Source organism: Actinoalloteichus hoggarensis, assembly GCF_002234535.1.
GTDB classification, from domain to species: Bacteria; Actinomycetota; Actinomycetes; order Mycobacteriales; family Pseudonocardiaceae; genus Actinoalloteichus_A; species Actinoalloteichus_A hoggarensis.
The window spans coordinates 3,856,750-3,972,092 of record NZ_CP022521.1 but is presented as its reverse complement, the minus strand read 5'-3'; the positions used below and the strand labels follow the sequence as shown (position 1 = coordinate 3,972,092).

Annotated in this window: 81 protein-coding genes (2 of these 81 only partly in view); 43 read left to right on the top strand and 38 right to left on the bottom strand. The window is 71.5% G+C overall.

Annotated features, from left to right (window positions below; translation table 11 throughout):
* Window positions 1-286, top strand: partial view of a class I SAM-dependent methyltransferase gene (locus AHOG_RS16955; RefSeq protein ID WP_093942230.1) — the end only. It extends 506 nt beyond the left edge of the window; only the last 286 of its 792 coding nucleotides appear in the window; its start codon lies off the left edge, out of view; it ends in the stop codon at window positions 284-286.
* 170 nt (window positions 287-456) lie between these two features.
* Here AHOG_RS16955 and AHOG_RS16950 read toward each other — a convergent pair whose 3' ends face one another.
* From AHOG_RS16950 to AHOG_RS16900, 11 genes are all read right to left on the bottom strand, one after another.
* Window positions 457-660, bottom strand: a complete 204-nt coding sequence (locus tag AHOG_RS16950) for a hypothetical protein (RefSeq protein ID WP_093942229.1) — start codon at window positions 658-660, stop codon at window positions 457-459.
* Window positions 657-1,202 carry a DUF4132 domain-containing protein gene (locus tag AHOG_RS16945; RefSeq protein WP_093942228.1) on the bottom strand — a complete coding sequence of 182 codons (546 nt, stop codon included), beginning with the start codon at window positions 1,200-1,202 and terminating at the stop codon, window positions 657-659. The genes AHOG_RS16950 and AHOG_RS16945 overlap by 4 nt, the downstream gene beginning before the upstream one ends.
* 16 nt (window positions 1,203-1,218) lie before the next feature.
* Complete coding sequence (locus AHOG_RS16940) at window positions 1,219-4,692, bottom strand: DUF4132 domain-containing protein (protein ID WP_093942227.1); 3,474 nt, start codon at window positions 4,690-4,692, stop codon at window positions 1,219-1,221.
* Between the two features lie 391 nt (window positions 4,693-5,083).
* Window positions 5,084-5,827, bottom strand: a complete 744-nt coding sequence (locus tag AHOG_RS16935; RefSeq protein ID WP_093942226.1) for a maleylpyruvate isomerase family mycothiol-dependent enzyme — start codon at window positions 5,825-5,827, stop codon at window positions 5,084-5,086.
* A 500-nt stretch (window positions 5,828-6,327) separates the two neighbouring features.
* Window positions 6,328-7,569: a hydroxyacid dehydrogenase gene (locus tag AHOG_RS16930; RefSeq protein WP_093942225.1), complete on the bottom strand. Its 1,242-nt coding sequence runs from the start codon at window positions 7,567-7,569 to the stop codon at window positions 6,328-6,330.
* On the bottom strand, window positions 7,566-8,606 hold the full coding sequence (locus AHOG_RS16925; protein WP_093942224.1) for a dihydrodipicolinate synthase family protein: 1,041 nt from the start codon (window positions 8,604-8,606) through the stop codon (window positions 7,566-7,568). Before AHOG_RS16925 ends, AHOG_RS16930 begins: the two co-directional genes overlap by 4 nt.
* Window positions 8,606-9,628 (bottom strand): NAD-dependent epimerase/dehydratase family protein, encoded by a 1,023-nt coding sequence (locus AHOG_RS16920; RefSeq protein WP_093942223.1) that lies wholly within the window; start codon window positions 9,626-9,628, stop codon window positions 8,606-8,608. Before AHOG_RS16920 ends, AHOG_RS16925 begins: the two co-directional genes overlap by 1 nt.
* A gap of 8 nt (window positions 9,629-9,636) precedes the next feature.
* The gene (locus tag AHOG_RS16915; protein WP_093942222.1) at window positions 9,637-10,530 is read right to left on the bottom strand and encodes a carbohydrate ABC transporter permease; all 894 of its coding nucleotides are present in this window, start codon (window positions 10,528-10,530) and stop codon (window positions 9,637-9,639) included.
* Window positions 10,530-11,420 carry a carbohydrate ABC transporter permease gene (locus AHOG_RS16910; RefSeq protein ID WP_093942221.1) on the bottom strand — a complete coding sequence of 297 codons (891 nt, stop codon included), beginning with the start codon at window positions 11,418-11,420 and terminating at the stop codon, window positions 10,530-10,532. Before AHOG_RS16910 ends, AHOG_RS16915 begins: the two co-directional genes overlap by 1 nt.
* An 80-nt stretch (window positions 11,421-11,500) precedes the next feature.
* On the bottom strand, window positions 11,501-12,742 hold the full coding sequence (locus AHOG_RS16905; RefSeq protein WP_157736867.1) for an ABC transporter substrate-binding protein: 1,242 nt from the start codon (window positions 12,740-12,742) through the stop codon (window positions 11,501-11,503).
* 52 nt (window positions 12,743-12,794) lie between these two features.
* Complete coding sequence (locus AHOG_RS16900) at window positions 12,795-13,700, bottom strand: Gfo/Idh/MocA family protein (RefSeq protein ID WP_157736866.1); 906 nt, start codon at window positions 13,698-13,700, stop codon at window positions 12,795-12,797.
* A gap of 124 nt (window positions 13,701-13,824) precedes the next feature.
* On the opposite strand from AHOG_RS16900, the gene AHOG_RS28690 reads away from it, so the two are divergent.
* Window positions 13,825-15,630 carry an amidohydrolase family protein gene (locus tag AHOG_RS28690; protein ID WP_169725872.1) on the top strand — a complete coding sequence of 602 codons (1,806 nt, stop codon included), beginning with the start codon at window positions 13,825-13,827 and terminating at the stop codon, window positions 15,628-15,630.
* Between the two features lie 250 nt (window positions 15,631-15,880).
* Here AHOG_RS28690 and AHOG_RS16890 read toward each other — a convergent pair whose 3' ends face one another.
* Window positions 15,881-16,846 (bottom strand): hypothetical protein, encoded by a 966-nt coding sequence (locus AHOG_RS16890; protein WP_093942218.1) that lies wholly within the window; start codon window positions 16,844-16,846, stop codon window positions 15,881-15,883.
* Between the two features lie 190 nt (window positions 16,847-17,036).
* On the opposite strand from AHOG_RS16890, the gene AHOG_RS16885 reads away from it, so the two are divergent.
* Together AHOG_RS16885 and AHOG_RS16880 are read left to right on the top strand one after the other, a co-directional pair.
* Window positions 17,037-18,266: a helix-turn-helix domain-containing protein gene (locus AHOG_RS16885; protein ID WP_093942217.1), complete on the top strand. Its 1,230-nt coding sequence runs from the start codon at window positions 17,037-17,039 to the stop codon at window positions 18,264-18,266.
* A 30-nt stretch (window positions 18,267-18,296) separates the two neighbouring features.
* A complete protein-coding gene (locus AHOG_RS16880; protein WP_211290424.1) occupies window positions 18,297-19,556 on the top strand; it encodes a dihydrodipicolinate synthase family protein in 1,260 nt (419 codons plus the stop codon).
* A 139-nt stretch (window positions 19,557-19,695) separates the two neighbouring features.
* Here the strand turns inward: AHOG_RS16880 and AHOG_RS16875 are convergent, their stop codons facing one another.
* Complete coding sequence (locus AHOG_RS16875) at window positions 19,696-21,894, bottom strand: outer membrane protein assembly factor BamB family protein (protein ID WP_093942216.1); 2,199 nt, start codon at window positions 21,892-21,894, stop codon at window positions 19,696-19,698.
* A 912-nt stretch (window positions 21,895-22,806) separates the two neighbouring features.
* Here AHOG_RS16875 and AHOG_RS16870 point away from each other — a divergent pair.
* From AHOG_RS16870 to AHOG_RS16860, 3 genes are all read left to right on the top strand, one after another.
* Entirely contained in the window at window positions 22,807-23,832 is a 1,026-nt protein-coding gene (locus AHOG_RS16870) for a phytoene/squalene synthase family protein (RefSeq protein WP_093942215.1), read from the top strand.
* Window positions 23,829-24,653, top strand: coding sequence for a polyprenyl diphosphate synthase (gene uppS, locus AHOG_RS16865; RefSeq protein ID WP_311770147.1), 825 nt, complete (start codon window positions 23,829-23,831; stop codon window positions 24,651-24,653). The genes AHOG_RS16870 and uppS overlap by 4 nt, the downstream gene beginning before the upstream one ends.
* Before the next feature lie 503 nt (window positions 24,654-25,156).
* On the top strand, window positions 25,157-25,606 hold the full coding sequence (locus AHOG_RS16860) for a nitroreductase/quinone reductase family protein (RefSeq protein WP_093942214.1): 450 nt from the start codon (window positions 25,157-25,159) through the stop codon (window positions 25,604-25,606).
* Between the two features lie 773 nt (window positions 25,607-26,379).
* Here AHOG_RS16860 and AHOG_RS16850 read toward each other — a convergent pair.
* The 3 genes from AHOG_RS16850 to prcB all read right to left on the bottom strand — a co-directional run bounded on the left by AHOG_RS16850 (window position 26,380) and on the right by prcB (window position 29,122).
* Window positions 26,380-27,312, bottom strand: coding sequence for a transketolase family protein (locus AHOG_RS16850; RefSeq protein WP_093942212.1), 933 nt, complete (start codon window positions 27,310-27,312; stop codon window positions 26,380-26,382).
* Window positions 27,309-28,013, bottom strand: coding sequence for a thiamine pyrophosphate-dependent enzyme (locus tag AHOG_RS16845; RefSeq protein WP_093944529.1), 705 nt, complete (start codon window positions 28,011-28,013; stop codon window positions 27,309-27,311). The genes AHOG_RS16850 and AHOG_RS16845 overlap by 4 nt, the downstream gene beginning before the upstream one ends.
* A gap of 314 nt (window positions 28,014-28,327) precedes the next feature.
* Window positions 28,328-29,122, bottom strand: a complete 795-nt coding sequence (prcB, locus tag AHOG_RS16840; RefSeq protein WP_245856274.1) for a proteasome subunit beta — start codon at window positions 29,120-29,122, stop codon at window positions 28,328-28,330.
* A gap of 369 nt (window positions 29,123-29,491) precedes the next feature.
* Here prcB and AHOG_RS16830 point away from each other — a divergent pair, with 369 nt between their 5' ends.
* Window positions 29,492-29,743, top strand: a complete 252-nt coding sequence (locus AHOG_RS16830) for a hypothetical protein (RefSeq protein WP_093942210.1) — start codon at window positions 29,492-29,494, stop codon at window positions 29,741-29,743.
* A 111-nt stretch (window positions 29,744-29,854) separates the two neighbouring features.
* Here AHOG_RS16830 and AHOG_RS16825 read toward each other — a convergent pair whose 3' ends face one another.
* From AHOG_RS16825 to AHOG_RS16805, 4 genes are all read right to left on the bottom strand, one after another.
* A complete protein-coding gene (locus AHOG_RS16825; protein ID WP_245856273.1) occupies window positions 29,855-32,191 on the bottom strand; it encodes a PQQ-dependent sugar dehydrogenase in 2,337 nt (778 codons plus the stop codon).
* 500 nt (window positions 32,192-32,691) lie between these two features.
* Window positions 32,692-34,311, bottom strand: coding sequence for a DUF6239 family natural product biosynthesis protein (locus AHOG_RS16815; RefSeq protein ID WP_093942208.1), 1,620 nt, complete (start codon window positions 34,309-34,311; stop codon window positions 32,692-32,694).
* Window positions 34,248-34,856, bottom strand: coding sequence for a hypothetical protein (locus AHOG_RS16810; RefSeq protein WP_376700048.1), 609 nt, complete (start codon window positions 34,854-34,856; stop codon window positions 34,248-34,250). The genes AHOG_RS16815 and AHOG_RS16810 overlap by 64 nt, the downstream gene beginning before the upstream one ends.
* Window positions 34,857-35,204: 348 nt before the next feature.
* Entirely contained in the window at window positions 35,205-36,278 is a 1,074-nt protein-coding gene (locus AHOG_RS16805; RefSeq protein ID WP_093942207.1) for a carboxymuconolactone decarboxylase family protein, read from the bottom strand.
* A 77-nt stretch (window positions 36,279-36,355) separates the two neighbouring features.
* Here AHOG_RS16805 and AHOG_RS16800 point away from each other — a divergent pair, with 77 nt between their 5' ends.
* Window positions 36,356-36,793, top strand: coding sequence for a winged helix-turn-helix transcriptional regulator (locus AHOG_RS16800; RefSeq protein WP_093942206.1), 438 nt, complete (start codon window positions 36,356-36,358; stop codon window positions 36,791-36,793).
* On the opposite strand, the gene AHOG_RS16795 is transcribed toward AHOG_RS16800, so the two are convergent.
* Together AHOG_RS16795 and AHOG_RS16790 are read right to left on the bottom strand one after the other, a co-directional pair.
* Window positions 36,751-38,451, bottom strand: a complete 1,701-nt coding sequence (locus AHOG_RS16795; protein WP_093942205.1) for an FAD-dependent oxidoreductase — start codon at window positions 38,449-38,451, stop codon at window positions 36,751-36,753. The two genes, AHOG_RS16800 and AHOG_RS16795, sit on opposite strands and share 43 nt — an antisense overlap.
* Complete coding sequence (locus AHOG_RS16790; protein WP_093944525.1) at window positions 38,448-39,017, bottom strand: DUF5987 family protein; 570 nt, start codon at window positions 39,015-39,017, stop codon at window positions 38,448-38,450. The genes AHOG_RS16795 and AHOG_RS16790 overlap by 4 nt, the downstream gene beginning before the upstream one ends.
* A gap of 489 nt (window positions 39,018-39,506) precedes the next feature.
* On the opposite strand from AHOG_RS16790, the gene AHOG_RS16785 reads away from it, so the two are divergent.
* The 4 genes from AHOG_RS16785 to AHOG_RS16770 all read left to right on the top strand — a co-directional run bounded on the left by AHOG_RS16785 (window position 39,507) and on the right by AHOG_RS16770 (window position 44,833).
* On the top strand, window positions 39,507-40,430 hold the full coding sequence (locus AHOG_RS16785; RefSeq protein ID WP_245856272.1) for a DUF1702 family protein: 924 nt from the start codon (window positions 39,507-39,509) through the stop codon (window positions 40,428-40,430).
* 4 nt (window positions 40,431-40,434) lie between these two features.
* Window positions 40,435-42,396 carry a CRTAC1 family protein gene (locus AHOG_RS16780; RefSeq protein WP_093942204.1) on the top strand — a complete coding sequence of 654 codons (1,962 nt, stop codon included), beginning with the start codon at window positions 40,435-40,437 and terminating at the stop codon, window positions 42,394-42,396.
* Window positions 42,397-42,401: 5 nt separating this feature from the next.
* Window positions 42,402-43,469 carry an enediyne biosynthesis protein gene (locus AHOG_RS16775; RefSeq protein WP_221438620.1) on the top strand — a complete coding sequence of 356 codons (1,068 nt, stop codon included), beginning with the start codon at window positions 42,402-42,404 and terminating at the stop codon, window positions 43,467-43,469.
* Window positions 43,470-43,534: 65 nt separating this feature from the next.
* Window positions 43,535-44,833: a cytochrome P450 gene (locus tag AHOG_RS16770; protein ID WP_093944523.1), complete on the top strand. Its 1,299-nt coding sequence runs from the start codon at window positions 43,535-43,537 to the stop codon at window positions 44,831-44,833.
* A 296-nt stretch (window positions 44,834-45,129) separates the two neighbouring features.
* Here AHOG_RS16770 and AHOG_RS16765 read toward each other — a convergent pair whose 3' ends face one another.
* The gene (locus tag AHOG_RS16765; RefSeq protein WP_311770146.1) at window positions 45,130-45,855 is read right to left on the bottom strand and encodes a helix-turn-helix domain-containing protein; all 726 of its coding nucleotides are present in this window, start codon (window positions 45,853-45,855) and stop codon (window positions 45,130-45,132) included.
* Window positions 45,856-46,240: 385 nt separating this feature from the next.
* Window positions 46,241-47,320 (bottom strand): DUF1702 family protein, encoded by a 1,080-nt coding sequence (locus AHOG_RS16760; RefSeq protein ID WP_093942202.1) that lies wholly within the window; start codon window positions 47,318-47,320, stop codon window positions 46,241-46,243.
* Between the two features lie 1,244 nt (window positions 47,321-48,564).
* Between AHOG_RS16760 and AHOG_RS16755 the strand changes: the two genes are divergently transcribed.
* The 4 genes from AHOG_RS16755 (at window position 48,565) to AHOG_RS16740 (ending at window position 56,428) form a co-directional block, all read left to right on the top strand.
* Window positions 48,565-54,501, top strand: a complete 5,937-nt coding sequence (locus AHOG_RS16755) for a type I polyketide synthase (RefSeq protein WP_093942201.1) — start codon at window positions 48,565-48,567, stop codon at window positions 54,499-54,501.
* Window position 54,502: 1 nt separating this feature from the next.
* Window positions 54,503-54,973: an acyl-CoA thioesterase gene (locus AHOG_RS16750; protein WP_093942200.1), complete on the top strand. Its 471-nt coding sequence runs from the start codon at window positions 54,503-54,505 to the stop codon at window positions 54,971-54,973.
* Window positions 54,974-55,082: 109 nt separating this feature from the next.
* Complete coding sequence (locus AHOG_RS16745; RefSeq protein ID WP_093944522.1) at window positions 55,083-55,526, top strand: flavin reductase family protein; 444 nt, start codon at window positions 55,083-55,085, stop codon at window positions 55,524-55,526.
* Window positions 55,527-56,005: 479 nt separating this feature from the next.
* Window positions 56,006-56,428, top strand: coding sequence for an SgcJ/EcaC family oxidoreductase (locus AHOG_RS16740; RefSeq protein ID WP_093942199.1), 423 nt, complete (start codon window positions 56,006-56,008; stop codon window positions 56,426-56,428).
* A 660-nt stretch (window positions 56,429-57,088) separates the two neighbouring features.
* Here the strand turns inward: AHOG_RS16740 and AHOG_RS16735 are convergent.
* The gene (locus AHOG_RS16735) at window positions 57,089-57,892 is read right to left on the bottom strand and encodes a TIGR03084 family metal-binding protein (protein ID WP_093942198.1); all 804 of its coding nucleotides are present in this window, start codon (window positions 57,890-57,892) and stop codon (window positions 57,089-57,091) included.
* 437 nt (window positions 57,893-58,329) lie between these two features.
* Between AHOG_RS16735 and AHOG_RS16730 the strand changes: the two genes are divergently transcribed.
* The 5 genes from AHOG_RS16730 (at window position 58,330) to AHOG_RS16705 (ending at window position 64,511) form a co-directional block, all read left to right on the top strand.
* The gene (locus AHOG_RS16730; protein ID WP_093944521.1) at window positions 58,330-59,712 is read left to right on the top strand and encodes an FAD-dependent oxidoreductase; all 1,383 of its coding nucleotides are present in this window, start codon (window positions 58,330-58,332) and stop codon (window positions 59,710-59,712) included.
* A 109-nt stretch (window positions 59,713-59,821) separates the two neighbouring features.
* Window positions 59,822-60,985, top strand: a complete 1,164-nt coding sequence (locus tag AHOG_RS16725; protein WP_093942197.1) for an epoxide hydrolase family protein — start codon at window positions 59,822-59,824, stop codon at window positions 60,983-60,985.
* Window positions 60,986-61,208: 223 nt separating this feature from the next.
* Window positions 61,209-61,583 (top strand): YciI family protein, encoded by a 375-nt coding sequence (locus tag AHOG_RS16720; protein WP_376700047.1) that lies wholly within the window; start codon window positions 61,209-61,211, stop codon window positions 61,581-61,583.
* Complete coding sequence (locus AHOG_RS16715) at window positions 61,580-62,830, top strand: RNA polymerase sigma factor (RefSeq protein WP_093942195.1); 1,251 nt, start codon at window positions 61,580-61,582, stop codon at window positions 62,828-62,830. Before AHOG_RS16720 ends, AHOG_RS16715 begins: the two co-directional genes overlap by 4 nt.
* Before the next feature lie 403 nt (window positions 62,831-63,233).
* Complete coding sequence (locus AHOG_RS16705) at window positions 63,234-64,511, top strand: acyltransferase family protein (protein ID WP_093942193.1); 1,278 nt, start codon at window positions 63,234-63,236, stop codon at window positions 64,509-64,511.
* A 65-nt stretch (window positions 64,512-64,576) separates the two neighbouring features.
* On the opposite strand, the gene AHOG_RS16700 is transcribed toward AHOG_RS16705, so the two are convergent.
* Window positions 64,577-66,085, bottom strand: a complete 1,509-nt coding sequence (locus tag AHOG_RS16700) for an FAD-binding oxidoreductase (RefSeq protein ID WP_093944520.1) — start codon at window positions 66,083-66,085, stop codon at window positions 64,577-64,579.
* A gap of 309 nt (window positions 66,086-66,394) precedes the next feature.
* Here AHOG_RS16700 and AHOG_RS16695 point away from each other — a divergent pair, with 309 nt between their 5' ends.
* Complete coding sequence (locus tag AHOG_RS16695) at window positions 66,395-67,603, top strand: serine hydrolase domain-containing protein (protein ID WP_184450936.1); 1,209 nt, start codon at window positions 66,395-66,397, stop codon at window positions 67,601-67,603.
* Window positions 67,604-68,003: 400 nt separating this feature from the next.
* Complete coding sequence (locus AHOG_RS16690; protein WP_093942192.1) at window positions 68,004-69,119, top strand: serine hydrolase domain-containing protein; 1,116 nt, start codon at window positions 68,004-68,006, stop codon at window positions 69,117-69,119.
* 227 nt (window positions 69,120-69,346) lie between these two features.
* Here the strand turns inward: AHOG_RS16690 and AHOG_RS16685 are convergent, their stop codons facing one another.
* The gene (locus AHOG_RS16685) at window positions 69,347-70,897 is read right to left on the bottom strand and encodes an MFS transporter (protein WP_245856271.1); all 1,551 of its coding nucleotides are present in this window, start codon (window positions 70,895-70,897) and stop codon (window positions 69,347-69,349) included.
* A 524-nt stretch (window positions 70,898-71,421) separates the two neighbouring features.
* On the opposite strand from AHOG_RS16685, the gene AHOG_RS16680 reads away from it, so the two are divergent.
* From AHOG_RS16680 to AHOG_RS16670, 4 genes are all read left to right on the top strand, one after another.
* Entirely contained in the window at window positions 71,422-72,600 is a 1,179-nt protein-coding gene (locus AHOG_RS16680) for an acyl-CoA dehydrogenase family protein (protein ID WP_093942190.1), read from the top strand.
* A gap of 98 nt (window positions 72,601-72,698) precedes the next feature.
* On the top strand, window positions 72,699-73,952 hold the full coding sequence (locus AHOG_RS29520) for a cytochrome P450 family protein (protein WP_211290422.1): 1,254 nt from the start codon (window positions 72,699-72,701) through the stop codon (window positions 73,950-73,952).
* A gap of 81 nt (window positions 73,953-74,033) precedes the next feature.
* The gene (locus AHOG_RS29515; RefSeq protein WP_211290421.1) at window positions 74,034-75,050 is read left to right on the top strand and encodes an alcohol dehydrogenase catalytic domain-containing protein; all 1,017 of its coding nucleotides are present in this window, start codon (window positions 74,034-74,036) and stop codon (window positions 75,048-75,050) included.
* Window positions 75,051-75,097: 47 nt separating this feature from the next.
* Complete coding sequence (locus tag AHOG_RS16670) at window positions 75,098-75,928, top strand: SAM-dependent methyltransferase (RefSeq protein ID WP_093942189.1); 831 nt, start codon at window positions 75,098-75,100, stop codon at window positions 75,926-75,928.
* A 718-nt stretch (window positions 75,929-76,646) separates the two neighbouring features.
* Here AHOG_RS16670 and AHOG_RS16665 read toward each other — a convergent pair.
* The 3 genes from AHOG_RS16665 to AHOG_RS16655 all read right to left on the bottom strand — a co-directional run bounded on the left by AHOG_RS16665 (window position 76,647) and on the right by AHOG_RS16655 (window position 80,031).
* Window positions 76,647-78,023 carry a condensation domain-containing protein gene (locus AHOG_RS16665; RefSeq protein WP_093942188.1) on the bottom strand — a complete coding sequence of 459 codons (1,377 nt, stop codon included), beginning with the start codon at window positions 78,021-78,023 and terminating at the stop codon, window positions 76,647-76,649.
* 80 nt (window positions 78,024-78,103) lie between these two features.
* The gene (locus AHOG_RS16660) at window positions 78,104-78,376 is read right to left on the bottom strand and encodes a phosphopantetheine-binding protein (RefSeq protein WP_093942187.1); all 273 of its coding nucleotides are present in this window, start codon (window positions 78,374-78,376) and stop codon (window positions 78,104-78,106) included.
* A complete protein-coding gene (locus AHOG_RS16655; protein WP_157736864.1) occupies window positions 78,373-80,031 on the bottom strand; it encodes a 4-hydroxyphenylacetate 3-hydroxylase family protein in 1,659 nt (552 codons plus the stop codon). Before AHOG_RS16655 ends, AHOG_RS16660 begins: the two co-directional genes overlap by 4 nt.
* A gap of 330 nt (window positions 80,032-80,361) precedes the next feature.
* On the opposite strand from AHOG_RS16655, the gene AHOG_RS16650 reads away from it, so the two are divergent.
* The 4 genes from AHOG_RS16650 (at window position 80,362) to AHOG_RS16635 (ending at window position 85,367) form a co-directional block, all read left to right on the top strand.
* Complete coding sequence (locus AHOG_RS16650; RefSeq protein WP_211290420.1) at window positions 80,362-81,816, top strand: extracellular solute-binding protein; 1,455 nt, start codon at window positions 80,362-80,364, stop codon at window positions 81,814-81,816.
* A 99-nt stretch (window positions 81,817-81,915) separates the two neighbouring features.
* Window positions 81,916-83,451, top strand: a complete 1,536-nt coding sequence (locus tag AHOG_RS16645; protein WP_093942186.1) for a methyltransferase domain-containing protein — start codon at window positions 81,916-81,918, stop codon at window positions 83,449-83,451.
* 208 nt (window positions 83,452-83,659) lie between these two features.
* Window positions 83,660-84,397 carry a DUF2306 domain-containing protein gene (locus AHOG_RS16640; RefSeq protein ID WP_211290419.1) on the top strand — a complete coding sequence of 246 codons (738 nt, stop codon included), beginning with the start codon at window positions 83,660-83,662 and terminating at the stop codon, window positions 84,395-84,397.
* Between the two features lie 187 nt (window positions 84,398-84,584).
* Complete coding sequence (locus AHOG_RS16635; RefSeq protein WP_093942184.1) at window positions 84,585-85,367, top strand: SDR family oxidoreductase; 783 nt, start codon at window positions 84,585-84,587, stop codon at window positions 85,365-85,367.
* A gap of 808 nt (window positions 85,368-86,175) precedes the next feature.
* Here AHOG_RS16635 and AHOG_RS16630 read toward each other — a convergent pair.
* From AHOG_RS16630 to AHOG_RS28685, 4 genes are all read right to left on the bottom strand, one after another.
* Window positions 86,176-87,555 (bottom strand): FAD-binding oxidoreductase, encoded by a 1,380-nt coding sequence (locus AHOG_RS16630; protein WP_093942183.1) that lies wholly within the window; start codon window positions 87,553-87,555, stop codon window positions 86,176-86,178.
* Window positions 87,556-87,776: 221 nt separating this feature from the next.
* Complete coding sequence (locus tag AHOG_RS16625; protein ID WP_093942182.1) at window positions 87,777-89,012, bottom strand: acyl-CoA dehydrogenase family protein; 1,236 nt, start codon at window positions 89,010-89,012, stop codon at window positions 87,777-87,779.
* Between the two features lie 549 nt (window positions 89,013-89,561).
* Complete coding sequence (locus AHOG_RS16620; protein WP_093942181.1) at window positions 89,562-90,902, bottom strand: FAD-binding oxidoreductase; 1,341 nt, start codon at window positions 90,900-90,902, stop codon at window positions 89,562-89,564.
* Window positions 90,903-91,099: 197 nt separating this feature from the next.
* Window positions 91,100-91,453: a YciI family protein gene (locus tag AHOG_RS28685; protein ID WP_245857000.1), complete on the bottom strand. Its 354-nt coding sequence runs from the start codon at window positions 91,451-91,453 to the stop codon at window positions 91,100-91,102.
* A gap of 334 nt (window positions 91,454-91,787) precedes the next feature.
* On the opposite strand from AHOG_RS28685, the gene AHOG_RS16610 reads away from it, so the two are divergent.
* Together AHOG_RS16610 and cmdF are read left to right on the top strand one after the other, a co-directional pair.
* Window positions 91,788-95,171 (top strand): non-ribosomal peptide synthetase, encoded by a 3,384-nt coding sequence (locus tag AHOG_RS16610; RefSeq protein ID WP_093942179.1) that lies wholly within the window; start codon window positions 91,788-91,790, stop codon window positions 95,169-95,171.
* 86 nt (window positions 95,172-95,257) lie between these two features.
* Complete coding sequence (cmdF, locus tag AHOG_RS16605; protein WP_093942178.1) at window positions 95,258-96,862, top strand: tyrosine 2,3-aminomutase; 1,605 nt, start codon at window positions 95,258-95,260, stop codon at window positions 96,860-96,862.
* A gap of 197 nt (window positions 96,863-97,059) precedes the next feature.
* Here the strand turns inward: cmdF and AHOG_RS16600 are convergent, their stop codons facing one another.
* Window positions 97,060-97,854, bottom strand: coding sequence for a tryptophan 2,3-dioxygenase (locus AHOG_RS16600; protein ID WP_093944516.1), 795 nt, complete (start codon window positions 97,852-97,854; stop codon window positions 97,060-97,062).
* Between the two features lie 553 nt (window positions 97,855-98,407).
* Here AHOG_RS16600 and AHOG_RS16595 point away from each other — a divergent pair.
* Window positions 98,408-99,313: an arylamine N-acetyltransferase family protein gene (locus tag AHOG_RS16595; RefSeq protein WP_093944515.1), complete on the top strand. Its 906-nt coding sequence runs from the start codon at window positions 98,408-98,410 to the stop codon at window positions 99,311-99,313.
* Window positions 99,314-99,460: 147 nt separating this feature from the next.
* Entirely contained in the window at window positions 99,461-101,101 is a 1,641-nt protein-coding gene (locus AHOG_RS16590; RefSeq protein ID WP_093942177.1) for an AMP-binding protein, read from the top strand.
* A 261-nt stretch (window positions 101,102-101,362) separates the two neighbouring features.
* On the opposite strand, the gene AHOG_RS16585 is transcribed toward AHOG_RS16590, so the two are convergent.
* Complete coding sequence (locus tag AHOG_RS16585) at window positions 101,363-102,286, bottom strand: GntR family transcriptional regulator (RefSeq protein WP_093942176.1); 924 nt, start codon at window positions 102,284-102,286, stop codon at window positions 101,363-101,365.
* Between the two features lie 278 nt (window positions 102,287-102,564).
* Here AHOG_RS16585 and AHOG_RS16580 point away from each other — a divergent pair, with 278 nt between their 5' ends.
* The 3 genes from AHOG_RS16580 to AHOG_RS16570 all read left to right on the top strand — a co-directional run bounded on the left by AHOG_RS16580 (window position 102,565) and on the right by AHOG_RS16570 (window position 105,940).
* Window positions 102,565-103,176, top strand: coding sequence for a GNAT family N-acetyltransferase (locus AHOG_RS16580; protein WP_093942175.1), 612 nt, complete (start codon window positions 102,565-102,567; stop codon window positions 103,174-103,176).
* 105 nt (window positions 103,177-103,281) lie between these two features.
* Window positions 103,282-104,466, top strand: a complete 1,185-nt coding sequence (locus AHOG_RS16575) for a C45 family peptidase (RefSeq protein ID WP_093942174.1) — start codon at window positions 103,282-103,284, stop codon at window positions 104,464-104,466.
* A gap of 364 nt (window positions 104,467-104,830) precedes the next feature.
* Entirely contained in the window at window positions 104,831-105,940 is a 1,110-nt protein-coding gene (locus AHOG_RS16570) for an RNA polymerase subunit sigma-70 (protein WP_245856270.1), read from the top strand.
* A 79-nt stretch (window positions 105,941-106,019) separates the two neighbouring features.
* Here the strand turns inward: AHOG_RS16570 and AHOG_RS16565 are convergent, their stop codons facing one another.
* Window positions 106,020-107,606: an MFS transporter gene (locus AHOG_RS16565; protein WP_245856269.1), complete on the bottom strand. Its 1,587-nt coding sequence runs from the start codon at window positions 107,604-107,606 to the stop codon at window positions 106,020-106,022.
* Window positions 107,607-108,644: 1,038 nt separating this feature from the next.
* Between AHOG_RS16565 and AHOG_RS16560 the strand changes: the two genes are divergently transcribed.
* From AHOG_RS16560 to AHOG_RS16550, 3 genes are all read left to right on the top strand, one after another.
* The gene (locus tag AHOG_RS16560) at window positions 108,645-109,232 is read left to right on the top strand and encodes a hypothetical protein (protein WP_157736862.1); all 588 of its coding nucleotides are present in this window, start codon (window positions 108,645-108,647) and stop codon (window positions 109,230-109,232) included.
* 1,234 nt (window positions 109,233-110,466) lie between these two features.
* A complete protein-coding gene (locus AHOG_RS16555) occupies window positions 110,467-113,178 on the top strand; it encodes an alpha-galactosidase (protein ID WP_245856268.1) in 2,712 nt (903 codons plus the stop codon).
* A gap of 462 nt (window positions 113,179-113,640) precedes the next feature.
* Complete coding sequence (locus AHOG_RS16550; RefSeq protein ID WP_211290418.1) at window positions 113,641-114,105, top strand: ankyrin repeat domain-containing protein; 465 nt, start codon at window positions 113,641-113,643, stop codon at window positions 114,103-114,105.
* A 246-nt stretch (window positions 114,106-114,351) separates the two neighbouring features.
* Here AHOG_RS16550 and AHOG_RS16545 read toward each other — a convergent pair whose 3' ends face one another.
* A complete protein-coding gene (locus AHOG_RS16545; protein WP_093942170.1) occupies window positions 114,352-114,948 on the bottom strand; it encodes a TetR/AcrR family transcriptional regulator in 597 nt (198 codons plus the stop codon).
* A gap of 108 nt (window positions 114,949-115,056) precedes the next feature.
* Here AHOG_RS16545 and AHOG_RS16540 point away from each other — a divergent pair, with 108 nt between their 5' ends.
* Window positions 115,057-115,343: the 5' end (the start) of an NmrA family NAD(P)-binding protein gene (locus tag AHOG_RS16540; protein ID WP_093942169.1), read on the top strand. 634 nt of this gene lie beyond the right edge of the window; the window shows 287 of its 921 coding nt (coding positions 1-287); its start codon is at window positions 115,057-115,059; its stop codon lies beyond the right edge, outside the window.

Sequence of the window (115,343 nt, the reverse complement as noted above, 5' to 3'; positions counted from 1 at the left end):
ACAGCGGCTCACCCGCACCTGTGGATCCGACGAGGCGACGCGGCGGGCGTACCACGCCGACCTGGTCACCGCGGGCTTCCAGACCGAGACGACCGAGATCGACTACTCGGACGTGCTGTCGAGCGACGACATCGTCGGCGGCGTCCTGTCCGCCCTCCCGGTCGACCGCCTGCCCGTCCCCGCCGACCGCCCGGGCTTCGCCGAGGAGATCCACCGGGCGCTGGAGCCGCACGCGCCGTTCGTGGAGGAGGTGACCGTGACGGTGCTGACCGGACGCAGGGGGTAGCCGTCCCGCTTGCTCGGGCCGGGACGCGGGTCGCGATCGGCGTCGGGCCCGGCCTCACCGGGGGTCCTGGCGGGGCGGCACGGGTCTCGCCGACGTCGTCCCGGCAGGGCCGGCCTGCCTCGCCGCGGCACCGCCGACCTCGCGGGCGGCCTGCCCGACGGCCGACCCCGTCAGACCGTCGCCTCGTCGACTCCGGTCAGTTCGGTCAGTTCCGTGAGGACCTCGGCTGCGGTCGCCGGGTCGAGATCCCCGAAGGAACCGGCCGACTTCCGATCCCCCCAGCCCGCGCCGGACTCGTCCTCCAGTCGCACCCGGCGTAACCGACGCCGCCCCGACACCGAGTCGCCCAGCTCCACGACCACGGTGCGGTTCACGGCGGTCCGGCGGACGAGGAACCGGTACGAGCCGTCGCCCTGCCATCCCGCCCCCACCGGCCGCTCGCGCCGCGCAGGGACCGGCCGAGCACGGTGGTGGGAACGGAGCGATCCTGGAATCGAACCAGCTCGGTCGCCGCGCGCTCGGCAGCGGTCAGCACAGGAATCGGCTTGCCCAACTGGGGAAACGGCTGGATGATCTCGTATTCACCGAAGATCTTCGCCCACCGATCCAGGTCGGCGCGGAGCCGTACGGGGTGGGCGACGGTGACGGTCGGGAGGTCGCTCACCGTGAGCTCGTCGTCCTCGACGTCGGCGAAGGTGCGGTCCTCGGCGACGCGGAACGCGACCGGTTCCCCACCGGGTTCCGTCGCCAGCCACACCAGGCCGCGCAGTAGCGGCCAGAGCATCGGGTGCGCCACCAGACCGCGGAATCGCGACGCGGACCGCGTCCGGCCCAGGCGGGCGAGCGCCGCCGGCCACGTGCCGTCCCGCCCGCGGATCGCGGTGGTCGCGCCGCTCCGGCCGGACGCGCGGGACATCGTCGGCAGTGGGTGATCACGCGATCTGTCCGGCTTCGGTCAGCGTGGTCAGATCGGCGATGACCTCCGCCGCGGTCGCGGAGTCGAGGTCACCGAAGGGACGTCCTGCCTGGCGATCCCCCCAGCCGCCACCGGGCTCGTCGTGGAGCCGGATTCGGTGTATCCGCCGCCTCCCCGCAGGCGACACGTCCAGTTCGACGACCACCGTCCGGTCGCCGGTCTCTCGGATGAGCGCACGGTAAGAGCCGTCGGGGCGCAGTCCGGCCTTCTGCCAGGCGTGGGAGGGATGAGTGAGCCTGCGGAGGGCGGCGCCGGTCAGGACGAGCCCGTGGAACCGCGCCAGTTCGCTCGCTCCCCGCTCGTCGTCGGTCAGCGCGGGTACCGGCCTGCCCAGCTGAGGGAAGGGCTGCAGGATCTCGTACTCGCTGAACGTCTTCGCCCAACGATCGAGGCCCGCGCCCAGCCGTGCGGGATGGGCGGGGGAGACGGTCGCCGCATCGGTGACGGCGAGTTCATCGTCGTCGACGTCGGCGAAGGTCCGGTCCTCGGCGACCCGGAACGCCACCGGCTTCCGGCCGGGTTCGACCGCGAGCCACACCAGACCGCGTGACACCGGCCACAACACGGGATGGTGCAGTCCTTCTCGAAACAGTGCCACCGGCTGCGGCACCGGTCGGGTCATCTCGTCGGTCAGCCTCCGGACCTGGTCGTCGACGACGGCTCGCAGTTCGGCGCGGAGCACTCGAATCCGGTCCTGCCCCGCCTGTGCCCGTTCGTGGTCGTCACTCGCCAGGACGGCGGGCAGGGTCTTGCGGACGGCGCCGGTCTCGTCGGTGACGACGAGTTGAAGACCGTCGTCGATGCTCACGCTGAAGCGTCGCCGTCCGTAGTCCACGGTCTGCCGCCCGTCGGGACCGAACCCGAGGCGGGGCACCGTCCGCTGTGCCAGCTGGGCGAGTCCGAGGCCGCGTCGACCGGCCTCGATGGTCAACCAGAGTCGTGCCTGATCCTGCTGACGTTCGGTCCGGTCACGCCGGTCGACGCGCTGGAGGTGGGTGAGCGCGGCGTCGGTGCCGATCTCGGCGAGCGCGCGCACGACCGCGACGTTCCTGGCGGCCCCGACGACCCGTGCACGGCCCGAGATGATCCCGGCGATCCGGCGGGCCGTCTCGTCATCCCCTAGGAGCCCGAGCGCGGTCACCGCCCAGTCCGAGACGTCGGCGCCCGCGCGCTGCTCCCATCCCGTCCGTTCCCGTCGGTCCGTCTTCTCCTTGATCTGATGAAGCCGCCAGACGAACTCGCCCAGCGACGCCGTGTCACAGGACGCCCGGATCGCCACGAGGAGCGGATGGGATCGCCGCATGCCGCGCGTCGCCAGGACGGTCAGCAAGGTGAGGATCGCGGTGCGGGGGAGGGTATGTCGCCCGTCGGAGAGCAGGATCGGCGGCAGCAGCACGGGATCCGCCCAGTCGCCGACCACCGGCTGCCGCGCGGCACGCCCGGACATCGGATCGGTGTCCAGGGGGTCGACGGCCGTCAGTCTCGCGACGACCTCGCCCGCCGCCTCCCCGTACAACCGCGCGGCATCGGCGGTGACGGCCTCCTCGTGTCCGTCGGCGGCGACGCGCAGTGCGGCCCGCGCCCGTGTCCGCCCCCGTCCGTCGCCGCCGAGCGCCGCGGGCAGCAGCAGCCGCGCGGCATGGACGCCGTGCCGAGCCAGCCAGGCCGACGCCACGGTCCGCACCGTGGCACTCCGGGAGAACAGCTCGGCCATCAACTCGGCCACCGCGGCGTCGCGAAAGGGTAAGAGGGATACCGCGCAGGTGAGAGGCTGTTCGGCGGCCATCCGCCGGAGAGTCGGCAGCACTGCGACGCCGTGGCGACCGGCGAGCCTCCGCGCGTGGCGCCCGATGTCCCAGGAGTAGTCGGGGTGCCACTCCGCGAGCATCGGGCCGACCAGTGTGGCAGGCCCCTCGGCGAACAGACGGACTGATTTCGAGTCGGACAGGGCGCCCCGGCGATGGGCATCGGCGACCGACGCCCAGTCCGCGAAGGCTTCGTCCCAATCGTGATAGGCCTCGGCCGCTCGATGCCGAGCCCACGCGTGCTGTTCGCCCGGCAACCAGTGTGCGCTCGGCGGTTCGGTGGGCGGCACGGGCAGATCGAAGATCGCCGGTACCGGCGACGCAGGCGTGGTCCGGGTCCACGGGACGACGGTCAGTGGCGTGGGCACGGCGTCGTCCGCTGCCACTCGATACCGGTTGTTCGCCTGGATCGTCGTCGCGAGCCGGTCGGCGGCCGCGCCGGACAGCGTGCTGAGGACCTCGGCGGCGAGCGCCGGATTCGCCGCGGCGAGATTGCGGGACAGCCGACCGGCCGCCGTCGACGCGCTCGCCTGCACGCCTGCCAGCAGCCGCAGGCCACGGCGCGGGAAGCGGCGCACCGCCGTCGCCACCGCCGCGCCCACGTCCCACTCCTCCTCGGAGGTGTGCGTCAGCGCGGTGAAGGCGGCATCCGCCGGAAGCGCCGCCAAGATCGCGGCGGCGACGTCCCGTGCCGCCGGCACCGCCGGTACCCGGCCGTCGCCGAGGGGTCTGCCGTGAAGGAGCGTGGTGGCGAGTCCGATCAGCACGGTGTAGTCGTCGAGGCCGTCCGCGGCCGTGCACAACAGGCTCCACCACTGTTCGGTGCTCGCGTTCCTGTCGGCCGCCAGCGCGGTGAGCAGTCGGGAGCCGTCGGCCGCGGACCGAGTGGTGCGGGCCAGCAGGGAGTCGACGGCCGTGATCCCCCTGCTACCCGAGCCCGCTGCTCCGGCTCCGAGCCAGGACTGCTCGGTGGGCAGCAGAAAAGCGGTGACGGTCCGCTGGAACTCGCCGCGTCGCCGCGCCGCCAAGGCGATGCCCGCGGCGACGTAGTCCGCCTCGTCCGCATGGGCCAGCAGGGCGCGGACCCGCCGGGCGACGGGTTCGGCGGGCCAGCGCGCCGGATGCTGCTCACCGGCGCTCCTCGGGCGAGGACCCAGCGGGGGTGCCTGCGTGTCCATGCCGGGGCCCGTGGTCTCGGCCGACCTGGCCGAGCCCGACTGCTTGGGGATGCCCGCCGAGACGGTGAGGTCGGCGAGCTCGGCGACGGCCTCGGCGGCGAACACGATCCCGTGACTCGACGCCCAGGCGTCGGCGAACACCGCGAGGCCGCCGAGCCTGGCGTCCGCCAAGGTGGTGGTCACGACTCCGGCGACGACGGCCGCGCCCAGCGGAGTCGCGATCCCGGCGAGCTGGTCACGTGCGGCCGCCACGCAGTCTCCGTCGGCGGTCGGCCCGGCCAGGACCGTTTCCAGCGTGGTGGCGGCGTCGGCGACCAGCTTCGCCGCCTTCGCCGCGGCCTTGGGCACCGGCGTGAGCGCTGGGAGGCTGCGCCCGTCGCGACGTGGGTCGATGTGCGGGTGCCATTCGACCGGGATGCGGAGGACGTCCTCGTCGTCGGCGGTCACGGCGGCTCCTTCGGGAGGGGTACGGCGTCGTCGGCGCGAGCGTGGTCCGGCGGGTGCGTCTCGGTTCGGCCCGTCGATCACGCCGGTCGTTCGACCGTCAAGTCCTTGATCATCGAAAGACTTTAGTCTGGTCGTCCGACAGCGATGATCACGTGACCGGAGCACTCGCCGCTGCCCCGATGGTCCGCGTCGACCACGAGGGTGTTCCTCGATGTCCGCATTCGGGGCGGGAGGACGTCGGGCCGCTCGCGGGATTCGCCGATCGGGCCTGCGCCCGCCCGCGTGCCCCCGCCGTCGAGATCGATGCTGCCCGCCGACGGCGACGGGGCGTCGATGGCGGGCCGCGCCGCTGGACCCCGCCGCCGGGGCTCGCCGAGCGGGAAGGCGTCGATCAGTCGCTGGTGAGGGCACGCCAGCGGTGCGCCAGACTCACGTCGCCGGTGATCCGCACCGCCTCCGGCGGGAGCCGGTTCCACAACACCAGGTACAGCGTGGCGGCCGGACCCTCGTACACGCAGTCGGCGGCCGGCGGGTCCGCCGAGACACGCACGGTCCGCGGCGGCTCGTCGGAGAGCCGCACGATCCAGTCCGCCTCGGCGACGTCGGTGACCCGCACCCGCAGCGTCTTCGGCGAATCGGTGCGCACGGGACTCCGCTGTCGTGCGTGGAACCCCGTGAGCAGCTCGTCGATGCCGCCCGCCGCGAACTCCGGGTCCAACGGCGAGATCGGCAGACCACGGGCCTTCTCGACGTCCACTCGGTGTACGGCGGTCTCGTAGGCCTGGCGACGTGCCCAGAAGATCGACGGGGAGGGTGCCGGGAGGAACGTCCAGCAGGCGAGGTCGGGGGGCGCGGCCCGCAGCGTCGTGACGAGCCGGTCCAACCCGTCACGCAGCCAGGGCAGGAGCGCGTCGTCGGACATCGCGGGCGGTGTCGGCAGTGCCACCGGCTGGTCTCGTCCCTCGGCGACGAACGCGGTGGCCCAGCGATGGACGGCGCCCAGATGTCGAAGGAGGTCCCGCACCAGCCATCGCGGACAGTCCGGGACGGGGGCGTCCAGGTCGGCGGGGCGCGCGGCCTCGGTGACCAGCCTGCCCTCGTGGTCGAGCGTCTCGATGTAGTCGGCGATCCTCACGGTTCGACCATGCCCGCGCCGTGGGTGCGACAGCAAGGGACGGGGCGGCGCGGCATCCACCAGGACGTGGCCGCCGCCTCGACGCCGCAGATCCCGGACTGCCGTCGTCCGTCCCGTCCGTCCCGTCGGTCCCGTGATCGGACACCCGGCCGGTGCGGTCCGGCATCGACGTCCGCCCCCGTACCCGCTCGGCACCGGCACCGGCACCGGCACCGGCACTGGCACTGGCACTGGCACCCGTGCCCGCACGGCACCGGCTCGGCCGCTCGATCGCGGGTGCCCGGTGCGACTCGCGACCGTCGTGCCACACCGGTACGCCCGGCCTGCGGCCCGTCGTCCTTCACCGCGCCCGCGTTGACGGCGCGGGACGTCCGGCGCCTCGACCGGCCGCCGCATCGACCGGCCGCCGACCCGCCCGGCCGCCGACCCGGCCGACGCCGCACGGGAACCTCCGGCCCGCCGACGATGAGAACGCCTCGTGTGCCGCGGCGCGGGGCCGCTCAGCCGATCCGATGCCAGTCCGCCGCCGTCACCTCGTGTCGCAGTGGCTCACCACGGTGGAATCGCTCGATCTCCGCGATCACGAGATCGCCCTGCCGTCGCCGAGCCTCCACCGTGCCCGCCGCCTCGTGCGGGGTGAGCAGCACGTTCGGCAGGTCGCGCAGCGGATCGTCCTCGGCGAGAGGCTCGTCGTCGAAGACGTCGACGGCGGCGTCGATCCGGCCGCTGCGCAGCTCGGCGAGCAGCGCGACGGGGTCCACCAGCCAGGATCGGGCGGTGTTGACCAGGCCGGCGCCGTCGGGCAGCAGCGACAGCTCACGCGGACCCAGCAGGTGTCGGGTCTCCGGCAGCACCGGGGCGTGCAGGGCGACGATCCGGTTCTCGGCGAGCACCTCGTCGAGCGTCGCGACGCGCACGCCCAGCTGTTCGGCCTCGGCCTCGGTCAGGTAGGGATCGGCGACGGTCACCGTCGCCCCGAGCAGCCGCACCAGCCGGATGTACTCGCGCCCGGTGCGCGACGCCCCGACGACGCCGATCCGGCCGGCCGCCAGCTCGTGCCGGGGCGGCGCGGCCTTCGCCCTCGCCCAGCCCGCTCCCGCGTGCAGCGCGTGGTCGAAGCGGGGAATCCGGTGCAGCAGCGCCAGGGTGAAGGCCAACGCGACCTCGCCGACGGGATAGGCCATCGCCGCGCCTGCCTGTGTCACCCGGATGCCCCGTCGCCACACGGCGTCGGTCACGAACGGCTTCACCGTGCCGCCGGTATGAGCCACCAACGCCAGCCGCGGGGCCGCCGCCAGCGTCACCTCGTCGAGCACGGGGGCGCCCCAGCCGGTGATCAGCACCCGCGTGTCGGCGGGAAGCGGGTCGGACTGGGGCACGACGCGCAGCGTGCCGAGTCCGGTCAGCGCGGCGAGCGTGCCGAGGTCGTCCGCCGTGCCGACGTCCCCCACGCCGCTCGCCGATCCGTCGAGGACCGGCGACCGTTCCTCGGGCTCGCCGGAGCCTCGGGCACCGCCTTCACGGGGATCCTCCCCGGCGTCCTCGCCCGTGCCGCACCGCGTCCGCGTACCGATGCCGGGCCCCCGCTCGGCACCGAGGCTCGACGCAGGCCCTCCGGCGTCGGCCGATCCGTCCACACCGGACTGCGCGGCCCCGTCCTCGTCCCGGCCTCGCCCGACCGCCGCTCCCGCGTCGAAGAACGCCTCGCGCCACCGCCGGGGCACCGCCACCACGATGCTCATCGCAGCCACCGATCCCGGTTGGCCGCGACGAACTCGTCGTCCAGCAGCCACGGATAGGCCGCGCGCACCCGGTCGATCTCGGCCGCCTGCCCGGGGGAGAGGCTCTCGGCGGGATCCAGACACCAGGTGCCCGCCAGCAGGCCCTGCCCGCGCAGCACCTCGTGCACCCCGGCGATGCAGCCGCGGAAGGCGTTGTCGACGTCGAAGACCGCGCCGTTGGCGTCGGTGAGCTGCGGGGCGCGCTCGACGGCCAGCCGCAGTGCCGCGCCGTCGCCCTGCCTGGCCCGGCGGGCCAGCTCCCAGGTCCGCACCGCGCCCGCCGTCCACACCGCCCACTGTCCGAGCAGGCCGCCCACCACCCGGCCGCCCCCGCCGCCGAGCAGGTCAAGCAGGATGTTGTCGTCGTTGCCGGTGTACAGGGCGACCTCGCCGCCCCGATCGGACTCGGCCAGGCCCCTGGCGACGTCGAGGGTGCGGTAGCGGTCGAAGGGCGCGGCCTTGACCGCCACCACCGACGGCAGGTCGGCGAGCCGCCGCCAGAAGTCCACCGTCAGCCTGCGGCCGCCCACCGCCTCCTGAAGGTAGAAGCCGATGACGGGCAGCACTCGGCCCACGGCGGCGGCCCGATCCAGCAGCGCCGCCTCGTCGAGCTTCGCGAGCCCGCCGGGGGACAGCAGCACCGCGTGATAGCCGAGCTCGGCCGCCAGCTCCGCCTCGGCCACGGCCTGGGCGACCGGCCCGCAGGCGCCCGCGATGCGCAGGAACGGTCGGTCGCCGACGTGGGCGTCCATCGTCTCGGCCGCCAGTTCCAGCACCGGCCGCAGCAGGCCGACGGACGGCTCGCGGATCGCGAACTGAGTGGTGTGCACGGCCACGGCCAGGCCGCCCGCGCCCGCGTCGACGTAGTAGCGGGTCAGGGCGCGCTGGCGGCGTTCGTCGAGTCGCCTGCCTGCGGTCAGCGCCAGCGGATGCGCGGGAATCACCGTTCCGTCGGCCAGCAGCGCGGCCTCGGCTTCGGGCAGGGCGGTCGAGATCATCAGAACCTCCCATCGCGACGCTGGAACTTCGTCGGCTTGTTCCACAGCACCCCGCCCGAGCCGATCCACTCCGCCTGCCAGTCCAGCAGCGTCCCCAAGGCCACGTCGGGGTAGCCGAACAGGGCATGGCAGCGGCCCGCGTCGTTCAGCAGGGCGCTGGGCGCCTCCTCCCCGGTGAACACGGCCGGCACGCCGAGGCGCTCGGCGAGTCCCAGGGCGATCCGGCGGGTGGAGGCCGTCTCCGGCCCGGTGAGGTTGAGGACCAGCGGCGGGCTGCTCGCCCTGGTCATGGCTCGGAGGGCGACCTCGTTGGCGTAGCGCTGCCAGACGACGTTGACGTGGGAGGTCGTGACGTCGACCGGCTCGGCGGCGGCCACGGCCCTGCCGACGTCGGCGAGCACGCCGTAGCGGGGTTCGACGGCGTAGTTCAGCCGCAGCACCGCGATCCGCGTTCCCCTGGCGTCCGCCGCGTGCTCCAGGACCCGCTCCCGGCCCAGGCACGCCATCGCGTACTCGCCGACCGGCCCCGGCGCGTCGTCCTCGGTGCAGCCCCCGGCGGCCACGGGGACCAGCGGGTAGACGTTGCCGGTGGAGAACGCCGCGATCGCGCTGTCGGCATAGCGGCGGGCCACCAGCGCGGGCAGCACGGCGTTGACCGCCCAGGCGTGGTGCGGCGCCGCCGAGCTGCCGAACTTGGCCCCCACCATGAACACCACGCCCGCCGCGTCGGGCAGCGCGGTCAGGTCGGCGTCGAGCGTGAGGTCGAAGACCACGGGTTCGACGCCCTCGGCGCGCAGCCGGTCGGCGACGGCGGCGTCGGTCCAGCGGGACACGGCGTGCACCCGCAGGTCGGTGCGGCCCGCCTCGTCGGCGGCCCGCCGGGCCATCCGGCACAGTGTCGGGCCCATCTTCCCGCCCGCGCCCAGCACCACCAGGTCGCCCGGCCAGTCGGCCGCCTCGGCGACCAGCGCGGCCGACGGCGCGGACAACGCCGTCTCCAGTGCGATCTCGTCGGTGAACATGTCGCTCCCTATCCCTTGATTCCCACGGCCACGGCGTTGTCGGTGATGTAGCGCTGACCGACGAGGTAGGCCAGGAAGATCGGCACGAAGGCCACCACCGAACCGGCGAACACCTGCGACAACGGGATCTGCTCCGCCTGCAGGGAGGCGATGCCGGTGGTCAGCGTGCGCATCGCCGGGTCCTGTCCGACCAGCAGCGGCCACAGGAAGTCGTTCCAGTGCCACAGAAAGACGAAGATCCCCAGGGTCGCCAGGATCGGCCTGCACAGCGGCAGCACGATGCGGGCGAAGATCCGCCAGTCGCCGCACCCGTCGATGCGCGCGGCCTCGATCAGGTCGTCCGGGATGCCCATGATGAACTGCCGCATCAGGAACACCGCCTGCACGTTGGCCAGCCCCGGCAGGATCAGCCCCCAGTAGGTGTCCACCCCGCCCGAGCGTGCGACGAGGATGAACAGCGGGATCAGCGTCACCTGGTACGGCACCATCAGCATGGAGACCAGCGACCAGAACATCACCTCGCGGCCCCGGAACCGCCGCTTGGCGAAGGCGTAGCCGGCCATCGCCGAGATCAGCAGGATCAGCACCACCGACACCAGGGCGTAGACCAGTGTGTTCGCCATCCACCGCCACACCTCGGGCGTCGCGAAGATGAGGCCGAACGATTCGACGGAGAGATCCCAGGGCACCAGGCTCGCCGGGAACTCGACGGCTCCCGGCCTGCGCAGCGACAGGATCACCATCGCGTACAGCGGGAACATGGTGACCAGGGCGCACACCGCGGCGATGAGGTGGGTGAGCACCTTGGCCACGCCTCGGGGCGCGAACGGGTCCCGCGTGGCGGTGGTTCGACGACCGGCCGAGGGCCTGGTCAGCCCGTTGATCGTGTCGACGACCGACATCAGGACTCCCTGCCCACGGTGGCCCGCTGGATGAGGGCGATGACGAGCGTGAGCACGAACAGCACGACGCCGATCGCCCCGGCGTAGCCGAAGTCGAAGTTGACGAAGCTCTCCTGGTAGAGGTCGAACACCAGCGAGTAGGTGGCGTCGACCGGGCCGCCGGAGGTCATCACGTAGATGGTGTCGAACGCCTGGAAGGAGAAGGTCGTCTCGATGATCACCAGGAAGAACACCGCGGGCCGGAGCTGCGGCAGCACCACGTGTCGGAAGCGACGCCACGGGCCCGCGCCGTCGACGACCGCGGCCTCCTCGAGTTCGCGGGGCACCTCCTGAAGCCGGGCGAGGATGATGAGCACGCCGTAGCCGAACCGCGTCCACACGCCGACCAGCGCCACGGCGGGCAGGGCGAAGGTGCCGCTCTCCAGCCAGTCGGTGACCGGGAACCCGAAGGCGCTCAACACCGTCGACCACGGCCCGCCGCTGGAGAAGATCCAGGTGAACACGACGCCCGCCAGGATGAGACTGGTGACCACCGGAAGGAAGAAGATCGACCGGTACAGCCGCGCGCCGCGGAAGGCCCGTCGCGTCAGCAGTGCCAGGCCGGTGGCGGCGACGATGGTCAACGGCACCGAGATCAGCGTGTAGACCAGCGTCACCCGTAAGGCGTTGAGGAAGCCGGGGTCCGCGACGAGTCGCTGGTAATTGAGCAGGCCCTTCCACTCCAGGTTTCCGCCGACGGTGTAGTTGGCGAAGCTCAGCAGCACGCCCGCGATGGCGGGACCGAAGCGGAACATCAGGAACAGCAGAAAGCAGGGCAGGACGAAACCGAGCCCGATCCAGCCGGGGGACAGCGGTCTGCCGCGTCGGGCGCGGCGCGCGATGGTGGTCATCAGACGGCGACTCCTCGTGGCGAGGCGGACGGTGATCCGCCGCCTGGACATCGGGGCGGGGAAGGACGGCGACGCGGAGGTCAGCTCGCCAGCAACGGCTCGGCGACCCGCGCGGCCTCGGTGAGCGCGTCCTGCGGAGACTGCTCGCCGAGCAGCGCGGACTGCACCAGCGGCGCCACGATCTGGAGCACCTCGCGATAGCGGGAGTGCGGTTCGCCCGGTGTGGTCAGCTCCAGGTACTGCTCGGCCTCGGCGAGCACCGGATCGTCCGGGTAGAGGTCGGTCACCGATTCCCTCGGCGAGAAGTACCCGGCCGCCCTGTTGTAGTCGGACATGACCTCGGTGCTGGTCAGATACGCCATCCAGGCCCGGACCGCGTCGGGGTCGCGTGCCTCGTGGAAGACCGCGTAGCCGCCGACCGTCCCGTAGGCGGTCTGCACGGCGCCGGTCAGCGGCGGGGTGATCCGCAGATGCTCGCTGCCGCCCATCGCCGCGGCGGCCTCGGTGGGACCCATGTTGTAGACGCAGGCGACCCGGCCCCTGGCCATCGGCGACTGGTCCGGCTGGTAGGCCTGGGTCAGCGCCGAGCGGTCGACGTACTCCTCGTCCACCAGCGTCGTCAGGAACTCGAGCGCGGCCACGCCCTCGGGGCCGTCCACGGCTAGCCGGTCGCCGTCGTCGGTGAAGACCGTGCCGCCCGCCTGCCACAGGTACTGGTAGAAGTTCATGTTCAGCGCGGCCTGGAGATCGCCCTGGTAGTGGGTGGCGTAGTAGCCCTGTTCTCGCAGCACGGGCGCGATCTCGAGTAACTCCGCCCAGGTGCTCGGCGGCTCCACGCCGGTGGCGTCCAACACCCGCTGATCGCAGGAGCCCACCAGCGCGCTCATCAGGATCGGAGCGACGTACGGGATCTCGTCGATGCTCAGCGCTGCCAACGCGTTGTCCCGGTAGTCCGCCATGGTCTCCTCGGGGAGGAAGTCCTCGATCGGGGCCAGGACGTCCTGCGCGTGGTAGCGGCCCACCTGGTCGGGGATGAGATAGCCGACGTCGGGTCCCTTGCCCGCGAGCAGGGCGGTGGTGAGGGTGGCGTCGCGGTTGGACCACGGCTGGGAGACGACCTCGACCCGGATCTCCGGGTGTCGCTCACGGAATCCCGCCACGGTGCGCGTCCAGAACTCCCGATCGGCCGTCGGATCGGTGATGATCGGATACGTCCACATCGTCACGGTGTCCCGGCCGTCGTCGGGGCTGCCGCAGCCGGTGAGCAGGCCGCACACCGAGACCACCGCCGTCAGCGCCGCCGCGAGTCGCGTCCTCCGCATGGCCACCACCTCCCAATTGCGGACACGACCGTATATTCGTGGTGGTGGGGCGTCAAGAACGAGCTGTTCGCGCGGACCGGATCGCCGCGTGCAGCACCGCTCGGCTGCGTGTCCAGTCGACCTCGCTGCTCGCGCCCGCCGCCATGCGCAGCACCGCGCGCATCGTGCCCCGATAACCCAGGGCCTCCCGCGGATCGGCGCCCTCGAGCACCGCCTCGGCGCGCCCCGAGCTCGTGTGCAGCGTGACGGCGTAGCGCTCACCCGGCCCGACACCCACGACCTCCACCGTCGCGGGCAGGCCGTCGGGTCCCCGCAACAGCAGGACGCCGACGTCCTCGGACGCCGTGTCGTGCACTCGCGCCGCACCCAGCGCCGCGACCGGGGAGAAGCCGGTCTGCGGACGCAGCACCGCGTCGAGCAGCTCGATGCCGTGCAGTCCCACCGAGAGCAGCGTCCCGCCGCCGGTCGCCGGATCGTCCTGCCAGGCCCGTTCCGGGGCCAGGAACGCCCCGATGTCGTGCGCCACCTCGGCGCGGGCGGCCAGGACGTCGCCGGGTGCGACGCGTGCGGACAACTCCGCCACGGCGGGGGAGAAGCGCAGCACCGACGTGGTGAGGAAGCGGTCCGGAGCCTGGGCGACGGCCGCGTCCAGCGTGTCGAGTCCCCGCTCGTCGACGGCGAGCAGCTTGTTGCCGAAGCAGGGGATGCCCGCGGCGAGCACCCGCCGCACCGCCTCCGGCGCGGCGGCGGGCCGCATCGTCACCACGACGACGTCCGGTCGGGCGGCCAGCAGCGCGGCAGGGGAGTCCACGACGCGACAGGGGTGGTCGCCGCGGAAGCGTGCCAGGCGCTCGGGTTCGTCGGACCACACGACGATGTCGTCGACGCCGAGCGAACGGGCGACGCCCGCGTCGGTGAACGGGTGGGAGTGAGCCAGGCCGAGGAATCCGATCCGCATGGCGGCAGTATCACGGGCCGCCCGCGGGAGCGGGGAGTCCTCGCCGGAACCGGTCTCCGACGTCGTGCCGGTCGAGTCGGCGGCGGCGCCGAGTCGATCCCGCACGACTGCTAGCTTTTCGGTCGTGACCGCAACGATGTCCGGGGAGGCGCAGGCCGACGGACCCCGGTTATTCGACTGCGACCTCCTGTTGGGTCGACACCCCGGCAGCGCGACGGAGTCCGACGCGGCCTCACTGGCGGCCCGACTCGCCGGCCTGGGGGCGACCGGCGGGCTCGTGTGCTCGCTGCGGGCCGCGATCCTCGGGCTGCGTGCCGGAAACGACGAGGCACTGGCCGCCGCGCGGGAACAGCCGGGGCTGATCGCGGCGGGCGTGCTCGACCTGCGCGACCCCTACGCCTCACTGGCCGAGATCGAGCGGCTGGCCGTCCTCGGCGTCCGGGCCTTCCGCCTGCTGCCCGACGCCCAGCACGTCCCGTCGACGGCGCCCGGACTGCGGCGGATCGCGCGGGAACTGGCCGAGCGCGGCCTCGTCGCCCTCGTCGAGGGCGACCTGCGGGTCGGCTGGCAGCCCTTCGTCGGGCGCGACGCACAGGTGGTGTTCCTGGACGCGCACGCCTACCATCTCGGCGACCTTCGGCTGCTCTGCGCGGACGAGCCCGGCTTCCATGCGTGTGTCCGGCAGCTCGTCGGTCCCGACTCGCTGGAGCGACTCGCCGCGACGGTGGGAGCCGACCGTCTGCTGTTCGGCACCGCGACGCCGACGTTCGACGCCGAGCCGGTGGCGTTGCGGCTGCGCCGATCCGGTCTGTCGCAGGCCGAGGCGGAACTGGTCGGAGCGGGCAACGCGGCGCGGTTGTTCGGTACCGCCGATCACCCGGGGCGCGGGGCCGCGGCACGGGGGGCCGACCCGCGGAGCACGGGAGCGGCCGGTGCGGGCGTGGCCGAGGTGTCCACGACCGCCGATCCAGCACGACCGCGCGTCCCGCCGTGGACGGACGGGGCGCGAGGCGGCATGCCTGCCACACCGGCGCGCCCGCCCGCGCCGGTGTACTCGGTGTCGGACCCGGCGGAGATCTCCCCGGCGGCGAGTCCGTCGGGCGCCAGAGCGTCGGCGGGAACCGCTGTGGTGGGGGCTGTGTCGGCGGGACTCGCCGCGGTGAGGACGGCGGCGGCGACTCGGACAGCGGAGTCGGCCGTCGACGTCGCCCGCGTCGTCGACGTCCATGGCCACGTCGGCCCCCAGCCCTTCGACTGCGCGGTAGGCGATCTCGCCGTCACCGGCGCGGTGCTGGACCGGCATGGCATCGACTGCCAGCTCGTCTCGCACACCGAGGCGATCTTCTACGACGCCGTGGCCGGAAACCGGACGCTGGCCGCCCTGCTGCCTCGGGAGCCTCGGCTGCGCGGCATGGTCGTCGTCGACCCGCGCAGGCTGCCCGAGGCACGCCGCGACCTGCGCGAGCTGATCGGCACGGGCTTCGTCGGCGCGAAGATCCACCCGCCGCTGGCCCACGTGCCGATCGCCGCCCCGGAGATGCGGGCGGCGCTGGAACTGGTCGCGGAGCACGACGTCCCCGTACTGGTGCACACCTGGGGCGAGGACCTGCTGGACCTGGCCGAGGTGGTGGCGATGGTGCCCGGCCTGCGGGCGATAGCCGGACACATGGGCGGCCCGGCCTGGCGGCTGGTGCCCGCGGCCGCGGCACGCTGCGACCGACTGTGGTTCGAGCCCAGCCTGTCTCGCGCGCCCGGCGGCCGGCTGCGGTGGGTCCGCGATCGGATCGGCGTCGACCGGCTGTTGTTCGGCACGGACGCCACGCTCACCGATCCCGCCTCGGCGCTCGGCGCCGTCGAGGCGGCCGGGCTGCCCGCCGACGAACTCACGGCGGTGCTCGGCGGCAACGCCCGACGTCTCTTCCGGCTGTGACCCGACGCGACGCGCGGCGACGGCGAACACCGGCGGAGCGCCGGGCCGAGACCTCGGCCCGGCGGACGAACGGACCGGACACCCGGAAGCCGGGATCGTCCGGTCCGTTCCGCCGTGCGCGACGGGCGGGCTCAGTGGCCGCCGACTCGTCCGGCGAGTCCCGACGGCGCCGTCCGGCGGACGCCGATCGGCGGGGCACACCGGAGCGAGTAATCACACCCGCGCGGCAGTCACACCGCGCGGGCGCCGATCAGAAGGCGCTGATCTGGAAGACCCCGATGTCGTCCGCCGAGGTGCCCTGATCCGGGACGGACTCGTTCAGCGACGCCTCCACCGCCACCCAGCCGTGGAAGCCGCCGTCGCTGTCGATGATCTGCATCATCGGCTTGACGTGGGAGTTTCCGGTGTAACAGTGCTCGCCGCGCCCGTCGGCCAAGGCGGTCCGCCAGTGCCACAGGGTGTCACGTCGATCCGTCGCGGTCGGGTTGGCGGTGGACAGGTAGTACTCGGTCGCCGGAGTCCGGCCGCCCAGACAGCGCGCACTGTCACACCGCTGCCAGTCCCGCATCCAGAACGGGCCGCCCGACCCCTCGTCCAGATACGGCCGCCCCGCGTCGGTCTTCCAGAGGTGGTAGTCGTGATCGAGCGTGGTGTGATCGAAGGCGGCGATCTCCGCCATGGACGCCCGCTCATGCCACGCCGCGTTGCTGCCGTAGCCGTATCCGTGCGTCGCCCCGAAGGAGCTGCCTCTGAAGCCCAGCGCCGCGAGCTTGCCGTCGATCGGCTCGCTGACCGTCCACTCCTCCCAGCCCGCGCCGACCCAGGTGATCCGCAGCACCGAGCCGGTCACCGTGTAGGTGCCCTCCAACCGCTGAGGCGGAGACGACGCCTGAAAGCCGTTGGCGGTGTACACCTGGCAGGCGCGCGCCACGCAGTCCACGCCGCGCACGCCGGTTCCGGTCCGCCGTACCCGATTGCGCTGACTCCAGTGGAAGTGCGACTCGAACACCTCGCCGTCCGCGGTGAGCGAGTAGTTCCCGAGCCGAACCCAGTTCTGTCGCGATCCGGCGTCGAGACCGCCGATCGCCACCACGAACCGGTGCATCCCCGCCGGGGCGCCGGACTGGGCGACGGCCGAGGGCGCGAGCGTGAGTCCGGCGAGCGCCGTCGTCAGCGCGGTGGCGAGCAGCGCCCGCCAGAATCTGGATCTTCTCATCGGTGACCTCCGGTGCGTGGGTGAGACCCGGCCGGACGGCCGGATCGGGACCGAGGCGGGGCCGGCACGGCAGCGCGGCGCCGCGCCGACAAACCGCGCACATTCCGCCGATCGTGTGGATCGCGGACCGGATGAGTGACGGTCGACAGGCCGTAGACTCCCCGGACGTGATCGAGGGCGAGGGGGCGTCGTGGGCGGACTGACCATCGGGGTGGTCGGGCCAGGAGACCTCGTCGATCCGATCGCGGTCGTCGCCGAGGACGGCAGGCGCAATCGGGCGATACGGATCGCCTACCAGCACGAGGACGACGCCTCGTCGCTGGTCGCCGAGCATCACGACGAGGTCGACGCCTGGCTGTTCACCGGAGTGGTGCCGCACACGATCGCCGAGGACGCCGGGGTCGTCGGACACCCGGCCGAGCACGTGTCCTACAGCGGCGTGACGCTGCTCAGCGACGTCATCCGGCTGCTGCGGGACGGCCGGGAGATCCGGGCGTTGAGCATCGACACGCTGGAGGCGGCCGAGGTCCGCGAGACGCTGACCGCCGCGGGCCTGGAGGCCACGGCCACCGAGATCCTGGAGTATCGCGGCGGCCAGACCGGAGCGGACGTGGTGGCCTTCCACCGGCGGGCGGTGGACCGGCTCGGCCCCGACACGGTGATCCTCACCTGCCTCGGTTCGGCCTTCGCCGCGCTGCGGGCCGACCATCCGACGGTGCGGATGGTCCCGTCGCGGCGAGACACCCGAGAGGCGGTCGCCTCGCTGGTCCTCAAGACACAGAGCCATCGTTACTCGGACGCGCAGGTCGCCGTCGGCCTCGCCGAGGTCGACGGCGACGACACGCCGCTCACCGGCCTCTTCAGCAGGCTCGGCGCCAGCCGATTCGACGTGGGCGAGGGCCGGTCGGCCTTCGTCACCACTCGGGGTCCGTTGTGGACGGTGACGCATCGGTTCACCCGGCTGCCGGTACTCGCCGAGCTCGCCGAGAACGCCGCCCGCGCGCACCTGGGCATCGGCATCGGACGGTCCGCGTCGGCCGCCGAGTCCGCCGCGGGCACCGCGCTGGGCAAGGCCGTCGACGGGGGGCCGGTCGCCGCCGCGCTCCTGCTGCCCAACGAGGCGCCCAGGATGCTGTACGCCGAGGAGGGCGGCCGAGGGCTCGAACCCGCCGCCGACCTGCGCCAGCTCGCGGGTCGGGCAGGGGTGAGCCCCCGGACGCTGCTGGTGATCCGCGATCTGCTCGAACGCACTGAGAGCACCCAGGTCACCGCACACGACGTCGCCGATGCCTTCGGCATTCACGAACGCAGCGCGCGGCGACTCGTCAAACAACTGGAGCGGGCGGGCATCGCGGTGCCGAGCGGCAGGCGGATCAGCGGTCCGGGCAGGCCGTTGGTCGTCTACGAGCTGACCCTCTGAGAATCCGTCCGACTCTGGTAGGGAGTCCAGATGACGACACAGCAGACCCCGCCGGGCCGCGGGACCACCCCGCCGTCGGGACACCCGCCACCGCCGTTCGACGGCACGCCTGGGCCCGCCGCCGAGGCCCTGATCGACGCCCTGCGGTATCGCCTGCTGCCCGCCGTGCTCACCCCGATGCACGCCGACGGACGGGTCGACCTCGGCGAACTGGAGCGCTACGCGACGGGCCTCCTCGCCGCCGACCGAGTCGACCCGCTCGGCGGGCCGCCCGGCATGGGAGCGTCGGGACTCCCGACGGGTCCGGCGGCCGACGTCGCGTGCGTCGCCGACGCCGCCGGGAGCATGATCGACGACCCGCGGCGCGGACCGGGATTCGGTGAGACACCGGACACTCCGACGCCCTCGATGAGCGGCTCGCCGGCGGCGGGGCGCCTCGGCGACGCCGGGAACGGTGCCCTGGGCGGCGTCGCCGTCTGGGCGCACACCGGGCGCGGCCTGCGGCTGGCCCGCGCCGACCGGCTGAGGGTGCTTCAGACCTTCCGGCAGGTCACCACCCTGCCGATCGTCGCGGGGGCGGGGACCCCCGACGACGGGACCGGCACCGCCGAGGACGAGACCGTGCGGATGGCCGTGGACGCCGCCGAACACGGCGCGGACGCGGTGATGGTGTATCCGCCCGCGGCCCTGCGCGGATCGGCTCGCCGGGACGCCGAGGTGCTGCGGCTGCACGAGCGGATCGCGGCGGCCGTGGACCTCCCGCTGCTCGGTTTCTACCTGCACGGCGAGGCGGGCGGTTACGAGTACCCGACGTCCCTGCTCGGGGAGCTGTCGACCCTGCCGTCCGTCGCGGGCGTCAAGCTGGCCACCCTGGACCGCGCGATGGCCTGCCAGGACGCCATCATCGAGATCCGACGACACGGCAGACTCGCCGTCACGGGCGAGGACCGCATGTTCGGGCCGTCGTTGATGTGGGGCGCCGACGCCGCCCTGGCCGGCATCGCCGCCGCCCGCGCGGACCTGACGGCCTCGGTGCTGCGGTCCTGGCACACCGGCGCCCACGCGGCGTTCCACCGGGACTCCGCGGCGCTGGACCGGTTCGCCGCCGTGACGTTCTTCGCACCCATCGAGGGCTATGTGCAGCGCATGTTCTGGGCGGCGGTCCACGAGGGACTCCTCGCCGAGCACGCCGCGCACGATCCGTACGGCCCCGCGCTGCCGCCGGGCGACCGCCAGGCCGTGTCGGACTGTCTCGACACGCTCACCGCACGGCCGCGGGCGGCCGACTAGTCGCGCGGGGCCCGCGAGGTCGGCGGCGGGCGCGCCGAGGCGGCGCGTGCCCGAGAACAGGAACGCCCGCCGACGCCGTCGCGCCGCCCGCCGTGGGAGGGAGGACATCCCCGCCGCCGTCCGGCCGCCCAGCCCGCGGTCAGCTCGGCCGGTACCGCAGCAGCTCGGCGCCGTCGTTGGCGAAGACGTCACCGCTGGAGTGCACGAACATCCGGTACACGCCCCGATCGGTCAGGACCTCCAGGCTCCCGTCGGCCGCGTCGATCCTGGCCAGACCGACACCGGGCATCGAGGCGTAGAGATCGCCGTCGACCGCGTTGTAGTCGAGATCGGCCAACGCGTAGCCGCCGTCGACCGGCCAGGAGTACGCGGCGTGGCGCTGCGAGCCGAGCAGCGTGCCGTCCTCGGGATCGACCTGGAACACCAGCCCGGCCGTGACGCCCCAAAGCCTGCCCTCGCCGTCGAAGGTCAGGTCCGAGACGGTCCGCTCGCCCGCCACCGGGATCGTCTCCCACAGCTTCTCGCCGTTCTCGACGTCCCAGGCCAGCAGTCGCGCGTCGGTCTCGGTCTCCACCGCGCCGTATCCGCCGTAGACGGAGGTGCCCACGTAGAGCACGCCGTCGCGGTAGGCCAGCGCCATCACGCTCTGGTCGGCCACCAGGTCGGAGTGCACCTCGCTGGTGCCGTCGACGGTGTCGTGCAGCACCAGCGAGCCCCCGAGATAACCGCTCTTGTTCACCGTGCCGACGGCGATGGTGTCCGGGCCCGCCTCGACGAGGGCGAACGTGCGATCACCGAAGGAGTCGTCGCCGTTGTAGACCTCGGCCGGGTTGACCTTCCCGCCGTCGTCGATGTTGGCCCATTCCCAGGGCCGATCGCGGTCCCATGCGTAGACCCGGCCACGGGGGTAGGCGCCGAGGTAGACGCCGTCGTCGGTGGTGAGCATGCCCATGACCTCGGAGAAGCGCTCCGACGTCAGCACGTCGCCGGTCTCGCCGTCGACCATGGCGAAGGCACCGGTCCCGGTGCCGCCCGTGAGCACCGAGCCGTCCGGCCCCTCGGCCAGAGAGCGCATCCGCACCGGGTTCAACTCTATGTCCGAGGCGAAGATCCGGTGCGCGCCGGTCTCGGGGTTGAACCAGAAGACGTCGCCGGTGAGCAGCAGTCCGAGCACCGACTGACCGGGGAACTCCGGGTCGGCCAGGCTGCCCAGCCCGAGGGACCGGAGCTGCGCGGTGTAGGGGAAGACCAGGCCGGTGGCCGCCGTCTCGCCGGTGGTGACGTCGTAACCGGTGAGGACGCCGTTCTGGGAGAAGTACACCCGACCGTCCTCGGCGACCGGGGTGACGTCCAGACCGCTGACGCCGGGGAACTCCGCCAGCCATTCGCCGTTGATCAGGTCGCGGACCAGCAGGGTACCGTTGAGGCCGGTCTTGGTGACCCGCACGAACAGCCGGTCGCCGACCACGTTGACGTCGTAGACGACCTGATCGAGGTCGGTGCCCTCGGGCAGGGCCACCTCGGCGCGGTCCCCGCTGTCGACGTCGATCGCCACCAGATGCGCATGCGGCTGCGTGCCCGCGTAGAGCGTGTCGCCGTACAGTCCGACGCTGCGGACGTAGCTCTGCCCGTCGGCCACGGTCCCGTAGTCGCGCAGCTCGGCGGTGGCGGGATCGTAGCGGAAGGCCTTGCCGTTCGGGTACGTGCCGCCGTAGACGACGCCCGCGTCGTCGAAGGCGAGCTTGTACAGATGGCTCTCGGAGGCGAAGAGCCTGCCGTGATCGGCCAGGTCGTCGGAGCCGGGCTCCCATCGCAGGAGCCTTCCCGTGCTGGTGGTCGCGATCCAGACTCCGCCGTCGGGCGCCACCGCCACGCCGTAGGAGTGCGCGCCCCTGCCGAGATCGATGCTGTGCTTGACCGCTCCGGTGTCCCCGTGCAGCACGGAGAAGACGCCCATGTCGTCGTCGCGGCTGGACACCGTGTAGATCTCGGGAGTGCCGTCCTCGGCGACGCCGACCGCCCCGCCGATCGTCGTGGTGGCCAGCATCGGCGTGCCGAGCGAGACGACGGACGAGGCGTCGGCGGACGCGGTGCGGTGTGCGGCAGACTCGCCGCCGTGCGGGGCGACGGAGTCCGCGGTCGACAGGCGGCTCGGCCCGGTCGAGTCGCCTTCGACCGAGTGGACGGGGATCGGCGGTGTCGATTCCGCCGCGGCCGAGGCGGGCCGTGTCGAGCCCGCCGCGACACCGGACAACGCGAGCAGCGCCGCGACGGCGACGGCCGCGGTGCGCGGCGGCCGAGCCCCGCCGAGGATTCGTGAGCACGAGGGGATCGACATGGCTGGTCCTCCCTGGTGTGACGACGACCGACCGCCGCCGAGCCCTTTAAGGACGGGGCCGAAATTAGCCACGCCGTCGTGGGGAAGTCAAGGATTCCGCCGTGCGGCCGATGTTCGCGGCCCGTCGCCCACCCGCGAGACGATCTCCCCGCTGCGCACGGTCGCTGTGGTCACGGCGTCGGGAACCGATCGGCACGCGGACGACCGTCGACCCGCGGGCCGGCCGTGGCGGCCGACCGTCGTTCGACCGCCGGCCGAGCAGCGGCCCGTGCCGGTGCGCCGATCGGCGTCGTGTCGGGGCGCCGAGGCTCGGCGCCCACCAGGGAGGTCGAGTCCGACGACCCGGTGCCCGCACCGGGTCATGACCCTCCTCGGAGGTGATGATCGGGCCGTGTCCTCTCCGCCCCGGCACGGCCGCATCCCGAGTCCGCGCCGGTGCGGCGGGGGACAGGGCGGCGAGCACTCGAGGTCCGGCACACGGGCGCGTCCCGGGAGCACGGACACGGCTGATCGCGCCACGCTGGAGAAATCATGATCGATCGTGTGATGGCAGGGCGGGAACCGCCTCGTTAACGTGGTGTCGTGGGGCTGGCGGCCGCGGCCGGCCTCACATGCGAGAGCCCGGCGCACCAGTCCTCGTCCTCCCGTCCTCCGCTCCGGGGCCGTGCCGGCCGCACGCCGGCGCGGCACCCTCCGATCACGCCGGCCGCGCACCGCGGCCCGACCGCTCTCCCACACACCCCCGCCGTCTCGCCGACCCCGCCGATCCCCGCGTCCCGTGTTCCCCACCAGCCCCGCCTGAGTCCGCGACCCCATGCCGGCCCCGAAGCCCTCCCTGCCTCCCGTCTCCCTGCCCGCTCCCGGCCGGCCCGCGCGGCTCGGGCGCTGTCGAAGTCTGTGAGGTCACCGACGATGGCGGTGCACATGGCACCTGTGCGGAGCATCGACCCCGCGCTCCGCGAGTCCTATGCGTTGTGTCGGCGTGTCCATGCCACGCATCGCCCGACCTACCTCGCCACCCGACTGCTGCTGCCGCCGTCGATCCGGCCGCACGCGCACGCGCTGCTGGCATTCTTCGCCGCCAGCGACCGGATCGCCGACGTCGGACAGCTCCGCGTTCGCGAGCGTGCCTTCCGTCGTTGGTCGGCAGCGTCGATGGACGAGCTCAGACGTGGTGAGAGCCGACATCCGCTGCGTCGTGCGCTGATCAACACCAGTCGGGTGCACGACCTGCCTCCCGAGCTGTTCGGCAGGTTCCTGGAGGAGACCCGGGCGGATCTGACCGGCTCGTCCGGCTTCCAGACCTTCGAGGACCTCCGGCGGTTCCTGCGCGGCGTCTCCGGGACCGCCGCCGTCGCCGGCGTCAGCCTGTTGAACCGCCCGGACCCGGAACTCGAGCGCCTGGCCTCCCTGATGGGCGAGGTGCACCACCTTATCGACGTCTTCTGCGACTACCCCGAGGATCTGCCGCAGGACCGGGTCTACGTGGCGGCCGAGGACATGGAGCGGGTGGGCGCCGACCGCACGATGCTGCGCTGGGGTCCGCCCAGCCGCGCCCTGGACGAGCTGGTCCGGCACCAGGTGCGGCGGGCACGCGGACTCCATCGGGAGTCGATCGGCCTCGTGGCGCTGCTGCCCGGTCGATACCGGCCGTTCGTGCTGACGGCGGTGGAGATCCACGCCGAGTATCTCGACCTCGTGGACCGGATGGGGGCCAGAGCGTTGCGGGATCGAGCCACGCTGAGCCGTGCCCGACTCCTTCGGCTGGCGCTGCCGCAACTGCTCCTCGGCCGGGGACAGGCGCATGCGGGCCGGGGGCGCCTCGGGGCACCGGGTCGCGGCGACGTCGGGAGAACCGGATCTCGTCACCTCGCCTCGGTGCACGACGGACACACCGAACAGCCGTCCGGCATCCCGACCGAGGGGGAGAACCCGTGAGCCTGCCCGTCGAGCCGATGCCGCGTCCTCGGCGTCCACTGCCGCCTCCCGCCCATCCCTCCGGCGCGCGGGCGCCGCGGATTCCGGAGCGCAGGCTGCCGCGTCACGTCGCGATCATCATGGACGGCAACGGTCGTTGGGCCGCGAGCCACGGCGCCGCCAGGACACGCGGGCATCGCGGCGGCTCGCGGGCGACGGTCGACGTCGTCGACGGTGCCGTCGAGATCGGCCTGGCGCAGCTCAGCCTCTATGCCTTCTCCACGGAGAACTGGGCGCGGCCCGCCGCCGAGGTCGACGGGATCATGCTGCTGTTGCACGAGGTCCTGCGCGACAACATCGAGCGGTGGCACGAGCAGGGCATCCGGGTGCGCTGGTCGGGTCGCCGGACCCGCGCCGCCCCCGCGCTCCGTGCCGAACTGGAGGCCGCCGAAGACCTCACACGACACAACGACGTGCTGACCGTCGCGGTGTGCTTCGACTACGGCAGCCGCACCGAACTGCTCGACGCCGTCCGGCGGATGGCCGTCGACGTCGCCACGGGGCGGGTCGACCCCGCCGCGTTGGTGGAGCAGGATCTCGCGGGCTATCTGTATCAGCCGGACATGGCCGAGATCGATCTCCTGGTGCGCACCGGCGGTGAACAGCGGATCAGCAACTTCCAGCTGTGGCAGGCGGCCTACGCCGAGCTGGTCTTCGAGGACACGCTGTGGCCGGAGTTCGATCGCCGTCATCTGTGGCGCGCGATGCAGACCTACACCGTGCGGCAGCGCCGGTTCGGCGGCACGGCGGAGGTGATGCCGGGCGGGACGGCGGCGTCGTGAATCGGGCGCCGATGCCGTTGCGTCGATGCCGTTGCGTCGGTGTCCCCGAAGCGTGACGTCCGAACGCCGGGATGCGGAATCCTGAGCCGGGCCCTCGGAGCCGACGGTGGCGGTACTCGCAACCGGCTGTACTCGGTGTCCGGCGTGTCCGCGGCCAGCCGCACCCGCTGCCGGAACCGCCCGGTGTCGGGAGTACTCGGTGTCGGAAGCGCCCGGGCGCGAGGTGCCCGGAGTCCTAGGGTTCGGGCCCGTCGGAAGGAGAGCTGCCCGCGGCGGGGTCGCGGGCGGGGATGCACGGGGAAGGGATACGCAGGTGTGGCCCGCTCGACGTCGTGAGGCCGACGCCGGGCCCGCGTGTCCCGGTGGGTCGACTCGGCGCGGCGGTCGCCGTTTCGTGCACCTCGCAGGCCTCCGATGACACGTGCCACCGGAGCGGCGGCAGCCGGGTGAGCGGTCGGCGGGCAGCCGGTGTGCGGGCGGACCAGGCGGGCTAGCGTTGATATGTGAAAGCACAACGAGTCCTGCACTGGATCACCTCGGCGCATCAGGCGGTCTATCGACGCACGGACGGCCGGGTGGGCCATCGGCTGCTGACCCGCCCGACTCTGCTGCTGACCACCACCGGACGCCGCACGGGGGCGCCGCGGACGGCGTGCCTGGTGTACGCGAGAGACGGAGCGGACCTCCTCGTCGTAGCCTCCAACTGGGGTTCGGAGCGTGCCCCGGCCTGGCTGCACAATCTGCGGGCCACACCGCGATCGGAGGTCCAGGTCGCGCGGTGGCGGACGGCGGCCGTCGCCGAGGAGTGCCTGCCCGACCATCCGGATCACCCGCGCCTGTGGGCGGCCGTCAACCGCGTGAATCGGGATCTCTACCGCCAGTACGCGACGAAGCTGCGCCGCCCGTTGGCGGTGGTCCGCCTGACGCCGGTGGCCGCCGAGACGTCCGCCTGAGCCAGGCCTCCCCGCCGTCGATCCGCGGCACCGTGGGCCGACGGCGTCGACCGGCGGACGTCCCCGGCCGGGGTTCGCGGGCGTTCCGTCGGGTTTGAGGCGCTCCGCATGCGACCGTGATGGCCGCCGCCCGGATCGCCGCGCCGGTTCTTCGGCGGCTCGCACGGTGGTTCGACGCGGCACCGCGGCTCGTCCGTCCTGCGTCGGGCCTGCCCAGTGCCCGCGTGCGCATCCTCCGAGATCGACCCGTCGTTCCCACGGAGTACGGCCGCGTCGCCTCCCCCGCTGGACGGGCGGCTCGGCGGCGTGCGGCTGTCGTCGGCGGGTTCGCGCCGCATGTCGTACGCGGCGCGACCTCCACCGCCGTCCGCCGGACCGAGGACCGGCCGATCTCGAGGAACGGCGCCCATCAGGGAGCCGAGACCGCACCGCGGCGATGCGAGGCGGCCCGACGAGTCCGCGGTCGGGCGACGTCGCTGCCGATGTCGCTCGGCGGAGCCGGCTGCATCCCGCCCGTCGACGAGGCGGTGGTGACACACCGAGTGAGCCGATGCGAGATGCGTCGGGACGGGCCGTGCGTCGCCGCGTCGGACGGGACGTCCTGTCCGGGTGGCCCGGGGGTCATGACACACCCTCGGAGCGGACCGTGTCGCGGAGACGACACGGGTCGGGGTCTGTCGGGCCGTCGGCGTGCGGCGTCTCCTGCCGCGGCATGCTCGGCCCGGTCTCGCGCTGTCCGGTGCTTCGGCGTCGACGCCCAGGCCGCGAGGCCGTCAGTCGAACTCGGTGATGAATCCGGTGATCGCCCGGCGCAGCCCGGCCTCGTCGATGCCGTGCAGGCGATCGTGGTCGGCGGGAACGCCGTAGCGGCGCGACTCGTTCCGCCCCACGCCCAGCCCCAGCACCCGATGCCGCAGGCCGCGCAGCGCCGCGGTCACCTCGGCGGTGGAGGTGCCGCGCAGGTAGGGCTCGACGAGCACCACGTCCGGGCTGTCCAGCGTCGTGCGCAGCGTCTCGGCGTCGAACGGGCGGACGGTGGCCGCGTAGAGGACGGTGACGTCGAGTCCCTCGGTGGCGGCCAGTGTGCGGTCGGCGAGCGGCCCCACCGCGATGACCGTGCCTCGGGAGCCCCGCCGCAGCACCCGCATGCGTCCGTCGCTCACGTCCCGCGGCAGGCGGTTGCTGTCCGAGGCCAGCCGCAGGTAGACCCGGTCGTCGCCCGGCAACGCGGCCCGGAGCAGCGCCTCGGCCTCGTCGGGATGACCCGGCACGTGCACCGTCCAGCCGTCGAGCGTGTCGAGGAGCGCCACGTCACGGTGTCCGAAATGCGTCTCGCCGCCCTCCGGCCAGTCGTAGGAGGCGCCCGCGCTGACGAGCACGGCGCCGACGCCCTGATGCCCGAGGTCGAGTTTGACCTGTTCCCAGGCCCGTTCGACGAGGAAGGCGGCGAAGGTGTGCACGATCGGCCGCATACCGGTGAGTGCGAGTCCGCCTGCGGCGCCGACGAGCAGCTGCTCGCGGATTCCGACGTTCACGACGCGGTCGGCGATCGACGGCGGTACCTCCTCCAGGTAGTTCACGCTGATCTCGGCGAGCACGGCGACCAGCCGCGGCTGGTCGGCGAGCAGTCCCGGCAGCAGCCGGTAGAAGCGGTCACGCTGGTTCTCGCCCGGCACGGTGCGCGTGGTCGCGGTGTCGGCACTCATCGGGGCTCCTCGGGGTCGACGTGGGCGACGACGACGTGCGGCCGGTCGTCCGTCGCGGCGGTGAAGGCGCGCTCCAAGGCGTCGTGGTCGCGCCCGTCGACGTCCCGGGTGGACCAGCCCTCGACGGCGAACCGGGCCGCGATGCCGCCCGGCCACCCGGCCGAGGCGGAGGAGTTGTCGATGACGACCGTCGTCAGGTTGCCGAGGTGACGGCGCCCCGCGACCTGGATCGCCTCGGCGTTGCTGCCCTCCTCCAGCTCCGCGTCGCCGACGAGCACGACGACCGCGGCCCGGTCTCGCCCGGTCATACGCAGGCCGAGCGCGGTGCCGACGGCCAGCCCGAGACCGTGCCCGAGCGAGCCGGAGCCGATCTCGACTCCGGGAACGAGGGTCCGGTCGGGGTGGTAGCCCAACGGCGAGTCGAAGCCGCCGAAGGCGGGCAGATCGGCCACGGGAAGGAAGTGCTTCGCGGCCAGTACCGCGTAGTACGCCATCGGCCCGTGGCCCTTGGACAGGAGGAAGCGATCGCGGTCGGGATCGTCGACTCGGTCGGGGGCGACCCGCAGGATGCGGTCGTACAGCACCCAGAGGACGTCCAGCGTCGAAGTGGCGCTGGCATCGTGCTTCTCATCCCCCGTCATCAGGGTGAGCAGCGCGGCGAGATCGTCGTAGCCGTGGGAGGCCTGGTTTGGTGCACTCATGCGGACCAGCATTCAACCTGAAGAATGCTTGAGGTCAAGGAGGATCATCCGGAAGAGTGGGACTGACGCTTCGTGACCGGGCAGGCCCGGCGGCGGGCACGACCGCACGTCGCGTGTGTGCCCCGCATCGACGCACACCGGAAGACTCCGGCCGGGACGCCCGGCTCGGCGCGTCCGACGCCGGCCGCCCACGCGCCTGTTCGACCCGGCCGCATCGATCGCGCTCGACGGCATCGCCTGCCTGGTGTCGGCGATGACGCGGACCTCGATGCCACGTCGGCTGCCCGCGGCCGGGCCCCGCCCCGTCGCCGGGATCAGTCGCGGGGGGAGGCGAGCGTGGCCAGCTCGTCCTCGGCGATCTCCGAGTAGCCGCCCTCGGTGATCGCGGCGACGACGGGATACCGCCCGTGAGTCGCGTCCGGCCCGCCGGTGGCCGTGTCGTCGTCGGCGGCGTCCACGAGCGACTCCAGCATGATCCGCACCGCCTCGTCGCGAGACAGGCCGGGGCGGTACAGCTTCTTGAGCGAACTCAGCGCGAACTGGCTGCCGGAGCCCGCGCCGCCGAAGTCGGTCTTCTCCGAAGTCGATCCGGCGATGTCGAAGGTGAAGATCCGAGCCGCCCCCTCGTGATGATCCCAGCCGGCGAACAGCGGCACCACGGCGAGCCCCTGCATGGCCTGCGGCAGATTCCCGCGCATCATCACCGAGATGCGATTGACCTTGGCGGGCAGGCTGAGCTCCACGCCCTCGATCTTCTCGTAATGCCGGAGCTCCACCTGGAACAACGCCACCATGCGAATGGCGACGCCGACGGCGCCCGCGAAGGCGATGCCCGAATGGCTGTCGGCGGGCTCGACCTTGCGCAGGTCGCGCTGGGCGATCAGATTCCCCATCGTCGCCCTGCGGTCGCCCGCCATGATCACGCCGTCGCGGTAGTGCAGCGCGAGCACGGTGGTGCCGTGGCGGTACTCCGGGTCGGCGCCGCCTGCCTGGTACTGGGGGAGCGTCTGCGGCGCGTGTTCCCGGACGAGCTGGTAGAAGGACGAGCCGCCGATCGACATCAGCGCGGCGTGCGGGTTCGTGGAAGCCTGCGGTGCCCTCAGCGTCACGAGCCGTCCTCTCGTTCGTCGCTCCGCGGCCGGCATGCACCGTGCGGACACGGTCGTGCCGACGACCGTGATCACCGTATCGCCGCGACCCGACGGACACCAGGGCGGCGTCGCTCGGCAGGCTCGGGGCACGGTCCGTACCGCATGGGCGGTGCGCCGATGCGTCGTCGTGATCTCCGGCCTCCGGTCGTCGGTTCCGCCCGGACGCCGTCGCCGGACGCCGTCGCCGTGAGGCCGTCAGCCCACGCCGTTCCCAGCCGAGGACCGACGGCGGCGCCGGCGGGAGCAACGGAAGGCGGGACGGATTACCCGAGATGGTCGCTGCCTCGCGCGGCGGATTCGGGGGAGTCTCATCTCGGGAGGTCGCCCATGACACCACCGAGCCGCGACGCCGTCCGCGTCGAGGTGCCCCGTCTCGTCGGTCGGACCGTGCGGATGGCGATCGCGATGGGCCACGAGGTCGGGCTGGTGGTGGCGGGCACCGATCTCGACGGACCGCCGCTGATCTCGCGGGCCTGGCCGGGAGTCTGGGTCGTCACCGCACAGGTGCCCCGCCCTGGCACGCTGGTCCACCGGGGCTCGCTCGTCGTGGTCGACTTCACGAAGGAGTCGGCCGTCTAGACGCCGATCTCTCATACCCGCCGACGCGCCCCGCGGCCGTCCGCGTCGGACGAGCACACGGGGCGGCGGCGACGTCGGAGCCGTCCGGCCCCGACGTCGATCCCCTCGGCCTCAGTGGTGCAGGAAGCGTCGGTACTGCTGCGCGATCGTGGCGCCGGACGCGGCCGTGTCCAGGAACATCAGCGAGTCCATCCGACAGTCGCACGGATTGCGCTCGCGGTCGTTCCGCGGGAAGCTGCCGCCGATCTTGAGCCCGCGCGGGTTGGTCGCGGAGGCGCCCGTTCCGTCGACCTCCCACGGATCGCCGGGATTCGTGTAGAAGCCGCGCAGCGGCCTTCCATTGCGGTAGAGGGCCATCTCGCCGGTGGTGTAGTCGAACGTCGCGGCCAGGTGCACCCACTCGTCCCTCGGGAGCAGCTCACGCCAGTCCTGGCGGGCGGCGAAGGTCTGCGAGGCTCCGCCGTCGATGCGCCTGCCCAGCGCGACGAGCCGCAGCTCGCCGTCCACCTCGATCAACTCCAGCAACGCGCGGACCTCGTGCCCGTCGGAGCCTCCGGAGAGGATGCCCGCCAGGCCGACCGCGTTGTAGCGATCGTCGGGGTCGGTGGTGTTGGAGTCGGGTGCGGGGTTCTCGCCGGTCATCTTGAACCAGCCCATGACCGTCGCGCCGTCGGTGCCGTTGAAGGCGTCGAAGGAGGCCACACCGTCGGGTCCGTCGTCCCAGACGCCTGCCTTCCAGTCGTCGTTGCCCGGGTTCTCCGGGTCGACCTGCCTGACCTGTAGCGCGTTGTTGCTGCCGGGGAAGGCGCCGTCGGCGACGCGCATGTCCACTCCGCCGTTGATCAGCGTCAGCAGGGTGTTCGACGAGCCGAGGTCGCTCTCCCGCGTGCCGTCGACGGCGAACGGGTTCTCGAAGTCGTAGTGGGCCACCAGGTTCCGCCTCACGCGGTCGGTGACCTCCGAGCCGGGTCCCTGCTTCGTGTCGACGACCCGCCAGATCATGCCGTTGGACTTGGCGAGCAGGTAGAGGTGGCGGTCCGAGTCGATGCCGAAGCGCAGGTCGACGCGGCCCTCACCGACGAAGTCCGTCATCTTCTTCCGGTTGCCGTCGGTGTCGAAGAGCTGGAGTTCGTGCAGCGGCGCCCGCTGCTCGCCGCGCCTCATCTCGTCGACCTCGGTGTAGAAGACCTTGCCGTCGACCAGGTCACCGAAGACGTACTTGCCGCGCAGTCGGGGCAGGTCCGTTCCGCGATACACCTGGCCGCCGGAGATCGCGTGTCCGCTGTCGGAGTCGCAGGGCCAGTTGGCGGGCGGATCGTGATCGTAGGCGGCCACCGGATAGACATAGCCGAACTCGGCGTCGTTCTCGGGCAGCGGGAAGAGATGGCACTGTTCCTCGCGGCGGTACTCGTAGTCGCCCTCGCGCCTGCTCCAGCCGAAGTCGTCGCCCGCCCGCACCTCGTACACCGCCTCGATGGCGTGCTGGCCGATGTGGCCGAGGTACATCGCGTTGTCGCCCTCGGGGTCCCAGGTGAACCGGTGCGGGTCGCGCATCCCGATCGCGTAGATCTCGCCGAGCGCGCCGGGGGTGTCGACGAACGGATTGGACTCGGGAATGCCGTAGCGGCCGTTCGGGCCGTCGGTGCCCGCCGGGTCGATGCGCAGGATCTTGCCCGCGGGGTTGTCCATCTCCTGCGCGACGTCGGAGCGGACGCCGAGTCCGCCGTCGCCGACGGCGAGGTACAGCAGGCCGTAGTCCTCGTCGCCCGGCTTCGCGGTGGTGTTGAAGTCGATCTGCTGGACGGCGTGGATGTAGGTGGCGAAGCCGAAGCGGAAGATCTCCCGTCGCGTTCCGGCGAACTCGTCGGCGGCGGGATCGTGGGCGGTCCACTCGGTGACGACGCTCTGCACGACCGAGTTCGGCTGATTCGGGTAGGTGGGCTCCTCGCTCTCGATCGCCTTCTCGTTCTCGCTGTGCACCGTGTAGAAGCGGCCGTTGTCGGCGAACTCCGGGTGGAAGGTGACGAAGCCGAAGCCGCTGCCCATGCCTCGGCCGGAGAAGAAGTGCTCGAAACGCTCGGAGAAGTCCAGGTAGAGGTGCTCGCGTCCCTCGTCGATGAGGTAGAGCGGCCCGTTGAGATCGGGGACGTAGTGGCGCCCCGTCCCGTCGGGCACCTCGCCGATGAAGTTGATCCTGTTGTGTCGGATCAACCGGGGGTCGGTCGCGGGCGGCGTCGCCTCCGTCGCCGGGAGTCGCACGTACTCCTCGAGGACCAGTCCGAGGCGGGACTGGATCGGGTCCTCGGGGATCGGGTCCCTGATCGCCTCGTCGGCCGAGGCGGCGGCGGACGACGCCGTCTCGACGCCTGTCGCCGTCGCCGGCGCGGGCAGGGTCGCCGTGACCGCCATCGCGGTCAGCACGGGGACCCACCAGCTGCGCTTGCCCACTGCTCTCACTCCATCCCTGCGGTTGGTGTCGGTCGACGCCGGTGGCGGTCGACACGGTCCGCGCCTTCGAGCACCGTCGACCCCGACGCGTTCCGGTGCGCGGAAGCACGACGGGTCGATCGGACCGAAGGCGGGTCAGGACGTCCGCGCCGCACGGCCGTCGCCCGGTTCTGTCGGGATCGTGGCCGTCGCCGCGGAGTGGTTCGCCGAAATCTTCTTGCTCGAATACTCACGCGATTTTCGGTAAGCGCTTTCCCGGATGCGTCCACCATAGGGACACGTTCCTTGCCAAGGCAAGCATGCGGCGGCGACTCGATCGATTCCGGGCGTGTCGACACGGATCTCGAATACGGGCGCGCGTCGTCCGACGGATTAGCGCAGGCGGTGAACGAAAGGGCGAGACCGTCCGATCGTCCGATTTCGCCCGGTCCGTTTCGGCGGGCCGCGATCGGGTTCTACGACGAGAGGGAGTCCCACCCGGCCGTCGCCGCCTCCGCCGGTCAGCGCCCCGGCCGAGGCGACGCGCCGAAGGCGGGCGTGAGGCTCTCCGCGCGCAGCCACCCCGGCTGTTCGGGATCGGGCACGCCCGGCGACTCGCTCATCCGGTACCGCCGATTCGTCGGCGTCGTCGGATATCGGATCGCGGTCCGCCACGTGTCGAACGCGACGGCCGTGGGCGCCGCGGCCCGGAAGTCCGCGGGCAGCGCCAGGAGATGACGACGAACGGCCGGATCGTCCGGCGCGTGTCGGAGTGGGAAGGTCTGCTCCACCTCCGTCGTCGACAGCAGCGTCGAGGTCACCAGCCACGGGGCCAGGTGCAGCGATCGCGGCTCCGCGGCGCGCGATGCCGATCGCCGCGCCGCGGCGGCTCCGGTCCAGCCCGCGACCACCACGACGTCGGTCACCGACTCGGTCGGCTCGTCCCGCACCGTCACTCCGTGGCGGGCCGCCTGATTTCGTAGCACTCGCGTCGCCTGAGCGGATCGAGGCGAGTCGTCGCCGACGATCTCGATCGTGCGCCCCGCCAACGACCGCATGAGCGAACCCAGCTCCGCCGCGTCGTCGGCCGTCAGCTCGGCCGAGGGCCGGGGGACGGCGACACGGGGATCGATCAACGCCTGCCCCAGCACCGCGCTCGCGTACTCCGGCGCGTCGGGATCACGCGGGTCCGGGCCGTCCCAGGGCTCCTCGCCGGGGTCGACCGACACCGTCCCCACCCGCCCCTCGACCTCCACCCGCAGCCGGTCCCGCCCCTCGGCCAGCTCGATCAGCGCCCACCCGCCCGGCGCACCGGGCCGGGCCGTGGCGGGCACCATCGTGGAGGGCGACGTCCCGACCGACACGTCGGCCGCCCCGACATGGACCAGGTTCGGCCCCGGCCGGTGCGGCACGATCAGCAGGTCCACCGCCCGTCCGCCGACCGGCGCCGAGACCAGCAGCGGCTGGCCGGTCACGGGAACGTCGAGCCGACCGAGCACGATCACCTGCGCCGTACCCGCGAGCAGGGCGACCGAGGCCACGATGCCGCTGACACGCACGACCAACGCCGAGCGTCTCCCCGTCGGAGTGCAGACCATCAGCCAGGTCACGGCGGCGAACGCCGCGAGCACCGCCGTGTCGGCGACGGCGTCGGGCGGCTCGACGACGGCGAGCAGGCCTGCCGCCTGCGCCCCCACGGCCACCGACGTCGTGAGGACGAGCGCGGTCATGGTGAGTCCGGACAGCCCCGGCCGGGTGCGGGAGAACGCCAGCGACACCGGGGCGCCCAGACAGACCAGCAGCAGGAAGGCCATCGGGTCGGGGATCCACGAAGCGTCGGTGAACAGCAGCGAGAGGATTCCGCCGAGTGCTGCCGTCGTGGCCAGCGCGGTCGTGCCGCGCCGGTCCAGCCGCGAGGCGGGACGGAGCAGCCCCGCCGCGGCGGCGACGATCGTCGTCGTCAGGAGCGCGAGCGTCAGCCCGAGCGCTCCGGCGGGTGTCGGCGAGCCTCCGTGACCGTGCCCGCCGACCACCGCCGCCTGCGGAGCGGAGTCCGCGGCCAGGAGGATCGCCCCGATCACACCGACGCCCGTGCCGAGGCCCTGCGGTCTCGCCGTGCGGGCGGGTGGGCGCAGTCGCACCGCATCATCGCCTGCTCGGCCGTCGTCGCTCGTCGATGCAGCACCATCGCCACCACCATCGGAGCGAAGACGATCGCGTTGTAGAGCAGGTGCAGCTCCACCCTCGGGATCAACAGCTGGATCATGCTCGTCGGGACCGACTTGCCCAGCAGATAGGCGCCGCTCCATGACTGGATGAGCAGCAGCAGGTGTTCGATGTGATGCCAGAACTGAATGCCGAGCGCGATTCCCCACCAGGTCCGAGATCGCCCGGTGAAACCGTGGCGCAGCATGAAGAACGCTACGATCATGATCAGTGCGAACCCATAGTGGAGCAGCTCGTTCTGCACCAGCGAGGGAAACACCAGACCCAGTGCGCCGCCCGCCTCCGGAATCGGCCAGTCCCAGAGATAGATCTGCGCGGCCTGCGCCAGGTGTTCCACCCAGTGCAGTAGGACCACGATGCCGTAGATCGCCAAGGCGGCGCCATGCCGACTCGTGTTCAGCGTCTCCAACAGACTGCCGGGCCGGGGAACCCGTCTACGCACCATCGACGTCGACATCATCGTTCTCCTGACTCGTCGAAACGGCAGCGGACGCGCCGTCGATCACGTCGTCGATTCGTGACCGAGGGAATCCGCACGTCATCGCAGCCGAATGGGACCGATCTCCGCGGCGCACGACGCCGTCGAATCGGCGCGGTGTGGGAATACCCCGGCGTCCTCCTCGGCTCACCTCACCGTAGTGTCGGGGGAACCGAGAATGAAGGTCTCCGTGGAACTCGGGGCGTAATGGGCAATCTCGGAGAAACACCTTCCCGAGCACGCCACGTCGACGGTGTCGCCGAGTGACACGCCGAACCGTCGACCGCCCGTCCGTCGGCCTCGTCCTGCCGCACCGGGTCGCCGCGCGGGTCATCGCGTCCGGACGGCCGCCTCGTGCAGCCACGAGCCGACTCGCCGGGCGGCGGCGAAGGCCGCCCATGCGGTGACGTCGACGATCGAGGCGTCGTTCGCCTGCCGCCGTCGCACGTCGGCCACCACCGCCGGGTCCACCTGGAAGGGGGCGAAGGCGACGAGCAGGGCGAGCCGCCCGACGGCTCGGTCCTCCTCGGGCAGGCTCGCGACGCCGTCCGACACCCATGATCGACTCAGACCGCGCGGCCCGCCGCGCCAGACCGCCAGCTCGGCGACGATCAGCGCCCGGACGGACGCGGGCACGGCACGGACGCCCGCCAGGTCCAGCTCGGCCGCGGTGCGCGCGAGGGCGTCCGCCACCGGCCGGCTCTCCGCCGCCCAGGACAGCTCGGACGGCAGGGGTGCCGTGGGCAGCAGCGACAGTGACCGGCCCGGCGCACAGCGCGCATCCGCGGTGGCGCCGAGGTGTCGGCTGAGCAGTCTGCCCAGTCCGGTGCGCAGACTCGGGGTCGTACCCGGCAGCGCGGAGTCGTCGAGGAACACGGTGACGACGCGGTTGAGGTAGTGGAACGCCACCGCCACGCCGATCAGCTCCGGTCGATGCACGGCGGGCGGCGGCACCGTGCGCAGCGCCCCGTCCGCCGTCCCGCCGTGGCGAGCCCACTCGACGACGGCGCGCAGGCGGTCGTCCGCGACGTCGGCGGGCCGATCCGCGACGATCGCCGCGCTCGCCGTCCGGGCACCGAGACCGCGCAGGGTCGTGCTGTGCACCTCCACGCAGTACGGGCAGGCGTTGCTCTGTGACACCGCCGCCGCGACCGCCTCCTTGGTCGCCCGGTCCACCGCGCCCGCGGCCAGCAGCGTCTCGCGCAGCAGCACCCAGGACGCGGCCAGCACGGCGGGCGAGGGCGAGTGCACCGCGATCGGCGGGGCCAGCAGGCCGAACTCGCGTTCCACCTGCCGGTAGACGTCGGCGACCATCCCGACGGCCGCGGACGGCGGCACGGGACTGATGTGCCGCGTCCGGTTCAGCGCCCTGCGTGATGCCGATCTGATGAACGGTCCGGTCATCGCCGCCTCCTTGGTTTCGTCAGACAACTCACTCGACGTGCGGTAGCGACCCCCAGGGAATGGTTAGCATCGATCAGGTGCTGAGACGGACCTACGACCAGCGTTGCTCGGTTGCCCGCACTCTCGAAGTGGTGGGTGAGCGCTGGACCCTGCTCATCGTGCGCGAGGCGCTGCACGGGGTCACCCGTTTCGACCGGTTCCTCGACCAGCTGGCGATCGCCAGGAACGTCCTGACCGACCGTCTCCACCGCCTCGTCGAACACGGCGTGCTGGACCGGGTCCCGTATCAGGACCGCCCGGTGCGACATGAGTACCGCATCACCCCCAGGGGACGGGAGCTGGCCACCGTGGTCACGGCGTTGATGGAATGGGGTGATCGACACCTGGCCGACGAGGCGGGACCACCGCGCGTCGCCGAGCATGCCGCGTGCGGCGGGCAGGTGGCGACCATGCTGCACTGTTCACGCTGTTCTCACCCCGTCTCACCCGGCGAGGTGATCACGCGACCGTCGTGACCGGGCCGCTCGAACAGCGTCGCCGCCGCGCGGGCCGTCGCCGCCCGCCCGCTCGTCTCCCCGCCCGGCCCCGGTGCCCCGTAGGTCACCGCGACGCCGCGCTCGCGTGCGGCGCGGACGATCCCGGGAACGGCACGCTCGGCGAGCGCCGCGATGGTCAGCGCCGGATTGACCGTGAGAGCGCCGGGCACCGCGGAGCCGTCGGTGACGAAGACGCCCGGATGCCCGCGCAGTTCGTGGCGGTCGTCCAGCGCCGAGGTCGCGGGGTCGTCGCCGAGGCGACACGAGGCCAACGGGTGGACCGTGTAGGCGCCGACGACGTCGTTGGTCCAGGGCAGCACCGTCGACAGGCCGTCGCGCTCCATGATCCGCTTGATCTCGGCGTCCGACGCGGCCCAGCCGCGCAGAGTGTTCGCCGTGGGCCGGTACGAGAGGGTGCCGCGCCCGAGCATCTGCTGGGAGATGCGGTAGGCGTTGCCCGTGGGCGGCGGCGGCCCGAAGACGCCCTCGTTGTCGTCCTCGGTCATGGCGAAGATCGTGAGCCACGACGGCCATCGCCGCAGCAGCTCCTTCTTCCTCGGCCCGAACCAGGTCGCGCCGGTCGGGTCGGGCGTCTGCGCCAGGATCGTGCCGAGACCGGGCGGGAAGTAGAGCTGCTCCAGGGAGAAGCGGGAGTACTCCGGCTTGGTGCCGTCGAGATCGTCCCAGCTGGCCACGGCGGGGCCTCGACCGATCTGATTCGCCGCGTAGACCCGGCCGTCGGGGCGGGACAGGCCGAACAGCTCGTGGGCGCGTTCCTCGTCGACGACCGCGGTGTTGAGCCGTTCCCCGTTGCCGGAGAAGTAGCGTCCGACCGCGTGCGGCATCGGGCCCAGCGTCGCCTCGGAGCGTTGCAGGATCATCGGCGTGGCGCCCGCGCCCGCCGCCAGCACGACGATCCGGGCGTCGATCGTGCCGCTGCCGGTGCTGATCCGGTAGTCCTCGGCGTCGATCGTGTCGTAGTGGACTCGGTAGTCCCCGTCGTCTGTCCTGGACAGGCGCTGCACCTCGTGCAGCGGCCGGATCTCGGCGCCGTGGGCGACGGCGGCGGGCAGATAGTTCAACAACAGGGAGCGTTTGGCGTCGAAACGGCAGCCCGCCATCATCCAGTTGCAGTTGGTGCACAGCGCCGTGTCGATCGCGACGGGGACCGGATTGGCGGTGCGGCCCGCGTGTGAGCAGGCGGCGCCGAAGAGCCCTGCGGCGTAGCTGACGTCGTCCCAGGTCTGCCGCGTCACCGGCAGTGCCTCCGACACCCTGTCATACCACGGGTCCAGGGTGTCCCGGCTGATCGCCGCGGGCCACATGCGGCGTCCGATGCCGCCGTGGCGTTCGAAGGCGAACCGGGGGGCCCTCGGCATCGCCGCGAAGTACACGACGCTGCCGCCGCCGACGCAGTTGCCGCCCAGCAGGCTCATCCCGTCGCCGACGACGAAGTCGAACACCCTCGTGTACGACGAGCCGAGTTTGAAGTCGTGGTCGAACTCCTCGCCCGTCAGCCAGGGCCCGCGTTCGAGGACCACCACCTTCGCCCCGCCTGCCGCCAGGTGATACGCGGTCACGGCGCCGCCGAACCCGCTGCCGATCACGAGGACGTCGGTGCGCTCCGTGCTGCTCATGCCGGACTCCCTGAGGGGCTGGTGTCGGGATGGGTGGCGGCGGGGGTGCCGCCGTACGAGTGGTCGCGGAACCGCCAGAGGCCGTCCGCCTCGGGGCGGGCGAAGCCGAGGATCGACAGGCCCGGGTGGCCCTGGGCGAAGGCGTCGGCGGTGTGGAGGTGCGCGGCGGTGTCGAAGGCCATGTTGCTGAGCATCGCCAGCGCGACCCAGCCGTCGCGTTCCCCGTTGTCCACGGCGGTCAGACGCAGCATCAGGGCCGCGCGGTCGGCATAGGACAGCGCGACGAAGGCGGGCAGCGTCTCGTCGAGTGCCACCCCGCGTTCGGCGGCGAACCTGTCCGCATGCTCGTTCAACAGGCCCGCCAGCGACGCCAGCGCCGGTCCGAAGCCGCTCGCCGGATCGTTCAACAGCGCGAGGGCGCCCGACGCCACGGCGCCGCCGCCCTCGGCGACTCCCGCCACGGCATGGTCGTCCGGGGCTCGCTTCTCCCCGGGGACGATCGTGTCGGCGAACGCCTCCAGCGTCGTCGTCGTGATCCGATCCAGAGTCGGCTGATCCGAGGTCACACCATCTCCTCCTTCGTTGTCGGCGACATCCGACGAGAGGGCGGCCCGATTCGGTGTTTCCACCGCGAACGGTTCGGTTCTCCGCGCGATCCGCGAACCACGCGGTCCCGCCGTTCCGCCGACAGCAACCGTCGAATCGTCGGCGTCACGATGAGCGTTCGACGACGAATCCGCGCGTTCACCCGTCTCATGCCGAACCGCCGTCAGCTGATCATCGGAAGTGTCGGAATCCGATGCGCGATCGAACTCATCGTCCGTTCGACGGCGGCGGCACCGCACCTTCTCCATTGCGCAGCGACTCCTGTGGAACTGCGGCTCATAACTGGGGACGGCGCCTGCGCACGAAAGAAGTAGCCGAGATCCCGAGGCGGCTGTGATGGTCGGAACAACCGGTGCGGCAGACAAGGATAGTCCGACTCATTCCGGTTGAAGGAGCGCACGTTGAGCACATTACTTCGGAGATTCAGACGCCGTGTTCTGACGCCGAACGTGTCGGAGACGGAGCTCGCCACCCGTGGATTCCACGACAAGTCGCCCGCGGCACGCGAGTTGATAGAGACGGTGGGTCGGATGTTCCTCACCGGTTATGCCCACGCCATGGAGTCGCGGTCCGCCGCCGAGGCCGAGGCACGGCTGGAGACGCTTCCGACGTTCTTCCGGGGTTTCGCCTACGAGGGCGCCGCGATGGGATATGCGGTGCTCGACGGGCTGCCGTGGGGCGGCGGGAACGTGGAGCGGTTCCTCGCGGGCCGGGGCGGCGAGCACGTGTACATGGCCTACATCGGCGTGGGCTGGGCGATGGCGAGGGTCCCGAGATTCCGCTGGCCGAGGATGCTGCCGCCCGATCCGCTGCTGCGCTGGCTGGTCCTCGACGGCTACGGGTTCCACCAGGCCTACTTTCATACGCGGCGGTACGTCCACGAGCAGTTCCGCGAACCGCGTTTTCCGTGGCCGTCGAACGCGCCGCATCCCTACGCCGACAACGCCATCGACCAGGGCATCGGCCGTGCCCTGTGGTTCGTCGGCGGTACCGACGCCGCCCGCGTCGCCGACCTGATCGACGCCTTCCCCGCGGCGCGCCGAGCGGATCTCTTCAGCGGAGCGGGGCTGGCCGCCACCTACCTCGGGGGCGTGGACGAGGCCGAGCTGCGGCTGTTCGCCGAGCGGGCGGGGCAGCACCGGCCGCAGGTGGCGCAGGGCGCGGCGTTCGCGGCGGAGGCCAGGGTGCGGGCCGGGCTGGTGGTCGAGCACACGGGGGTCGCCACGCGGGTGTTCTGTGCCGCGGACCCCGACGGCGCCGCCGATGTCTCACGGGCGGCCCGACCCGCGCCGTCCACGTCCGAGGCGGTGCCCGCCTTCGAGACGTGGCGGCGGCGCATCGCCGAGGAGTTCGTCTCGCTGGGGAGGTCGTGAACACATGTCGTCCATCGTCAAGATGATGCGCAGGCAGCTGGCCGGAGTGCTCGCGCTGGCACTGATCGCGGCGACGTTCGTCGTCGTCCGGCTGCCCACCTCGTCGGCCGCCGAGATCGAGCGGCTGGCCGCCGACTACGGATTCGAGCCTCGCTCGATCGCGCTGCCCGGCGGGCTGCCGCAGCAGACCATCCGCCGGGTCAATCAGGACTACAGCCACATCGACGCCTGGATCTCGTCGGTCGGCGCGTCGATCGCCATGAACGATCTCGACGGCGACGGGTTGGCCAACGACCTGTGCCTGACCGATCCCCGCTCCGACGAGGTGATCGTGACACCGGTCCCCGACGAACGCTCGGACCGCTATGAGCCCTTCGTCCTGGACCCCGGCGACCTGCCGATGAACGACGTGATGGCGCCGATGGGATGCGTCCCCGGCGACTTCGACGAGGACGGCAGGCTGGATCTCCTCGTGTACCTCTGGGGTCGCACCCCGATCCTCTACCTGGCCGACCCGGACGCCGCCACGCTGGGCCCGGAGACCTACCGCGCCACCGAGGTCGTGCCCGGCAGGCAGGGCGAGGTCTACGACGGGCCTCAGTGGAACACCAACACGGTGGCGGTCGACGACTTCGACGGCGACGGGCACCTGGACGTCTTCGTCGGCAACTACTTCCCGCACGGTCCGGTGCTCGACGACTCCGTCAGCGGCGGCGTACAGATGAACCACTCCATGTCCCAGGCCTTCAACGGCGGCGAGGACTACTTCCTGCGCTGGGCGGGCGTCACCGACGACGACGAACCCGCGGTCGAGTTCGAGCTCCTGGAGGACGTGCTGCCCGTCGACGTCTCCAAGGGCTGGGCGCTGGCCGCGGGGGCCACCGACGTGGACGGCGACCTGCTTCCGGAGCTGTACGTCGGCAACGACTTCGGGCCCGACCGGCTGCTCTACAACCGCTCCACCCCCGGCGACATCCGGTTCTCCGTGGTGGAGGGCGCCAGACATCCGATGGTGCCCAAGTCCAAGCACGTGGGCCTGGATTCGTTCAAGGGCATGGGCATCGACTTCGGTGACCTCGACGGCGACGGCCTGTACGACATGTTCGTCAGCAACATCACGACGTCCTTCGGCATCGAGGAGAGCCACTTCGCGTTCGTCAGCGACGCCGACGACCCCGCCGAGCTGCGGGCTCGGCTCCAGGCGGGCGAGGCGCCGTGGACCGACGAGAGCGCGCCCCTGGGCCTGGCGTGGTCCGGATGGGGCTGGGACGCCAAGATCGCCGACTTCGACAACGGCGGCGACCTCGTGGTCGCGCAGGCGACCGGGTTCGTCAAGGGCCGGACCAACCGCTGGCCCCAGCTTCAGGAGCTGGCCACCGCGAACGACCAGCTGCTCAGCAATCCGCTGGCCTGGCCCCAGATCACCGAGGGCGACGACCTCGCGGGCGACCAGCACATGGCGTTCTTCGTCAAGGGCGACGACGGGCGGTACGTCGACCTCTCGGTCGAACTCGGCCTGGCGATCCCGGTACCGACCAGGGGCATCGCCACCGGCGACTCGGACGGCGACGGTCTGCTCGACTTCGCCATCGCCCGGCAGTGGGACGCGCCGTTGTACCACCACAACGTCAGCCCCGCCGAGAACAGCTTCCTCGGCCTGCGGCTCACCCACGACGAGGAGCCCTCCGACGGCGATCTCGCCGCGCCGGGCTCCCCGGTGGTCGGCGCGCAGGTCACGGTGACCAGAGAGGACGGCAGGCGCTTCATCACGCGGGTCGACGGGGGCAGCGGCCACTCCGGCAAGCGCAGCCACGAGGCCCACGTGGGACTCGGCTCCGGGGTGACCGGGCCGGTGGACGTGAACCTGAGATGGCGGGACCGCACCGGCCAGGTGCGTGAGGACAACCTGAGACTCGAACCCGGCTGGCACTCGCTCCAGCTCGGCACCACCGCGCAGGAGGGGTGACGGACATGGCAGGACGGCAGCAGGCGGCCTCGCCGCCACGACACGACCCGAAGGTGATCACGGCACTGCGCCGGTTCGCCATCTCGATCACGATCTTCAACCTGCTCGGCTACACGGTGCTGGGCTTCGAGCAACCCTGGCTGTGGCCGTTCATCGCCCTGGCCACCGGTTACACGGTGGAGATAGTCCTGGAGTGGGTCGCCGCCAGGTCGGAGGGCCGGGCGCCGCGGTTCGCGGGCAACGGAGCACGCGGCCTGATGGAGTTCCTGTACCCGGCGCACATCACCAGCCTGGCGCTCAACATGTTGATCTACGTCAACGACCAGGTGTTCGTGATGATGTTCGGCGTGCTGGTGGCGGTGGGGGCCAAGTGGATCCTGCGGGCCCCGGTGCGCGGCAGGCTGCGGCACTTCATGAACCCGTCGAACTTCGGCATCGCCGTCATCCTGCTGTTGTTCCCCTGGGGGAGCATCGCGCCGCCGTACCACTTCAGCGAGCACGTGGACGGCTGGATCGACTGGCTGATCCCGGCACTGATCATCGTCGGCGGCACGATGATCAACGGGAAGCTCACCGGACGGATGTGGCTGATCGCGGGCTGGGTCGGCGGCTTCGCCCTGCAGGCCGTCGTCCGAGGCGTCGTGGAAGGCGTGTCGATCCCCGGCGCGTTGGGGACCATGACCGGCATCGCGTTCATCCTGTTCACCAACTACATGATCACCGACCCCGGCACCACCCCGTCCCGTCCCGCCTCCCAGGTCGCCTTCGGCGGCGGCGTGGCGGTCGCCTACGGCGTGCTGACCGCGATGCACATCGCCTACGGGATCTTCTTCGCCACGGCCATCGTGTGTCTGGTGCGCGGCCTGTTCCTGTGGGCCCTGCACTACACGAACCAGGCTCGGGAACAGTACGAGGCCGCGCAGCGGCGGGCGACCGAGCAGGCGGAACGGGAGCCGAGCACGGCGACGGGCGGGTCCGGCGAGGAGGTCCCCGCCGAGACGTCCGACGTCGGGTCGACCGCCGCGGCCGAGCCTGCCCCGGTGCCCACCGAGAACCGGGTCGTCCGGACGTGAACGGGCCGGAGGCCGCGCGGCGCGGCCGGACGCCGCCGGGCCCGCCGCGCTCGGAGACCCTGGCCATGCTTCGGAGACTGGCGGGCGACCGCCTCGGACTGATGTCCTCGGCGGCGTCCCGCTACGGCGACGCCTCGAAGCTGACGATCGGACCGAAGTCGCTGTACTTCTTCAACCATCCCGACCACGCCCGGCACGTCCTCACCGACAACAGCGCGAACTATCACAAGGGGATCGGGCTGGTACAGGCCAGACGGGCATTGGGCGACGGGCTGCTGACCAGTGAGGGCGCGCTGTGGCGCACACAGCGCAAGGTGATCCAGCCCGCGTTCACCCCCCGGCGGATCGCGAGTCAGGCGGGGGCCGTCGTGGCGGAGGCCGCCCGACTCGTCGACCGGCTGCGATCCAGGCGGGCGGGCGAGCCGGTCGACGTCCTGGACGAGATGACCGTGTTCACCCTCGGTGTGCTCGGCCGGGCACTGCTCGACGCGGACCTCAGCGCCTATGACGCGGTGGGCCATGCCTTCGAGGCGGTGCAGGACCAGGCCATGTTCGAGATGGTGTCGATGGGCATGGTGCCGACCTGGATTCCGCTGCCTCGGCAGCGCCGCTTCCGGCGGGCCCGTGCCGAGCTGTATCGCGTGGTCGACCGGCTGGTCGCCGAGCGGAGCGCGGGGCAGACGGGCGACGGCGACGACGTCCTCTCGCGGCTGATCGAGTCGACCGGGCAGGAGAGCGATCCCGAGGTCGGGCGCCGTCGGATGCGGGACGAGGTGGTCACCCTGCTGCTCGCCGGGCACGAGACCACGGCGAGCACGCTGGGCTGGACGCTGCATCTGATCGATCGACATCCCGAGGTCGGCGCACGGCTGCGGGCGGAGGCCGCTGCGGTGCTGGGCGACCGACAGCCGACACATGAGGACCTCCGCCTGCTGCCCTACACGACGATGGTCGTCGAGGAGGCCATGCGGCTGTATCCGCCCGTGTGGATCCTGCCCAGGGAGGCACAGCGGGACGACGAGGTCGGCGGCTATCACGTTCCCGCGGGTGCCGACGTGCTGATCTGTCCCTACACGCTGCATCGCCATCCTGAGTTCTGGGACGAGCCCGAGCTGTTCCGGCCCGAGCGGTTCGCGCCGGAGCAGAAGGCGAAGCGGTCTCGTTACTCGTATCTGCCGTTCGGCGCGGGGCCGAGGTTCTGCGTCGGCAGCAGCCTCGGGATGATGGAGGCGGTGCTGGTCATCGCGATGATCACGCGAGAGCTGCGGCTGACGGCGGTCCCGGGCAGGCCGGTGGTGCCGGAGCCGATGCTGTCCCTGCGGGTTCGGGGCGGCCTGGAGATGTCCGTGCACCGTGTGGCCTGACCGCGGGCGGGCTGCGCCGCCCTGGCGCGGATCGGTGACCGAGTCCGCCGGGGCAGGCGCGGCTCGGTCGCGGCCGTCGCGGCCGGAGGGACCGGATCTCGGGTTGTCCGTGCGACGGGGTTCGGGTGGATGCCGCGGGGTGCTCCCGTTCCGGTCGCCGTTGGCCGGGCGGCCGCCGAGACGCGGCGGGTGCCGGGCGATGTCGACCGGGATGACGTTGACCGGGGTGCCGGTGGCCGGGGTGACGACGCCGTCGCCCCGACCAGGCGGCCGGGGCGACGACGTACGGGCGTCGATCAGCGTGGCGTGCGCGCGTCCAGCAGTGCCATCAGTACCGGCGGGTCCAGCTGTCGGAGCGGCCGCAGGGCGATGTCGACGGTGTGGATCGGCTGGCCGGGCCGCACGGTGATCGGCCCGTGTGAGCCGACGGAGACCTGCCCGTCCTGCCCGCCGTCGGTCTGCTCGGCCGGGTCCGTCATGACCGACTGGGCCAGGACGTACCAGGTGCCCTGGGGGACGTCGGCCAGTTCGAATGCACCGGGGGCGTCCAGCACGGCACACCGTAGTGGTCTGCCCTGCGGGATGGGTTCACGGAACAGACCGATGAACACCGAGGACTCGTACTCCGGCGACGAACTGTGCACGGTGCCCCGCAGCGTCACGGTGTGGTCGACGCGGACCGGACGGCGGTCATCGGTCACGATCTTGGAGCAGTAGCCGCCGAGTCTGCGGTACGTGGTCGGCGAGACGCCGACCGTGCTGCAGAATCGGGAGCCGAAGGTGCCCACGCTGGAGTAGCCGACCCGATGACTGATCTCCGTGACCGACAGCGAGGTCGTGACCAGGAGTCGCTTCGCCTCCTGCAACCGCATGGCGGAGAGGAAGCGCCCCGGCGAGACACCGGTGACCCGCTGGAAGGCGCGGGAGAAGTGGAACTTGCTGTACATCGCGGCGCGGGCCATGTCATCGATGGTGAGCGTCTCCCCGAGATTCTCGCGCATCGCGGTGATCACTCGGGACACGGCCTGCTCGATACCGGCCGGTACACGTTCGTCTATCGTCGAGGTGGTGGCTGCTCGCTGCATTCTCTCCCCTAATGTTCAGACAGTGGAGTTCCCCAGTGGCGAGGCGGCGCTCGATGAAGCGCGGCATGCCTGAAATCAAGCATTCCGTATCAGTTGTTCGCCCCAGTACGTGTGGCAATCAGTGGAGTCGGGTTCTGTCACTCTGATAGTTCGACGTCGCCACAGGGAAATCAAGGTTCAGTGGCGGAATCAGATAGGATGGCATCGTCATGAGAGATGGTATGTGAGAGGTGAGTTCTGCCTTCGGGTATCGGAATGATGTCGTTCGCCGCCGATTCGGGAGCGACCGGCCGCGGCTCTGGCCGTGCGTCGCCGCGGATGTTCAACTCGAGGAGTCCGGAGGTTCGTCGTCGGCGACCGCTCTGGGGGCGGGGACGTCGCTCGGTGGCGGGTGGGCCCCGGATCCGTCCGTCTGTGCCGTGCCCGCCGCGTTCGTCGCGGCGAGCCGATCGCGGATTCGCTGTCGCCACGCTTCGTAAGCGGGTGTCGCCGAGGTCGGGTCGACTCCGGCCGTCGTGCGTACGATCCGCAGCGCCTCCGGTGCGGTGACGCCCGCGAAGGCGGTGAGCGCGGGGTGGGTGTGCGGCGGGACCGCCCCCGCCATCGAGCGCGCCTGCGTGGCGAAGACCGCGCCGAGACCGAGTTCGAGCCCGTGAGGTCCGGCCTGCGTTCGCAGCTCCGCCAGCGCGGTGGGGGTGCTGCCGCCCGCGAAGGCGGCGGCGAGCCCGACTCCGCTCCACAGGTCGGCGTGTCGGGTCGTGGCGAAGCGGGCGACGGCGGCGGCGACGTCGCGGGTTCGTCCGCTATGGATGAACCACAGCGCCCGGCCGATTCCCTGGTCCACGGCCCTCGGGAAGTAGTCGGGCGCACCCTGCCACGGGTATGCGGCGGGAACCTGCTGCCGCTCGACCCATCGCTTCTGGTGGAAGTAGGCGAGATCGAACCCGTAGCCGTCCACCACCAGCCAGCTCATCGTCGGGTGATACGGCGAGGAGTCGGTCAGATCGGGGAGTACGCGTCGCCACAGCGGCCGAGGCAGGCGCGCCATGGCGAATCCGACCCCGATGTAGGAGAGCAGGAGGTGCGGCGCTCCCGGGCCGCTCAACAGGTCTCGGGTGCGGTGTCCGCCCGAGGTGGCGTCCAGGATGGTGAGCGCCATCGCGGCGCCTTCGTAGGCGAAGCCCCGCATGTCCGTGTCCACCAGCTCCAGTCTGCGCTCGATCTCCCTGATTCTCGGTGTCTCTACCGCCCACTCGAATCCACAGACCACGGCCGCCGGGATCGCCTCCAGTCGGCCGGTGTCCTTCGTTCGCGGGCCGGGAAAACCGCGACGGGCGAACGTCACCTCGTCCAACGACGGTGCCAGTATGAGTCGGCGCAAGGTGCCGAGAATCGCAGGCATAGCCCCTCCCAATGCCATGGTGAGGTCACTCGGCTGTGTTGGTGACGGACCTGATCGTCGCAAGAGCCGGGTGCCGATTTCGATTTTCAGACTTTCTCATTGAATTGTCAACATTCTCCTTCTTCGGGGATGCCGTCGAATGGCGGTATCGGCCGGGCCTTCGATCGGCTCATTGGTCGGATATCGCCGATGATGTGTACCGATAGCAGTGATCCGATTGGTCGGACGGGATTCGGCTTTGCGGCCGATTGCGGTACCGATCAAGCACCGTCGTTCCTCGCCGTGCCGTGCCGTCGGCGCCCGAGAGCGAATTGCGCGCGCCTGAGTCTCGCGGGACGTCCTCCGCCGGCGACGACCGGGCGCCGTGGTCGCCTTCCTGCCTGCGCCTGCGCACGTACACGGCGATCCGGCGGTCGGCCCGCCGAGGCCGGGTGTGCCCGACGGCATCGTGATCACGACGTCCCGCGGCCACGCCGGGCCCCCTGCGGGCGCGGATGCCCGCTGAGCGTTCCGACCAGGGCGGACACGTCGCCGCCGCCCCTCGAACACAGGAATGTTCCGCGCCTCCCGACGCGCAGGCGGCCGATCGACCGTCCGGATCGCGGTCGAGCCTGCCGAGACGACACCGCGCTCGTGCCCTCCGGAGCGGTCCTGGGACCACCGCCGCCGACGGCATCGACGACTGAGTCAGCCGGGTGATCATGCCGTACGATCGGTGGACAGGGTCGGTGATCGCCATCGGCGGGCCTCCTCCAAGGCGGGCAGCTCGCAGCGTCGGATCCGCGGCTCTTTCCAGCATGTTGCGGTTCCGGCGCGGCATCTTCTTCCAGCATGCGCACTGACCGGACCGCTGTTCTTTCATTCGAATGGTCGAGTGGGATCCTGGGAAAGTGAGCGGGGAGTGACCGGCGCGACAGGCGGCTCCGGCGGCCCGGCCTGCGCTGTCGGGGCGTCGGTCGTCGAGTGGCCGCCCCGACCGCCCAGCCGTGGATTCCCCCCGGGCGGAACGGTCGTCACAGTGTTATGGAATGTCATTCCCGGCCGCCGCACAATCGGAGAAGACAACGGCGGCGCGACTCCTGCACGATCGGATCACGGCGGCGGAAGTGTGCCACACCGAGCCGGCGTCCGGTAAATCAGCGACATCCTTGACGCCGACCCGGTTACGGCTGCCGGATCGCGCAGAGCCGCGATGTCCTGCCCGTTCCGTAATCGGAGGCTCAGCTCCAGAGACGGTGGGAAGTATGAGCAGCGAGCGAATCGCAATCGTGGGAATCGGGCTCCGCTATCCCGATGCCGCGACGCCCGATGAACTGTGGGAGAACGTACTCGCGGGCCGTCGCGCCTTCCGACGGCTGCCGAACGAGCGGATGAACCGCGCCGACTACTGGTCGCCTGATCCCGAGGCGCCCGATCGCTTCTACTCCACCATGGCGGCGGTGCTGCGCGATTTCGAATTCGACCGCGTGGCGTATCAGGTGGCGGGCAGTACCTACCGTTCCACCGACCTCACCCATTGGCTCGCCCTCGACGTGGCGGCTCGTGCCCTGGCCGACGCCGGTTTCCCCCGGGGCGAGGGTCTTCCGACGGCGACGACCGGGGTGGTGCTCGGCAACAGCCTGACCGGGGAGTTCTCCCGCGCCAACACCCTGCGGCTGCGATGGCCCTACGTTCGGCGCACCCTCGCCGCGGCGCTCGCGGACAAGGGCTGGTCCGACGCGGAGACCGCCGCGTTCCTGGGCGACCTCGAGACCCGGTACAAGGCGCCGTTCCCCGCCGTGGACGAGGACTCCCTCGCAGGCGGCCTGGCCAACACCATCGCCGGACGGATCTGCAACCACTTCGACCTCGGTGGTGGCGGCTACATCGTGGACGGGGCCTGCTCGTCGTCGCTGCTCTCGATCGCCACCGCCGCCAAGGCGCTCGTCGACGAGGATCTGGACGTGGCTCTGGCGGGCGGGGTCGATCTGTCGATCGACCCGTTCGAGGTCATCGGATTCGCCAAGACCGGTGCGCTGGCCACCGGGGAGATGGTGGTCTACGACCGGGACTCCAACGGCTTCTGGCCGGGGGAGGGCGCGGGCGTCCTGGTGCTGATGCGGGAGGCCGACGCGGTCGCGCAGGACAGACGGATCTACGCGTCCATCGCGGGATGGGGGATCTCCTCCGACGGCAAGGGCGGCATCACCCGCCCCGAGGCGAGCGGCCACCGCCGTGCGCTGGCCCGTGCCTACGGCCGGGCGGGCTACGGCGTGGAGACGGTGTCCTACTTCGAAGGACACGGCACCGGCACCGCGCTCGGCGACGCCACGGAGCTGACGGCGCTGTCCACCGCCCGGCACGCGGCGGCGCCCGACGCGCCCCCCGCGGCGGTCAGCAGCATCAAGGGCAACCTCGGCCACACCAAGGCCGCGGCGGGAGTCGTCGGATTGATCAAGGCGACTCTCGCCGTGCACCACCAGGTGATCCCGCCCGCGACGGGACACCGCGACCCGCATCCGAGCCTGCTCACTCCCGACGCCGCCGTCTACGTCCCCCGAGACGCCCGCGCGTGGCCGGAGGACCAGCCGGTCCGCGCGGGCGTCTCGGCCATGGGATTCGGGGGGATCAACACGCACCTCACCGTCGAGCAGCCGCCGGGCACCCCACGCCGCACCGCCGTCGACGCGGCCACCCTGGCGACGGTCGCGGCGCGACAGGACGTGGAGCTGCTGCTGGTGGCCGGAGCCGACCTCGCCGACGTGCGCGAACGGCTCGCCCGGCTGCGCGAGCTGACCGGGAGGCTGGCGTACGCCGAGCTGGCCGACCTGGCCTACGCCCTCGCCACGGAGGCGGCCGACGGCCCCGTTCGCGCGGCGGTGGTGGCCGACTCGCCCGCCGACGCCGAGCGCAGGCTGGGCCTCCTGCTGGCCGCCGTCGACGATGGACGCACTCGGATCCACTCCGTCACCGACGGCATCTTCCTCGGCGAGCCCTCGGACGAGCCGAGGATCTCCTTCCTGTTCCCCGGTCAGGGCTCCGGGCGCGGTGGTGCGGGCGTGCTGCGTCGTCGATTCGGCTCGGCCGCCGAGGCCTTCGCCGCCGCCGGGCCGGCCGAGGACGGAGATCCGATCGCCACGCAGGTGGCCCAGCCGCGCATCGTGGCGGGGTCCCTCGCGGGACTGCGCGTGCTGCGTGATCTGGGCATCGAGGCCACCGCCGCCGTCGGGCACAGTCTCGGTGAACTGACCGCGCTGCACTGGGCAGGCGCCCTGACCGCACCCGATCTCGGCGCGCTCGCCGCCGCGCGGGGAAAGGCCATGGCGAGCGCGAGCCGCACGGGCGGCGGGATGGCGAGCCTGACGGCGACCGGTGAGGAGACGGCACTGCTCGTCGCCGACGAGGACGACGTGGTCGTCGCAGGCTACAACGGGCCCCGGCAGACGGTCGTCTCCGGCCCGGCGACGGCCGTGGACCGCGTCTGCGCCAAGGCACGGGCCGCCGGACACGGCGCCACCCGGCTGTCCGTCTCCCACGCCTTCCACTCGCCGTTGGTGGCCCCCGCCTCGAGGGCGCTGGCCGCGCACCTGGAGACCCTCGCCCTCCAGCCGGTGCGGCGCCGCGTCGTCTCCACCGTCACCGGCGGGCCCCTGGACGCCGCCGAGGACCTCGCCACGCTGCTGCGCGACCAGGTCGTCCGACCGGTGCGCTTCCACCAGGCCGCCGTGCGGGTCGCCGCCGACGCGGACCTGCTGATCGAGGTCGGTCCCGGTCGCGTCCTGACCGGGCTGGTCGCCGAGATCACGCCGGGGACGCCCGCGTTCGCCGTGGACACCGAGTCGGATTCGCTCCGGCCGCTGCTGTCGGTGGTCGCCGCCGCGTTCGTGCTCGGTGCCCCGGTGCGCACCGAGACGCTGTTCACACATCGGGTGATCCGCCCGCTCTCGATCGACGGACCCATGACGTTCCTGGCCAGTCCGTGCGAGCAGGCCCCGGCGATCGACGTCGGCACGGTCGCGCCCGTCGTGGCGGCCGAGGCGACGGCCGCCGACCCGCTCATCGCGGTGAACGGGTCGGCACCTCCCGCTCACGCCGACTCGGCACGCTCCACTCTGGAGCTGCTTCGCGAGCTGGCCGCCGCGCGCGCCGAGCTGCCGTCCGCCACGATCACCGCCGACACCCATCCGCTGGACGACCTGCACCTCAGCTCCATCACCGTCGGCCAGATCGTGAACCAGGCCGTACGCGACCTGGGCAGGCCGCCGCTGACCTCGGCGCCGAGCTTCGCGACCGTGCGGCTCGGCGAGCTGGCCGCCCTCATCGACGATCTCGCCGAGACGGCACACGCCGAGGAGACCGTCGTCGACGAGGCCGCGGGTGCAGGTCCCTGGGTGCGTGCCTTCACCGTCGACCACGTCGCGGAACCCGCTCCGATCGGGCGTCCGCCCGCGGCGGGCGCGACGAGTCCGGGCGACTGGGCGGTGCACGCGCCCTCGGATCATCCGCTGGCGGCGCCGCTGGGCGACGCCCTCGCCCACGCCGGTCTGGGCGACGGCGTGCTGCTGTGCCTGCCCGAGCGCTGCGACGATCAGGACCTCGCCCTGCTGCTGGCGGCGAGCCGTGACGTGCTCGGCCGCCCGGCCGGCACGCGGCTGGTCGTGGTCCAGCATCGGTTCGGCGCCTCGGGACTGGCCAAGACGCTGCACCTGGAGGCGCCGTCGGTGCCCACGACGATCGTGGAACTGCCCGACGTCGCACCCGTCGCGCCCGCCGACCTCGAACGAGCCGTGAGTCGAGTCCGCACCGAGGTCGCGGCCACCACCGGCTTCGCCGAGGTGCGCTTCGACGCCGACGGCACGCGTCGGGTGCCGGTGCTGCGCGCCCGCCCCGTCCGCCCGTCCGCCGCCCGCGCCGCCGACACCGCGGCCGCCGGGGCACTCGGGCCCGCCGACGTCCTGCTGGTCACCGGCGGTGGCAAGGGCATCACCGCCGAGTGCGCGCTGGCCCTGGCGGAGGACTCCTCGGCCGCGCTGGTCCTGCTCGGCCGCTCCGACCCGGACACCGACGCCGAACTCGCGGCCAACCTCGCGCGCCTGACGGCCAAGGGCGTTCGCCACCGGTACGAACGTGCCGACGTGACCTCCGCCGAGGAGGTCGCCGCCGCCGTCGGCCGGGCCGTGCAGGACCTCGGTCCGGTCACCGCCGTCCTGCACGGCGCGGGCCGGAACGAGCCGTCGTCGCTGGCCGGGCTCACCGAGGAGGAGTTCCGCGCGACGCTCGCCCCGAAGGTGGCGGGACTGCGTGCCGTCCTCGCCGCCGTGGACCCCGACCGACTCCGACTGCTGCTCACCTTCGGCAGTGTCATCGGTCGGGCGGGGCTGCGCGGCGAGGCACACTACGCGACGGCCAACGACTGGATGACCGAGCTGACCGTGCGTTTCCAGCGGGAGCATCCCCGCGCCCGCGCCCTCGCCCTGGAGTGGTCGGTGTGGTCCGGCGCGGGAATGGGCGAACGACTCGGCGTCGTGGAGGCCCTGCGGCGGGAGGGCGTCACCGCCGTGCCCGCCGAGGACGGCATCGCGATGCTGCGCCAGGTCCTCGCCGATCCCGACGCCGGGCCGGTCGTGGTGATCGGCGGCCGGATGTCGGGTCTGCCGACGCTGGCCGTGGAACGGGTCGAGCCGCCGCTGCTGCGCTTCGTCGATCGGGTCCTCGTGCACTACCCGGGAGTCGAGCTGGTCACCGAGACGACCCTGTCCGCGGGCAGCGACCCCTACCTCGCCGACCACCTCCTGGCCGGGGATCTGCTGCTGCCCGCCGTGGTCGGGATGGAGGCCATGGCACAGGTCGCCGCCGTCCTCCTCGGCGACACGCCGACGCCGGTGCTCCACGACGCCGAGTTCCTCCGCCCGGTGGTCGTCCGGCCGGACGGGACGACGACCGTGCGGCTGGCCGGCCTGGTCGTCGACGCCGAGACGGTCGACGTGGTGATCCGCAGCGAGGAGACCGGATTCGGCGCGGACCACTTCCGGGCGCGCCTGCGGCTCCCGCGAGGCGATCGGCCGGTCGACCGCGCGCCGAGGGCGGACGAGCTGCCCGCGGTGCCGCTCGACCCGGACACCGAGCTGTACGGCGACGTCCTGTTCCAGGGCAGACGATTCCAGCGGCTCCTGCGTTATCGGCGGGCCGCCGCCCGGCACGCGGTCGCCGAGCTGTCCACCCGGCCGACGGCACCCTGGTTCGCCGAGTTCCTGCCGCAGCGACTCCTGCTCGCCGACCCCGGCACCAGGGACGCCGCGATGCACGCTCTCCAGTGCTGCGTGCCCGACGCCACCCTGCTGCCGGAGCGCATCGAGCGACTGCATCTCGCCGATCCCGCCGCGGCGACGCCGGAGTACGTGGTGCTCGACGCCCGCGAACGGTCACAGGACGGCGACAGCCACACCTACGACCTCGACCTGCGCGACCCGCACGGCGTGCTCGTCGAACGCTGGGAGGGCCTGGTCCTGCGCGCGGTCGCCCGACGCGACGGCACCGGTCCCTGGGCGCCCGCCCTGCTCGGCCCGCACCTGGAACGCAGCCTCGAACGGGTCCTGGGATCGGCGCCCTCGACGGTCGTCGAGCCGGACCCGCCGAGCGGGGGACCCGGCCGGGACGTCGGGCGACGCGAGCAGACCGAGCTGGCCGTGAGCCGGGCACTGGGCCGACGAGCGCGGGTCCACCACCGACCCGACGGCCGCCCGGAGATCGAGTCCGCGCCCGCCGAGACCGCTCCCGCCGCGGGACGTCGGCAGGCTCGGTCGGAGTCGAGCGCACCGTTGGAGATGTCGGCCTCCCACGGCGCGGGCCTGACCATGGTCGTCGCGGGCGCGGGCCCGCTGGGCTGTGACGTGGAGCCCGCCGTCGACCGGCCCGAGGCGGACTGGGCGGGACTGCTCGGCGCGGAGCTGCTGCCGGTCCGTGATCTCGCGGCCGCCGAGGCGGGGGAGGACCGGGCGGTCGCGAGCACCCGGGTGTGGGCCGCGGTGGAGTGCGCCAGGAAGGCGGGGACCGCGGCGATCACCCTCACGGTGGACCGGGTCCACCCCGACGGCTGGACGGTGTTCTCGGCGGGACGAGCCCGCGTCGGAACCTGGGTGACCACCGTCGAGGGGCGTCCCGTTCCGACGGTCTTCGCCGTACTCGTAGGAGAGGGGAGATGACATGGCCGGGTACTACGAGATCCGTCACGTCGTGGGCTTCGAGGAGACCAACCTGGTCGGCAACGTCTACTACGTGAACTATCTGCGCTGGCAGGGCCGTTGCCGCGAGTTGTTCCTCATGGAGAAGGCGCCGGGGGTGCTGGCCGAGCTCCAAGGCGACCTCAAGCTGTTCACGCTCAAGGCGGAGTGCGAGTTCTTCGCCGAGATCACCGCCTTCGACGAGCTGGCGGTGCGCATGCGGCTGGAGGAGCTGACCCAGACCCAGATCCAGTTCGTGTTCGACTACGTGCACCTGGCGGACGGGCAGGAGCATCTGGTGGCGCGGGGTCGTCAGCGCATCGCCTGCATGCGGGGGCCGAACGCGGCCACGGCGCCCGCCAGGGTGCCGAGCGAACTCCGTGCGGCGCTGGTGGAGTACACGCCGCCGGGGCCGCGTCCCCTTCCCGCCGCCGTGTCTCGGGCGGGAGGCTGACGTGGTCGACGACAGCCGCACGGCCGGGCTGGCGTGGCCCGCCACCGCGTCGCCGACGCCGGGCCGGGACGCCCGTCGCGTCGTCTCGGCCGCGGAGCTGCGGGAGGCGATGTCCTGGTTCGCCACCGGGGTCGTGGTCCTCACGGTGGGCGGGGACCACGTCCACGGGATGACGGCCAACGCCGTCAGCTCGGTGTCCCTGCGCCCGCCGCTGGCCTTGTGCTGTGTGGCACGCGACGCGACGATGCACGGCGCCATCACCGCCGCGGGGAGTTTCGGCGTCTCGATCCTGGCCTCGACACAGGAGGACACCGCGCGGTACTTCGCCGACAAACGCAGACCGCGCGGGCTCGCCCAGTTCGACGCCGTCGACTGGCTGCCGGGCCCCCGCACCGGCGCGCCGCTGCTGGCCGGCGCGCTCGCCTGGTTGGAGTGCGAGCTGACGGAGTCGTTTCCCGGCGGTGACCACTCGATCTTCGTGGGTGCCGTGCTGGCCGCCACCCGGGGTTCGGGGGACGGCGGACTGCTGTTCTTCGGCGGCGGCTACCGCTGAGGCGGTGTCGTGGCGAACGAGCGGCGGGTGCTCTCGTGCCTGCCGGGACGGGCTGCGCCGTTCCGACGTTCTCGCCGCCACGGGTTCCTGCTCAGGCAGCGGAGACCGGTCGACGGGAACCCGTCCGTCGGACGGTGACACATCGGGTGCGGACGGCCTGCCGGCGGCACGGACGCGGCACATGCCTGCCTGCGCCCGCCCGCCGACAGATCGCCTCCTCGCCCCGACCGGCGTGCCTGCTGCCCGGCTGGATCCGGTGCGCTCCACCGTCGCCCCGTCGCCCCCTCAACGGCAGCGCCCGCGGCCAGGTCTGGGCTCGCCCCGCCGGACGGCCCCGCCGACGTGCGCGGTCGCGTCCGGCGGTGGGGCAATCAGGAAGGTGCGATGCCCCTGGCGCCCGATCACGATGAAAGCGCGTGCCGGTGTGGTGCGCGAGCCGGTCGACTCCGACTGGACCCCGTGTTCGAAAGGACTCCGGTATGACCACGACTGATTCCACCACTGTGGACGACGACACGGCGGCGGTGCGCCTGCTCCCGCAGCGCATCATGGACGCCTGGGCCGCGCACGACGGCCAGGCCTTCGCCGACGTCTTCACCGAGGACGGCACCCTGATCCTGCCGGGCGACGTGCTGCTCCGAGGCCGGGAGGAGATCGGCGCGTACATGAACGCCGCCTTCGCCGGGCCCTATCAGGGGACCCGGGTCTTCGGGGAGCCCGTCGCCGTGAAGTTCCTCGGCGCCGCGGTCTGCCAGCTGCTCACCCGAGGCGGGGTCCGGGCCCCCGGCGAGGCCGAGGTCGCGCCGGAACGCGCCGTCCACGCCTCCTGGCTGCTCGTGAAGCAGGACGACGGCCGATGGCTCCTCACGGCGTACCAGAACACCCCCGCCGTCGCGCCGTGAGCGTGGTGGCGACGCCGCACCCGGCCGCGTCGACCGAGGGGGACGACGGGGCCGAGTCGGCGACGCTCGGTCGGGCGGCCTGAGCGGCCGTTCCGCGCGTGCGGCTCCATCGGCGACGGCCGTGTCGGCGGCCCGACGCTCGACGCGTCCGACTGCGCCCGGCGCGGCCGTCCGCCGACGAGGCGCCGGGCCTCGCCGGGCCGGCCGAGCGTCGGGCATGGCATGCCCCTCTCCGGTATGGAGCCGCCGCTGCCGAGGGGCCGGGTTCCGTGTCGGCGACGCCGAACGCCCGTGTCGGGCCCGCTCACCGTTCACCGAGGCCGTCGCGGGCCGCGGTGCGGACGGCACGGGAGCGATGCCGACTTCGCGTGTGTGCCGGACCGCCCCACCGAGCCCGATCGCCATGCCGGAGCCTGAGGGACGCCCGCCGCCGGTGCGGGGGGCCTGGGAGCTCGCTTCCGCGTCACCCGTCCCGGTCGTCACGCTCCCGGCCTGTCCCGGCGAGCAGGATCGCCACGGCCACCGCCGCGCAGGGCAGCAGCCCGACGGCGACGTCGTGCGGGTGGCGCGTGTCGACTCCCCGAGCAGCGCGGCGCCCCGCAGGCCGGTCGAGGATCGGACCGGCCCGCGGGGCGTTCGATCGGCAGCGCGGCGGGGGCCTCAGCGCGGCATGGCGGCGAACTGCCCGGGGACACGGCCCGCTCCCGCGGGTCCGCGGTAGGCCTGCGCGATGTCCAGCCAGCGCCGGGCTTCGTCTCCCTGTGCCACCAGCGCCAGGTCGTCACGGTGCCTGCGGCGGGTGACGAGCAGACAGAAGTCCACGGCGGGTCCGCTGACCTGTTGCGACGCGGCGGCGTCCCCGAGCGACCACCGTTCGCCGGAGGGTGCGGTCAGCTCGAAGCGGAACTCCTCCGATGGCGGCTGGAGCCCCCTGGCGAGATACCCGAAGTCCCTGGTGCGGGCACCGAAGACGACGAGCGGTCGGATCCGATCGGTGTGCTCGCGGCGAATGCCGAGAGTGTCGGCGATGTCCTGGCCGTGCCCGAACAGCTCCATCATCCCCGCCGAGGCCAGTACGGCAGGAGGCAACGGGTTCACCAGCCACGGCACCGTCTGATCCGGTGGCACGGCCGCGAGGGCGTCTTCGGCGGCGGTGCGCTGCTCGCGCCAGCTCGCGAGCAGCTCTGGTCGGGGCAGGGCGAGGAACGGCGCGAGCGCCGAGTCGACCGCGGCGTCGAAGTCGCCCTGCACGGTCGACGTCATCCGGGTGAAGAGGGCGGGTTCGGCGGCGGCCGCCGCCGCCATCCGAAACGTCGCGGTCAGGTGGGCGATCTGATGCGCGATCGTCCAGCCCGGCGCGGGGGTGGGCCGATCCCAGTCGGCCTCGGCGAGACCGGCCACCAGGCGATCGACGGCGTCGCCCTCCGCCTTCAACGCGGAGATGACGTCCTGAAGCTGGGCCATGCTCGTGTCCTCTCATCTCGAATGCGACGCATCGCCGATGCGCGACGGTCCGGATCGCCCGACGCCTCACGCGCCGAGCCGATCGGCGGCGACGGCGGCACCACGTCACGCCCGCCGCCGCCGTCGTGCCGAGCCTGCCCGGCGACCGCGCGGGGTGTCCCCTCCCGACGTGCCCTCCTCCGTCGCGGTCCGTCGCCGAGGCACGGCACCGCAATCGGGAAGGTGCCGGGCGGACTCCTGGGCCCGCACGATGCGAATCGACGGACTTGACGAGCCGCCGAACGGCCTCCCCGAGCGGGACGCGATCGCGGTGGGGCGACAGCGCCGCGCTGAGGCGAGGAGACGCGAGGCAGGTCCGAGTGCACTCGGCGCGAGACACGGGCTCCCGCGACCACCGCCGACGTCGGATCGACACACCGGATGGGGAGATGATCACGATGGGCAGTCACGTCGGACAGCGGGCGGTGGTGCTGGGCGGCAGCATGGCGGGGCTGCTCGTCGCCCGAGTGCTCGCCGAGAGCTACGCCGAGGTGCTCGTGGTGGACCGCGACGAACTGGGCGGCAGCGGATACCGGCGTGGCGTGCCGCATGGCAGGCACGCCCACGGCCTCGTCGCCCGAGGACAGCAGATCCTGGAGGCGCAGTTTCCGGGCCTCACTCAGGAACTGGGCGAGGCCGGTGTGCGCCCCGGCGACTTCAGCGGCGACATCCGCTGGTATTTCGAGGGACTGCGCCTGGCACCCGCCCACTCGGGACTCGTCGCCGTCCCCGCGACACGTCCGGTCCTGGAACACCACGTGCGCGAGCGGGTCCGCGCCATCCCGGAGGTGACCTTCGTGGACCGCACCGAGGTTCTGGGACTCGCCTACGACGCCGACCGGCGGCGGGTCACCGGCGCGCGCGTCCAGCGCATCGACGCGGGCACCGCGGAGGTCCTGTCCGCCGATCTGGTGGTCGCCTGCACCGGCCGCGGTGGTCGGGCGGAAGGATGGCTCGCCGAGCTGGGCTACCCGCGTCCCAGCCAGGAGCGGATCAAGATCGACCTCTCCTACACGACACGTCATTATCGGATCGACGTCGACCCGTTCGGCACAGACCAGGCGATCATCCCGGCCGCTACTCCCGCGCATCCGAGAGGCGCGTTCTTCTACCGGTTGCCCGGCGATGACGGCCGTCTGGAGCTCTCGCTCACCGGAATCCTCGGCGACCACGCGCCGACCGACCCCGACGGCTTCCTGGCCTACGTCAAGTCGCTGCCCGTGCCGGAGATCTACGAGGCGGTGCGCAGGGCCGAGCCGATCGATGATCCGGTGCGGTTCCGCTTTCCGGCAAGTGTTCGTCGCCGCTTCGATCTGCTGCCGAGCGCTCCCGACGGATTCGTCGTCCTCGGCGACGCCGTGTGCAGCTTCAATCCGGTCTACGCACAGGGCATGACGGTGGCCGCACTCCAGGCGCTCGTCCTGCGGCGTCACCTCGCGGAGGGCCGAGAGCCGCGACCCCTGGACTTCTTCCGCGATGCCTCCCAAGTGATCGACTCGCCTTGGGACTTCGCCGCCGTCGCGGATCTCGGCTACGCCGGGGTCGAGGGCCGACGCACGGCGAAGACGCGGTTCGTCAACTCCTACGTCACACGGTTGCGGGCCGCCGCAGTAGGAGACTCCGCCCTCTCCACCGCCTTCTTCCGCGTCGCGGGCCTGATCGACGAGCCCGCCGCGCTGATGCGACCTCGCAACCTCATCCGAGTGCTGCGCGGACCACGGCGCGGCACCGCGGAGAAATCGACGCCCAGACCCCTCGACGCGGCCCGTCGAGAACCATGACGCCGTCCACACAGGCGGCCGCGGTCGATCCGTCCGGACGGTCCGCGACAACGGCCTCGTCCGCCCCGCCGGCTCGCCGCACCGCCGGCCGTCTTCGAGAGGACTACGAATGCTTCCCTTCCACATCGACGTCCCACAGTCGGAGCTGGACGATCTGCGACGCAGACTCGCCATGACGCGCTGGCCCGTCGAACTGCCCGGCGTCGGCTGGGACCGCGGCGTGCCGCTCGACCAGCTCCGCGAACTCGCGGAGTACTGGCGCACGGAGTTCGACTGGCGGGCGGCCGAGCGACGGCTGAATCGGCACCCGCAGTTCCGAACGGAGATCGACGGCACGACCGTGCACTTCCTGCACGTGCGATCACCGGAGGCGGATGCGACACCGTTGATCCTGACGCACGGGTGGCCGGGCTCGGTCGCCGAGTTCCTGGACGTCGCCGGGCCGCTGAGCGATCCGGCCGCGCACGGCGGCGACCCCGCCGACGCCTTTCATCTGGTGATCCCGTCGATCCCCGGCTATGGATTGAGCGGCCCGACCACCGAGCGTGGCTGGGACACCCGTCGGGTGGGCCGCACCTGGGCGGAGCTGATGCGTCGTCTCGGATACGACCGGTATCTGGCGCAGGGCGGGGACTGGGGGATGCCCATCTCGCTGGAACTGGCCGCCGCGGCGCCCGAGCAGGTCCTGGGGGTACACCTGAACATGCTGGTGACCTTCCCGCCTGCCGATCCCGACGCCGTGGACGGCCTCGGCGAGGTCGATCGCGCTCGACTGGCCGCCGCCGCGTACTTCGAGCAGGACGGCTCGGGCTGGCGCAAGCTCCAGTCGACGCGACCGCAGACCCTCGCCTATGGACTCACCGACTCGCCGGTCGGGCAGCTCGCCTGGATCGTCGAGAAGTTCCAGGAGTGGTCTGCGGCCACCACGACGCCGTCGGACGCCGTCGACCGCGATGCGATGCTCACCATCGCCTCGATCTACTGGTTCACCGCCACCGCCGGGTCGAGCGCGCAGCTCTACTACGAGTCCAGCAGGCTCGACGTCGATTTCGTCCGGACCTGGGGCGGACCGTGGGCGGTCGCCGCACCGGTGGGGGTGGCGGTGTTCCCCTCGGACGTGGTACTGCCGATCCGTGCCTTCGCCGAACGGATCATTCCGAATCTGGTGCACTGGACCGAATTCGACCGGGGCGGACACTTCGCGGCCCTGGAACAGCCGGAGCTGTTCGTCCGTGACCTGCGGGACTTCGCGCGCAGGATCGCGACTCGGTGATGCGATCCCGTCGCGACGGCCGCGACGCGCACCGCCCGCCGACCGCCGGCCGCACGCTGCGACGAGTGTTCCGCGGGTCACCGTGTGTCCTCGTTGCGTCGGCCTCCTCGGGTAGCATCTCCACCGCAGGAACGGTCGGGTGCGCGCCGCCGGAGCCGTTCCGCGGGACGGCGTCGGTGGCCGGGACGGCCGGGCCCGTCCGTCCCGCTCGGTGCCGCGACCCGTGAGGACAGACGTGAAGTACCTGCTGTTGATCTATCTCAATCCCGAGATCTGGGGCTCGCTCACGGCGGAACGGCAGGCCGAGGTTCGGGCGGGCCATCAGACCTTTCAGAAGACGATCACCGAGTCGGGAGAGATGATCAGCACGGTCGCGCTCGACGGGCCGAGTGCGAGTGCGGTCGTGCGGGTCCGTGCGGGTGAGATGACCGCGACGGACGGCCCGTACGTGGAGGCGAAGGAGTACCTGGCGGGTTATTACCTCGTCGAGTGCGCCGACATGAACCGGGCCCGCGAACTGGCCGGGCTGGTTCCCGACGCCGAGGTCAACGCCATGGAGGTACGGCCGGTCGTGTTCGCCGCCGGGCTGGAGGGGTGAGCGACGACCGCGTGGAAGACCTGCTGCGGAGGCTGACGCCGCAGGTGCTCAGCACACTGATTCGCCGGCATGGTCAGTTCGACGCCTGCGAGGACGCCGTGCAGGAGGCGTTATTGGACGCCGCTCTGACATGGCCCCAGCAGGGAACGCCGACGAAGCCGTTGGCCTGGCTGATCACGGTGGCGTCCCGCAGGCTCACCGATCAGTGGCGCAGCGAACAGGCCCGCCGTCGACGCGAGGCCGCCGCCGCCGCGATGGTCCCCGCCGATGCGACCGTCGCGCCGGGTCCGGATCATGATCAGGCCGCGGACCACGACGACACGCTGGCGTTGCTCTTCCTGTGCTGCCATCCCGAGTTGACGCCGACGTCGCAGGTCGCGCTCACTCTCCGCGCCGTCGGCGGCCTGACCACGGCGCAGATCGCCAGTGCGTTCCTGGTCCCCGAGGCGACGATGGCACAGCGCATCAGCCGGGCGAAACAGCGGATCAAGAAGTCGGCGACGCCGTTCCGGATGCCGCCCGAAGCGGAGCGGGCGAGCAGGCTGCGAGTGGTGCTGCACGTGCTGTACCTGATCTTCAACGAGGGATACACGGCGACGTCCGGCCCCGACCTGCACCGGATCGAGCTGACGCGGGAGGCGATCCGACTGACCAGGGCGGTTCGTGAACTGCTGCCCGAGGAGGGCGAGGTGGCGGGGCTGCTGGCGCTCATGCTGCTCACGGACTCACGGCGGCCCGCCCGTACCAGAGCGGACGGCGCCCTGGTCCCCCTTGCCGAACAGGACAGGCGGCTCTGGGACGCGATCGCGATCAAAGAGGGTGTCGAGTTGATCACGGAGACGCTGGCACGTCCACCGCTCGGGCCCTACAAACTCCAGGCCGCCATCGCCGCCGTGCATGCCGAGGCCGAGCAGGCGGAGGACACCGACTGGCCGCAGATCGTCGCGCTGTACCAGCTGCTGGAAGGCGTGTCGCCCAACCCCATGGTGACGTTGAACCACGCGGTGGCGCTGGCGATGGTCGAGGGACCGCGCAGCGGGTTGGCCCTCCTGGCGACGCTGGACGCCGACGACCGGATCGCAGGGCACCATCGCCTGGCCGCCGTGCGTGCCCACCTGTTGGAGACCGCGGGCGATCGAGTCGCAGCCCGAGATGCCTACCTGCGTGCGGCGAAGCTGACCACCAGCGCACCGGAGCAGCGCTATCTCAAGGGCCGTGCCGAACGGCTCGGCGACGCGGACGGATGACCTCGCGAGTCCACACCGGCGGCTCGGAGGTCCGCGGTGCTCCGTCGGACTTCGCCCTCGCCGACCACCGCGGGCACCGCGTCGGGCGCGAAAGCCGGGTGACGTCGAAGCGGCGCCCGGCGGGCGGCAGCCGGTGTGCCGGCGCGGGCCGGCCGTTCTCCAGCCGGTGCGTCGCCGCGCCGACGTCGAAGCGGTGATCGTCTTGTCGTCGGGACCCGGCGCGGGCGGCCTCGGCAGTACGGCGACTCACGGGACGGGTCAAGGTCGACATGTCGACGACGACCACCGCAGATCGTGCTTCCCCCGTCGTGCGGGACACCTCGGATGCCGCATTCCCGGAGATGTGCCGGCGACCAGGTGAGGTCGAAGCTGTCCTCGTCTGACACGCACCGAGGGGGCAGCCATGACCGCGACGGACGGCGCTATCGACACGACGAGTGGCACCACGCACCGAAGACGGGAACCGCTTCTCGACGGCCTGCGCGGCGTGTGCGCCCTCGGCGTGATCGTCTTCCACGTCGCCTTCCAGGCCGGCGTGGCCAACCACATCGGCGACGCGGGTTACGGCATCTGGGGATTCATCACGGAGGGCCTGACGGTCTGCCTGCCGCCGTTCTTCGTGTTGTCCGGGTTCCTGCTGTACCGAGGCTTCGCCCGAACGACCATCCTTGAGACACCCCGCCCGGACCTCAGATCCTTCTTCGTCGGCCGAGTGCTCCGTATCCTGCCCGCGTACTGGGTCCTGACGATCGTGGCCCTGTCGACGTTGAACCTCAGCGGCATCGACGACGCCTGGGACGTGCTCAAGCCGTTCCTCCTGTTGCACTTCCTGCTGACACCGGACTCCACGCAGTGGCTCACCGGGATGGAACCCACCTGGACCGTCCCGACGGAGATGTTCTTCTATCTGCTGCTGCCGGTGTTCGCCTGGGCGATCCATCGTCACGCACGTGGCGTCGCGGACCCGGCACGGCGGGCACGACGGATGCTGACGCCCTTGGCGGCACTCGTGGTGATCGGCTTCGCCTGGATCGCGTTCTGTCATCTTCCGGTGATGGCGGACTCGGTGTGGTACTTCTCCTTCTGGCCGTTCGGCTTCACCGGGTTCTTCGCCGCCGGAATGGCCCTGGCGATCTTGTCGGTGCAGTCCGAGGCGACGTCCAGGCCGCCCGCGCTGCACCGTCTGATCATCAGGATGCCGAACCTGACCTGGCTGATCGCGCTGTTCGTCTTCGCGGCCAACGTTCCCAAGCCCTTCGGCCAGCCCGGGGACGGGACGTGGGGCGGCATGACTCAGGAGTTGGTGGAGAACGTCCTGCTGCTGGCGTTCGCCGTGCTGATCATCCTGCCGTTGACGGTGCCCGCCGCGCGATCACGACTGATGACGGCCGTCCTCGGCAACCGGGTGGTGCTGTTCCTCGGCCGCATCTCGTACGGCATGTATCTGTGGCACGTGCTGTTCATCCACCTGTGGTTCGCCAACGGAAGCGCCTTCGGCAACGTTCCGGTGCCGTCACAGATGTTCCGCGGCCAGGTCGGCTTCTGGGAACTGCTCGCCTTCGTGCTCGCCGGCAGCATCGTGGTGTCGTTGATCAGCCTGCACGCCGTCGAACGTCCCGCACTGCGGCTGCGTGGTCGACGACGAGCCGACCCGGCCCCGCCGAGTCGTGCGGAGGGGTGACCGGCCAGGGCGCCGGTCCCGGACGGCGAGGTGCGCACGCCGGTTCACGGCGACCCGGCCGGGGCTCAGTCCGACGCCGGCCGCACCGAGAGAGCGTGACGGAATACGTCACGGGGGTCGTACCTCGCCTTGACCCGCGCGAGACGGTGATAGTTGTCCTTGTAATAGAGGACGTGCCAGGGGACTCCCGAGGTGTTCCACTCGGGATCGGCCAGATCGGCGTCCGGATAGCTGATGTAGGAGCCGTCGGATCGATCGTCGGGAACCGGGACGCCGCCGCTCTCGGCGTAGACGCTCCGGTAGTACCTGCGCACCCAGGCGATGTGGACGTCATCCTCCGCCGCGTCGAACCACGCCCCGGCGCTATAGGAGGCCTTGAGGATCGAGTCGCGTTGCGGGATCGCGGTCGCGTCGCGTGCCACCGAGTTCACCCGGCCGCCGAAGGCGGTGAGCACCAGGCACGCCGCCGGATTGTGGTACTCAGGGTCGGTGAGGGCGTCGTAGATCGCCGTGAGCTGTCCGCGCGAGTACGGACGTCGAAGATAGGCGGCCTTGTGCTTGTATCGGCCCCGCGGATCGCTCGGCCAGCTATAGGAGGGCATCCACTCGCTCATCCACGCCGCGACGTCCTCGGTGTCGACGACGGGGTCGACGTCGACCGCCTCGGTCATCGAGGCGAGGTGGTCGCTCAACAGCCGGGCCGCCTCGGGCACGTCGGCGTCGATCACCGAGGTGATGCCGAACGTCTCCGACGATCGATGGGTGATGATGAGATTGCTCCACAGGTGCCGGTACGGCGAGTCCGGCGCGCTGTGGGCGGCCAGCCAGGAGCAGTAGCCGTCGACGAGCCGGGCGAACCGTTCTTCGGTCATCGTGTCCCAGGACCACTGGACGAAGCGCCTGCGTACGGCGCGCGGCGCGCGGGGCAGTAGATCGGCGGGATCGTCGGACTCGACGCCGGGGGAGCGCAGCCAGAAGCGCGTCACGACACCGAAGTTGCCGCCGCCGCCGCCGGTGTGCGCCCACCACAGGGCGCGGTGGGGGTCCTCGGGGTCGCGCGTCGCCACGATCACCTCCGGCCGCCCGGCAGCGTCGACGACGACGATCTCGATCGCGTACAGGTGGTCGACCACCAGGCCGTCCCGGCGGGAGAGGTGTCCGTACCCGCCACCGGTGATGTGCCCGCCGACCCCGACCTCGAAGCAGGTGCCGGCCGGGATGGTGACGCCCCAGCCGTCGTGCAGGACCTGATACACCTGCCCCAGCGTGGCGCCGGCCTCGATCATGAAGGCCCGACGTTCCGGATCGTGTCGTACCGCCGCCATGGGGGAGAGGTCCAGGAGCATCCGGACGTCGCCCGCGGCGGTGAAGTCCTCGAAGCAGTGCCCGCCGCTGCGCACGGCGGGCCGCCGTCCGGTCGCCACCGCCTCGGCGAGCGCGTCGACGACCTGGGCTGTCGTCGCGACGAGACGTATCTCGTCCGGTCTGCCGACGAAACGATGGTTGTAACACTCCGCCAGACGGGCGTAGCGGGGGTCCTGGGGCGTGACGATCACGGCACCGTTCTCGGACATGGTGATACCTCCACGAGGGCCGGAGCTGGTGGCCAGACCGTCGCACGGGGCCGTTCCTCGATGCTTCTCTCCGAATGCGATCTCGGGTGCGTGGTCGCGGTCGACATCGTGCACGTCGAACGGACGTCGACCATTTCTCCGGCGCGGCGGAGGAAATCGGTACCGCAATATCGAAGGAGTGTGGTCTGGCGCGGAGTGCCATAGTCGCCGATGGGGCAGGAGTTCTCGGCGGCAGACCACCGAATCCATACGAGACAGGCGGCCCGCGGGCATCGGAGCGACCGGGACGAAACGGAGTGAGACGAGATCATGATCAGTGCGGGCTTGTCCAAGGCGCGGCTCGGCCGAATGCACGACGTCATGGCCGGTTATGTCGAGAAGAACGAAGTGCCGGGCATCGTCACCCTGGTGAACCGGCGAGGAGAGACCCACGTCGACGTGCTCGGCACGCAGGCGTTCGACAGTCCGGAGCCGATGCGACGCGACACCATTTTCCGCGTCACGTCGATGACGAAGCCGATCACCGCGGCGGCGGCGATGATCCTCGTCGAGGAGTGCAGGCTGCGGTTGGACGAGCCGGTGACCGGGCTGCTGCCCGAGTTGGCCGACCGTCGGGTTCTGCGGCGCATCGACGGCCCCGTCGACGACACCGTCCCCGCCGAGCGGCCGATCACCGTCCGCGACGTGCTGACCTTCCGGCTGGGATACGGGCTCATCCTCGAACCCAAGGACGGCTATCCGATCCATGCGGCGCAGGACGCCCTCCAACTCGCCCTCGGCAAGCCCAAGCCGCCGTCGCCCTACACCTCCGACGAGTGGATCAGCACGTTCGCCACGCTTCCGCTGCTTCATCAGCCCGGCGAGAAATGGATGTACCACACCGGGGCTCAGGTGCTCGGCGTCCTCATCGAGCGAGCGTCCGGTCAGTCGTTGGACCGGTTCCTGCGTGAGCGGATCTTCGAGCCGCTCGGCATGCACGACACCGGTTTCAGCGTGCCGCCCGCGAAGATGGACCGGCTCTCGACGAGCTACTGGGTCGACTATGCCACCGGGACGCTGGAGGTCTATGACGAGGCGGCCGGTGGACAGCACGCGAACCCGCCGGTGTTCCATGACGGTGCGGCCGGGCTCGTCTCCACGGCGGACGACTACCTGGCCTTCGGTCGGATGCTGCTGAACAAGGGAGCCTGCGAGGGTGAGCGCATCCTCTCCAGAGCCTCCGTGGAGATGATGACGACAGACCAGCTCACGCCCGAGCAGAAGGCACGGTCGGGGTTCTTCCCCGGCTACTGGGACAACCGAGGATGGGGCTTCGGGTTGTCCGTGGTCACCAATCGGGACATCCTCGCCGCGACTCCGGGGCGGTTCGGATGGGACGGCGGCTTCACGACCTCCTGGTACTGCGATCCGGCCGAGGACATGGTGGCGATCCTGATGGCTCAACGCCTCGCACCGCCGTCGAGCACGGGGCTCTATGTCGACTTCTGGACGTCGGTGTATCAGGCGATCGACGACTGAGCAGCGGGTGGACGCTCCGCCGGGCAGGACGGAACTCAGGCCGACCTGTCACCCGGACGAGCGAAATCGGCTGGCTGGACCCGGCCGGTCTCGAAGGCGTCTCGTGCGGTCACGATGTGGTCGCGACGGCCGGACCATCCGGCTCGACACCGGGGCCGCGGCACGGTCGACGGCCGGATAAGTCCTGGCAGGACGTGGTGTGCTGCTACGGCTAGCGCCTGTTCCCCACCACATGAGCCCGCTCCCGCGGTGCCGGACGGGCCCGCCGAGACGGCCGCACGGCGGCACCGACCCTGCCGGACGTCGCGATGTCGGCTGTCGAGTCGGCGAGGCCTGTTCCGACCTCTTCTGCACAGGGCGCCGGATGCGCCGGAAGACGATGCGGACGAGGTGATCGACCATGAACGACGTGCAGAAGCTGGTCCAGGAGGCGATCGATCGGCTGGTGGACTCCGGAACGGAGATCGGCGTCCAGGTGGCGGCGTATCGACATGGCGAACTGATCGTCGACGCGGTCGCCGGGGTATCCGATCCGGCGACCGGTCGGCCGGTGCTGTCCAGCACCCCGTTCAACAGCTTCTCCACCGGCAAGGGCGTGACGTCCACCGTCGTGCATGTGCTCGTCGATCGTGGCGTGCTCGACTATGACGAACCGATCGCGCGATTGTGGCCGGAGTTCGCGGCTCATGGCAAGGAACGAACCACCCTGCGGCATGTGCTGACGCACTCGGCCGGAGTGCCGGGGCTGCCACAAGCGACCACTCCGGAGGACCTCTGCGACTGGGACGTCACCTGCGCCCGGATCGCCGACACCGAACCGTGGTGGGAGCCGGGGACCAGGACGGGATACCACGCGCAGACCTACGGCTACCTCGTCGGAGAAGTGGTCCGCCGGGCCACCGGCACCCCCATCTCCACGGTGCTACGCGAGGAGATCACCGTACCGCTGGGCATCGCCGACGAACTCTTCTTCGGCGTCCCCGAGTCCGACCTCGAACGGCTGGCGGTGCTGACGGACGCGGCCGACAGCGCCGCGATGTTCGCCGCGATGCCGCCGGACTTCCCGTTGTTCGCAGCGGTGCCCACCGCGGTGATGCCCACCGCCGCCTACGGCAATCGCCGGGACGTGCTGACCGCCGACATCCCGGCAGGCGGCACGATGACGGCTCGGGCCGTCGCCCGGATGTACGCCGCGCTGCTCGGGGAGGTCGACGGGGTGCGGCTGGTGTCGCCCGCGCGACTGCGGGAGATCAGCGCCGTGCAGACTCGCGACGTCGACCAGGTCACGGGGCACGCCTACCCGAAGGCGCTCGGCTACAACGTCGGCAGGCCCGGCACGACCTCCGAGGCGACTCCCGGAGTGTTCGGCATGGTCGGGATGGGCGGCAGCGCCGCTTACGCGGACTCCTCTACCGGGGTCACGGTCGCGTTGACCAAGAACCGGTTCGACCCGTTCGCGCCCAGCCCGGTGGACGGCATCGGCGCGATCGTGGCGGAGCTCACGGGCGGCGGCTGACGCGCGGCGGGAGGCGGCCGTGTGTCGGCACGGTCGGCCCCGCTCTGGACCGGCGGCAGGACGCATGCGGGGAGGGCGGGCGCGTCGTGCGGTCGACTGCCCGCCGATGTGAGGGTGTCGGATGACCGATCCCGTTCGGGCGGCCCCTCCGGCGGACATGCCCTCGCCGCCCCGGCCTGTGTGGAGTCGGCGGGGAGCTCGACACTCTCGCTCCCCGCCGCCCGTCCTCAGCCGTCGGCCTTGAGCGGCTCCTCGTCAGCCGCACCGGCCTCCTGCGGGGCTGCCTCCTGGCCGGCAGGCCGGTTCGCCGTCGCGGCCTCCTTACGCCGCAGGATCCGCGCCGTGAGAATCGCCAAAGTGACGGCGATGAGTCCGCTGACCACGGCGCTCGTGTTGAGTCCGTTCGTGAAGGCCTCGTGCGCCGATCTCAGCAGCTCCGCCGCCTGTGCTCCCGGCAGCCCCTCCGCGGCGAGCGCGGCTCCGGCCACTGTCTGGCTCGCTGTCTCGGCCGCGTCCGCAGGGATGCCCTCGACCATGGAATCGCGCATCTGCGTGCCGTACACCGCTGCGCCGATGGTGCCGAGGACGGCGATGCCGAAGGTGGATCCGAAGGTGGAGCAGGTCTCCGAGATCGACGCCGCCGACCCGGCCTTCTCCGGCTCCACCGAACCGACGACCAGACCCGCGCCCAACACGAAGAGCGGACCGGACCCGACCGCGATGACGGTGATGCCGATGACCACCTGGACGAGCCCGCCCGCCGAGGGCGCCAAGGCCAGCAGGACGAACCCGCTCAGGGAGAACACCAGGCCGCCGACGATCAGGGTGCTCTGTCTTATCCGTCGGGTGAGGACCGGCGTCAGCAGTGAGCCCACCGCGGTGCCGATGCCCATCGGGGCGTACCACAGCGCCGACTGCGCGGGGGAGAGCCCGAGGACCGTCTGGAGGTACTGACTCGACAGCATCCCGATGCCGCCCATGCTCGCCGACGTCAACAGGCCCGCGCCCAGAACGGTGCTGACGGAACTGTTGCGGAAGAGTCGGAGATCCAACAGCGGGTCTTCGAGTCGCAGCTGGCGGCGGACGAACACGGTGCCGATCGCCAGGCCCGCGACGAGGGCGACGAGCCCCTCCACTGGGCTGCTGTCGAAGCTCGTCGCCAGCTGCTTGATCCCGTAGATGATCGGCAGGATGGCGCCCAGGGACAGCACGACGCTGAACAGGTCGATCCGCCCGGCCTGCGGGGCCCGGTACTCGGGCAGCAGCAGCGGTCCCATCACCAACAGCAGGAGCATGACCGGCACACCGAGGAGGAACACCGATCCCCACCAGAAGTACTCCAGCATCACGCCGCCGAGGACAGGGCCCAGCGATGCACCGCCCATCATGCAGGTCATCCACAGCGCGATCGCCACACCGCGTTCCCTGGCGTCGCGGAACATGTTGGTGATCAGGGCCAGGGTCGACGGGCCGAGGGTCGCCCCGGCGATGCCGAGCAGCGCCCTGGCGGCGATCAGGGTCTCCGCCGTCGGCGCGTACGCGGCCACCACCGAGGCGACGCCGAACGCCGCTCCGCCGATCAGCAGCAGCTTGCGCCGTCCGATGCGGTCACCGAGCGAGCCCATCGTGATGAGCAGGCCCGCCAGCAGGAAGCCGTAGATGTCGGTGATCCAGAGCTGTTGTGTGCTCGTGGTGCCGAGGTCGGCCGTCAGGTGTGGCAGTGCGAGGAACAGCGCGCCGATGTCCAATGCCATCAGCAGAGTCGGGAGAGCGAGCACCGCCAGCCCTATCCATTCCCGACGCCCCGCTTTCTGACCTGTCGCGGCTGGATTCGCGTCCTGCATGGGAGTTCCTTCCTCGATCACAACGGTGGCGGGATGCCCGAGGGTCCCTTGTCGAGTAGAGGTCGGAGCCGCCGTTGATTCCTCGACATCAGCCGACCGCTCGTTCCCCGGGAAATGCCGCGTCCTCGAAGCGGTGCGGCCGCGCGCGGTGTCGAATTCCCCGTGGGCGGATCCTGGTCCGATGCCGGGGCCGGTGATGCGCCGACGACTCGACGTCCGTCGTCTTCGGACTCGCGGCCGTGATCACGTCGATCGGGATTGGCGGTGCGGTCGCGAGATCGCAATTCGGGAGATGTCACGTCGTCCTGCGGGATGCCAGGGTTTCTCTTGGTGCGGGCGGGCGGCGACGCCTCGTGGAGACCGCACCGACGCACGTACCGATCAGCGGCCGACCCGGCGTCGCGACCAGTGACACCGGCGGGTACCCGGTCCGGCCGCGTTCACCGAGGAGGATTCTGATGACGTCGACCCGAGGGCTCGACTCCGCCGAACTGCTCGATCGAGCATCGACGCTGGTGCCGGTCCTCCGGCGACATGCGCTGTGGCAGGAGGAGAACCGACGCCTGCACGAGGAGACGATCCAGGCCCTCACGGATTCGGGCCTTCTGCGAATGCGGATGCCCGCTCATCACGGCGGCGGCGAGTCCGATCTGCGGACCTTGGTCGACGTGCTCGCCGAACTGGCCCGAGGCGACGGCTCGACCTCGTGGACGGTCGCGGTCTGGGCGATCAGCACCTGGATGGTCGGGATGTTCCCCGACGACGTGCAGGACGAGGTGTTCGCCACGCCGGACGTGCGGGTCAGCGGCATCCTGAGTCCCAGCGCGATGGCGACGCCGACGGACGGCGGTGTGCTGCTGACCGGGCGGTGGGCGTTCAACAGCGGCGCGACCCAGAGTCACTGGAACACCAACGCCGCCGTGATGCCGAACGCCGAGGGCGAACTCGAACCGATCATGACGCTCATCCCGCTGTCGGACCTCGCGATCATCGACGACTGGCACACCGCGGGCCTGCGCGGCTCGGGCAGCGTCACCACCGCCGCCGAGAACCTGTTCGTCCCGCAGGAGCGGGTGCTGCCGCTGGGACCGGTGCTGGGCGGCCGACACCGTTCCGTCCGCAATGCGGACTCCCCGATGTATCGCGCGCCCTTCATGCCCACGGCGGCCACGACCGTCGGAGCGACGGCGCTGGGGCTGGCGAAGGCGGCGAAGGAGGCCTTCTTCGAGCGGCTCCCGGGACGGAAGATCACCTACACGTCGTACGACGATCAGAGCACGGCGCCCCTCACCCATCTTCAGGTCGGCGAGGCGGTGACCAAGATCGACGAGGCCGAGTTCCATGCCCGGCGAGCTGCCGCGATGGTGGACGAGAAGGGCGCCGCCGAAGAATGGACGGTGGAGGAACGGGCCCGAGTCCGGCTCGACGTCGGCGCGGTGTGCCTGCGCGCCAAGGAGGCCGTCGACGTGCTGAACACCGCCAGCGGCGGCTCCTCGATCTACCGCGACGTGCCTATCCAGCGTATCGAGCGGGACGTGCAGACGTTGAATCTGCACGCCATCATGCATCCGAACACCAACCTGGAGCTCTACGGGCGGATCCTCTGCGGTCTGGAGCCCAACACCTCGTTCCTGTGAATCGCGTCGTACGGGGGCAGCGCGGCGCCTCGACTGAGACGTCGTCCGCGCCGATCTCGCCGTGCTCCGCCGCCGCGTCCCGCATCCCGGAGGTTGTCATGCTCGAGCACCGACCCGTGGTCATCGATCGCACCGGCGCCGACATCCACGACGAGGCCCGCCGCATCCGAGCACACGGACCGGTGGCCCCGGTCGAACTGCCGGGCGGCGTCCGTGCCTGGTCGATCACCGGCCATGCCGCCGCCAGACTGGCCCTGTCGGATCACCGATTCTCCAAGGACCCGCGCAGACATTGGACGGCCTACGTCGATGGTCGGATCGGCGACGACTTCCCCTTGATCGGCTGGGTCCTGATGGACAACCTGACGACCACCCACGGCGCGGACCACACCCGGCTGCGCAGGCTGACGGCGAAGGCGTTCACGCCTCGTCGCGTGGCTGCGATGCGGCCCGGCATCGAACGGCTCGTGGCGGAGCTGCTCGACGAGCTGGCCGCCGTCCCGCCGGGTCGCCCCGTGGACCTCAAGGCGGCCTTCGCCCACCCACTGCCGTCCAGGGTGATCTGTGATCTGTTCGGCATCCCCCCGGAGGCACGTGCCCGGATGCTGCGCGGCGGTGAGACGAACGTCGACACCACCCTCACCCCGGAGGAGTCCGCCGCCAATGTGGAGCAGTGGCATCGGGAGATGTACGAGTTCGTCGAAAGCAGGCGCCGTACACCGGGTGACGACCTGACGACGGACCTGATCGCGGCCAAGGAGGACGGCTCGCAGCTGTCGGACTCCGAGCTCGTCGGGACCCTGCATCTACTGCTCGCCACCGGGACCGAACCGGTGATGAACCTGATCACCAATGCCGTGGCGGCGTTGCTGACGCATCCGGAGCAGCTCGCGTTGGTGCGGTCCGGCGAAGTCGACCTGCGGGAGGCCGTCGAGGAGACGCTGCGGGTCCAGGCCCCTGTCGCCCACCTGCCGTTCCGGTTCACCACCGAGGAGGTCGTCCTCGGCGGCGTGACCATTCCTCGCGGTGAACCGGTCCTCATCAACTTCGCGGGCATCGGCCGTGATCCCGCGTTGCACGGCGCGGACGCCGACCGTTTCGACGTCGCCAGGAAGGACAAGGAGCATCTGTCCTTCGGTCACGGCATCTACCGGTGCATCGGGGCACCGCTGGCCTGGTTGGAGACGGAGATCGCGCTGACGGCGTTGTTCGACCGATTCCCCCGGCTGACGCTGGCGGTCGATGAGGGCGAGCTGGAGCCGCAGGCGACGTTCATCATGAACGGCAGGCTCACCCTTCCCGTGCTCACCGAACCCGCCGTCGTGGGCTCGCCGTCGGATGTCACCGTCTGAGCCCGCGCCGCGGCCCCGTCCCGGCCCCGTCGTGTCACGGAGCCTTCGGCAGCCGTTCTTGTCGAGAGAGGTGATCTGCGCATGAAGGCAGCGGTCGTTCCAGGAGTGAATCGACGATGGGAGCTGCGCGAGGTTCCCACCCCGGTCGCCGGACCCGGCCAGGTGCTCATCAGGGTGCGTGCCTGCGGCGTGTGCCACAACGACGTCTACCTGACGGACGGCGCCTTCGAGTTCCCCGCGATCGACCCCGTAATCGTCGGACATGAGGCGGCGGGTGAGGTCGTGGCGGTCGGCGAGGGCGTCGTCTCGCGCCGCGTCGGGGATCGCGTCGGCGCCACCTGGGTGCAGGGAACGTGTGGGCGCTGCGACTACTGCGCTCTCGGGCTGCCGCTCACCGGACAATCCGGGATGAACTGCTCGGCGCCGGTGATGACCGGGATCACCGCGCCGGGCGGCCACGCCGAATACGTCGCGGTGTCCGCGGCGAGCACGGTCCTGCTGCCGGACGGCATCTCCTACGAACTGGCCGCGCCGGTGCTCTGCGCGGGGTATACCGCATGGAGTGCGCTGTGCGCGGCCGAGCCGAAGCCGTACGACCGCGTCGCGGTGCTGGGCGTGGGGGGACTGGGACACCTGGCCGTCCAGTTCGCTCGCTCGCAGGGTTTCGAGACGGTCGCGATCACTCGATCGCCCGCGAAGCACGACGCCGTGCGCGCTCTGGGCGCGGATGCCGTCGTCTCGGACGGAGCGGAGCTGCGCGCGGCGGGTGGCGCCGACGTCGTCCTGGTGACGGGGACGTCCGCCGCCGCGGCAGCGGACACGTTGACCGGTCTGCGGCCGGGTGGCCGGCTGGTGCTGGCGACCATCGACCCCGTCGGGTCTTTCACCATCGGGCCGACCAGCCCGGTGTGGGCGCAGCGTCAGCGCATCATCGGTGCGACCCACGACGGACTGCACCTGCTGGTCCAGGCGCTGGACCTCGTCGCTCGCGGTCTGGTCACGCCGGTCGTCGAGGTCTTCGCCAAGGAGGACGTCGCGGCCGCGGTGGACAAGGTCCGCGAAGGCGACGTCCGCTTCCGAGCCGTCGTCGCCTACTGATTCCGCTCCCGCGCCGCGCGGCGCGGCCCGCCATCGGAAGGGAAGTCATGGCATCAGTGACAGCAGGTCCTGCCGAGATCGGCAGACGGTACGACCAGTCGTCCCCCGTCTCCGACGTGTTCAACGACGGTCAGGTGCATCTGGCGTACTGGTACGGCGACGAGGACGACACGCCGATGGCGGAGGCCTCTCGGCGCATCACGAGGAAGGTGGCCGACTCACTGGGGCTGCGGTCGGGTGAGCGGCTCCTCGACGCGGGCTGCGGCCTGGGCGCGCCCGCGCTGCTGGTCGCCGAGGAACGCGGCGTACACGTCACCGGGATCACGGTGAGCGCGACGGAGGCGGCCCGCGCCGAACACAAGGCCGCCGCCGCGAATCTCGGCGACCGGGTCGAATTCCTGCTCGGCGACTACGGCGAGCTGACTCAGCCGGACGGCAGCTTCGACGCGATCATGGCGATCGAGTCCTTGCAGGCCGCTCCCGACCTGGCGGCGGTCCTGCGCGGGTTCCGCCGGGTGCTCCGTCCCGGTGGTCGGATCGCGGTGTGCGACTACACCCTGGAGGCCGAGTTCACGCCCGCGGAGGCCGCCGAGTTCGCCGCGGGCATCGGCTTCGCCCGACTGCCGACGTTGCCGCAGTGGATCACGATGCTGCGCGAGTCGGGCTTCGTCGTCGAGGAGTACGTCCAGTGCGGGCCTCGGGTCTTCGGGCTTGGGCACAAGTACGTGGACTCCGCCGAGCGGATGCGTGCGGAGCTGACCGAGCGTTTCGACGCGGACACGGCCGCCGGGTTGCGCGACTCGCTGTCGCGGTTCTTCGCCCCCGGCGCCGAGACGGTCGGGTACGCGATCGTGACCGCGCGCAAGCCCGTCGGCTGACGGCCTGCGGTCGGCGCACCGGCGGTGAGCGCCGCGGCGGAACCCTCCGCCTGCTCGTGCGTTCACCGCCGGCCCACGGGGCGCACCGCCGTGCGGGCGCCTGCGGCTCCGGGTCGCCGTCTCCTCGCGAGGGATGCCTCCGCAGGCCTTCCGCCGTCGTGACCGGGCCGTCCGGTGGTCCGATACGCGCCTCGACGCCTCGACGAGCGTTCCCGCAGCCATGATGAGCCCGGACGTGCGTCGGCCGCCCGGCGGACCCGGGCGGTGCCGCAGGTTCGCGACGGGTTCGCTGTTCCGGGCCGCGACCGGCGGTCCCGTCGGCGCCGACATATGCCGTCGGTCGACGAGTCCGGCTCGTCGCAGCCGCCCGGCCGCGCCGCCGTCTTCACGCCCCGTGGGTCGCCGCCATGCGGACGACGTGTTCGGAGACGACGTGTTGGGACACGACGTGGTCGGACGCGCCGTGGCCGGAAGATACCGCGGTCCCGAGGGCGCGGCCGGCTCGACACGGGGCCGCCCGGCGCGTCCTCCGGGCACATGGACCCGCGCCAGCGTGTACGGAGCCCCGACTCCCCGGCCTTGACCACAGGCGCCGCCGGTCCGCCCGAGCGCACTCCGCCCGGCCTGCTCGGTGCGGGGTGCTCCCGCGGCATGACGGTGCCCAGCGGTGACCATCGCGTGCACCGCGACACGGTGCGCCACCGAGCACCCGCCCCGCTCATCCCCCGTCGATCGGCGCGGCCGGGTCGCCGAGCAACCGGGAAAGCAGAGCCTCCAGCCGGGAGGTCAGGCCGCGCACCGTGGCCAGGTCGTACAGATTCCGGCTGTAACCCAGCTCGCCGATGAGACCCCCTGCGGGATCGAGTTCCAGACATAACAGCAGTCCGTCGGGGATGTCCGATCCCTTCGCCTGCGACAGCGTCTTCCGGCGGATGGCCGAGACCGTCACGTCGCCGACCTGCTCCGACCGCATGGTGTGCGGTGTCTGGATCACCTGGAACACACAGGAGGCGAGCCCGTCGACCTGGGTTCGACTCATCAGGTCGGGAACCTCGGCGATCACATCCATCAGGGGGATCTCGTGCGAATAGGCACGCAGAGCGCGTGCTCTGGTCTCGGCGACCACGTCCAGGAAGCTACGGCAGTCACGGAGGTCCACCCTGATCGGCAGGCAGTTGAAGAACGAGCCGACCGCGTCGTGGAAACGTGCCTGATCGCGGCCGGGTGTGAAAGTCGGGATCACGACATCGGTCGCGCCCGTCGTGTGGCGGACGAGGACGGCGAACGCGGCCAGGAGCACCATGAACGGCGAGCTCCGCAGCGCGACGGCGGTCCGTTCGGTCGCCGCCGCGAGTTCGGGGCCGAACGCGAAGCGATACCAGGCGGTGGAGAACACCGGTTCGGCCGAGCGTGCCCGGTCCGTGGGCAGGGCCAAGGCGTGCCCGCCCCGCAACGTCTCCCGCCAGAACTGTCGGACGGAGGCGGAGTCCGCGCGGCGTCCGCCGTCCCGTTGCCTGCGGGTGTACTCCCGGTACTGCGTCGCGGGCGGCAGGTCTGGTTCGGTGCCCGCCGCCCGTGCCGCATGGCAGCGGATCAGATCACGCATGATCACCTGCATCGACCAGGCGTCCACCGCGGTGTGGTGAGCGACGAGGGCCAGCACCGCGTCCCGCGCGTCGAAGCGACCCAGCACAGCGCGCAGCAGCGGGAGGCGACGTGCGTTCGACGATCCCGCGGCGAGCTCGTTGAGCAGCTCCTCGGCTCGCTGTTCGCGGGACGCCTCGCCCCCGGGAAGGTCGAGCACCGTCAGCTCCGGTGAACTCGGCGGATGGATCCGCTGACACCGCTCGCCTTCGCGCTGGATGATCGTGCGCAGTGCCTCGTGTCGGGCCACCACGTCGTCGAGGGCGGCTCTGAGGGCCTCGACGTCCACCGCCCCGTGCAGCCGCCAGCCGTCCACGATGTGGTAGCTCGGGCCGAAGGGGCCCATCTCGTCGCCCTTGTCCCACATGCAGAGGAACTCCTGCTGCACCGACAGGGGAACTCGGTCCTCGAACGGACCCGTCTGCGGACGTGTCGTCCTGGAGATGCTCATCGCGATCCCGTCCTCGTCCGGCCGCCGGGAGGTCCTCGGCGACCACCGTGTGCTGAAGCGACGGCTGTCCAGCGGCCGTATCAGTGCTGTCGGTCGCTCGGCGCCTCGGCCGCCCGCGCCGCGACCGCGCGGGCGAACGCCTCGCCGGTCGGGTCCTCGAAGAGTTCACCGATGTCCACGGTGATGCCCAGTTCGTCCTCGATCCGCGCCGCGATCCGCACGGCGGAGATCGACTGACCCGACAGTTCGAAGAACGTGGCCTGCGTGTCCGCACCGAGCACATCGCGCCAGATCGCCCCGACCCGGTGCGCGATCTCGGTGGCCCGGGACTCCTCGACCCCTTCGCCGCTCATCCGATCTCCTTCTCGTCGACGCGGCTCTGCTCGAAGCCTGCGGGGTGGGGGCGCTCACCGGAGTTCGACCGTCCACCGGTGAGCGTGTCGTGCCGGATACGGCGCAGCTCGTCGAACGAGGACAGGTCCGGCACCGTCCAGCCGTCCAGGTCGTACTCCTCGAGACAGGCGTCGACGAAGGCCTTGTAGTCGTCGATCCGGCCGTTCACCGTCTGGGCGGAGAGCAGTTCGATCCGCGTGTTCTCGTGGTTGCCCGCGTAGTTGCGCTCGTACAGCTCATGCCTGCCGCCGAACTCGCTGCCGACGGCGTCCCACAGCAGCTTCATCACCTTGACGCGCTGGACCGCGTCGGATCCGTCGGAACCGCGCAGATAGCGGTCCAGATACGGCCGGATCTCCGGGTTCTTGAAGTCCTCCGCACTGGAGTTGAGGTAGATGAGCCCCCCGGCGACGTCCTGTTGGATGATCTCCTTGATCCTCGGGTAGCCGAGCTGCATGAACCAGCGGTAGGCCATGCCGTACTCCGGGTTGGGCAGCACGGAGCCGTTGCGCCACGGCACGGGATTGCGTGCGGCGGCGTCGGACAGTCCCCAGAACAGGTTCCGCCAGGCGAGGACCTCGCCGAGACGAGTCTGCACTCCTCGGAAGTCCCGGGTGCCGGTCAGCTCCAACGCCTTGGCGAGCAGGCCTGCGAGGAACTCCAGCTTGACCGCCAGCCGCGTGCAGCCGTGGAAGGTGAAGCGCTCCGGGAAACCGGAACGCGCGGTGAACATCTGCACCTTGCCGAGATCGCCGTAGACGAACACGTTCTCCCAGGGGATCAGGACCCGGTCCAGCACCAGGATGGTGTCGTTCTCATCCAGGCGGGAGGACAGCGGGTGGTCGAACGGGCTGCCCATCACCGCGGCCGTGGCCGCGTAGGACGTCCGGCAGATCAGCTTCACGCCCGCCGCCGCCATCGGCACCGTCGCGATCAGCGCGAACCGCCGCTCCTTGATCGGCAGTCCGTAGTGGGCGATGAAGTTGTGATGGGTGATCGCGGACGCCGTCGCGACGACCTTCGCGCCGCTGACGATCAGACCCGCGTCGGTCTCCTTCTCGACGTGGATGAACACGTCGGCGACCTCGTCGGGCGGGCGATGCCGGTCCACCGGCGGATGAACGATGGCATGGTTCCAGTACAGGACCTTCTCCTGTGCCTCGCGGTACCACCGTCGTGCGTTGTCCGCGAACGGCTCGTAGAAGTCGGCGTTGGCGCCCAGCGTGCCGAGGAAGGACGCCTTGTAGTCGGGAGAGCGACCCATCCAGCCGTAGCTGAGACGGGACCATTCCGCTATCGCCCGCTGATCGGCGACGAGGTCGGCCGCGCTGTGCGGTGTGGTGAAGAACCGATGCGTGTAGCCGTCGCCGCCGGAGTCCGTCGCGGTGGTGAGCACCGACCGTCGTGCTGGGTCGTGCAGGGCGTCGTACAGGCGGGCCGTCATTCGGACGGGATTGCGGAAGGCCGGATGCGTGGTGACGTCCTCGACGCGCTCCCCGTAGAGGTAGACCTCGCGGTCGTCGCGCAGGCTGTCGACGTACTCCTCACCCGTCATGGGGCGGGTGCTCGAGCCCGCTCCGTGCTCGTTCTCCCGGCTGTCGTGCTGATCGGCCATCAGACCTCGTCACCTTCCCGCGTCGCTCGCTGCCGCGTCGGTGGTGGGGGTGGGGCGGTGGGGCCGTGCATCATCGTCGACCTTCGCCGCGACATCCGATCCTGACAGCACGCGACGGCCCGATCCCCTTCGAGCGTGCGGCGTCTCCCCGGTCGAGGCCGTGCGTTCTCGCTTCGCGCGAGTCAGGGCCGGTCACCGTCGGGACATCAGGGCGACGGACCGGTCCGGGTCTTCTGCCGCGTCCGCCGCCCGACACCGCATTCGTGGAGATGTGGGCCATCGCTGCGCTGGGCAGGATCGGTGATCGACCGCCTACGCCCCCATCCGGACGTGACACTCGACGCCGGTCCCGAGCCGGTCCCGCTCGACTCGAAGGACATCGCCATGCAGGACGTCGTTCACCCCGATCCCGGCCACGCCGAGCAGAACGTGGACCGCACGGCGGTCGTCATCGAGGTGTGGCTCAACGACTATCCCGTCGTGCCGCTGTTCCTGGACGAGACGAGGGCACTGGCCGAACGGTTCACCGCTCGTCACCCCGAGTACCGAGTCGTCGTCCACGGCCGGGATCACCTCGTGCTGCCTCGGATGGTCGCCGAAGCGGCACGGCGGGGGCGCCCGCCCGCGATCGTCCAGAATTTCTACACCTCCACCCAGCTCGCCCGTGACATGCTCGCCCGCGACGGATCACCGCTCTTCACCTCCGTGGAGGCGGCGATCGGAGGTCGGACGGAGATTCTGGGCGAGCGGGTGGTGCTCGACGACCTGGTCGCCGCCGGTCGCGACTACTACACCGACGGCGGCGAGCTGTTCGCGGTTCCTCCGCTGACATCGACGATGCTGCTGTACACCAACACCACCCTGCTCCGACGGGCAGGCATTCCCGCCGCCCCTGCCACCTGGCGTGAAGTCGAGGCCGCCTGCACCGCGGTGGAGGCGCTGCCCTCGAACGCGGCTCGCGGGGTCAGCTGGCCGAACCACGGCTGGGTCTTCCAACAGGCCCTGGCCCAGCAGGGCGCGCTGCTCGCCGACCACGACAACGGGAGGTCGGGTCGGGCGGAGCGCATCGATCTGACCTCCCCAGCCATGACCGCGTTCGTCCGGTGGTGGCTGACGATGCATCGACACGGGCACTACCACTACACCGGGGTGCGGGCGGCAGGCGAGGACACCCTGCGCGCGTGGGTGGAGAACCATCGTGCCTTCGCCGAGCAGCGAGTGGCCATGGTGCTCAGTACTTCGGTGGAGGCGCAACGCATGGTCGAGGCGGGCCGAGCGGGCGGATTCGATGTCGAGGTGAGTCGGATGCCCCACAACGACGAGGTGCCCTATGCGGGCAACGTCATCGGCGGCGACTCGTTATGGCTCACCGCGGGACTGGACCGGGAGACCAGAGACGGGGCGCTGGCCTTCCTGCTGTACATGCTGGACCCGGAGAACGTGGCGGCTCGGCATCGAAGCAGCGGATTCATTCCCGTCACCGGGGCAGGACACGAGCGGCTCCGGCACGAGGGCTGGTTCGACGCCAACCCGCATCACCGGGTCGCGGTCGACCAGCTCGCCGCCGGTGACGGCTCGCCCGCCGCGCTCGGCGCTCTGCTCGGCGACTTCGTCGGCGCACAGGACGTCATGACCGACGCGATGCACGACGTCCTCGCGCTCGGCGCCGATCCCGTCGCCCGGTTCCGCTCGGCCGAGCGGGCGGCGCAGCGGTTGTTGGACGACTACCACGCCCGCCTCGCCGCAGGACCGGACATCGATCCTCGGCACTTCCGCGTGGGCTGAGCCCGTCGACCGCCCGCCGCCGACGGCGCCACACCCTGTGGCCGAGCCGCTGCGCGGGCCTTCCTCGGTCCGACGTCCGGGCCGAAGAGAGGAGCAGTGATGAGCGACTCCCGCACCGTGGCACCGTCCGTCCGCGATCTGATCAGATCGTTCGCCGAGGCGGCGCCCGAAGCACGTGATGAGGAGTTTCTACGACTGACCGGGGCGTTATGGGTGGAGGGCGAGCTCACCTCGCGTGCGCAGGCCGCGACCGCGGATCTGCTCGCGCACCTCGATGTGGTCGACGAGGATCTGCGTGGTCATCTGTTGATCCTGCTCGGCCTGCTCGCCGAAGCCGAGTATCCCGCCGTCGACGGACCCGTGACGCAGGCGGTGCGCGGCGGGCTCGACCGGTATCTGGCGCTGCTCGACGACGCCGCCGAGGACGAGCCGCTGACGTTCGCTCTGCTGTACCTGCTGTCGCACCTGCCCGAGGACCGGGACCGCGTCCTCACGGCTACGGCGAGGCTCCCACTCGCACCGGAGGACGCGACGAGGCTGCGACGTTGTCTCGCGACGCTCGACCCCGCCGACGTGGTCCTCGGCCGGGTCTGGCCGTCCCCGCACGAATGGTCGCTGAACGACAGCGAACGGGACTTCGACCGGGGCTGGATCGACCAGCTCACTCCCGAACAGCTTCTCGCGACCTGGCGCAGCGACACCAGGTCGGTGCTCGCCTACACCGGTGCCAAGGCCCTGTGGTCTGTCCGCAACGGCGGACCGACCGTGGTGACCGACGTGAGCCCACTGGCCGCGCCTGCCGCAACACCGCCCGCAGACGGCACCGGGCTTCTGGCCCGGCATCTCGACGCGCTGTGCTGCCCGACCTGCCGCGCCCGACTGACGCTGTCGGATGCCGTCGCCCACTGCACGTCCTGCGCGCGGGCCTACCGACATGCGCGGGGCGTGCTCGACCTGCTGGCGGAGGGCGATGCCCGGCCCGACGAGGACGACGTACTCCAGAACGCGACCGGGATGACCGGCATCGGTCACTACTACGAGACGGTGCTGCGACCGGCCTTCCTCCGGGTGATGGGCTCCAACTGGGGAGGCGATGTCACGCCGTCGGTCGAGGACGCCTATCTCACCGAACATCTCGCCGCCGTGAACGGCCCCGTGCTGGACCTCGGGGCGGGCGCCGGTCGTTGGACCGCGATCGCGGCCGAGGTGTTCGGTGAGGAACGGGTCATCGCGCTCGACGTGATCGGCCCGATGCTGTCTGAGCTGCGCGGCCGGCTTCCCGGGGTGGCCGCGGTGCGTGGCAGCGCGCTCACGCTCCCCTTCGGGGAGGCCGCCCTCGGCGCGGTGAACTGTTGGAACGCGCTCCAGGCCCTGCCCGACCCGGCTGCGGCCCTGCACGAGATCGGCCGTTGCCTGCGTACGGGCGGCACGCTCACCCTCATGACCTTCCGCTGGGGCGGCGATCCGATCTACCGGTACTTCCAGCATGCGCACAGCTTCCCCGGCAGTCCCGACGGGATCGTCCTGTTCGAGGACGAGCAGATCACCGACTGGCTGACCGAGGCCGGACTGCGGATCACGCATCGGACGAGCATCGGAGGCGTCGTCCTCCTGACCGCCGTCCGTCGCCGTTGAGGCCGCCGTACTGCGCATTCTCGGAGCTGTGCCGTCCGAGAGCGGCGTCCTACCGTGACGCCTGGTCGGACCGCGTCCGCACACCGGTGGCCGGCCACGACGATCGATCCCGGCCGACACCGCATCGACGTCTTTCCGATGCGGCCCTCCTCTGAGGCGCCGGGCCCCGTGTCCACGAAAGGCATGCAGCGAGAAGGGAACCACGCCGATGACCCAGCACGAAGAGCGGACAGGCGCGAGTTCGGGCGGGTCCCCGGCCATGGGATCGAGAGAGGTCGCCGCGGGCGGGACGGCATCGCGCCCGCGGTGGTGGCGACGACCATGGGTGGTTCCGCTGGTCGTGGTGGTGCTGGCCTTCCTCGCGATCGCCTGGCCGCCCTACCTGACGCTGGACCCGGCGCGTTCGCTGATCGTCATCCGGGAGGACTCGGCGGTCCACTATCCGCTGCTGGTGTCGCACATCGTGTTCGGCACCGTGGCGCTGGTGACCGTGTGCCTCCAGTTGTGGCCTGCGCTGCGGCGCCGCCGTCCGGCGGTGCACCGCTGGAGCGGGCGGCTGTACGTCTTCGCCGGTGCGCTGCCCTCGGCCGTGATCGCCATGGTGATCACCCCGCTGTCGCCCGCACCGAGTGTCGGCACGACGTTGGGCGGGGTCTTCTGGCTGGTCACGACCACGATGGGCTTCATTCGGGCCCGGCAGCGGCGCTATCGGCAGCATCGACGGTGGATGCTGTTCAGTTTCGCGTTCGCCATCAACATCGTGTGGGGTCGCGTCTTCATGATCGTCCTCACGATGTTCGGGATCGACGACCCGGCGGTGTTCGCGCAGATCGGGCTCACGGCGCCCTGGCTCGGCTGGGTGATCAACGTGTTCCTCGTCCAGTGGTGGCTCAATCGGACCGAGCGGCGTGAGGCGGCGCCACAGCGCCCGGTCGAGTCGTCGTAGTCGCGTCGTCGGTGCGCCCGCCGGGTCGGGCGGTCCGCCGTCGGTCGCCGGGGTGGCGGACGTGCGCGGCCTCTGCCGCCGTGTTCGCGCCGCGGCCCCGTGCCGATCCGACGCCGAGGCACGAGTTCGCGGACCGCCCCGACGTCCCAGGAGAAGTCCCGGTACGACCCGATGGAGAGGTGGAGTGATGGGTGGACTGCTGGAGGACAAGGTGGTGCTGGTCGCAGGCGCCGGACGCTGCCTGGGGCGGGCGATCGCCGTCCAGTGCGCGCTCGCGGGCGCCGACGTGGTGCTCGCCGCCAGAACCGGCACGGTGATCGATCAGATCGCCGACGAGGTGGAGCAGACGGGGCGACGAGCACTCGCCGTGCCCGCCGATCTGACCGATCCGGACGCCGCGGCGGCACTGGCCTCGGCGGCGACAACGGCCTTCGGGCGGGTGGACGCGCTGGTGAACAACGCTTTCGCCCGACCGCCGATGGCCGACCTCGCGGACGTCGAGCTGGCCGCGGTCCGCGCGACACTGGAGGTCGACGTCTTCGCCGCGCTGCGCCTCACCAGGATGCTCGCCCCCGCGTTGGTCGAGAGCCGCGGAGCCGTGGTGATGGTCAACTCGGCGGCCCTGCGGCATTCGAGGCCGCGGTTCGGCGCCTACAAGGTGGCCAAGGCAGGACTGCTGGCCCTGGCGCAGAGCCTCTCCACCGAACTCGGTCCGCAGGGCGTGCGCGTCAACTCGGTGGCTCCCGGCTATGTCTGGGCGGAAGCCCTGGAAGACTATTTCGCCCACCTCGCCGCGGAACGCGGCGTGGCAGCTCGCCAGGTGTACGACGAGGTCGCGGCGAATTTGGACCTGCGGGAGCTCCCCGAACCCGAGGCCGTCGGCGACGCCGTGGTGTTTCTGATCTCGTCCCTGGCTCGCGCGGTGACGGGTCACTGCCTGGATGTCAATGCGGGGGAGTTCCACCACTGACCTGTCCACCGTGCCGCACGCGCGTGGCGCCGGCCGTGCGGGTGGACGAGGCCTGCTCGCCGGGCGGTGAACGATCGGCCCGCGGCCTTCGGAGTGGTCGCCCGAGGTGGCGGGCCGCGCTGCCGGGGACTCGTCCTCGCCCTCCTCCGCCGCTTCACGGACGATGACCTCCGGCGGGAGCCGACGGCTCGAGTCGCGGCTGAGCGTCGGCCACGGAGCTTGTCACGTCGGCGGGATGACATCGTCGACCGTCTTCTCCGTCGGCCGGCCCTCCGGGGAGGCCGAGAGAGGTCGTTCGCCGCGGCGGATTCGTGGTGCGGGGGGCGCGAGGTCGCCGCTCCCGCACGGCCGTGACCGGCGCGGAGCCTGCCGAGTCGGCCCTCGAGGCCGATCAGCCTGCCGTGGCGGCCGTAGTGAGACAGGAGCCGTCGGCCTGCCGCGTGGCGGCTGTGTTCGTCCGAGCTCGATGCCGGACCTCCGGGCTGCGGTCTCGCCTTCCTCCACCGAAGCCGTATGGCTCGGCCCGCGTCGGGGTGGACCGCCCTGGTCCTCGCCGAGTGGAGGACGTCCGCCTGAACTCACGAACCTCTCATGACGCTCCCTGTGGCATCGAACACTCGGCGTGGTGGAACCGGGCGGTGATGCGTGTCCCGGGCCCGGGCCTCCCGCTGCCCCCGTGTCGGATGTTCCGGTTCGGGGTCCCGCCACAGCGCTCGCCCCGGGCCTGCGCGGAGGATGCGGGCCGGGGCGGACTCGGCCGGGCCGGATCGCCGCCCGGCTCGGATTCCGCTGCCGCGACCGTTCCGAATCAGGCGTCCACGTCGGGCAGGACGTCACCGGAGAACCGGCCCTGCGGATCGACGCGGGTTCGCAGCAGCTCGACGGACCTGCGTCGATCCGCATCGAGGTGTCCCTGCGGCTGCTCGCGGTTCTCCACGAACGTCGGAGCCGTCCGACCGGTGTCCCAGGGTGCGAGCGCGGCCCGCACCGTCGCGCAATGGTCCATGATCGACTGCGCGCTGCCGGTGCCGCCGGGCAGCCCGGCGGCCATGAAGGCGAACCGGGCGTCCAGATGGTCGAGGGCACCGCCCGCAGGATGGGGACTCGACGCGGCCCCGCCGAGCTGACGCAGCTCGGCGGCCACCAGCGGCGAGCCGGAGTCGCCTGCGACAGCACGCAGGAAGGCCGCCGCACCGGTCGCGGGCAGGTCCCGCAGCAGCAGGTGATCGCCGAGGACGGCGACCGGCTCGGTGGGATCGTCGTGTGCGTCCAGGACCGACGTCGGCGTCCCGGGCGCCCACGTGTCGAGCAGCGGCTCGGCCACGGTTCGCAGTGGGCCGAGAAGGTCCCCGGCGCGTCGGACGGCTTGATCGAGCGAGTCCGGCGGCTCGGCGAACACCGCGCCCGCCACGCAGACCACGGGGCCGCCGGTCAACGCGGAGGGGATCTCCGGCAGCGATGGCAGATTCATCATCCGCAGCGACGTGCCCGCCTCAGTCGGGGCTTCGTCGGTCCACCGCAGCCACGCCGACAGCAGCCGGGGCGCGTAGGCCGCCGACCAGTAGGCCGCGCCGGTGATCACCCCGGTGACGGGAAACAACGCGATCTCGACGGCCGTGACGACGCCGAATCCGCCGCCGCCGCCCCGCAGTGCCCAGAACAGTTCGGCATCGGATTCCCGGGTGACCAGGCGAAGGCGGCCGCCGGCGTCCACCAGCTCGACTGCCGTCACGCTGTTGGCGGCGAGACCGACATGTCTGCTGTAGAAGCTCATGCCGCCCCGCAGCACGTAGCCGACCACGCCGACCGTCGGCGACGTGCCGTGCGGCGCGGCGAGTCCGTACGGTGCCGCCGCCTCGACGACGTCACGCCAGGTCCGTCCCGCAGGGACGCGGGCCACCCGTCGTTCCTCGTCGATGCGGACCTCCTCGGACAGCGCGGTGCGGATCAGCAGCGCGCCCTCCATCGGGCTCGCGGTCGCCGAGGCGTGCCCGGTCGAATGCACGCGCACCGACATCCCGTGCTTGATCGCATGGCGTATCGCGGACCGCACCTGCTCCGCGGTGCGCGCCGTCACCGCCGCGGCAGGCCGGGCAGGCGCCGCGAGGTTGAACACCCGCGTCGCGACGTCGTAGGCCTGCTCGCCCGGCCGAGCCACGCGGCCGTCCTGATCCTTCGGATCGGTCATGTCTCATCCCTCCCTGCTCGCCTCGCCCCGGCCGGTGGGATCGTCGGCCGCCGTCGGGTTCGTTCTCGGGTCGCGCCGGGGCGCACGACGTCCTTCGCGGCGGCGGCCGGTCCGCACCTCATCGGCGAACACCGAGGGACGTGCGTGCCGCTCGCTTCGCGGCGCCATCGGTCGGCGACGTCATCGGACGGTCGCGGCGGGACACCGCGGGGGCGGACGCCTCAGCGGACGCCGAATCGTGCCTTGGTGAACTCCCTGGTCGCCACGGACGCGAGGAGGACCCCGACCCCGACGTGACTGTGCAGCGTCGACATGTCCCGCCACACCCGTTCGATGCGGCTGCCGAGCCGGACCGAGCTGGACCCGGCGGTCCGGAACAGATAGCCCTCGACAGCCTGCCAGCACAGCCGGATCACTTCTCGGCAGATCGTGGCGATCCGCAGATCCTGTTCGCGGGTGAATGCCGACGGCCCGGCCGCGCAGACCGCGCTCCACTGTTGGGCCGCGTTGCGCACGGCCGCCTCCGCCGCGGCGATCATGCCGCCCGCCTGGCCATACCAGAGCTGATAGTCGGGATCCTCGGCGCGCAGGACCGCGGCGAACATCGTCTTGCGGGTGCGCATCAGCTCCTCGTAGGCGTCCAGCGCTCCCTGCGCCATGCCGACGGCCAGAGACGCCGACTCCAGCAGCATGAAACTGAGCGGCCCGCCGCCGTACTCCGGATTGCCGTGCAGCCTGCGGCCGACGGTGCCCCGACTGACGTCCATCTCGCTCAGATGCACCGACTCCAAGGCGTGATGCGGGGGGACGTAGGCGTCGTCGATCCGGATGCTGTGTGACCCGCTGCCTTGGAGACCGAGCTGGTCGCCCCAGTCGTTCAGCATGGTCCAGCCGCTGCGCGGGATGATGAAGAGCAGCGGCGTGCCCGGGGCGCCCTGGGCGGACTCGACGATCGTGTGTCCGATGAAGTGCGTCGCGTACGGCGCGCCGGAACAGTAGGGCCAGGTGCCTCGAATGATCCAACCCCCGTCGTCGGCTCGCCGTGCCGAGCCGCTCGGGTTGATCGTGGCCGGACTGATGAAGTCGCCGTCCGCGAACAGCTCGGTCTGGGCGCGCTCGTCGAAGAACGTCGCCGCCGCGAGCGCGTGCGCGGCGCCGAGGCAGTACATCCAGCCCGTGGACGGGCAGCCTCGGGCGAGCGCCGTCGACACCCGCAGGAACGTCTCCGCACTGAACTCGTGACCGCCGAAGCGCCTCGGGACGAGGATTCGGTAGAACCCCGCCGCACGAAACTGTTCGTGGACGTCCTCGGCGTAGAAGGTCCGCTGCTCGGTCTCGGCCTGCCGGTCGACCAGGGTGCGCGCCAGTCGCTCCGCTCTGGCCACGACCTCGTCCTCGGTCAGCTGCGGTCCCGCCGGGGACGGATCGTCGCTCGGCGCGTTCGTGGCCACACTCATACCCGCGTCACGTCCTTCGTCTGGTGGGAGCGCGGGAGCGACGGCCGGTCTGCGATGCAGGCGTGGACGTCGGTCTCCTCAGGCCCCGCGGCGTCGACTCCGTCGCGGCCGGCCGTTCGTGCCGAACCGGATCAGGCCGCCGCGATGCCCAGCGTCACACGTGGTCGCGAGGCGCGACATCTCTCAGATTGCGACCCTTCCCGGACCGGCGTGACTCGATTCGGCGCGACCGGCGCCGAACAGCGCGCGATCCGCTGCGGCGAGGCGTTCGAGCTCGGGCGAACGCGAGGTCGGGAAGACGGGAAGACGGGAAGGGGCGGCCGAGACCTCCGGGCACCGCCCGCGACGACAGGCTCGGCAAGCCGTTGCGTGTCGTCGTATCCCGCGCGCGGCTGACGGTCAGGCCGGGTACGGAGCCGGGCGTCGGCCGGGCCGGGGACCGCCGTGTCGGACCGGGCCTGGGGGTACCCGGATGGCCGAGGCGAGACACCGCAGACCCGGCCGACGCCGGGACGCCGCACGCAGGAATGCCGTCGAGAGGGGCGCCTTCTACTTGGACGGCCTGACGTTGGGGTTGAGTCGGAACACGTTCGTCGGATCGTGCACGGCCTTCAGCGCCGCGAGTCGGGCGCGCGTCGCCGTCGGGTAGATGGCGGCCACGTCGTCCTCGTCGACCGCGCTCATGAATCCGCTGTAGGCGCCGTGGCTGAACGGTGCCAACGTCCGCCAGAAGTCGCGGAACTCGGTCTCGATCCGTTGATGGTCCTCGGGGCCGCCGAGGTGAGTGGTGAAGAACATGATCTCGTCGTCCCGATAGGCGAACGCGGTGGCATCCTCGGCGACCTCGCGGACCGCCCCGCCCATGCTCCTGAACTCGACGTACAGCATCGCGAACTGCCGGGCACCGGTCAGGACGGTGTCGATGAACTCGGGACCGGCCACCGGTGCGAAGCTGCTCTTGACCATCGGCTGCCAGCCGGGCGGCAGCTGCGACGGCTCGTTCAGCACGGCCGCGTAGGGCACCGGCTTGACGTCCGCGGCCAGCAGCGTGCCGAGCCGGCGGAGCGGTGCGATCGCCGCCTCCGCCTCCGCCGCGTCCGTCCCGGCGTAACAGACGGTGAGGTTCACCGGTGTCGGCACGCCGTCGAACGGAGGGAACACCCCCACCGTCGTCGTGAGCTCGGGCGGCGCCGTACGCATGTAGTCCGCCCACCCCTTCACCACGGCCGCGGTCTCGTCGGCGGGGTAGTTGATCGTGCCGAAGTGCACGCCCGGCACCTTCTGCGCGACGACGTCGAAGGAGGTGACGACCCCGAAGTTGCCGCTGCCGCCGCGGATGCCGTAGAAGAGCTCGGGGTTCTCCTCGGCGTCGGCACGCAGCACCTCGCCCGAGGCGGTGACCACCTCGGCGCCGACGACGTTGTCGATGGCCAGGCCGAACTTCCGCACCAGCCAGCCGATGCCGCCGCCGAGCAGCAGTCCGCCGACCGCGACCGTGGAGGTGTCTCCGGAGGAGATCACGAGGCCGTGCTCGCCGAGGGCACTGGCCACCGCGCCCCATCTGGCACCGCTGCCCAGCCGGACCACGGAGTTCTCCGCATCGATGATCTCGACCTGGTCGAGAGGCGTCAGGTCGATGACCATTCCGCCGTCATTGGTACTGAAACCCGCGTTGCTGTGTCCGCCGCTGCGGACGGAGATCACGAGCTCGTGGTCGAGCGCGAACCGGATCGCGGCTCGGACGTCATCGTTGCTCGTACACCGGACGATGACCTCGGGCCTGCCCTGGTGAACGAAGATGTTGCGCAGCTCGTCGTACGTGACGTCGGCGGCGCCGACGACGTCGCCGGCGACGGCCGCCCGCAACGCACCGATCTCCTCGGCTTTCATGATTCTCTCCTCTGTAGACATCTCACGGCGTCGATCACCCGAACGCGGGCGCCGTGTCCCGCATCGGTGACCGAAGGGCTGTCGACTGCTCCGCCGTCCACGGTTCGTGACCGGTTTCGCCACACGGAAGGCGGTGCGGCAGGGCGGCAGGTTCGCGCCGGGACCGACGGCGCGAATCGGCCCCGGCGCGAGACTCGTCAGGTCTCGGTGCCGCCCTGTTCGAGGAGAGGCCACACCTCGACGCCGTTGCCCGTCGAGGCGGGGTACTTCGCGGCGAGTTCGATCGCCCGCTCCGGGCTTTCGACGTCGATGACGAAGTAGCTCGCGAGGTGCTCCTTCGACTCCAGATACGGACCATCGGTCACCACCGGGGCGCCGTCGCGGACGCGGACGACCTTCGCGTTGGTGCGGTCCGCCATGCCTTCGACGCTCACCAGCTCGCCGGACTCGCGAACCTCCTTCTGGAAGGCGGCGTCCTGCTCGATCATCTTCGCGAAGTCGTCCTCGGAGAACTGCGCCCACAGGTCGTCGCTGCCGTAGATCAAAAGCATGTACTTCACAGTGCGTTCCTCGCTTCCCGGTCCCCGGCACGGGCACCTCTCACAGAGGAGATCGAAGCAGTCATCGGATTCTCGACATCTCGACGGCACTCTATCCGGACGATCTTCGAAGACCCCGTGCGAACGGCCTCCGGAGCCGGGCGAGGCGTCTCGCCGCCCGTGCTCCTGCTCGGCCGCCGGGAGAGGCGGGCACCGGTACGCATCCGCGGTGCGAGCCTCCTCGATCATGCGGCTCCGAAGCATGTTCGACCAGTTCACCGTGCTCGTGCGGGTCATCGCATTCTGAGAGAAGCACTACCGCTGGGTGGGATTCGAGACTGCGAACATGGAAGCGGATGCGGTGGGGACGGGGACATCCGACGGAGACGGCCGTCGGTCGGTCGCGGCGACCGGCGTCGCCGAGCACGAGTCCTGGTTTCTCCACCGGCTGGCCCCAGACTCGGCGGCGCACGTGCTGTGCCTGCGCTATCGGGTGGACGGCGCGGTGGACTCGGCGGCACTCGGCGCCGCGTGGCTGTCGGTGCTGGACCGCCATGACGTGCTGCGAAGCACCTTCATCGACGTCGACGGCCGAGTCCTTCGGCGGATCGGCGTGGCGTCCGACTCCCCGCCGACCGTGCTGGATCTGCGGCGTCGCGGCGCGACGGATCGGCGGGAGCGAGCGGAGCGTGCCTGCCGCGCGGCCGTGTCGGCGCCGTTCGATCTCTCGACGCAGCCGCCCGCTCGGCTGACGGTCGTCCACCTCACCGACACAGACCACGTGGTGCTGCTCGCCCTGCATCGGATCGCGGTGGACGAGGAGTCCCTGTCGATCCTCGTGGCGGATCTTTCGGCGGCCTATGCCGAGGCGACCACGGCCGACGGGATCGCAGGGTCGAGGAGGAGTTCGGCTCCGCCGGGTTCCCGCGGCGTGGTACGTGCGGAACGGTGGTTCCGCCGAACGGCTGCCGGCCGAACGGCCCGCGACACGTCCGCCGCTGATTCGTCGGCCGCCGATCCGTCGACGACGAGCGGAGCATCCGCCCCGGACGACGCAGATTCCGGCTCCGACGGCGGCCGGGACTCGGCGCGCCTCCTCGACTGGTGGACCACGACGCTGACGCCTCCGCCGCCGCCCCTCGACCTGCCCGCCGATCGTCCGCGCCCCGCCGAGCCGTCGTTCGCGGGGGACGAGCTGCGATTCGACTGGGGCGCCGAGTTCAGCGCCACTCTGTCGGCCTTCGCCGAACGGTCCGGGAGTACTTCGCGAGTCCTGCTTCACACGGGCCTCCTGGCGTTGCTGCACCGAGTGACCGGCCAGGAGCGAGTGGCGGTCGGCGTGCCGATCTCGCTGCGTCGCGCGGCGGACGCCCGGCGCGTCGCCGCGTTGCGCAACACCGTGGTGCTCGGTGCGGACTTCTCGCCGACCTCGACGTTCCGGCAGATGCTCTCGGCCACCGGACGCCGATGGTCCGAGGCCGTCGACCACGCCGAGGTGCCGTTCTCCGACGTCGTGCGCGCGGTGAACCCGGCGCGTGACCCGCGTCGGATGCCGTTGTGCGACGCCGTGTTCGACCTTCGGGACACCGCGGCACCGCCGACCCTCGCCCTCGCGGGCGCCGCCGTGCACCCGGAGCCCGTGCACCCCGGCGCCGCTGCGGTCGACCTCGCGGTGATCGTCGAGGCCCTGGAGCCGACGATCACGGGGCGGATCGAATACCGGACGAGTCTCTTCGACCCCGGCTCCGCCCGCGTTCTCCTCGACCAGTTCCGCGGCCTGCTGCGGTCGGCGGTGGCCGCCCCGGACGTTCCCGTCGCCGAGCTCGCGATGGATTCCGAGGACACCCTCCGCGCGATGCTGCGCGAGGGCGACCTCGTCGACGCCGGTCCGCCGTCGGAGGTCCCCGTGCACGAGCGAGTACGAGGACAGGCCGCCGCCCGACCCGAGGCCGTCGCCGTCGCCCATCCCACCGAGCCCGTGGTGTATCGGGAACTGGTCGAGCGGGCGGAGTCCGTCGGCCGCACCCTGCGCGCGGCGGGGGTGACCCGCGGATCGGCGGTGGTGGTGCGCATGTCCACCAGCTCGCTGCGGATCGCCGCTCTGCTCGCCGTGCTGGACCTCGGCGCGCACCTCGTGTGGTCGGGCCCCGGCCGGGTCGGGCGGCGGGGCCGGGAGCTGCTCGCCGACCTCCGGCCCGGCTGCCTGCTCGTCGATCGCGACCCGGACACCGACGAACTGGCGCGGTGGTTCGCCGCGGAGCAGTCCGGCCGAGTCGTCGCCCTCTCCAGACGAGACGACGGCGCCCGAGGGGCAGCAGCCTCGACCGACACGGTCCGCGCCGAGACAGGACGAGACGACCGTGCCTACATCGCCTACACCTCGGGTTCGACGGGCAGACCCAAGGGCGTCGCGCACTCGCACGGGTCCTTGGCGCAGTACGTGACGTGGTTCGCCGAGGAGTTCCGCATCGAGTCCACGTCGCGGGTCGCTCAATGGGTGACGCCGGAACACGACCCGGCGCTGTGCGAGGTCTTCGCGACACTGGTCGCCGGGGCGACGCTGTGCCCGGTCCCCGAAACGATCAGGGTGCACCCGGAGAAGCTGGTGGACTGGCTCGCGTCCGAGCGCATCACCCATCTGCAGACGGTGCCCAGCTTCGCCAGGGAACTTCTCGCCGTCGTGCTCGGCAGTGGTTCGACGGAACGACTCGCCGATCTGAGCCATCTGCTGCTGATGGGGGAGGCATTGCCGCCCGCGCTGGCCGACAGCCTACGGGCGGGTCTCCCGCTGACTCGACTGGTGAATCTCTACGGTCCCACCGAGACCATCGCGGCCACCTGGTATGAGATCGCCGACGCCCAGCACGGGGCCGTGCCCATCGGCGTCCCCATCCCCGGGCGGGAGGTGCTGATCCTGGACGAGCGGGATCGGCTGTGCCCCACCGGCGTCGTCGGGGAGATCGTCATCCGGGGCCCGCACGTGGCCGAGGGGTATCTGGGCGAACTCGACGCCGGCCCGGACGTGTTCCGGCGCCTGCCCGCGGGCGGGCCGCGGCCCACAGCTGATCGGCGCTGCTACCGAACCGGGGACCTGGGTCGACGCCGACCGGACGGCTTGCTCGAGTTCCGCGGCAGGCGGGACTTCCAGGTCAAGCTGCTCGGCAATCGGGTGGAGTTGACGGAGGTCGAGACCGCGCTCGCGGCGCACGACTCGATCGCCGAGTGCGCGGCGGTGCCCGTGATCGACCGGGACGGACTGGTCAGCAGGCTCGTCCTGCATGTCGCCCCCGTCCCGGGGCGGGCAGGCTCCCCGGAGGTGTGGCGTGCGCACCTGCGCACCCGCTTCGGCGCCGTGCTGATCCCGGCATCGTTCCGAGTCCACGTCGACGGCCTGCCACGCGGCGCGGCGGGCAAGGTGGACCGCCGAGGGCTCGGACAACGCGGTCCCGTGCCGCATCCGAGATCTCGACAGCCGAGCACCCCGACGGAACGGGAGTTGGCCGAGCTCTGGTCCGGCGTGCTCGGCACGGACGGGATGCGCTGCGACGACGACTTCTTCTCACTCGGCGGTCACTCCCTGCTGGTGCCGTCGATGCTGCGGCGGGTTCGAGAGCGCTTCGGCGTGACCGTGCCGCTCTGGGGTTTCCTCATCGATCCCTCGCTGGGCGGACTCGCGGCGCTGGTCGCCGTCGACTCTCCTCGGCGCGACGGCGGGCAGACGGCGCCGTGACAACGGATCGAGCACGTCCGCTCACCGGCGGCCGCCCGGCCGACGTGCGAGTGGCGTGTCACCCGCGTCTCAACCGGAGGTAGGCAATGCCCGTACATGAGGACGAAACACCGGTCGTGTTCGACGGCGAGCAGCTCACCCCGACGGCCGTCCGCAGACTCGCGGAGGATCACGTGCCGTGCGTCGTGTCCCCCGAAGCCGTCGCACGCGCCGCGAAGAGCCGGGCGATCTTCGAGGACGTCGTCCGGCAGGGCATCCCGGTGTACGGGGTGACGACCGGTTACGGCGAGATGATCTACATGATGGTCGGCACCGAGAAGGAGGTCGAACTCCAGACCAACCTGGTGCGCAGTCACAGCGCGGGCGTCGGCCCGCTGTTCGCCGAGGACGAGGCCCGGGCGATCGTCGCGGCACGGCTGAACGCACTCGCCAAAGGACACTCCGCCGTCCGACCCGAGGTGCTCGAACGCCTGGCGCTGTATCTGAACCTGCGCATCACACCGGCCATTCCCGAGATGGGCTCGCTGGGCGCCAGCGGCGACCTGGCTCCGCTGTCACACATCGCCGCGACGTTGATCGGCGAGGGCTACGTCTGCCATGACGGACAGCCGACGCCCACCGCGGAGGTGCTGCGGCACCACGGCATCGAACCTGTGGAGCTGCGGTTCAAGGAAGGCCTCGCGCTGATCAACGGCACCTCGGCGATGACCGGGCTCGGCTCGCTGGTCGTCAGCCGGGCGCTCGACCAGGTGCGACAGGCCGAGATCGTGACGGCCCTGGTCATCGAGGCATTGCGGGGATCGACCAGCCCGTTCCTGCCGGAGGGACATGACATCGCCCGCCCGCATCCGGGCCAGATCGACACAGCGGCGAACATGCGGGCACTACTGCGCGGGAGCGGGCTGACCGTGGAGCACGCCGATCTGCGACAGCAGGTGGCTCGGCGGCGGCAGGGCGGGGCCGTCGAGCGCATCGACCTCTACCTGCAGAAGGCCTATTCGCTGCGGGCGATCCCGCAGGTGCTGGGCGCCGTCCGCGACACGCTCGATCGCGCGGCCGACACACTGCGGATCGAACTGAACTCCTCCAACGACAATCCGTTGTTCTTCGAAGGCCGCGAGGTCTTCCACGGAGCGAACTTCCACGGTCAACCCGTCGCGTTCGCCATGGACTTCGTGACCATCGCGCTCACACAGCTCGGTGTCCTGTCCGAACGGCAGACCAATCGCATGCTGAACCGCCACCTCAGCTACGGGCTCCCCGAGTTCCTCGTCGCGGGCGATCCGGGCCTGAACAGCGGGTTCGCCGGCGCGCAGTACCCGGCGACCGCGCTGGTCGCCGAGAACCGCACGATCGGGCCGGCCAGCACCCAGAGCGTCCCGTCCAACGGGGACAACCAGGACATCGTCAGCATGGGGCTGATCTCGGCGCGCAACGCGCGCCGCGTGCTCGGCAACAACGATCGAATACTGGCGGTGGAGTATCTGGCCGCCGCACAGGCGGTGGACGTGTCCGGTCGGCACGATCGGCTCGGCCCGGCGGGCATGGCGGCCTACGACGCCGTGCGCTCGCTGGTGCCGACGCTGGACCGGGACCGTTACATGAGCGACGACATCGAGACGGTGGCTGCGGCCCTGCGCCGGGGGGAGTTCCTGACAGCCGTCGGTGAGGTCGTCGCGGACCTGCGCTGATCAGCCGGACGTGCCGCCGCGTCGACGCGGCGGCACGAGGCCGTCTCGGGGCCCGGCCGATGCGCTCGGTGATCGACACGGCGTCGTGGTGATCGGTCCACCGCCCCACCGGTCCACCGGCATGGAGGATCGCCGCTCCTCCGCCGCACCACGCTGCTCGGCAGGTCCGCCCTTCCGGCCCGGCGTACGGCGACGGGCTACAGCTGCCTGCGCGCCGCCCACAGATCGGGGAACAGGAGTCTCGGCGCGGCGGCGTGGAGATAGGCGGCGCCTGTCGTGCCGCCGGTGCCCGGCCGATCGCCGATGATGCGTTCCACCATCCCGACATGCCGGACCCGCCACTCCCGGAACAGCATGTCGATCTCGACCAGATGCTCACAGAGCTGGGCGGCGAGACCGTCCGCGCGGTACACGTCCGCCAGCAGTTCCTGAACCTCCGACGACGGCGTGAGCGGCAGCGAGACGTCACGATGAAGTCGGTCCAGCGGCACGGGACTGCCCTGCACGGCAAGGTACGCCAGCAGCGAGTCGAACACCGACGGCCTGTCCATGGCCGCCGCCACCCGACGTCGTTCCGTACCACCGAGGGGAAAGGGCTCGAGCATCCGGGCGTCGCGTCGGCCCAAGACGGCTTCGAGCTCCCGGAACTGGGCCGACTGCGTACCGCTCCCGGTTCCGAGCGCTGAGCGGAAGCCCGCGAACTGCCGGGGCGTCAGAGTCTGGAGAACCTCGATCGGCGAGACCGTGGCTCGTAACGCCCCCGCCGCCCTGCGCAGCGTGTGCAGGGCCCCCTCTCCGTCGCCGGTCTCCAGTCGACGCCGCAGGCAGTCGAATTCGTGCAGCAGGAGTTTGAACCACAGTTCATGCACCTGATGCGCGATGATGAAGAGCAGTTCGTCGGGTTGTTCGGAACGCGGCCGCTGCGTTGTCAGGAATTCGTCCAATGCCAGGTACGAGGTGTACTCGGATGTGGCCGGCCGTGTGCTCGACATGATCTCATCACCCCATCGCATCCGTGGCCCGCCGTCTTCGCGATGGCTGCCGTCGTGAGGATTCGACGTGAAGCCCGAGACCACCGGGATCGTCGGTCGACCGCGTAGTCCGAGTGAATCCCGGATGCGATTCGGACACCACTGATCCTGCGTCGCGGCCTATTCGTGGAATCCTGCGCTCTCCTATTCCCGTGGTCGGACGGTACGGTGTCCGGCGCTGTTCCGGAAGAGCGTCCGCCAGTCATCGCATCAGCTGCGCATCCTCGGAGAACCGGACACTCCGCTGCGTATTCCGACGCGGCGCGACTGGGCAGCCGTCGCGTGTCGCGCATTTCAGAAGAAGTGTCGCCAGGGCAGCGCTGTCAGGATGGCGACGCGGCAGGGCAGGACGCCCGCCCCGGAGACGGCCGGTCCGCGTCCGCCGTCACCGCGGTCGGGCCGCACCGTCCGGACACGGGTCGGCCGGCTGCGGAGGAAGGAGCGACGAGATGATCTCAGCGGCGTGGTGTGAAGACCCCGCGAGCCGGGGGCGGCGTCGGGACCGGTGGCGGCCGTGACCGGCTTCGACGTCGACGGCTACCTCCGCAGGCTTGGACTTTCGCATCCGGGCCCGCCGGCGGTCGACGCGCTGCGGCGCCTGCATCGCGCGCATGTGGAGCGGATCGCCTACGAGACCGTGGACATCCACCTCGGCCGCCTCGGCGCCCTCGATCCGACCGAGTCCGCGGACCGGCTGGTCCGGCTGGGCCGGGGCGGATACTGCCTGACGCTGAACAGCGCCTTCGAAGCCCTGCTGAGCGCACTGGGATTCCAGGTCGAGCGACATCTCGGCAGCGTCGTGCTCAACGATCGCTCGGCCGCGCTCGGTATCGACGGCCATCACATGGCTCTCACGGTGCGCGGCCTGCCGACGACCGACAACCCCGACGGAACATGGCTGGTCGACGTCGGACTCGGTGACGGTCCACACGCACCGCTGCCGCTGGTTGCAGGCGTGCATCGGCAGGGCGGCTTCGTCTACCGACTCCGCACCTCGCCGGTGGCGCCCGAAGGCTGGCGGCTCGATCACGACCGGCGAGGACACTTCATCGCGATGGACTTCCTCTCCAGGCCCGCGGCCACCGCGGAGTTCACCGCCGCGCATCGGGAGATGTCGACGTCCGAGGACTCGCTGTTCGTGCGCGTCTTCACAGCGCATCGCCGTACCGCCGCCGACATCGACCGGCTGCGGGGCTGTGTGCTCACCAGGGTCGGTTCGAGCATCACAGAGCTGCGAAGCGCGGGCGAGTGGCTGGACGCGCTGGTCGGCCGCCTCGGGATCGTCCTCGACGATGTGAGCCCTCGACGGCGGCGAGAGCTGTGGGAGCGGGCATACGCCGTCCATCTGCGCTGGTTGGCGAAGCGCCGGGACGGCCGTGCCGAGAGCCGGGGGACGTCGCCGTCGTCGCTCCGACCGTAGGCGTCGCGTAGTCGAGGCCGACTCCGATGACGCCCATCGGCGACAGCCGCCTGCCGACCGCGCCACCGCGACCGGGCGGCTCGGCGCTCGCCCTGTGAGAGGACCACGGCGGACCGGTCCGCCGAAGTGGAGAGAAGGGGACTCACCATGCGACTCACCCCGTCGGCGCACGTCGACACGTTCTGCCGGGATGGACTGCCGCCCCTGTCGCAGTGGCCGGACCTCTCGTCTCCGGTGCCGGACGTGGCCTATCCCGACCGGCTCAACTGCGCGGTCACGCTGTTGACGGGTGCGATCGAGCACTACGGTCCCGATCGGCTGTGTCTGGCATCGCCGACCGAACGGTGGACCTACGGGGACGTGCTGCGCACGGCGCGTCGGATCGGTCGGCTGCTCACCGAACACCACGGCCTGGTGCCGGGGAACCGCGTGCTGTTGCGCGGGCCGAACAGCCCGTGGCTCGCATTGTGCTGGCTGGGCCTGCTGACGGCGGGCTGCGTCGCGGTCACCACCATGCCGTTGCTGCGGGCGAGAGAACTCGCCGAGGTGCACGACGTCTGCCGGATCGACCTCGCCCTGTGCGATCACCGGTACCTGGACGAGCTTCGCGCGGGCCTGCCGGGGACCCCGGTGCTCGCCTACGGCGGTGCGTCGCCGGATGACCTGGTGTCCCAGGTCGACGGGATCTCCGACGACTTCGAACCGGTGCGCACCGCCGCGGACGACGTCGCACTGCTGGCCTTCACCTCGGGTACCACCGGGCGACCCAAGGCGACCATGCACTTCCACCGCGACGTGCTCGCCGTCGCGGACACCTTCTCCCGCACCGTCCTGCGACCGACGCCCGACGACCTTTTCACCGGGACCCCGCCGCTGGGCTTCACGTTCGGCCTCGGCGGTCTGCTGATCTTCCCGCTGCGGGCTGGAGCCGCGGTCCTCCTGTTGGAATCGCCGACACCGGATCAGCTCGCCGGGCACATCGCCGACCACGGCGCGACGGTCTGCTTCAGCGCGCCCACCGCGTATCGCGCGATGCTGGCCTCCGGCGCGGCGACGAGGCTTCGCGGGCTGCGTCGGGCCGTGTCGGCGGGTGAACACCTGCCCGCGTCGACGTGGCACGAGTTCCGCAGGACGACCGGCGTCGAGATCATCAACGGCCTGGGGACGACCGAGCTGCTGCACATCGTGGTCTCCGCGGCGGACGAGGACATCCGCCCCGGCGCGACCGGCCGCCCGGTGCCGGGCTTCGACGTCGCGATCCTCGACGAGGCGGGCCGTCCGGTGCCGACGGGCCGAGTCGGCAGGCTCGCGGTCCGAGGGCCCACCGGCTGCCGCTATCTCGCCGACGACCGCCAGCGAGACTACGTGCGCCACGGATGGAACATCACCGGCGACAGCTTCCGGCGAGACGCCGACGGCTACCTCTGGTACCAGGCGAGAACGGACGATCTGATCGTCTCGGCGGGTTACAAGATCGCGGGGCCGGAGGTCGAGGAGGCGCTGCTGGCACATCCCGACGTCGTCGAGTGCGGAGTCGTCGGCGTCCCGGACGAGCTGCGCGGCACGCTCGTCACCGCCTGTGTGGTGCTGCGGGAGGGCGTCGCCGGCGATCAGACCAGGGCCCGAGAACTCCAGGAGTTCGTCAAGCATCGGATCGCCCCGTACAAGTATCCGCGGCGGATCGAGTTCATGAGCGAACTGCCCCGCACCAGCAGCGGCAAGCTGCGGCGCTTCGCCCTCCGTGACGTCGCCCGCGGCGTGGCGGAGCGGGACGTCGTCCAAGGCTGACCGCGTGCTCCCGGAGTGACGACGGAGCCGACGGCGCGGCAGGGGACGGCGCTGGAGGGGACGGCGGCGGGGCGGAGCCGTTCAGTGCGGGGGACGCCGGCGAGCGGTGCCGTCGGTTGCCCGGCATGGGTGGTGTCTGCGGGGTCTCCACGGCGATGCGGCAACAGTGCTCGGCGAGCCCACGACGTGGAGGCGACCTCGAGTCGACGGAACCGGTCTCCTGCCGTGTTCCGTGCCCGTCGCCGAGGCCTCCGGGTGCTCTTACTCCTCGACGCTGCCCGCCAGCCCGTCGAGGAGACGGGCCAGACCGAACTCGAAGACGGAGTCGAGGTCCGGCGGGACGTCCACCGCGAACAGCAGCGGGAACCGGCCGGTCGCCTCCAGCTCGGCCAGCTCGGCGTCCTGGCTGCACCACCACTGATCGTTGCTGACGCCGGTCTCCTGTTCCTCGTCCAGATCGGACCCGAGCCAGGTCGCCATGCCGACGACGAAGGCCGTCAGCGTGATGATCGCCTGCATGGCCGCCTCGCGCCGATCGGGTCGATCCGCGCCGAGCACCCGCATCAGCCATTCCACGTTGGCCAGGCCGCCCGGTGTCAGCAGCGGCCTCGGCACCGAGACTCGCGCGGCCGCCCACGGGTGTCGTCGGTACATCCGCCAGTCCCGCCGCGCGGAGATCTCCAGCGCGCGTCGCCAGTCCGACGGCGGCTCGGGCAGCGGCGTCTCGGTGAACGCGGCGTCGGTGATCAGGTGGACGAGGGCGTCCTTGCCTTCGACGTGTCGGTACAGCGCCATCGTGCTCACCCCGAGCTCGGTGGCCACGCGGCGCATCGACAGGGCTGCCAGGCCTTCCAGGTCGGCGACGCCCATCGCGGTCGCGATGATCGTCTCGCGGTTCAGGGCGACGTCGGCGGCGCGGGAGGCCGACGTCGGATTAGCCGGGCGCCCCGGCCGGTCCGAGACCACGGTGCCCGCTCCCGGCTTCGCGTGGACCAGGCCTTCGCGGCGCAGGGCGGTCAGAGCCTTGGTCGCCGTGGCCATGGCCACACCCCATTCCCGGGTGATCTGCCGGGTCGACGGCACCCGGTCGCCCGGTCGCAGCTCGCCGGACGCGATGCGTGCGCGGATCGCGCCGACGATCCGCGCGTAGGGCGGGCCGTCCTCTTCGGTCGGTTCGGCGGTCATGCTCGGACTTCCTTCCGGTCAGATCGCTCGATCGTACTAGTGCGCTACTCGGGCTCGTCGACGTGGCGATCGGCGCTGCGGAGTCCGATGTACGGCATCGTCGCTGGTGATCGACTAGCTAGTGCACTGCATCCAGTGCACTAGTGTGGTGGAGATCGTATCTTGCCGTTATAGGCCGTGTTTGCTCCGCCGATGATGCCATGCTTATGGTGTACGCGGAAGCGGCGACGTGTGGCGGACCCGCACCAGGGTGACAGCACAGAGCAAGGAGGGCACTCATGGTCGACGATCACGACACGCTCGTTTCGTCTGTACGCAAGGGCGGCCCCGGGGACGTGGAATCGGCGGTCGGCATCCTCACCGAGGCCTTCATGGCGGAGGAGTCCACTCGATGGCTCTTCCCCGACGACGCCGAACGTCAGGAGTGCCAGCAGTACTACTACCTCCCGCTGGCCGGTCAGGTCGCGGCGGACGGCGGGCTCCTCATGGTCGAGGACAAGGCGGCCTCGCTGTGGATGCCCGTCACCGGCGAAGGCACCTCGGGCCCGGACTTCGGTGCCGTCGACCTGCCGCCCGCGCTCGCCGCCCACACGGAGCGGCTGACCAGCCTGCTCACGCTGCTCGGCGAACGGCATCCGCGTGGGCAGCGGTACCTGCACGTGTCCTTCATGGGAGTGCGGCCCGGCGACCAGGGCCGAGGGCTCGGCTCGGCACTGCTGCGTCAGGGCCTGGCGGAGGCCGACGCGGCGGGGCTCGGCGTCTATCTGGAGACGGCGTCGGCGGGCGCTCGCGCCCTGTTCGAGCGACACGGCTTCCAGGCCGCCTGCGAGCCCGTCCGGCTTCCCGACGGCCCCGACATCACCACGCTGTGGCGGCCTGCCGCCCGATGACCACCGAACCGACCAGTGGAGGCGTCGCGCGAGAGACGGCCGTCGGCCGCCCCCGCCGAGCGTCCCACGACCCGCGGTAGTGAAGACGATGACAGGAGTGTCCCGATGAACCAGACGACGACCGGCCGCACCGAGGCCGAGGTGGTGGCGGGCGGCGGCCCCGACGACATCCTGACCGTCCGCCGTCTCGCCCTGCGCGGCAGCCAGACCGACATCGGCCGCGCCCTCGCGACGGAGGCCGGGACACGCTTCGGCTGGGCGCCCCCACCGGTGGCCGACACCCTGCGGAACCGGGCCCGCCGCCGATGGTTCGCCCGCGAGTGGCCCGCGCACCACGCCCGGATGCTCGGCGTCGCCGAGGCGTTCGGCCTCGACCCGGAGCGAGACGACCTCGACTTCTCCACGATCGTCTCCGGCGCGGCCGACTTCGGCTGCTCGGCGGTCTGGTATCCGCCGCAGGCCGCCTCGGACGGACACGGCCGCATCGTGCGCAACTTCGACTTCTTCACCGGCGACTGGCAGGGCCTGCTGGCCGCGATCGACGGCGACACGCCCGCCGCGACCCCGGCGGGTCCCCGGATCTGCGAGACGCCGTACGTCGTCGACCTCGTGCCCGACGAAGGCCCGGCCTCGACCGCGATCAGCATCTTCGGTCTCGACGGCGCCACCGACGGCGTCAACGAGCACGGCCTCGCGGTGGTACTGCTCATGGCCGACGTCGAGACCGCCCGAGCCGACGGGGCCGCCCAGCCCACGGCGGGCCTCAATCCGACGCAGGTGCCGCGCTTCCTGCTGGACACCTGTGCCGACGCCGAGGAGGCGAAGGAGGCGCTGCTGAGCACCAAGCAGTACGACGACGGAACGCCCTGCCATCATCTGATCGCCGACGCCGCCGGGCGGGGCTTCGTCTGGGAGCGGTCGCCGCACGGGGACGAGCACATCATCGAGGTCGACGACGGCCCGCTGTGCGTGACCAACCACCTGCTCCACCGTCATCCCGTGGTGGCGGAGCTGCCCCCCGACAACACCGACAGCCACGAGACCTACGGGCGGATGCGGACGCTCACCAGCCGGACCCGGGAGAGCGGGCAGACCGCGTCCACACCGGAGACGATGCGCGCCGACCTCGACGCGGTCGCCCCCCGGACGGACCCGAGCTGGCGGGCCGTCTGGCGCACGGTCGTCGACGTCCACGATCGGAGCCTGAACGCACGCTTCTACCTCGGCGAGGGGTCCGACGGCGCGATGCGCACCAGCGCGGAGGTCCGGCTCCCCGTGGGACGTCGCTGACGCCCTGGGCCGAACGCCGGGTCCCGTGGCGCCGCGGGCCGCGCGGGGATCGGCGCCGCGCCTGACGAGACGCCCGGCGCGACGCAGAACGCCGACGGGTCAGCCGGTCGCCACCCCGCAGTCGATGGTCGTCGTCCTGCTGCTGCCCGGGGGTCGACCGCCTGCCCACGGCGTCGACCGGCCACCGTGTCGCCAGACGGAACCAGGCCCGTCCGGGCGTCCTCGCCCGACGGCGATCCCCGAGTCGCCCCTTGCCCGGACCGGCCGGTCCTGGTCGAGACGACGCCGTCCCGTGCGGGCGTTCGCGGGCATCTCTTCTCGTCACGACCGATGAGTCCGGGCCGGTCGACCCGTCATACTCGGCATGCAGACACAGACAGGACGAGGAATCGGTCCGGCGGGCGCCGCCGGGCACGACACCGAGGTATCCGCAGATCCGATGGACACCGAGTCGACGAGGACCGAGGACGCCGCCGTGGTGGCCGCGGCGCGCGCGGGCGACGAGGCCGCCTTCGCGCGACTCGTGCGGCGTTATGAACGAGAGCTGCACGTGCACTGCTACCGCATGCTCGCCTCGTACGAAGACGCCGAGGACCTGACCCAGGAGACGTTCCTGCGGGCCTGGACCAGGCGGGACACCTTCCAAGGCCGTGCGACGTTCCGTGCCTGGCTCTACCGGATCGCGACGAACGCCTGTCTGGACTTCCTCGAACGGTCTCCCACGCGCAGGCAGGTCGCCGGGGTGGCGCAGGCACCGCCGGCCGCCGTCGCGTGGCTGCGGCCGTACCCGGATCGGCTGCTCACCGGGGGCACGTCCGAGGACGGGGCCCCGGATGCCGTGGTGCTGGCGAAGGAGACCATCGAGCTGGCCTTCCTCGCCGCCATCCAGCACCTCCCGCCGCGACAGCGGGCGGCGTTGATCCTGCGTGACGTGCTCGGCTGGCCCGCCGAGGCGACGGGCACGCTGCTGGAGAGCACCGTGGCATCGGTGAACAGCGCCCTCCAACGGGCGCGCGCCACCCTGCGGCGGCACCTGCCGCCTCGGCGGCTTGACTGGGCGCCGAGCGGAGATCCCAGTGCGGCGGAACGCGCGGTCCTCCAACGCTATCTGGCGGCCACCGAGCGTTGCGACATGGCGGAGCTGGCCGCGCTGCTGCGTGCCGACGCGCGATGCGGGCAGCAGCCGGGAGCAGGCGGCCATTTCGGCGCGCACCCGGTCTGGTATCAGGGACGGGACACGATCATCACGGCCTGGTCGCCCGCACTGGACGGCGCGGACGCCGTCGAGTTCCGCTGCGTCGAGACCTGGGCGAACCGACAGCCTGCGGCGGCGGTCTACGTCCGCGCGCCGGGAGAGACCCGCTGGCATGCCTTCGGGCTCGACGTGCTGCGGATCGAGGAGGGGCAGGTGGCGGAGGTGACCGCCTTCCATCCCGACGTCCTGCCTGCCTTCGATCTTCCGATGACGATGTGACCGCGCGCGGGTCGGGGTGTCACGGCGACCGCCCCGGCCCGCCCCGCTGTGCCCGTCGACGTCGGCGCCGGGCGGGCCCTCAGCGCAGGGACGCCGTGGTGGACCCCTGGTCGCCCTGCCGTCGATCGTCCTGCTCCACAGGCGCCTCCGCGTTCGTGTTCACGTGCCGCAACGCGGTGGCCGCGATGGCCGCGAGCACGATGAAGAGGGCCGCCGCGATTCCGGCGACGGTGGTCAGACCGGTGGTGAAGGCCTCCCGCGCGACGTGCAGCAGTTCCTCGCCTGCCGCACCCGGTACCTGTTCGGCGGAGAACACGGCGGCAGTGATGCTGTCGCGCGCCGCCTCGGCAGCCTCCGGCGGGACGTCGTCCGGAATGGTCGTGGCCGTCTGCCAACGGTAGACCGCCGTGCTGAGGCTGCCGAGCGCCGCGACACCGAGGGCGATGCCGAATTCGCTGGTGGTCTCCGACATCGCCGACGCCGAACCAGCCTTCTCCGGCGGTGCGGAGCCCAGGATGAGCGCGGTGCTCAACCCGGACGGCAGTCCGAGGCCCGACAGCGCCAGTGCCCAGCCGATGAGCAGGACGGTCAGCCCGTCGGCGCTCTCGACCTGAGTGATCAACAGATAGCCGAGTCCGGCCAGCACCATGCCGGTCGCCATCACAGAGGCAGGTCGGAAACGGCGCGCGAGAATCGGCGCCATCATGATCGAGAAGATCATCAACACGGTCGACGGCACCAGCCACAGTCCGGCGTGTAGGGGGGAGAGCCCCGCCACGCTCTGCAACTGGATGGCGACCAGAAAGCTCGTCCCGCCCTGCACTGCCCCGCTGAGCAGCCAGAGCACCAACGCCGCGCTGAAGGTCCTGTTGCCGAACAGTCGCATGTCCAGCAGCGGGCTGGTGAGCCTGCGTTGGCGCAGCACGAACACGGCGCCGATCAGCAGGCCGAGCACGACGGAGCAGGCGGGAAGCACGGCCCAGCCGTCCTTGGCGAGCTCCTTCAGCCCGTAGATCACCGGCAGGAGCGCGGCCAGGGAGAGCGCGGCGCTGACCATGTCCAGTCTGCCGCCCTCGGCGTCGCGATACTCCGGCAACAGGAGGGGACCGGTGATCAGCAGCAGCACCATCACGGGAACGCCGAGAAGGAAGACCGAGCCCCACCAGAAGAACTCCAGCATGATCCCGCCGACCACCGGGCCGATGGCGAGACCGCCCATGAAGCAGCTCATCCAGACCGCGATCGCCACGCCCATCTGGCGGGGGGACGGGAACATGGTGCTGATCAGCGACAGCGTCGACGGCATCAGACACGCGCCCGCGACGCCCATCAGCGCCCGGGTCACGATGAGCATCTCCGGGCTGGTGGAGAAGGCCGCCAACAGGGACGCGACGCCGAAGGCGCCCGCCCCGATGAGCATCAGTCTCCGCCTGCCGATGCGGTCGCCCAACGAACCCATGGTGACCAGGAACCCGGCCACGACGAAGCCGTAGATGTCCATGATCCAGAGTTGTTGAGTGCTGGAGGCCCCCAGGTCGGCGGTCAAGCTCGGCAGGGCCAGATAGAGCACACTGAAGTCCAGGGACAGCAGCAGAGTGGGCAGGGCCAGCACCGCCAGCCCGAGCCACTCCCGCCTGCCTGCCCGGAGGGCGTCATCAGCGACCACGTCACCATCTCCTCGCTGTTCTCGGCCGTGTACGCACGTGCTGATCATTGAGACGGCAGACGGGCCGGAAACTGATCGCTCGAGGAGGACGGGCGATCCGCCCGCCGATGCCGATTCGGACGGCGATGTTCTGGCGGGGGAGCGGCTGTCGTGCGGCAGCGCCCGCCCGCGTGGTGACGTCAAGACCGTGCGTCTACCGGGGCGGCCGGACGGACAGCCGGAGGCGCCGCGACGACCGGCCGGGCCGTCGAAAGCGGCCTCTGCCAGGTTCGGAAGGCGAGGCGTCGGCCGACACGCCGGGACAGTCCGAAGTGTTCTGCGGGCGTGTCGGTCACCAACCGATAACCTGGGCGCGCTTGATCAGGTAATGCCCCTGGATGCGCAGGGTGGCACCGGCTCTCCGGAGCCGGTGAGGATCGCAACGCGGCCTGGGCCTGCCGCTGGAGGTAGTCGGACAACCGTGGCACCGGCTCTCCGGAGCCGGTGAGGATCGCAACCCTGCAAGCCACGGATCGACCTCGGCTGCGTTTGCGTGTGGCACCGGCTCTCCGGAGCCGGTGAGGATCGCGACAAGAGCGACAAGCTCGCGGGCGTGAAGATTCGCGGTGGTGGCACCGGCCGTCCAAAGCCGGTGCGGATCACGACCGGTACGCAGTCGCGGGCGAAGGCGTGTGACGGCTGCGTGGCACCGGGTGTGCGGGGCCGGTGCGGATCGCAACCGCCGGGCGAGGCGGCCTGCATCGCTCGCCCAGAGCGTGGCACCGGCTCTCCGGGCCGGTGTGGACCGCGACGGATCGTCGTCTGGCGGGGATGGACCACGGTCTGTGACACCGGCCCGTCGGGTCGGGGACCACAGCCGGGCCGCCACGCGGATCGTGAACGCCAGCGGCCTCCCCCACCGCCCTCGGGGCCGGTGCGGGGCGCGGGGGATGCCTGCGACGGGTACCGCCCGCCGGGCGCGCGGGGACGATCGCCGCCGACGAACGCCGATCCCCCGACCACGCCTCGCCGCATGGGGCCGCTGTCTAGCATGAGCCCGTGTCGACCCCATCTGACGCGGCCTTACTCGTTCTGCACCCGTCCAGACAGCGCCGACGGATGTCCGCGATCCTCGGCGTCGTGGTCTCGGCGTTGCTGATCGTGCCCGCCACGATTCAGGCTGGACTGGCGGGATTCCTCGTCACCTCGGCGTTCATGGGCCTGCTGATGGGTCTGGTCTTCTTGTCGCTGACACGATCACGGGTCGTCCTCACGGCGCATCGGATCGGCAGCAGGGGGATGTTCGGCGGAGTCCGCTGGGTGCCGCGCTCGCTGGTGGCGCTGGTGGTACAGGGCCTGTTGTTCATGGGCCGCGAGACCCCGCACAACGTCTTCCTCCTGGACGCGCGGGGCAGGCGGCTGCTGCGCCTGATGGACTCGCTCTACGACCGGGCCGACCTCGATCGACTCGTCCGCGAGCTGCGGGTCCCCGTGCAGGGCTTCCCGCCGGGGACCACGGCGAAGAGGCTCGCTCAGGTCTATCCGGGCATCGTGCCGGCGGCGGAGCGCAGGCCGTTCCTGTTGGCGTTCGGGATCGTCGGTGCGGTGATCGTGCTGCTCGTCGTGCTCGTGGTCGCGCTGACATGACCGGGAGCCGCGTGGGCAGCGACGGGTGAACTCTGCGAACGGAATACGGTCCGCCATCGGCCCGCTCCGATGCCGTGGCCGACAAGCCGGTCGCTCGCAGCCGCTCGAGTCCGTCGGCCGATGGTGGGTGGATCGCGGCGGGGCTCGGGTCGGTGCGCGTCCCGCCGTTCGCGGCCTTGCTCGCCCGGTGACCCGGCCTGGCTTCGCGGCCCGCACGGCGGCTCGGGCTCGACTGCACGGCGGGTCAGGCACGACTTGCACGGCGGTTCGGGCGTGGCCTGTGGTGATTCGAGCGAGCGTGCCCCTGTACGGCGGTTCGGGCTCGACCTGCACGGCGGTTCAGGTGCGGACTGCACGGCGGTTCGGGCGCAGCCTGCCGCCGCACAGGTGAGGTTCGGCCGGCGGCCCGGTCGCGATCGGCGCACCGATTCGACGCCGTCGGATCGCCTGCGGCCTCGTCGACCCCCGCACGTGGTGGTACAGCGCGCCCGTGGTGGCTGATCGACATCGTCGCCGACCGAAGCAGGCAGTTCGGTGATCGCGGTCGACCCGCCGTGCGGTCGACCTGCGATGATCGCGATCGGGCGGGCGTCGCCGCAGTGCATGCGGCAGCCGCCTCCGACATGGACAGACAGCCCGAGTGCGGATCTCCCGATCACTCGGTCGGAGATCGCCACGCCGACAGGCCGAGCACCGCGAGCCCCGGCGCCCCGAGTCCCGACGAGCGAGATGAGTCGCAGAGCGAGATGAGTCGGAGAGCGGAGTCGCCGTGACGTCGTAGGGCCGGGCGACGACGAGCTGGTCACCTCCGGGCCTGGTCATCGAGGGATCTCAGGCGACCCACAGCAGGCCGCTTCGCTCGATCCCGATCCGGACGCCGGGCGCGATCCCGTCGACGTCGCCGACGGGTCAGATCGGGGCCTGGAGGGTGCGCGGCCGCGTCGTGCCGGTTGACCCGTCCGGGGCCGCTGCCATAGAACTGCGGGTGCCCTCGCCGACGAGGGTCGTCGCCGCCGAGGCGAACGTCGTCGTGCGGTCGTCGTGCGGTCGGCGGGCCGTGCCGGTCGGTCGCCGTGTCCGGTGGTGCGGCCTGCGGACCGGCCGTCTCGGTGGACGGCCGATGCGCGGACGCATTCGGCTTCGACGTTCGGTGTCCGATGTATGCCCTTCCCAGGGGTCTCCCCGCAGGGCAGGCTCGCCGGACATCCCGCCGCCGCGACCGTTGGAGCCTCGAATGCCGTTGCCGCCCGCCGACGCCGCCCCGATTCCCGACGACGGCGCGGAGCCCGAGGACACCGCGGTCGTCACCGCCGTGGCGACACCGGAGGCGATCGAGATCGTCGAGCCCGGCGACGCCCCGAACGCCGTCCAGGCGGAGGGGCACGCCGTGCCTCGGAAGCCGGCGCGGGGCGCCCCGGCGACCGGGACGGTCGTCGCCGATCCGTCCTCCGGCGCGCGGCTGATCCACCTCCGGGCCGCCGGGGTCAGCCTGGTGCTGAGCCTCGCCCCTCGTCGACTGCCCTCGGTGCTGCACTGGGGCGCGGACCTCGGCGACGTCGACGGCGCGATGCTCACCGAGCTGCATCGAGCCTCGATTCCGGCGCCCGCGCCCAACGACGTCGACGAGCCGCCCGTGATCGGCGTCGACGTGCTCCCCGAGCATGCGTCGGGCTGGCGAGGCAGGCCGGGGCTGACCGGGCAGCGGGACGGCCGGGGCTGGTCGCCGCTGATCGAGCGGACGGCCCTGGACATCGAGACCTGGTCCGAGGGCGGCGGCCGAGTAGTGGTCGACGGAGTCGACGCCGAGTCCGACCTGGCCGTTCGCGTCGAGATCGAAATGCTGCCCACCGGCCTGCTCCGCCAGCGTGCGGGCGTCACCGCGAACCCGGCGGCGCCCGACACGGCGGGCGGAGTCGGCTCGGCCGACACGGCGGACGGGTGCCACGCGGCCGCCCCGGGGGTCGGTGCCGACGCGGGCGGGGCTCACGCGAGTGGTGTGGACACGGCCGGCGATGACGTGGTCGGGACTGACGTGGCTGGTACGGACACGGTCGGGGCTGACGTGGCCGTCGCCGATGTGGCCGTCGCCGACGTGGCTGGTGTCGCCACGGCGGTGGACTCGGCAGTCGCGCACACCAGCACCACCCCCACGCCGATCGCCGTCGGAGCCACCGACGCGGCCTCGACCACCTCCGCCGTCGGCGGTGCGGCCTGGAGCGCGGCCCGACAGAGCCGGGACACCCCGTACGCCCTGGGCGGCCTCACGCTGGCGCTGCCCGTCCCGCCGGTGGCCACCGAGCTGTTCGACCTGGCCGGCCGCTGGGGCCGGGAGCGTGCCCCGCAGCGCGCCCCCTTCCTCGTCGGCTCGCACACCCGGGAGAACCGGCGCGGGCGCACCGGGGCGGACGCACCGTTGATCCTCGCGGCGGGGACGGAGGGCTTCGACTTCCGCTCCGGCGAGGTCTGGGCCGTGCACGTGGCCTGGAGCGGCAACCAGCTCGCCTACGCCGAACGGCTCGCCGACGGCACGGCCGTGCTCGGCGGCGGCGAGCTGCTGGCGGCGGGCGAGGTACGGCTGGCGGCGGGGGAGGGCTACGTCGGTCCGTGGCTGTACGCCGCGTACGGCATCGGATTCGACGGGGTCGCCGCCCGGTTCCACGAGCACCTGCGGGCCAGGCCGCACCACCCGCGTCGTGCCCGGCCGGTGATGCTGAACACCTGGGAGGCCGTGTACTTCGATCACGACCTGGATCGGCTCGTCGAGCTGGCCCGGCGCGGCGCCGAGGTGGGCGTCGAGCGGTATGTGCTGGACGACGGCTGGTTCCGGCATCGACGCCATGATCGGGCCGGACTCGGCGATTGGTACGTCGATCCCGACGTCTGGCCGGACGGGCTCACCCCGCTGATCGAGCAGGTTCGGGCGTTGGGCATGGAGTTCGGCCTGTGGTTCGAGCCCGAGATGGTCAATCCCGACTCGGACCTGGCCCGAGCCCACCCGGACTGGATCCTCGGGTTCGCCGACCGCACGCCGCTGCTGTCGCGCAACCAGCTCGTTCTCGACCTCGGCAACCCGGAGGTCTTCGCCTACCTGCTGGAACGGCTGGACTCCCTGCTCAGCGAGTACGACATCAGCTACGTGAAGTGGGATCACAACCGCGATCTGATCGACGCGGGCCGTCCGCCGACGGGCGCGGCGGGCGTCCATCAGCAGACCCTCGCGGTCTACCGGCTCCTGGACGAGCTCCGATCCCGGCACCCCGACGTCGAGATCGAATCGTGCTCCTCCGGTGGGCTGCGCATCGACCTCGGCATCCTGGAACGCGCCGACCGGGTATGGGGCAGCGACGTCATCGACCCGTTGGAGCGCCAGCAGATCCAGCGCTGGACGAGTCAGCTCCTGCCGCCCGAACTGGTCGGCTCCCATGTCGGCGCACCGCGTGCGCACACCACCGCCCGCACCCACGCGCTGTCCTTCCGGGCGGGCACCGCCCTGTTCGGCTCGTTCGGCATCGAATGGGACCTGACCTCGGCCTCGGAGCAGGACCGTGCCGAACTGGCGGAGTGGGTCGCGCTGTACAAGGAGCTGCGCCCGCTGCTGCACACCGGGACGCTGGTGCGCGCCGAACAGCACGACCCGTCCTTCGCCCTGCACGGAATCGTCGCTCGGGACGGCGGTGAAGGAGTGTTCTCCCTGGTGCAGCTCGCCACCCCGGTGACCGCCATCCCCGGCGTGGTGCGGCTGCCGGGCCTCGACCCGGAGCGGGACTACGACGTCGCGGTGCAGGCGCCGGGGCATCGGCCCGCACTGCGGATGCGGCGAGACGTCCCGTGGATCGACGGCGGGGCGCGGCTGAGCGGTCGCGTACTCGACCGCGTCGGGCTGCGGGCTCCCGCGATGCATCCGGAACAGCTGTTGCTGATCCGGGCGCGCGCCGTGCCGCGCTGACGCGCGACCATGGTCCGTGACTGGTGACTGGTGACTGGTGACTGGTGACTGGTGACTGGTGACTGGTGACTGGTGACTGGTGACTGGTGACTGGTGACTGGTGACTGGTGATCCGGTTGCGTCGTTGCGTCGTTGCGTCGTTGCGTCGTTGCGTCGTTGCGTCGTTGCGTCGTGCGTCGTGCGTCGTGCGTCGTGCGTCGTGCGTCGTGCGTCGGCGGCCGCCGAGCCGCGCGGGTGCGGTGCGTGGCCCGCGCGGTCGACGCCTGCTCGTGGTCGCCCGCCGCCCCCGAGCCGTCATAGACGGGTGGTGGCCCGCCCGAGTTCCCGAGCGTCCCGGCGCGGCCGATGCTCGAGACGGTCGGAAAGCCGCCACGCGGGTCCCGCGGGGCCCCGTATCGTGCTCACGCGGGCGAAGGTCGTCGAGGTGCCGAAGGGGCTGGCGTCCTGACTACACTGCCCGGCGTGACAGACACGGTGGACCCCTCGAACCCGGACTCGCTGCGTGCCCGGATCGGCGCTGCGGCGGCGCTCGGCCAGACCGACGCACTGGCCGCTCTGCTTCGCGAATCCGGTGCGGACCAGGCGTTGGCCGACACCTCGGGGACCATCCCGCTGTATGCCGCCGCCGTCAGCGGTCACACCGAAGCGGTGCGTCTGTTGTTGGCGGCGGGCGCGGCGCCCGATGTGGAGAGCCACGGCGGTCCCGACGAGGGAACGCCGCTGTGCGCGGCCGCGTCGTGGGGGCATCTGGGCGTGGTGCGGCTGTTACTGGAGCACGGCGCCGACGCCAACCTCAGCGAGGCCACCCACCCGGAGGCAGACGTCGACGCGGCAGGCATGACTCCCCTGGAGTGGGCCGCCCTGGGCGGACATGACGAGGTCGTCACCGCTCTGGTGGCGGCGGGGGCCGTGGTTCCCGACTTCTGAACGACCGACCGGCCGTGACACGGCACGGCTCCGGCGATGGCACGCGGCCCGGCGTTTCGTGGCGGCAGCCCGCCTGCCCCCGGAACCCGGAACCCGGAGACCCTGGCGTGCCGAGTGGCGGTGCGGACAGTGGCCTTGAGCGTAGGCCGGGTGGCGGTGCGGACGGTGGGCATCGGAGTCGGCTGCTCGATCATGACTCCATGATCGAACCCCTGTTCGATTCCGGCAAGATCTCGATCGAGTGGATCAGCGATGCGCGCCCGCCGGGGAGGAAGCACGGTCGATCGCAGACCCCGGCGGGCTGATCCCCGCCATCGTCAGACGAAGCAGCCGGTCGGCCTCGGCCGCGCGGTCCGCGTGATGCTCCGTGGCCAGCGCTATCCCGGTGATCAGCGTCAGCAGGTCCGCCGCGGTGACCCCCGACGCGACGGCGCCGTCTCGGACGGCGCGGCGCACCAGCGGCTCGCCGGCCTCGGTGAGCTTCGCCGCGCACTCGCTCTCCTGTGCCGCCACCGCATCCGGGGTCAGGGCGGCGGCCATTCCTCGTGCGGAAGCGGCATGCGCAATCACGGCGCCCAGCCAGGTCAGCAGGGCGGATCGCGCGTCGGCCGCGTCGGTCAGCTCGCCCGCGCGCAGGCACAGCGCCTCGATCCGCTCCCGGAACACGGCCTCCAGTAGCGCTCGCCTGCCGGGGAAGTGGCGGCGCACGGTGGCCGAGCCGAGTCCCGCCCGGCGGGCGATCTGTTCCAACGACGCCTCGGCGCCGTGGGCGGCGACTTCCGCCTCGGCGATGGCGAGGAGGCGTGCGTGGTTGCGTCTGGCGTCCGCGCGCTGGGCGGGCATAGGCCTTCACCTCGCGGTTTGCTCAAGTGGCGGGGGCCTCCGTATCTTAGCGGATCAGAAACGGCGGACCACGCCGTTTCGTGGCGGCAGCGATGGAGGAACACGCACATGTCCACTGATCTCGCCCCTGTCCTCGTCACCGGAGCCACCGGTAGGCAGGGCGGTGCCACCGCGCGTGCCCTGCTCGCGGCGCACATCCCCGTCCGGGCGTTCGTGCGTGATCCCCATGCCGACCGGGCCCTGGCCGTCGCGGCGCTGGGGGCGGAACTCGTCCCCGGAGACCTCGACGACCTCGCCTCCGTGCGCCGTGCCGTGGCGGGCGCCCGCGCGGTCTTCTCGGTGCAGACGCCCCCGATGACCGCCGACGGCATCGACTTCGACGGCGAGGTGCGACA

Bases quoted from the DNA above. Each gene is read 5' to 3' on its own strand.
- AHOG_RS16945 (WP_093942228.1), bottom strand. From the start codon at position 1,202: ATGTCCCGCGCGTCCGGCCGGAGCGGCGCGACCACCGCGATCCGCGGG.
- AHOG_RS16930 (WP_093942225.1), bottom strand. From the start codon at position 7,569: ATGAGCATCGTGGTGGCGGTGCCCCGGCGGTGGCGCGAGGCGTTCTTC.
- AHOG_RS16925 (WP_093942224.1), bottom strand. From the start codon at position 8,606: ATGATCTCGACCGCCCTGCCCGAAGCCGAGGCCGCGCTGCTGGCCGAC.
- AHOG_RS16920 (WP_093942223.1), bottom strand. From the start codon at position 9,628: ATGTTCACCGACGAGATCGCACTGGAGACGGCGTTGTCCGCGCCGTCG.
- AHOG_RS16915 (WP_093942222.1), bottom strand. From the start codon at position 10,530: ATGTCGGTCGTCGACACGATCAACGGGCTGACCAGGCCCTCGGCCGGT.
- AHOG_RS16910 (WP_093942221.1), bottom strand. From the start codon at position 11,420: ATGACCACCATCGCGCGCCGCGCCCGACGCGGCAGACCGCTGTCCCCC.
- AHOG_RS16905 (WP_157736867.1), bottom strand. From the start codon at position 12,742: ATGCGGAGGACGCGACTCGCGGCGGCGCTGACGGCGGTGGTCTCGGTG.
- AHOG_RS16900 (WP_157736866.1), bottom strand. From the start codon at position 13,700: ATGCGGATCGGATTCCTCGGCCTGGCTCACTCCCACCCGTTCACCGAC.
- AHOG_RS16890 (WP_093942218.1), bottom strand. From the start codon at position 16,846: ATGAGAAGATCCAGATTCTGGCGGGCGCTGCTCGCCACCGCGCTGACG.
- AHOG_RS16880 (WP_211290424.1), top strand. From the start codon at position 18,297: ATGACGACACAGCAGACCCCGCCGGGCCGCGGGACCACCCCGCCGTCG.
- AHOG_RS16875 (WP_093942216.1), bottom strand. From the start codon at position 21,894: ATGTCGATCCCCTCGTGCTCACGAATCCTCGGCGGGGCTCGGCCGCCG.
- AHOG_RS16870 (WP_093942215.1), top strand. From the start codon at position 22,807: ATGGCGGTGCACATGGCACCTGTGCGGAGCATCGACCCCGCGCTCCGC.
- AHOG_RS16850 (WP_093942212.1), bottom strand. From the start codon at position 27,312: ATGAGTGCCGACACCGCGACCACGCGCACCGTGCCGGGCGAGAACCAG.
- AHOG_RS16845 (WP_093944529.1), bottom strand. From the start codon at position 28,013: ATGAGTGCACCAAACCAGGCCTCCCACGGCTACGACGATCTCGCCGCG.
- AHOG_RS16830 (WP_093942210.1), top strand. From the start codon at position 29,492: ATGACACCACCGAGCCGCGACGCCGTCCGCGTCGAGGTGCCCCGTCTC.
- AHOG_RS16810 (WP_376700048.1), bottom strand. From the start codon at position 34,856: ATGATGTCGACGTCGATGGTGCGTAGACGGGTTCCCCGGCCCGGCAGT.
- AHOG_RS16805 (WP_093942207.1), bottom strand. From the start codon at position 36,278: ATGACCGGACCGTTCATCAGATCGGCATCACGCAGGGCGCTGAACCGG.
- AHOG_RS16795 (WP_093942205.1), bottom strand. From the start codon at position 38,451: ATGAGCAGCACGGAGCGCACCGACGTCCTCGTGATCGGCAGCGGGTTC.
- AHOG_RS16780 (WP_093942204.1), top strand. From the start codon at position 40,435: ATGTCGTCCATCGTCAAGATGATGCGCAGGCAGCTGGCCGGAGTGCTC.
- AHOG_RS16775 (WP_221438620.1), top strand. From the start codon at position 42,402: ATGGCAGGACGGCAGCAGGCGGCCTCGCCGCCACGACACGACCCGAAG.
- AHOG_RS16770 (WP_093944523.1), top strand. From the start codon at position 43,535: ATGCTTCGGAGACTGGCGGGCGACCGCCTCGGACTGATGTCCTCGGCG.
- AHOG_RS16760 (WP_093942202.1), bottom strand. From the start codon at position 47,320: ATGCCTGCGATTCTCGGCACCTTGCGCCGACTCATACTGGCACCGTCG.
- AHOG_RS16755 (WP_093942201.1), top strand. From the start codon at position 48,565: ATGAGCAGCGAGCGAATCGCAATCGTGGGAATCGGGCTCCGCTATCCC.
- AHOG_RS16750 (WP_093942200.1), top strand. From the start codon at position 54,503: ATGGCCGGGTACTACGAGATCCGTCACGTCGTGGGCTTCGAGGAGACC.
- AHOG_RS16745 (WP_093944522.1), top strand. From the start codon at position 55,083: ATGTCCTGGTTCGCCACCGGGGTCGTGGTCCTCACGGTGGGCGGGGAC.
- AHOG_RS16740 (WP_093942199.1), top strand. From the start codon at position 56,006: ATGACCACGACTGATTCCACCACTGTGGACGACGACACGGCGGCGGTG.
- AHOG_RS16735 (WP_093942198.1), bottom strand. From the start codon at position 57,892: ATGGCCCAGCTTCAGGACGTCATCTCCGCGTTGAAGGCGGAGGGCGAC.
- AHOG_RS16730 (WP_093944521.1), top strand. From the start codon at position 58,330: ATGGGCAGTCACGTCGGACAGCGGGCGGTGGTGCTGGGCGGCAGCATG.
- AHOG_RS16725 (WP_093942197.1), top strand. From the start codon at position 59,822: ATGCTTCCCTTCCACATCGACGTCCCACAGTCGGAGCTGGACGATCTG.
- AHOG_RS16705 (WP_093942193.1), top strand. From the start codon at position 63,234: ATGACCGCGACGGACGGCGCTATCGACACGACGAGTGGCACCACGCAC.
- AHOG_RS16700 (WP_093944520.1), bottom strand. From the start codon at position 66,085: ATGTCCGAGAACGGTGCCGTGATCGTCACGCCCCAGGACCCCCGCTAC.
- AHOG_RS16695 (WP_184450936.1), top strand. From the start codon at position 66,395: ATGATCAGTGCGGGCTTGTCCAAGGCGCGGCTCGGCCGAATGCACGAC.
- AHOG_RS16690 (WP_093942192.1), top strand. From the start codon at position 68,004: ATGAACGACGTGCAGAAGCTGGTCCAGGAGGCGATCGATCGGCTGGTG.
- AHOG_RS16680 (WP_093942190.1), top strand. From the start codon at position 71,422: ATGACGTCGACCCGAGGGCTCGACTCCGCCGAACTGCTCGATCGAGCA.
- AHOG_RS29520 (WP_211290422.1), top strand. From the start codon at position 72,699: ATGCTCGAGCACCGACCCGTGGTCATCGATCGCACCGGCGCCGACATC.
- AHOG_RS29515 (WP_211290421.1), top strand. From the start codon at position 74,034: ATGAAGGCAGCGGTCGTTCCAGGAGTGAATCGACGATGGGAGCTGCGC.
- AHOG_RS16670 (WP_093942189.1), top strand. From the start codon at position 75,098: ATGGCATCAGTGACAGCAGGTCCTGCCGAGATCGGCAGACGGTACGAC.
- AHOG_RS16665 (WP_093942188.1), bottom strand. From the start codon at position 78,023: ATGAGCATCTCCAGGACGACACGTCCGCAGACGGGTCCGTTCGAGGAC.
- AHOG_RS16660 (WP_093942187.1), bottom strand. From the start codon at position 78,376: ATGAGCGGCGAAGGGGTCGAGGAGTCCCGGGCCACCGAGATCGCGCAC.
- AHOG_RS16655 (WP_157736864.1), bottom strand. From the start codon at position 80,031: ATGGCCGATCAGCACGACAGCCGGGAGAACGAGCACGGAGCGGGCTCG.
- AHOG_RS16645 (WP_093942186.1), top strand. From the start codon at position 81,916: ATGAGCGACTCCCGCACCGTGGCACCGTCCGTCCGCGATCTGATCAGA.
- AHOG_RS16640 (WP_211290419.1), top strand. From the start codon at position 83,660: ATGACCCAGCACGAAGAGCGGACAGGCGCGAGTTCGGGCGGGTCCCCG.
- AHOG_RS16635 (WP_093942184.1), top strand. From the start codon at position 84,585: ATGGGTGGACTGCTGGAGGACAAGGTGGTGCTGGTCGCAGGCGCCGGA.
- AHOG_RS16630 (WP_093942183.1), bottom strand. From the start codon at position 87,555: ATGACCGATCCGAAGGATCAGGACGGCCGCGTGGCTCGGCCGGGCGAG.
- AHOG_RS16625 (WP_093942182.1), bottom strand. From the start codon at position 89,012: ATGAGTGTGGCCACGAACGCGCCGAGCGACGATCCGTCCCCGGCGGGA.
- AHOG_RS16620 (WP_093942181.1), bottom strand. From the start codon at position 90,902: ATGAAAGCCGAGGAGATCGGTGCGTTGCGGGCGGCCGTCGCCGGCGAC.
- AHOG_RS28685 (WP_245857000.1), bottom strand. From the start codon at position 91,453: ATGCTTTTGATCTACGGCAGCGACGACCTGTGGGCGCAGTTCTCCGAG.
- AHOG_RS16610 (WP_093942179.1), top strand. From the start codon at position 91,788: ATGGAAGCGGATGCGGTGGGGACGGGGACATCCGACGGAGACGGCCGT.
- cmdF (WP_093942178.1), top strand. From the start codon at position 95,258: ATGCCCGTACATGAGGACGAAACACCGGTCGTGTTCGACGGCGAGCAG.
- AHOG_RS16600 (WP_093944516.1), bottom strand. From the start codon at position 97,854: ATGTCGAGCACACGGCCGGCCACATCCGAGTACACCTCGTACCTGGCA.
- AHOG_RS16590 (WP_093942177.1), top strand. From the start codon at position 99,461: ATGCGACTCACCCCGTCGGCGCACGTCGACACGTTCTGCCGGGATGGA.
- AHOG_RS16585 (WP_093942176.1), bottom strand. From the start codon at position 102,286: ATGACCGCCGAACCGACCGAAGAGGACGGCCCGCCCTACGCGCGGATC.
- AHOG_RS16580 (WP_093942175.1), top strand. From the start codon at position 102,565: ATGGTCGACGATCACGACACGCTCGTTTCGTCTGTACGCAAGGGCGGC.
- AHOG_RS16575 (WP_093942174.1), top strand. From the start codon at position 103,282: ATGAACCAGACGACGACCGGCCGCACCGAGGCCGAGGTGGTGGCGGGC.
- AHOG_RS16570 (WP_245856270.1), top strand. From the start codon at position 104,831: ATGCAGACACAGACAGGACGAGGAATCGGTCCGGCGGGCGCCGCCGGG.
- AHOG_RS16555 (WP_245856268.1), top strand. From the start codon at position 110,467: ATGCCGTTGCCGCCCGCCGACGCCGCCCCGATTCCCGACGACGGCGCG.
- AHOG_RS16545 (WP_093942170.1), bottom strand. From the start codon at position 114,948: ATGCCCGCCCAGCGCGCGGACGCCAGACGCAACCACGCACGCCTCCTC.